This is a genomic window from Colwellia sp. BRX10-1 (assembly GCF_014077545.1).
Lineage (GTDB): Bacteria > Pseudomonadota > Gammaproteobacteria > Enterobacterales > Alteromonadaceae > Colwellia_A.
The window spans coordinates 1-84,764 of record NZ_JACGWC010000016.1 but is presented as its reverse complement, the minus strand read 5'-3'; the positions used below and the strand labels follow the sequence as shown (position 1 = coordinate 84,764).

The 84,764-nt window shown below is 38.0% G+C and carries 69 protein-coding genes, 1 tRNA gene, 2 pseudogenes and 1 riboswitch; of the genes and pseudogenes, 46 read left to right on the top strand and 26 right to left on the bottom strand.

Annotation, left to right across the window (positions count from 1 at the left end; translation table 11 throughout):
• The 6 genes from H4J75_RS19980 to H4J75_RS13495 all read left to right on the top strand — a co-directional run.
• The coding region (locus tag H4J75_RS19980) for a hypothetical protein (RefSeq protein ID WP_220465317.1) at positions 1 to 182 on the top strand (182 nt) is incomplete at its 5' end.
• A 113-nt stretch (positions 183 to 295) separates the two neighbouring features.
• On the top strand, positions 296 to 757 hold the full coding sequence (locus H4J75_RS13515) for a hypothetical protein (RefSeq protein ID WP_182222442.1): 462 nt from the start codon (positions 296 to 298) through the stop codon (positions 755 to 757).
• 386 nt (positions 758 to 1,143) lie between these two features.
• On the top strand, positions 1,144 to 1,539 hold the full coding sequence (locus H4J75_RS13510) for a hypothetical protein (RefSeq protein WP_182222441.1): 396 nt from the start codon (positions 1,144 to 1,146) through the stop codon (positions 1,537 to 1,539).
• Between the two features lie 393 nt (positions 1,540 to 1,932).
• Positions 1,933 to 2,358 carry a hypothetical protein gene (locus H4J75_RS13505; RefSeq protein WP_182222440.1) on the top strand — a complete coding sequence of 142 codons (426 nt, stop codon included), beginning with the start codon at positions 1,933 to 1,935 and terminating at the stop codon, positions 2,356 to 2,358.
• A gap of 20 nt (positions 2,359 to 2,378) precedes the next feature.
• On the top strand, positions 2,379 to 2,969 hold the full coding sequence (locus H4J75_RS13500) for an RHS repeat-associated core domain-containing protein (protein ID WP_220465316.1): 591 nt from the start codon (positions 2,379 to 2,381) through the stop codon (positions 2,967 to 2,969).
• Positions 2,970 to 4,036: 1,067 nt separating this feature from the next.
• Positions 4,037 to 4,861: a hypothetical protein gene (locus tag H4J75_RS13495; RefSeq protein ID WP_182222439.1), complete on the top strand. Its 825-nt coding sequence runs from the start codon at positions 4,037 to 4,039 to the stop codon at positions 4,859 to 4,861.
• Positions 4,862 to 5,089: 228 nt separating this feature from the next.
• Here the strand turns inward: H4J75_RS13495 and H4J75_RS13490 are convergent, their stop codons facing one another.
• A complete protein-coding gene (locus H4J75_RS13490; protein ID WP_182222438.1) occupies positions 5,090 to 7,273 on the bottom strand; it encodes a prolyl oligopeptidase family protein in 2,184 nt (727 codons plus the stop codon).
• A 191-nt stretch (positions 7,274 to 7,464) separates the two neighbouring features.
• Here H4J75_RS13490 and H4J75_RS13485 point away from each other — a divergent pair, with 191 nt between their 5' ends.
• Positions 7,465 to 8,310, top strand: coding sequence for a carboxylate/amino acid/amine transporter (locus H4J75_RS13485; protein WP_182215948.1), 846 nt, complete (start codon positions 7,465 to 7,467; stop codon positions 8,308 to 8,310).
• A 214-nt stretch (positions 8,311 to 8,524) separates the two neighbouring features.
• Positions 8,525 to 8,959, top strand: coding sequence for a GNAT family N-acetyltransferase (locus H4J75_RS13480; protein WP_182215950.1), 435 nt, complete (start codon positions 8,525 to 8,527; stop codon positions 8,957 to 8,959).
• Between the two features lie 83 nt (positions 8,960 to 9,042).
• Here H4J75_RS13480 and H4J75_RS13475 read toward each other — a convergent pair whose 3' ends face one another.
• Positions 9,043 to 9,924 carry a LysR family transcriptional regulator gene (locus H4J75_RS13475; RefSeq protein WP_182215951.1) on the bottom strand — a complete coding sequence of 294 codons (882 nt, stop codon included), beginning with the start codon at positions 9,922 to 9,924 and terminating at the stop codon, positions 9,043 to 9,045.
• 132 nt (positions 9,925 to 10,056) lie between these two features.
• Between H4J75_RS13475 and H4J75_RS13470 the strand changes: the two genes are divergently transcribed.
• Both H4J75_RS13470 and H4J75_RS13465 read left to right on the top strand, forming a co-directional pair.
• A complete protein-coding gene (locus tag H4J75_RS13470) occupies positions 10,057 to 11,238 on the top strand; it encodes an acyl-CoA dehydrogenase (protein ID WP_182222437.1) in 1,182 nt (393 codons plus the stop codon).
• On the top strand, positions 11,238 to 12,479 hold the full coding sequence (locus tag H4J75_RS13465) for a CaiB/BaiF CoA-transferase family protein (protein WP_182222436.1): 1,242 nt from the start codon (positions 11,238 to 11,240) through the stop codon (positions 12,477 to 12,479). The genes H4J75_RS13470 and H4J75_RS13465 overlap by 1 nt, the downstream gene beginning before the upstream one ends.
• Before the next feature lie 35 nt (positions 12,480 to 12,514).
• On the opposite strand, the gene H4J75_RS13460 is transcribed toward H4J75_RS13465, so the two are convergent.
• Together H4J75_RS13460 and H4J75_RS13455 are read right to left on the bottom strand one after the other, a co-directional pair.
• Positions 12,515 to 13,336, bottom strand: a complete 822-nt coding sequence (locus H4J75_RS13460; RefSeq protein ID WP_182222435.1) for a sterol desaturase family protein — start codon at positions 13,334 to 13,336, stop codon at positions 12,515 to 12,517.
• Positions 13,327 to 13,791, bottom strand: a complete 465-nt coding sequence (locus tag H4J75_RS13455; RefSeq protein ID WP_182222434.1) for an SRPBCC family protein — start codon at positions 13,789 to 13,791, stop codon at positions 13,327 to 13,329. The genes H4J75_RS13460 and H4J75_RS13455 overlap by 10 nt, the downstream gene beginning before the upstream one ends.
• 97 nt (positions 13,792 to 13,888) lie before the next feature.
• Here H4J75_RS13455 and H4J75_RS13450 point away from each other — a divergent pair, with 97 nt between their 5' ends.
• Complete coding sequence (locus tag H4J75_RS13450; RefSeq protein WP_182222433.1) at positions 13,889 to 14,896, top strand: AraC family transcriptional regulator; 1,008 nt, start codon at positions 13,889 to 13,891, stop codon at positions 14,894 to 14,896.
• 165 nt (positions 14,897 to 15,061) lie between these two features.
• Here the strand turns inward: H4J75_RS13450 and H4J75_RS13445 are convergent, their stop codons facing one another.
• Positions 15,062 to 18,301, bottom strand: coding sequence for a TonB-dependent receptor (locus H4J75_RS13445; protein WP_182222432.1), 3,240 nt, complete (start codon positions 18,299 to 18,301; stop codon positions 15,062 to 15,064).
• Positions 18,302 to 18,911: 610 nt separating this feature from the next.
• Here H4J75_RS13445 and H4J75_RS13440 point away from each other — a divergent pair.
• Both H4J75_RS13440 and H4J75_RS13435 read left to right on the top strand, forming a co-directional pair.
• Positions 18,912 to 19,181 (top strand): transketolase-like TK C-terminal-containing protein, encoded by a 270-nt coding sequence (locus H4J75_RS13440; protein WP_182222431.1) that lies wholly within the window; start codon positions 18,912 to 18,914, stop codon positions 19,179 to 19,181.
• A gap of 298 nt (positions 19,182 to 19,479) precedes the next feature.
• Positions 19,480 to 21,117, top strand: a complete 1,638-nt coding sequence (locus tag H4J75_RS13435; protein ID WP_182215966.1) for an endonuclease — start codon at positions 19,480 to 19,482, stop codon at positions 21,115 to 21,117.
• A gap of 119 nt (positions 21,118 to 21,236) precedes the next feature.
• On the opposite strand, the gene H4J75_RS13430 is transcribed toward H4J75_RS13435, so the two are convergent.
• Positions 21,237 to 21,878, bottom strand: coding sequence for a TetR/AcrR family transcriptional regulator (locus tag H4J75_RS13430; protein ID WP_182215968.1), 642 nt, complete (start codon positions 21,876 to 21,878; stop codon positions 21,237 to 21,239).
• A 201-nt stretch (positions 21,879 to 22,079) separates the two neighbouring features.
• Here H4J75_RS13430 and deoD point away from each other — a divergent pair, with 201 nt between their 5' ends.
• From deoD to H4J75_RS13385, 9 genes are all read left to right on the top strand, one after another.
• On the top strand, positions 22,080 to 22,784 hold the full coding sequence (gene deoD / locus H4J75_RS13425; RefSeq protein WP_182215970.1) for a purine-nucleoside phosphorylase: 705 nt from the start codon (positions 22,080 to 22,082) through the stop codon (positions 22,782 to 22,784).
• Between the two features lie 35 nt (positions 22,785 to 22,819).
• Entirely contained in the window at positions 22,820 to 24,373 is a 1,554-nt protein-coding gene (gene xdhA / locus H4J75_RS13420) for a xanthine dehydrogenase small subunit (protein WP_182222430.1), read from the top strand.
• Positions 24,366 to 26,738, top strand: a complete 2,373-nt coding sequence (gene xdhB, locus H4J75_RS13415; RefSeq protein ID WP_182222429.1) for a xanthine dehydrogenase molybdopterin binding subunit — start codon at positions 24,366 to 24,368, stop codon at positions 26,736 to 26,738. Before xdhA ends, xdhB begins: the two co-directional genes overlap by 8 nt.
• Complete coding sequence (gene xdhC / locus H4J75_RS13410) at positions 26,731 to 27,669, top strand: xanthine dehydrogenase accessory protein XdhC (RefSeq protein WP_182222428.1); 939 nt, start codon at positions 26,731 to 26,733, stop codon at positions 27,667 to 27,669. The genes xdhB and xdhC overlap by 8 nt, the downstream gene beginning before the upstream one ends.
• A gap of 173 nt (positions 27,670 to 27,842) precedes the next feature.
• Positions 27,843 to 28,382 (top strand): 2-oxo-4-hydroxy-4-carboxy-5-ureidoimidazoline decarboxylase, encoded by a 540-nt coding sequence (uraD, locus tag H4J75_RS13405; RefSeq protein ID WP_182222427.1) that lies wholly within the window; start codon positions 27,843 to 27,845, stop codon positions 28,380 to 28,382.
• Positions 28,383 to 28,386: 4 nt separating this feature from the next.
• Positions 28,387 to 28,755, top strand: a complete 369-nt coding sequence (gene uraH / locus H4J75_RS13400) for a hydroxyisourate hydrolase (protein WP_182215978.1) — start codon at positions 28,387 to 28,389, stop codon at positions 28,753 to 28,755.
• A gap of 1 nt (position 28,756) precedes the next feature.
• The gene (locus H4J75_RS13395; RefSeq protein ID WP_182215979.1) at positions 28,757 to 29,290 is read left to right on the top strand and encodes an ureidoglycolate lyase; all 534 of its coding nucleotides are present in this window, start codon (positions 28,757 to 28,759) and stop codon (positions 29,288 to 29,290) included.
• A 4-nt stretch (positions 29,291 to 29,294) separates the two neighbouring features.
• Entirely contained in the window at positions 29,295 to 30,620 is a 1,326-nt protein-coding gene (gene guaD / locus H4J75_RS13390; RefSeq protein ID WP_182222426.1) for a guanine deaminase, read from the top strand.
• Between the two features lie 345 nt (positions 30,621 to 30,965).
• Entirely contained in the window at positions 30,966 to 31,733 is a 768-nt protein-coding gene (locus H4J75_RS13385; RefSeq protein ID WP_182222425.1) for an EAL domain-containing protein, read from the top strand.
• Positions 31,734 to 31,778: 45 nt separating this feature from the next.
• Here the strand turns inward: H4J75_RS13385 and H4J75_RS13380 are convergent, their stop codons facing one another.
• Positions 31,779 to 32,219, bottom strand: coding sequence for a MerR family transcriptional regulator (locus tag H4J75_RS13380; protein ID WP_182222424.1), 441 nt, complete (start codon positions 32,217 to 32,219; stop codon positions 31,779 to 31,781).
• Between the two features lie 67 nt (positions 32,220 to 32,286).
• Between H4J75_RS13380 and H4J75_RS13375 the strand changes: the two genes are divergently transcribed.
• Positions 32,287 to 33,519 (top strand): NADH:flavin oxidoreductase/NADH oxidase family protein, encoded by a 1,233-nt coding sequence (locus H4J75_RS13375; RefSeq protein WP_182222423.1) that lies wholly within the window; start codon positions 32,287 to 32,289, stop codon positions 33,517 to 33,519.
• A gap of 189 nt (positions 33,520 to 33,708) precedes the next feature.
• Here H4J75_RS13375 and H4J75_RS13370 read toward each other — a convergent pair whose 3' ends face one another.
• Positions 33,709 to 34,356: an alpha-ketoglutarate-dependent dioxygenase AlkB gene (locus H4J75_RS13370; protein ID WP_259364918.1), complete on the bottom strand. Its 648-nt coding sequence runs from the start codon at positions 34,354 to 34,356 to the stop codon at positions 33,709 to 33,711.
• A 396-nt stretch (positions 34,357 to 34,752) separates the two neighbouring features.
• On the opposite strand from H4J75_RS13370, the gene H4J75_RS13365 reads away from it, so the two are divergent.
• From H4J75_RS13365 to H4J75_RS13345, 5 genes are all read left to right on the top strand, one after another.
• The gene (locus tag H4J75_RS13365) at positions 34,753 to 35,790 is read left to right on the top strand and encodes an AraC family transcriptional regulator (protein ID WP_182222422.1); all 1,038 of its coding nucleotides are present in this window, start codon (positions 34,753 to 34,755) and stop codon (positions 35,788 to 35,790) included.
• 635 nt (positions 35,791 to 36,425) lie between these two features.
• On the top strand, positions 36,426 to 36,695 hold the full coding sequence (locus H4J75_RS13360) for a hypothetical protein (protein WP_182218769.1): 270 nt from the start codon (positions 36,426 to 36,428) through the stop codon (positions 36,693 to 36,695).
• Positions 36,692 to 37,066 (top strand): hypothetical protein, encoded by a 375-nt coding sequence (locus H4J75_RS13355; RefSeq protein WP_182222421.1) that lies wholly within the window; start codon positions 36,692 to 36,694, stop codon positions 37,064 to 37,066. The genes H4J75_RS13360 and H4J75_RS13355 overlap by 4 nt, the downstream gene beginning before the upstream one ends.
• Positions 37,067 to 37,170: 104 nt before the next feature.
• Positions 37,171 to 38,199 carry a two-component system response regulator gene (locus H4J75_RS13350; protein ID WP_182222420.1) on the top strand — a complete coding sequence of 343 codons (1,029 nt, stop codon included), beginning with the start codon at positions 37,171 to 37,173 and terminating at the stop codon, positions 38,197 to 38,199.
• A gap of 265 nt (positions 38,200 to 38,464) precedes the next feature.
• Positions 38,465 to 38,989: a hypothetical protein gene (locus H4J75_RS13345; RefSeq protein WP_182222419.1), complete on the top strand. Its 525-nt coding sequence runs from the start codon at positions 38,465 to 38,467 to the stop codon at positions 38,987 to 38,989.
• 24 nt (positions 38,990 to 39,013) lie between these two features.
• On the opposite strand, the gene H4J75_RS13340 is transcribed toward H4J75_RS13345, so the two are convergent.
• A protein-coding gene (locus H4J75_RS13340; RefSeq protein ID WP_182222418.1) for an IS3 family transposase occupies positions 39,014 to 40,182 on the bottom strand; the annotation gives its coding sequence in 2 pieces (ribosomal slippage) (positions 39,014 to 39,933 and positions 39,933 to 40,182; 1,170 coding nt in all).
• Positions 40,183 to 40,231: 49 nt separating this feature from the next.
• On the opposite strand from H4J75_RS13340, the gene H4J75_RS13335 reads away from it, so the two are divergent.
• Positions 40,232 to 40,594, top strand: coding sequence for a GGDEF domain-containing protein (locus tag H4J75_RS13335; protein WP_310733791.1), 363 nt, complete (start codon positions 40,232 to 40,234; stop codon positions 40,592 to 40,594).
• A gap of 415 nt (positions 40,595 to 41,009) precedes the next feature.
• On the opposite strand, the gene H4J75_RS13330 is transcribed toward H4J75_RS13335, so the two are convergent.
• On the bottom strand, positions 41,010 to 42,956 hold the full coding sequence (locus H4J75_RS13330; RefSeq protein WP_182217374.1) for a GGDEF domain-containing protein: 1,947 nt from the start codon (positions 42,954 to 42,956) through the stop codon (positions 41,010 to 41,012).
• Positions 42,957 to 43,466: 510 nt separating this feature from the next.
• Between H4J75_RS13330 and H4J75_RS13325 the strand changes: the two genes are divergently transcribed.
• From H4J75_RS13325 to H4J75_RS13305, 4 genes are all read left to right on the top strand, one after another.
• Positions 43,467 to 43,664 (top strand): hypothetical protein, encoded by a 198-nt coding sequence (locus H4J75_RS13325; RefSeq protein WP_182217376.1) that lies wholly within the window; start codon positions 43,467 to 43,469, stop codon positions 43,662 to 43,664.
• 283 nt (positions 43,665 to 43,947) lie between these two features.
• Positions 43,948 to 44,079 carry a CHASE domain-containing protein gene (locus H4J75_RS13315; RefSeq protein ID WP_310733790.1) on the top strand — a complete coding sequence of 44 codons (132 nt, stop codon included), beginning with the start codon at positions 43,948 to 43,950 and terminating at the stop codon, positions 44,077 to 44,079.
• 207 nt (positions 44,080 to 44,286) lie between these two features.
• The gene (locus H4J75_RS13310; protein WP_070376816.1) at positions 44,287 to 44,760 is read left to right on the top strand and encodes a Dps family protein; all 474 of its coding nucleotides are present in this window, start codon (positions 44,287 to 44,289) and stop codon (positions 44,758 to 44,760) included.
• Positions 44,761 to 44,994: 234 nt separating this feature from the next.
• Entirely contained in the window at positions 44,995 to 45,669 is a 675-nt protein-coding gene (locus tag H4J75_RS13305) for a hypothetical protein (RefSeq protein ID WP_182222416.1), read from the top strand.
• 175 nt (positions 45,670 to 45,844) lie between these two features.
• On the opposite strand, the gene H4J75_RS13300 is transcribed toward H4J75_RS13305, so the two are convergent.
• The 4 genes and pseudogenes from H4J75_RS13300 to H4J75_RS20505 form a co-directional block, all read right to left on the bottom strand.
• Complete coding sequence (locus tag H4J75_RS13300) at positions 45,845 to 46,627, bottom strand: S1/P1 nuclease (RefSeq protein ID WP_182217382.1); 783 nt, start codon at positions 46,625 to 46,627, stop codon at positions 45,845 to 45,847.
• A gap of 188 nt (positions 46,628 to 46,815) precedes the next feature.
• Positions 46,816 to 49,206, bottom strand: a complete 2,391-nt coding sequence (locus tag H4J75_RS13295; protein ID WP_182222415.1) for an endonuclease — start codon at positions 49,204 to 49,206, stop codon at positions 46,816 to 46,818.
• 85 nt (positions 49,207 to 49,291) lie between these two features.
• A pseudogene (locus tag H4J75_RS20510) lies at positions 49,292 to 50,509 on the bottom strand (alkaline phosphatase); the annotation flags it as partial.
• A gap of 33 nt (positions 50,510 to 50,542) precedes the next feature.
• Positions 50,543 to 51,730: pseudogene (locus tag H4J75_RS20505) on the bottom strand (endonuclease/exonuclease/phosphatase family protein); the annotation flags it as partial.
• Between the two features lie 225 nt (positions 51,731 to 51,955).
• On the opposite strand from H4J75_RS20505, the gene add reads away from it, so the two are divergent.
• The 4 genes from add (at position 51,956) to pgi (ending at position 57,435) form a co-directional block, all read left to right on the top strand.
• Positions 51,956 to 52,957: an adenosine deaminase gene (add, locus tag H4J75_RS13285; RefSeq protein ID WP_182222413.1), complete on the top strand. Its 1,002-nt coding sequence runs from the start codon at positions 51,956 to 51,958 to the stop codon at positions 52,955 to 52,957.
• Between the two features lie 515 nt (positions 52,958 to 53,472).
• Complete coding sequence (locus tag H4J75_RS13280) at positions 53,473 to 54,693, top strand: NupC/NupG family nucleoside CNT transporter (protein WP_070376818.1); 1,221 nt, start codon at positions 53,473 to 53,475, stop codon at positions 54,691 to 54,693.
• A 64-nt stretch (positions 54,694 to 54,757) separates the two neighbouring features.
• Complete coding sequence (gene tal / locus H4J75_RS13275; RefSeq protein WP_182222412.1) at positions 54,758 to 55,720, top strand: transaldolase; 963 nt, start codon at positions 54,758 to 54,760, stop codon at positions 55,718 to 55,720.
• 62 nt (positions 55,721 to 55,782) lie between these two features.
• Entirely contained in the window at positions 55,783 to 57,435 is a 1,653-nt protein-coding gene (gene pgi, locus H4J75_RS13270) for a glucose-6-phosphate isomerase (RefSeq protein ID WP_182222411.1), read from the top strand.
• 182 nt (positions 57,436 to 57,617) lie between these two features.
• Here the strand turns inward: pgi and H4J75_RS13265 are convergent, their stop codons facing one another.
• Together H4J75_RS13265 and deoA are read right to left on the bottom strand one after the other, a co-directional pair.
• On the bottom strand, positions 57,618 to 58,829 hold the full coding sequence (locus H4J75_RS13265; RefSeq protein ID WP_182222410.1) for a phosphopentomutase: 1,212 nt from the start codon (positions 58,827 to 58,829) through the stop codon (positions 57,618 to 57,620).
• Positions 58,830 to 58,931: 102 nt separating this feature from the next.
• Positions 58,932 to 60,248 carry a thymidine phosphorylase gene (deoA, locus tag H4J75_RS13260; RefSeq protein WP_182222409.1) on the bottom strand — a complete coding sequence of 439 codons (1,317 nt, stop codon included), beginning with the start codon at positions 60,246 to 60,248 and terminating at the stop codon, positions 58,932 to 58,934.
• 271 nt (positions 60,249 to 60,519) lie between these two features.
• On the opposite strand from deoA, the gene H4J75_RS13255 reads away from it, so the two are divergent.
• Positions 60,520 to 61,140: a hypothetical protein gene (locus H4J75_RS13255; protein WP_070376823.1), complete on the top strand. Its 621-nt coding sequence runs from the start codon at positions 60,520 to 60,522 to the stop codon at positions 61,138 to 61,140.
• Positions 61,141 to 61,244: 104 nt separating this feature from the next.
• Here the strand turns inward: H4J75_RS13255 and H4J75_RS13250 are convergent, their stop codons facing one another.
• On the bottom strand, positions 61,245 to 61,424 hold the full coding sequence (locus H4J75_RS13250; protein WP_070376824.1) for a DUF6435 family protein: 180 nt from the start codon (positions 61,422 to 61,424) through the stop codon (positions 61,245 to 61,247).
• 138 nt (positions 61,425 to 61,562) lie between these two features.
• Between H4J75_RS13250 and H4J75_RS13245 the strand changes: the two genes are divergently transcribed.
• From H4J75_RS13245 to lysC, 4 genes are all read left to right on the top strand, one after another.
• The gene (locus H4J75_RS13245; RefSeq protein WP_182222408.1) at positions 61,563 to 61,970 is read left to right on the top strand and encodes a hypothetical protein; all 408 of its coding nucleotides are present in this window, start codon (positions 61,563 to 61,565) and stop codon (positions 61,968 to 61,970) included.
• Between the two features lie 90 nt (positions 61,971 to 62,060).
• The gene (locus tag H4J75_RS13240) at positions 62,061 to 62,345 is read left to right on the top strand and encodes a hypothetical protein (protein ID WP_070376826.1); all 285 of its coding nucleotides are present in this window, start codon (positions 62,061 to 62,063) and stop codon (positions 62,343 to 62,345) included.
• 72 nt (positions 62,346 to 62,417) lie between these two features.
• A complete protein-coding gene (locus tag H4J75_RS13235) occupies positions 62,418 to 62,825 on the top strand; it encodes a GNAT family N-acetyltransferase (protein ID WP_182222407.1) in 408 nt (135 codons plus the stop codon).
• 165 nt (positions 62,826 to 62,990) lie between these two features.
• Positions 62,991 to 63,189, top strand: a riboswitch (Lysine riboswitch).
• 110 nt (positions 63,190 to 63,299) lie between these two features.
• Positions 63,300 to 64,652, top strand: a complete 1,353-nt coding sequence (gene lysC, locus H4J75_RS13230) for a lysine-sensitive aspartokinase 3 (protein ID WP_182222406.1) — start codon at positions 63,300 to 63,302, stop codon at positions 64,650 to 64,652.
• Between the two features lie 74 nt (positions 64,653 to 64,726).
• On the opposite strand, the gene queC is transcribed toward lysC, so the two are convergent.
• Positions 64,727 to 65,386 carry a 7-cyano-7-deazaguanine synthase QueC gene (gene queC / locus H4J75_RS13225; RefSeq protein ID WP_070376829.1) on the bottom strand — a complete coding sequence of 220 codons (660 nt, stop codon included), beginning with the start codon at positions 65,384 to 65,386 and terminating at the stop codon, positions 64,727 to 64,729.
• Positions 65,387 to 65,465: 79 nt separating this feature from the next.
• On the opposite strand from queC, the gene queE reads away from it, so the two are divergent.
• Positions 65,466 to 66,140: a 7-carboxy-7-deazaguanine synthase QueE gene (gene queE, locus H4J75_RS13220; RefSeq protein ID WP_182172356.1), complete on the top strand. Its 675-nt coding sequence runs from the start codon at positions 65,466 to 65,468 to the stop codon at positions 66,138 to 66,140.
• Positions 66,141 to 66,144: 4 nt separating this feature from the next.
• Here the strand turns inward: queE and pdsS are convergent, their stop codons facing one another.
• Both pdsS and pdsR read right to left on the bottom strand, forming a co-directional pair.
• On the bottom strand, positions 66,145 to 68,340 hold the full coding sequence (gene pdsS / locus H4J75_RS13215; RefSeq protein WP_182222405.1) for a proteobacterial dedicated sortase system histidine kinase: 2,196 nt from the start codon (positions 68,338 to 68,340) through the stop codon (positions 66,145 to 66,147).
• Entirely contained in the window at positions 68,330 to 69,028 is a 699-nt protein-coding gene (pdsR, locus tag H4J75_RS13210) for a proteobacterial dedicated sortase system response regulator (protein WP_182172361.1), read from the bottom strand. The genes pdsS and pdsR overlap by 11 nt, the downstream gene beginning before the upstream one ends.
• Positions 69,029 to 69,224: 196 nt before the next feature.
• Here pdsR and pdsO point away from each other — a divergent pair, with 196 nt between their 5' ends.
• Entirely contained in the window at positions 69,225 to 70,025 is an 801-nt protein-coding gene (pdsO, locus tag H4J75_RS13205; RefSeq protein ID WP_182222404.1) for a sortase-associated OmpA-like protein PdsO, read from the top strand.
• 190 nt (positions 70,026 to 70,215) lie between these two features.
• Here pdsO and H4J75_RS13200 read toward each other — a convergent pair whose 3' ends face one another.
• From H4J75_RS13200 to H4J75_RS13180, 5 genes are all read right to left on the bottom strand, one after another.
• Positions 70,216 to 72,024 carry an alpha-amylase family glycosyl hydrolase gene (locus tag H4J75_RS13200; RefSeq protein WP_182222403.1) on the bottom strand — a complete coding sequence of 603 codons (1,809 nt, stop codon included), beginning with the start codon at positions 72,022 to 72,024 and terminating at the stop codon, positions 70,216 to 70,218.
• Between the two features lie 50 nt (positions 72,025 to 72,074).
• Positions 72,075 to 74,255: a 4-alpha-glucanotransferase gene (malQ, locus tag H4J75_RS13195; protein ID WP_182222402.1), complete on the bottom strand. Its 2,181-nt coding sequence runs from the start codon at positions 74,253 to 74,255 to the stop codon at positions 72,075 to 72,077.
• 105 nt (positions 74,256 to 74,360) lie between these two features.
• Positions 74,361 to 76,514: a glycogen debranching protein GlgX gene (glgX, locus tag H4J75_RS13190; RefSeq protein ID WP_220465314.1), complete on the bottom strand. Its 2,154-nt coding sequence runs from the start codon at positions 76,512 to 76,514 to the stop codon at positions 74,361 to 74,363.
• The gene (gene glgB / locus H4J75_RS13185) at positions 76,514 to 78,802 is read right to left on the bottom strand and encodes a 1,4-alpha-glucan branching protein GlgB (protein WP_182222401.1); all 2,289 of its coding nucleotides are present in this window, start codon (positions 78,800 to 78,802) and stop codon (positions 76,514 to 76,516) included. Before glgB ends, glgX begins: the two co-directional genes overlap by 1 nt.
• Before the next feature lie 32 nt (positions 78,803 to 78,834).
• A complete protein-coding gene (locus tag H4J75_RS13180) occupies positions 78,835 to 81,339 on the bottom strand; it encodes a glycogen/starch/alpha-glucan phosphorylase (RefSeq protein WP_182222400.1) in 2,505 nt (834 codons plus the stop codon).
• Positions 81,340 to 81,777: 438 nt separating this feature from the next.
• On the opposite strand from H4J75_RS13180, the gene H4J75_RS13175 reads away from it, so the two are divergent.
• A complete protein-coding gene (locus H4J75_RS13175; protein WP_182217413.1) occupies positions 81,778 to 82,809 on the top strand; it encodes a LacI family DNA-binding transcriptional regulator in 1,032 nt (343 codons plus the stop codon).
• Positions 82,810 to 82,893: 84 nt separating this feature from the next.
• On the opposite strand, the gene H4J75_RS13170 is transcribed toward H4J75_RS13175, so the two are convergent.
• Complete coding sequence (locus H4J75_RS13170; RefSeq protein ID WP_182222399.1) at positions 82,894 to 84,345, bottom strand: MFS transporter; 1,452 nt, start codon at positions 84,343 to 84,345, stop codon at positions 82,894 to 82,896.
• Positions 84,346 to 84,648: 303 nt separating this feature from the next.
• On the opposite strand from H4J75_RS13170, the gene H4J75_RS13165 reads away from it, so the two are divergent.
• Positions 84,649 to 84,739: transfer RNA gene (locus H4J75_RS13165), tRNA-Ser, on the top strand.
• Positions 84,740 to 84,764: the final 25 nt, after the last annotated feature.

Genomic DNA, 84,764 nt, shown 5'->3' with positions numbered 1-84,764 from the left:
GGATTAGCCTTATAAAACAACAAATTAAATGCTTTGTGTTGAATTGGTTGTTATCCTTTAATGATAGATATAAAGCCGATATGACATCACAAGAAATTTTAAAATCAGCGACGGTTAATGCGGCTATAAGTGTGATAATTCATTTTTTTATGAAAAGTGGAGATGTGATATTTTCATTGTAAACTTTATAGTTAAAGTCCTCATAAACGGGGATTTATTATAATATGTCAACCTTAATGCATAATTAGGAAGGGAATATATGGCAAACATACTTTTCAAGCTATTGGGAGTTATTATGCTGTTAGCATCATATTCATCCAATGCTTCATTGGTTATTACAGCCTCACAAATTAATGAAATTAACGACAAACTTGCAAAAGCAGCCAGTAATTGTGATTTTAAAGCATCAACAAAGTTTTACTTTAAAGATACTAAGTTTTTTAACTACTCATCAATTAGTGGAGTAGAGTCGGTAGAAGAACAAAATTTTGATGAAGCGATTACAGCAATTAAATATGCAATGGCCGCTTGCCCTCTCAAGTTAGATAGAGAAGAGCCTATTGTTGAAGATATTAAGGTTGCCGATTCTGGGCAATCAGCCGAATTTATATTTGAGTCTTTACATTATCTAAAGGCAAAAGATGGAACTATGTATCAAAGTCATGCTAATGGAAAAACGATATTTGGCGTTGTTGACGGACGTATTGTTATTTTAGAATCGCATTACAAAGGCTTATCGTTTGAAGTGGTAGAGTAAGAAAAAGTAATTAATACTTTTGATTCCTAAGCCCCTTATGATGAGATCTCACAAGGGGCTTTATTTTGGCTGTTTTTGAAGCCAAAGGGCTAAACGCACTTTGAGGCAGCGCAGAATTATTTTACTTATATATCTTCTACTTTGTCATTTCTAAGAGAATCTCGGCTCCTTACTGCAATCAGTGATGATTTTTGTCTTTGGTAATTTTTCAGCGGAAACGTGGAACATTTATTTTGGAACAATGGAAGCTCATTATTGGACTGATGGTAGTTTAATAGCGGAATATACAATCATCATCCAAAGTAGGCAGTGCATTAAATCTGGGGGTAGAAGCTTCTAAAAAGCTTATAGATGCGCTCTAAGAGTTAATTATAAGGTTAATTATCATGATGGATAACAATACAAATAGTTCATATAAGTATTATTTTGCGAAATACAATAATTTTTTTATAATGCTTTATGCTATGAATTTCTCTTTAATAGTTGGCTGTTTATATGCTTATATATTTAAAGATATGACTATTATAAAATTAATGAATATTCTCGGATTAGGAGTTCCTCTTCTTACGCTATGTTGCATGATTTCTTTCTTAATTAAAGATATTTTTTTAATTAAAAAAGATAAAGCGATGTGCAAAGCTTTAAACACAGAATACGATGATTTTTTATTGGGATATAAATCAGATACGAGGGACCAAATCAGAGAAAAATATAATATAGGTATAGCTAAAAATGGTAAATGCGATTTATTAATTGAAGAGCTTTCAATGAATAAAAAGTAAAAATGATAGATGAAAGAAATAAAATGAGTTGGTGACACTTGAGAGCTATTCTCATTTTACCTTATGCTATATTTTGAACTCAAAACCCTTTGTGAAGTGACCCCATAAATTTGGTTACTTCTTCAAGGGCTTTATCTAATACCTATAGGGATACGAAAAAATAAAAGGGATCGGTGACACTTGAGAATAGATCTCATTTAATTGTTGATTCCTCTTTTATTCAATAAAAAAATGCAAAAAGCCAAAGCAGTTAATTTCTTAGCCGCTTCTTACATAGTTACTTTAAACCAAGTGTTACGATGTTCGTATTGTAAGCGAGAAGTAAAAAAATTGCAGTTATAACAAGTGCAGTTGAAGGTGTTAGAAAAGTAATGACGGAGGCTTTAAAATAAGATGATAAAACTTAAATACTTAATTTATATAAAAGAAATTAAATTATCACGGAAAAATTTTCCATGGACATTCTATGGACTCATTGGGCTGAATTTAAGTGTAATCGTTACTTCCATTGTAGTTGGGTTAGGAAAGAAAAAGGAACTTTTTGAAATTATTAGTGCTATGCCGTATGGTTTTTTAATTGTGACTTGTGTCAGTTTAGCAATATTTCCTTTTGTAGATATTTGGGAGAATATTGCTGACAGAGTTATGTGCTTGAATCTCGATTTAGATTATCAAACTGAGTTTTTAGATCGTTATGATATCAACACGCAAGAAAAAATTCGAGATGCATATATTAAAGGGCAAAAAGATAAAATTTCTGATACAAAAATTAAAGAAATAATTAATCAAATAAATCTAGTCTACGATAGTAAAAAATAGAAAACACTCACCCAAAATGGTTGTTTTTTGAATCCAAAAAATTAACTAAGCCACCCATAATAACTTTTGGTGAAACGATTGGAACACAAAGTGACGATGTAGGTTATACCGGACATAAGTTCGATACAGATATTGGCTTAAGTTATATGCAAGCACGATACTATGATCCAGTTATAGGGCGTTTCTACTCTAATGATCCGGTTGGGTTTACAGGTGAAGTTGATACTTTTAACCGTTATTCATATGTAGCGAATAATCCTTATAAATATACAGATCCAGCAGGTGAAGCTAAGGTTTATACATGGAATGCAGGAAAAAAAGCTAATGGCGAAAACAGCATCGCTGGTCATGCAGCAACGATGACAAATAATGGAACCTATGTTAGTAAATTCCCAACAAATGGAAATGGTAGTCCAGCAGAGTTTCATACATACGAACAAGATGTAGCTATATATGGTAGGGAACCCGATGTAATAATTGATGTGAAGCCTCCAGGTATAGGTGCAGCAAATGATTTTGCTAAGAATTTAATTTCTGACTCTGATCAAGAATGGTCAATTAATAATAATTGTGCGGATGCCGCTGTTAGTGTAATAAATTCAGGAGGATAAGATGTTTTTGCTGGGGGGATTCAATCACCAAATTCTGTTGACTTTAATTTAAAAGGTGATGCTAAAACAAAAGATAACATTACAGTTATTAAGGACGAATAAATGAATAAAAAAATGATAATAATTTTGATTGAATTAATACTATGGATTCCGATTATCATAGCTATATTTCATTTCCCAACTATAGTAACGCTATTCAATAAAATACTGTTATTGTTCGGGGTTAATACTCAAGATACCCATTTATCTTTGGGTAGTTACATACTTCTAGCGTATTTCATTATTGGACCAATTATGCAAATAATGATTTTCAAGTATGCAATAACGAACCTAAATATTAAGAAACCAACAAGATTAATATTTACGACTGTAGTTATTCTAAGTTCGATTTTAGCAGCAGGTTTATATATAAATGGAAAAATATTATTGAGTTAACCTTCAATAAAAGGGGTCGGTGACACTTGAGAACTATTCTCATTTGATCTCATGCTATATTTTGAATACAAAGCCCTTTGTGAAGTAACCCCATAAATTTGGTTACTTCTTCAAAGGCTTTATCTAATACCTTTAGGGATACGTAAGTAGGTTTAGATTCAATATGATAATAAAATGTTGCTAACAACTAAATGAATAAAATGAAACTTACTACGATTATCAGACGCTGCATTATTTTAGCGTCATTTATTATTACAAATTCATTTGTAAACAATCAGATAAGTGATGCTCAAGTCTATCAGTTAATGGATACGTCAGGTGTCACCACTTATTAGGCCACCCATAATAACTTATGCTGTTTTGTTTTAATAAACTAAACTTAAGTTACCTTTATTAAGTCGAGTGATTTTTATACCTAAACCTAGTTCATAACAAGTTAGTTTATTGGATACACCTTTTTATCTCATTTGCGGTCGCTCTGTACGCAAGACTTTTGTTTGTGGGGTTGATAATGAAAATGGGGCATAACTTGTATTTATAGATAGTTTTTTAATGGAATTTAGCGACTTACTTCTAATGGTAAAGTCACTAAAGATTTTTAAACATATAGTTTAATAAACCTGGAGAACAACATGAAAAAATTTACTACGTTTATAGCTCGCTGCATTATTTTAGTGTCGACTATCATCACAACATCGTATGCCAATGATCAGATAACAGATAAACAAATATATCAGTTAATGGATAAATCAGGGATAACCCAGTCAATTGAAGGACTACCGCTACAATTGCAAGCGATGGGACAACAAATGGCTTTAACGGCTAAAAATCCAGTTGAACATGAAAAATTTATGCAAGTGTTTGTATCGTCATTAAATCCTGATGTGATGCTAAACAAAATGACTGAAAACATAAGGAAGAATGTCTCATTAGCTGAACTACAGCCGATTCTTAAGTGGTTGGATAGTGATCTTGCTTCTCGCGTTGTAAGTGCTGAGCTTCAATCTACCGATCCAAAGTTTCAGCAAAACTTAATGCTTTATATGGCTGAGTTGCAATCAAGCCCGCCATCTCCTGAGAGAACAAAAGTAATTATTCATTATGTTGAGTCATCAGAAATTGTAGAACAAGGGATGAATTTGATGATGGCGATGTTAGAAAATATGTTTGAAGCGTTGAAAATTACCCAACCAGAAAATGTTGAGCTTGCCACGCAACTCGATGCTCAATTAGAACAAATGGCGGTCAATATAAAGCCTTCAATGGAACAGCAAATGGTTTTAACGTCATATTTTATTTATCGTGACATCAGTAATGAAGATCTAAATGAATATAGTAATTTTTATAAGCAAGCTACCGGGAAAAAGTATTTGTCGCTGATGGTCGGTGCTATTGGCGATGGAATGAATGATTGGGGTACATCACTTATTCATCAAATATCAAAAGACAAAAGCTAGAGTTCTAAGGTTGTGGGTATTTATTTACCCATATTAGCCTCGAAAGGTACTTTAAATAAAGGTACGGAAACGAAGTTCCTTATAGCTATTGATAACAAGACTTCGTTACTGCTATTAATAAAAAGTCTGTTTAACGACGTTAAACAGACTTCAAAAAACCTACGGTGATAATTAGACAAGTGCTGCTAATTATCCTGCCACTATCATCAGTTTTACGCTATAAAACTGTTAATTATTTGCTAACTTTTGCATTAAATAAGTATGTTGCAGTGCGATTCGCTTGGCGGTTTCTTTAAGGTTGGCAGCAGCAGAGTGCCCACCATCAATGTTTTCATAGTATAAAAATTTATGCCCTTGATCTTCCATGCGTTTCGCTACTTTTCGAGCATGTCCCGGATGAACACGATCATCCTTAGTCGATGTTATAAAGAAGACTTCTGGGTAATCTACAGCAGGGTCAATATTATGATAAGGCGAAATGCTTCGTAAAAACTTACCTTCAATTTCGTTTTCAGGGTCGCCATATTCGCCCATCCATGAGGCACCTGCTAATAGTGTATGATAGCGCATCATATCAAGCAGGGGCACAGCACATATTACCGCATTGAATAAATCTGGACGTTGGGTAAACATCACCCCCATTAACAAGCCTCCATTTGAGCCACCTTCGATACCTAAATGCTCAGGAGACGTTATTTTTTTGGTGATTAAATCTTGAGCGACAGCAATAAAATCATCATAAATACGTTGGCGATTGGTTTTTAAACCAGCCTGATGCCATTTAGGTCCATATTCGCCACCGCCTCTAATGTTGGCTAAGACATAGACACCGCCTCTTTCTAACCACAACTTTCCGCGAGTAGCCGAATAACTAGGGTTTAGAGAAACTTCAAAGCCGCCATAGCCATACAAAAGAGTTGGGTTTTTACCATCTAACTTTGTGTTCTTGTGTCGAACAACAAAGTAGGGAACTTGAGTACCGTCGGTTGAAGAAACAAAAAATTGTTCACTGACCATGCTTTCAGCATCAAACCAGCTAGGTAAAGATTTAGCTTTAGCTTTTTCGCCTGTTGCGGTGTTATAAGTATAAAGTGTGTCAGGATTAAGAAAGCTCTCTGCTGAAATAAAAGCAATTTCTTCTTTACTGTTGGTACTGCCAATTGATACGGAACCATTAGCTGGAAAGTCTAATTTTTTAGAGGTCCATTTATTGTCATGCCAATCGAATTGATGAGCAGAGCCGGTTACATCATGGTAGATGCTCATCAGTACTTTAGATTTTGTGACGCCAAAGTTACCAATTGAAGATTTTTCATCAGGACTAAAAACAAGGTTAACAAGGTTAATTTTGCCATCATTCATAAAATCATCAATGTTAAAGCTGACTAAGTCGCCTAGTTTAAATTCACGCCAGTTTTCGTTTAATTTGACAATCATTTGCCCTTTAAACTCACCACTTAAATTTGATTTTTTAGGTATTGGTAATTTGATTTTTTCACTGATGCTGCCATCACTTTTGCGTGGAAACCAATAATATTCGGTGTCATAAAAGGTTAATGCCCGGGTAGTAATAATTTCGCGGCGGCCATCACTTAGCTCTGTTATGCCCCCCCAATAGCCAACATCTGTTTGCTCGCCACGGTCAATTTCAACGGCACTCGATAACGCAGTACCGCGTTGCCATAGTTTAGAAACCATAGGGTAACCAGAAGTTGTCATGGTGTTTTCACCAAAATCAACCCCGATAATCAAGGTGTTCTTGTCTAGCCAATCTATACTGCCTTTGCTTTCTTGGGTGATAAAACCATCGGTTACAAAAGTTTGAGTTTTGGTATTAAACTCACGTTGAATAACGGCATCTTTACCGCCATCAGAAAGGCTGACCATGCAAATTTCGTAATCAGGTGAAAGGCAGTTATTGCCTTTGTAGACCCAGTTTTTATTTTCACTTTTTGACAGAGCGTCAAAGTCTAAAACAGTTTGCCAAACCGGAGTGTCTGAAAGGTAACTACTGAGGGTCGATTTTCTCCATATCCCCCTTTCATGTTGTTCATCTTGCCAAAAATTATGCACTTCTCCATTTCGATAAGACGCGTATGGAATTTTGTCTTTACTGTTAACAATCTCCAACACTTCGCTATTCATTTTTTCAAATAGAGGGTCTGCCATTAAGCGGTCGAGGGTGCGGGTATTCCAGCTTTTTACTTCAGTTAATGCTTTGTCACCTAAAACTTCCTCAAGATATAAATGATCTTGATCAGTTTTTCCTAAGGTGTCGTAGGTAATAGTTTTATCAAGGTTTTCCACTTTCATTACGGGGGCCTTATTAGGTTCTTTATCATTTTGGCAAGCGGTGAGTGAAAGTGCTGCGCATAAAAATAGGGTTTTCTTGGGGTGATTCAATACAGACATAGTTCCCTTCTATTAAGATTTTGCTGAATATGTATCAATATAAACAGAGTTCGGCATTACATTCAAGTCGCAGCTGAAATAATTGATTTTGCTTGGTTTAGTCTTTATATAGCTTGTTGCGATCTTTTATTGTTTATACCGTAATTAATAACAGATAGACTGCGGTCATTAATTACTTAACGATAGAATTTATGGGCTATTTATTTGCAGTTACCCTGCTATGGGCATTTTCATTTAGTTTAATTGGCGTTTATTTGGCAGGGCAGGTTGATGCATGGTTTAGTGTGCTTATGCGTATAACGCTTGCTACCTTAGTCTTTTTACCTTTTTTGAAATTAACACAAACACCAAAGCCCTTAGCGCTAAAGCTTATGATGATAGGCGCTGTGCAACTTGGCGTTATGTATAGCTTTTATTATCATTCCTTTTTATATTTATCTGTACCGGAAGTCTTATTGTTTACGGTAATGACGCCTATCTATATTACGCTATTAAATGATGCCCTTGAAAAACACTTTAACCCTAAATTTTTTCTAACTGCCGTTATCGCCGTCGGTGGCGCTGTAGCTATCCGTTATGAAAGTATTAACAGCAACTTTTGGACAGGCTTTCTGCTCGTACAAGCAGCCAACATCTGTTTTGCAACCGGACAAGTTACTTACAAACGCTTAATGGCTAATAGCAAGTTAGATGATAAAACGGTCTTTGGTTGGTTTTTTATTGGTGCATTAATCGTTGCTGTTGTTTGCTATGCCTTATTCGGCAATTCAGATAAATTACCCAATACAGCAACGCAATGGGGTGTCCTTATTTACCTAGGCATTGTAGCGTCGGGTTTAGGCTACTTTGGCTGGAATAAAGGTGCTACCTTAGTCAATGTCGGTGCATTAGCCGTGATGAATAATTTACTTATTCCAGCAGGTATTATTGTGAACGTACTTATTTGGAACAGAGATGCCGACCTAGTGAAATTAAGCATTGGCGCGGGCATTATTTTAGCCGCATTATTATTCAACCATATAAATAATAGAGAATAGTATTTATAAAGGCTCTACTTATTGTTAGTTTCAACGTACGACTTTATTCAAAAGGGCAATGACTAAATTTAGTTGTCTGAAACAATGAACAGCGCTTTATAACGTGCTTACGGTTTCTCTTTTATTGATAAAAGATGATAAAAAGACTAGTCATTATTTTACGATAGTAGTCGACAATTGTTAGCCACTTGTTGTGATGTTAAATAAGGAATATATGCAGAACTTTTCATGGGTCTACGACCAAGCCGACATTGATTGGCAGCAGTTATCAAGGTTATATCGTATTGCGCCTTTAGGTAATAAAGCCAAAGACGACCTTAATATTGTTTTTTCAAACAGTAAATTTAAATGCTTTATTTATGAAAAACAAAAGCTTATTGGTGCAGGGAGAGCTTTAGCTGACGGACTTGATTGTTCATATATATGTGACGTTGCCATTCATCCTGAATATCAAGGGATGGGGTTAGGGCGTAAAATGATTAATCAATTAGTTGAGTTATCTTTCGGACATAAAAAAATAATATTATATGCTAATCCGGGTAAAGAAGGTTTTTATAAAAAGCTTGGCTTTAAACAAATGAATACGGCAATGGCTATTTTTAGTAATGAACAGCAGGCAATCGATGTTGGCATATTAAGTTCAACATAAGGTCAATCTATAAAGACCAAAACAACGAAGATAATTTTCTATGTTGCCTAAGCCTAAGCCTAAGCTATAGCCAGCAATAATACTTAGTTGATAGGATCGAGTGTAGAGGTTAAACAAGTCATAAAAGCTTTACTCGCTTTAGAAAGGTAATGATCTTTTTTCCATGCCAAACTCAATTTAAAGGCGAGTTTTGGTTCAAACGGAATTGATGTTATCTGCTGTTCATTTTGCAAAATACGCGATAAACAGGTGGTGATACCGACTTCATTGCGAACCAATGATTTTTGCAGTTCAATAAGATTCGTTTCCATACGTATGTCTAATGATAAGTTATGCGCTTTTGCATAGTGGCTAACCACTTCACGTAAAAAATAACCTTGATGAAACAACACCAGTGGCTCTTGACAAAATTGTGCCAATGATAAAGTTTCTTCTTTTGCTAGCGGGTGTGAAATCGCCATAGCAGCAACAATTTCCTCATCAATAAGCTCGGTATAACGCAGTTGTTGATTCTCTAAATCACCGCGGATCAAGGCTAAGTCGAGTTCGCCATTCATTAACATTTTCTCGAGTGCCGCTGTGCCTTGGTCAATCAAGTGTATTTTTATTTTTGGATACTTTTGCTTAAATGCCGTTAATACTTTCGGAAAATAATATGAGCCCATCATCGCGGAAACACCAAAGCGAATGGTACCTCGTTCTAAATCTTTCAGTTCTTCTAACTCTAATTCAACTTGTTTTGCTTGGCTTAATAATTGTGTTGCCAGTTTATAGAGCACTTCACCTTCAGCGGTTAATAAGGAGTTTTTATCGGTACGATTAATTAGCTTCAAACCAACTTCTTGTTCTAGCTTTTGAATAGCTATACTCAATGCTGGCTGAGCAATACCTATTTTATGTGCAGCCCGAGTAAAATTGCCTAATAAGGCTAATTGACAAAAATATGCTAAACGCTTTAAATTCATATTAAGCCTACCGATAAGTAAAAGTTATGATAAATATAATAACTATATATTATATTTATTTTTATTTTGAGGATAGAGTTAACGTATAAATATAAACTTTAGCGCATAACCGCCTACTAATGGAGTTACCTGATGAGCGACAAATTAACGCCTTTCAACTGGCAAGACCCGATGTTCCTTGATAATCAATTAACCGAAGAAGAGCGTATGATACGCGATACCGCTTATGATTATTGCCAAGAAAAATTGATGCCCAGAGTACTCGAAGCCAATCGACATGAACATTTTGACCGAGAAATAATGCGTGAATTAGGTCAATTGGGTTTACTAGGGGCTACTTTGCCTGCTAAGTATGGTGGCAGTGAAGTTAATTATGTTAGCTATGGCTTAATCGCTCGTGAAGTAGAACGCGTTGACAGTGGCTATCGTAGCGCGATGAGTGTGCAATCATCACTCGTTATGCATCCTATCTATGCCTATGGTACAGAAGAGCAGCGGATGAAATATTTACCTAAACTTGCTTCCGGCGAATGGGTGGGTTGTTTCGGGTTAACTGAGCCTAATTCAGGTAGTGATCCTGCTTCAATGAGCACGCACGCCAAGAAAGTTGAGGGTGGCTATGCTTTAACGGGCAGTAAAATGTGGATCACCAATTCGCCTATCGCTGATGTGTTTGTTGTTTGGGCAAAGTTTGAAGGAATAATTCGCGGCTTTGTGCTTGAAAAAGGTATGACAGGGTTAACAGCACCGAAAATCGAGGGCAAATTTTCTTTACGTGCTTCAATCACTGGCGAAATTGTTATGGATAACGTTTTTGTACCCGATGAAAATATGTTCCCAGAGATTAAAGGCTTAGCAGGGCCTTTTGGTTGTTTAAATAAAGCGCGCTATGGCATCGCTTGGGGCTCTTTAGGGGCTGCAGAGTTCTGTTTTAATGCCGCAAGACTTTACACGATAGACCGTGAGCAATTTGGTCGCCCCTTGGCTGCTAACCAATTAATTCAAAAGAAACTTGCCGATATGCAAACTGAGATAAGTCTTGGTCTACAAGGTTGCTTACAAATGGGACGGTTAATGGATGCGGATCAATGTCCGGTTGAATTAATTTCACTATTGAAACGTAATAATTGTGGTAAGTCGCTTGATATTGCTCGTGTTGCACGTGATATGCACGGTGGCAATGGCATCAGTGATGAGTATGGGGTTATTCGCCATATGATGAATCTTGAAGCGGTTAATACCTATGAAGGTACCCATGATGTTCATGCCCTGATTTTAGGTCGTGCCATTACCGGTTTACAAGCTTTTTGCTAATGACAGATACTTTTACAAACGCAAACCCTCCATCGGCATTAGCAGGTATCAAGGTAGTCGATTTAAGCCGGATACTTGCGGGGCCTTGGGCCTCGCAAATGCTCGCTGATCTGGGGGCTGAGGTGATAAAAGTTGAACGGCCAAAAGTAGGTGATGACACCCGCTTTTGGGGGCCTCCTTTTGTAAAACCCCAAACAGCCAGTCAACCGCCACAAGCGGCGTACTTTCATTGCGCTAATCGCAACAAGAAATCTATTGCCATTGATATTCAATGTCAGCAAGGTCAACAGATCATTAAAGATTTAGTGGCGCAGTCAGACGTTTTTATTGAAAACTTTAAAGTCGGTGATTTAGCTAAATATGGTTTAGATTATGCTGAGTTGAAAAAAATTAATCCTAATTTGGTGTATTGTTCAATTACTGGCTATGGGCAAACGGGTCCTTATGCTCACAAACCCGGTTACGATGCCATGATACAAGGCGAGGGTGGCCTGATGAGTATTACCGGTGAACAGCAAGGCAGTCCAATGAAGGTTGGGGTTGCAGTCGTGGATATTATGACAGGGCTATATAGCTGTAACGCTATTTTAGCCGCTCTTATGGCTAGGCATCAAACCAAGTGTGGTCAATATATTGATATGGCTTTACTTGATGTTCAAACAGCAATGCTGGCTAATCAAGCGATGAATTACTTAACCACTAATGAAAACCCACCTCGATTAGGTAATGCACACCCAAACATCGTGCCCTATCAAACGTTTACCACCCAAGACGGTGACTTAATTTTAGCCATCGGCAATGACAGCCAATTTTCAAGGTTTTGTCATTTGTGTCAGCTAAACGAGTTTGCAGCAGACGACCGCTATAGCACGAATGCTCAACGGGTTCTTCATCGAGACGATGTGGTGTCGACATTGGCTAAAAAAATTAAGACACAAACAACGCAGTGGTGGATAGCGCAACTTGAATTGATATCAGTACCTTGTGGACCGGTAAATACCCTCGAGCAAGTATTTGACCATCCTCAAATAAAACACCGAGCTATGGTTAAGCAACTGCCAAACGATGATGGCGATTTAATCGATGTTGTGGCATCACCCATTAATCTGTCGGCGACACCTCTGCAATACCATAGTGCAGCACCCGAGTTAGGACAGCATACCTACTTTGTTTTAAAGGATATGCTTAACTATGATGATGCCATTATCTCAAGTGCTTTTGAGCAAGGTGTGGTTGCTTAGTGGTAAAAACCAGCAAAGCTTAGCGGTTATCTCACTTATTTCTCTTTAACGGAGCTGGTCGGATATCCAAAGAGTACCTTCAGTTTTGCTTTCATGCCTTTACTGGTCAACATACTGCTTATTAAATAACGCCATTGATGAAAGGTAATCGTCAGTGGATTATTACTGTGCAGTTGTCCAATAATACCGTATTTACAAGGTTTTCCAGATTCTTCTTCGGCAAAGGTGCCAAATAATTTATCCCAAATAATCAGTACCCCAGCAAAATTTTTATCCAGGTAACCCGCATTTATTGCATGGTGAACCCTGTGATGCGATGGGGTATTAAAAACTTTTTCGAACCACCCTAACTTATTCACAACTTGAGTGTGGACAAAAAATTGATAAGCCAAATTAAGTGCGACTACAGTAAATACGGTAATGGGGTCAAAACCTAGTAATATCATCGGCAACCAAAATAGCCACATACCGGCAAGCGGATACATTAAGCTCTGTCTAAAGGCGGTAGTAAAGTTCATTTTGGTCGAACTATGATGAACCACATGCGCGGCCCATAACCAATGAATATGGTGCGATGCCTTATGAAACCAATAATACAAGAAATCTTGCAAGATAAAGGCGCCAAAAATACTGATAGGGGTTAGCGCTATATCAAATAATCGATAATCATAAAGCCAATAAAAAAAGGGCATTAAAATCAGTAAGGCTATAGCATCTGCACCTTGATGCATCAAAGCCAGTGCCGTGTTGGCGAAGCTGTCTTTGATATCGTAATAGCTGCGATATTTAATAAATTCTAACGTAACAAAAATAATAAAGACTGGGCTTAGCGCCAGTAAAATAATTTCTATGGACATACCATGTCACCTTTAAAGTGTAACGCTAATTTTTTAAGTGCTTGCACTAAATCTTTTCTAATAAAAAAAGCCAGTATAAAGCTCGGTAACCACCAGGGGGCTTTGCAGCTAATATGGTAGGTAACTTCAGTGGTTGCCGGGGTGCTACTATCTTTAGCCAAATCATTTTCATTAAAATAAATGTCGCCGCGATGCTCTGCAACGGGTTTATTACCTATTATTTGATAACTTATATGGCGATGGTCAGCGCTAATAATACGCTCAGCAAATTGAATGCCACTGATTTTTATTTGCCTAATAGCGCCTTTACCACCTTTTAGTTCATCTTTATTTTGTGGTTGAATCAGGCTAAAAGTTGCATCAAAAAAACGACTTAATTGCTGGTGCTCTAGTAAGGTCTCGCAAATTTGTTGCGACGTTGCATTAATATTCTGTTTTAAGGTTATTGAGATCATAGTTACCACCACCACTCTTGATAATTACCACTAGTATAAAAAAAACTTCCGTGGCAGACTTGCTCATAGATGACCATTTTTTAGCTTTAGGTGACAAATGACTACGTTGGCCGATCATTATTATACAAGTTGCCTTGATTACCTTGAAACGCTTGGTTTAGAGAGTCAAAGCGTTTTGTCAGCGATACACTTTGATGAATACGCTAATAAGCAAGCACAACAGTTAGCGCCTCGCATTAGTTTAGGCAGTTATAATGCACTGCTTGATTATGCGCAACAGACTCTAAATGAGCCAATTTTTGGATTTAAATTAGGTCAGCAGATCAGAGCCGCCGATTTTGGTGTGCTGGGTTATCTCATCGAATCGAGTAATAATTTAGCAAGCGCAATTTCATCGCTGTTAATTTATGACCGTTTGGTCGCTGATATCGGCAAGGCTGAATTTGAACAACAAGAAGATATTGCTATTATTCGATGGTTGCCAGACGCAAGCTGCAGCCCGCAGGCTATTTTACGTAATATGACGGCTTGGGTCAGTGTTATTCGCCAATTGCTTAACTCCCAGCTTTCACCTAGTTATATTTTTTTTACTGAGTCTTGGCCTGATATTGAAATAAAGAGACTCGCTGATTGGTTTAACTGCCCGATTAAAACTAATGCACAATATAATCAAATTATCTTTCCTAGTAGCTATTTAGCACTGCCTTTTAAAACTGATAACGCCGCTATTAATTTAGCACTTAAACAAGTATCGGCGCAGCAATTGTCAGGTTTTAAAAGCCAACAGTGCTTAGCCGAGAAAATAAGCCATCTCCTAATGGCTAAAAATGATTTGGACGATTGCAATTTAATACGCACAGCAAGTGCTTTAAACATGACAGTTCGAACGGTACAACGTCAGTTAAAACAACAACAGACCTCGTTTGCTTATTTACTTGAAAGCGAACGTAAAAGGCGGTTACAAGGCTATATGGGCAAATATCCCTTAGGTACTATCGCCTTAAAACTTGGCTTTAACGATCAAAGTTCTTTTAATCGCGCATTTAAACGTTGGTATGGTTGCAGCCCTCTGTATTACTTAAAATATAAATTAATTAAAACATAAGCTTATTCTTCTGGGGGGCGCTAGATAAACCCCAGCAGGTAATGATATTTGTGAGCATTCTTATCAGTTAAAAGTTAGCCGTAAAATAAAAAAACGGCTTTGAATTAAATCAAAGCCGTTCGATTTTTATACAAAACTGTTATTAAGCAGTTTTACCAATTGGTATTAGAATTTGTAGTTAATACCTACCTTCATCTGCCAACCAGATGAGCCTAATACTGTTCGATCGTAACTGCGAGTATCAGAGCCATTATAAACTTTATCTATTTTATATTTACCATCACCATCTAAACCAGCAAAATCATAAATAGCTTGTTGTGGATAGCCCATTCGCTTTTCAACACCCCAGTCATCATTTAACATGTTAGCAAAATTGTTCACCATCAAGAATACTTCACCTTTATGACCTTCTGCAAAACCTGGGATCTGTTGCTTAATGCTTAGATCCATAGTTGTTACCCAAGGTTGTGTGCCAGTATTACGGTCAAGAATTTCACCTCGTTCGCTAATACCTGCTCGGTCTAAAAGCGCTTCTAACTCGTTCCATTTCATTCCTGAATCGGTCCAATTTACATTTGGATCTTCAGCACCTGTTGGAATGTACGCTAAGTAAGCCGAGTTTGAATAAAAGTCGCGAGTATCACCTAAGTCTTCATCTTGATAGTTACCTGTTACCCAGCTAAATGGACGGCCTGAACGACGTTCAAAGAATAAGTTGATATTGGTTTTATAACCGGCAAAAAACTCAGTTTCATAGCCTAAGTTAATTTTTAGGTTATGCTCAACTTCATAATTACCACGAGCAACGAAATCAATATTACGGCTTTTAATAACATTATTTTTGTAGTTACTTTGTGCGCGTGATGATGAGCCTGCGTGATTTTCTTCGATATCTTGATGAGCGTAAGACATGGTCATACTTAAGCCGTTGTCCCAACGCTTTGCTAGCGCTGTTGAGAAGATAATAGAGCGACCATTGTCTTGCGCGTTAGTCATTTGAATATCAAAGTTATCCTTTACATCACCGGTGTAACGGCTTTCATAGATTAGACGTTCACCATCAGCAGCGGTAATAGGATAAAGTAATGCGGTATTTTTCCAAACAGCTTCATTTTCTTTAACATGGTACATCAACTCTGTTGACCAGTTAAAGTTTTCGCCTAAGCCATCAATGTCAAAAGTGTAATCTGCGGCAATGCGGCTACGCCAACTTGAAGGGAGTTTGAAATTCGGGTCAGTATAGTTTGTACTACCAGCGCCTTTTTCAAGTGAGCTGATTATTTCGCTAGGAACATTGAAGTCAATCTCAACAAGTCTATCTTTATAATAATCTTCAACCACTTTACTTGATGCAGCAACCAGCGTAATACCGTCATTTTGAAATGGGTTGTTATACCAAACATTTGGGATACCACCTTGAAAACGACCAATACCCGCAGAAAGTGTTAGTTTTTCAGAGAATCTCCATTCAATATTAACCCGTGGTAAAATAATATCTAAACCGTCAAGATTTTCCTGGTTAGTGTAACCGTAAGTTTCTTGAAATTTGCTATTAAGTGTTGGTTTGTCGCTTGATGATAATCGTTCATAACGAACACCTGCAGTAACATTGATATCGTCTGTTAGGTCGAAGTTGTCTTCAATATAAAAGGATAGTTGGCTACGTGAAACATCGTAAGCAAGGTCTTGAGTATCGCCGGTATAGGAATTTTGATAAGTAAATTCGCCATATCTAGCTAAATCACGTGCGGCAAAATCTTTAAAGCTTGCAAACTCCCAAGACCCTAGTGAATTAGCCCCAAATAAGTTGTATAAGTTTAAATCTTCATATTGGAGACCAAAATTAATTTCATGGTCATCCATCAAGTAAGTCGCATCTAACGACAATGTCAGGTTTTGAGTGGCTGATTCATTGGCATGACGGAACTGGTCTTGTCCAAAAACAAACTGTGGACCACGATATTCTGTAATAGCGGTTATTTCACCGATATCACTATTAGTATTGCTATCTGTTGCAACATCTTTGTAGCTTATGCCCATTTCAGTACTGAAGTCATTAGTCCAGTCTGAATAAATTTTAGTGGCGAAGTTATTAAATGTAGTTGCATAAGTATAGCGGTTTGATGCCATGCTAACGGTTGTACCACCGGTACCGGCATTACGTTCATCTTGATCATCTTGCCATTGGTAGGTGAAATCAAGTCGGTGATCATCATTGATGTTCCAGCTTAATTTAGCTAATAACGTTTCATTGGTGTCTTCTTGATCGCCACCTAAAGAATCAGTGCGGCCATAAACATCACCTAAAATTGTATTGAAGTCATCAAATTGCTCTTGAGAAATATCGTATTCATGGGTAGCGCCGCTGCCTTGGAAACCATAATCCATGGCCAACTCACTAGACCAGTTACTATAGTTAACAAAGAAAAATAGTTTGTCTTCTATAATAGGGCCGCCAACGTTAAAACCAAAACGTGATTGTGTTTTGATAGGGGCAACCGTTTTCGTAACAAATGTTTGATGGTCATCATCATCTAATATATTACGTACTCTGGGGTTCTTTTTATCAACGTCTGAATCAGTATAATAAACTTCAGTTGCTATATCGATTGTTTGAACATCACCAGCCATATCCGGTGTTGAAGTTTCAGCAAAGCCTGAAAATTTAAATTCATTAGATCCTGATTTAGTCACTGCATTAATGGTACCACCACCAAAGTTACCTTTTTGTGCTGAAAATGGTGACACATCGACTGATATTTGCGCAATAGCATCTAACGATATTGGTGGTTGCTCTGTTGGGTAGCCACCATAGTTAAGTCCAAAGTCATCATTCTGGCCAATACCATCAACGGTTAAACTGTTTGAACGTGGGTTACCACCAGCAATAATTAACTCGCCGTTACCATTAATACTTGCTAATGGGTTTAAACGGGCAATGTCTTTAATATCGCGGTTAAAACTTGGCGTATTCTGAATAAGCTCTGCTCCAAAAATACTGCTTGAACCACCTGATTTTTGAAGAAAACTTGAGCCTGTTACTTGAATACGTTCAATATTATCTGCTTGTAGTTGTTGGCTAATACGATGAGTATCACCAAGATTAAGAAAAATATTATCTAAAGTGGTATCACTATATGTGTCTGAATCAATAATAACAGTATAAGGACCACCAACACGTAAACCTTTAGCGGTAAAGGTACCTGTGGCATTTGTCATAAACTCACGGCTAGTTTTTGAAGGCTCATGAATAACGGTGATTTTAACATTACTAGCGGCTTCGCCCGTAGGGCTTAGAATTTTACCTCGCATTGAAGACGAGGTATCTGCAGCCATTGCAGAAGTCGATAAGCCAACAGCGATCACAATCGCACTGGCTATTTTTGACAGTCTTAGTTTGTTCATTTTATATTTGTTCCCTAAGTTTTTAAAAAGAACCAACGTTATTCTGTAACATTTTCATTGAAATATCAGTGATCCGTTAGTTCAAATAATCTCTATAAAATAATCAACGTTTCAAATAATTATTTTTACTCTTAAGCTTTATTTAGCAATATTTTTCAATATCGAGCAGCATTTTTCTTCTATAGAGTCATCATTAAAATAATACTATCTTGTCATATGTGTCAAGTTTTACTTGACCAATTGGACAAGAAAATAATATTTTAAATAATAGTATCATAAACAATGAAACCTAAAGTAGGAGTAACCCTCTTGCCACGTAAAAAGTTAACTAATGCTATGTTTCCTTTGGGCAAGGAGAAGATGACCCAACGCATTAACCGATAGAACAACTAACCAATTTACCTACTATACCTAACCTGACAACTTGGCGTCCTTGTGATGCCACTGAATCTACTGTTGTTTGGAAAATGGCGTTTAAAAATCACCAGTGCATTAATTTTTCACGTCAAAATTTATCAGCCATACCCCGCAATGAATCACAGTTAGCAAATATTGAAAAAAGGTGCCTGCGTATTAACCACTTGTAAAGGGGCACCAGAGGTTATCTTAATTGCGACAGGCTATAGAAGTTGAACTTACTTTAAATGCTGGCAAAGTACTGACCGCGCAAGGACAAAAAGTACAAGTTGTTTCTATACTATCAACCAATATATTTGATGAACAAAGTAGCTATTGTAAAAAAGACATACTGCCAGTCGCCGTTACTAAACCTGTTGCTATCGGCGCCGTCCATAGCGATTTTTGGAGGAAGTATATCGGTTTAAGTGGCGGCATTGTTGGTCTTAGTCGTTTTGAGAGTAAGCTCTGGGTAAAGTATTAATGGCGTACTTTATTTTTACTGTTGATGAGGCTGTTAAAAAAGTTAACGTTTGGTAATAATAATTTAAAAGTAATGCCACAGCCATTAGATAATAATTTATGCTGTGGTATTAATATACAATCTGCACTATTACTTTTTGTTATTTGTTGACTACTTGGTTAAGATTATTTATCTTGGTGTCGTGTCAAATTTGCACTGTATTTGTGTACGTTTTATTCGGGTTTTATTACGGAGTTGCAAGCATTATGGATAATATAGGGAGTGTTACCATTATTTAATAAAAACATAAGGTATATAAATGAACTATAAAAATAATATTGCTGCTTTATTACTCTGTGCTACCAGCCACTATGCTGTTGCAGACGTTAATAATGGAAGCTTTGAAACATGGTTAGCAGGCTCCCCCTCGGGTTGGACGACGATTGATTCTGGTATTAGCGTGAATAAAAATACCACTGTTTTTCAAGAAGGTTTGAGTTCAGCTGAAATTACCGTTAATACCGGTACACAAGGTTCTACCGACATTCAACAACTGGTTAGTGTTGTTGCAGGGCAAACTTACGAATTTTCTGTTTGGGTTTACCATACAGAAGGTAGTATTAAAGCGCGTTTATATATCGATGGCTATCAGGGCTACTCGAATGAAAGTCTAGTTAATCAATGGCAACAAGTTACCCATAGTTATACCGCAAGCGCAACGTCAGATATTGCTGTTGGCTTACGTTTTTACGACATTGCCGGTTTTGATGGTTCTGAAATTGTCTATGTTGACTATTTTCAACCTACTCAAGCATCGGGCGGTGGGACAGGTAGTTGCAGTACCAATAATGTGACTTTTAGTTTAACCACAGATAATTACGGTTACGAAACTAGTTGGACATTAACCAACACGAGTAATCAAGAAGTTGCTAGTGGTAATAACTACGAAAGTTCGACCAGTTATAATGAAAGTTATTGTTTAGCCGATGATGATTATACTTTTACCATTAATGATACTTATGGTGATGGTATTTGCTGTACTTACGGCAATGGCTCTTATGAATTTTCTCTTGCTGGAACTGCATTAATTAACGGTGGTGACTTCAACAGTAGTGAAACCAAAACCTTTACTTTAGGTAACACAGGCGGAATTCCGGGTGGAGGAGGCAGTGGCTCAGGCACTTATTCTGGTACCTATTATGACGGCATTAGCTCGACATCAGGTTACCCGTTAAAAACAGAGCTTTATAATTTAATCAAAGATCATGCAAATCAGGGCTATTCAGCGCTATGGACCTTCTATGAAAACCATTCTTTGGATGTTTATTTTGAAAATGATGGCTCTATATTAGATATATATTCTGAAAATCCGCTGGTGAGTGACAATTATAATTTTATTAAAGTCACCGATCAGTGTGGTAATTATAGCGGTGAAGGCGGTTGTTATAATCGAGAACATACTTTCCCAAAAAGCTGGTTTGGCGGCAAAGTAGAGCCAATGAACTCTGATGTTCATCACATCTATGCAACCGACGGCTTTGTTAATTCGAAACGCGGTGGTTACCCTTACGGTGAAGTTGCCACAGCATCTTTTACTTCAACTAATAACAGTAAATTAGGCTCAGCAACCACGACTTTAGGTTATAGCGGTACTGTGTTTGAACCCATTGATGAATTTAAAGGTGATTTAGCCCGCGCACAATTTTACATGGCGACGCGTTATGAAAACTTGATTGGCGGCTGGCAGAATAATTCGGTGTATGGTGATGCTATTTTAGATGGTAGTAGTAATCAAGTTTTTGAATTATGGCAATTAGAAATGTTATTACGTTGGCATACCAATGACCCGGTCAGTCAAAAAGAAATAGATCGAAATGAAGCGGCACTTGGTCATCAAGGCAACCGTAATCCTTTTGTTGACCACCCTGAATATGTTGACAGTATCTGGGGTAATTAATTAAGGGAACTTCTCTTATTCATAGCTTTTAAAGTATTAGCTAACAAAGTAACGTTAAGGCATTTCATTTTTAAAAGTGAAATGCTTTTTTTATGTTCATATCTATCAGTGTAAATTTTTTACTTACTGATACCACAACCTTTAAGAATTATCTGGGTAAGGGTTTTAGCCACTTGTTCAAAGTCTTCATTACTTAACTTATCTTTACCCATGGCTGCGTTAACTTGTGGGGCAAAATCAGCATAATGTTGCGTGGCTCCCCAAATAGTAAAGAGTAAATAAAGTGGATCAATTGGGTCCATCTTACCTTGCTTAATCCAGCCTTCAATAGTCGCTTTAACCTCATCTATCCAAGTTTTAAAACTGGTTTTTAAGTATTCCTGCAAGCGAGGAGCACCGTGGATAAATTCACCAGCAAATATCCGAGATGCTTCAGGATTAGTTTTTGAATACATCACCTTAGCAAGAATATAATCACCTAAGACTTTAGCAGGTTCTTCAGTCGAGGTAATAATGGATGAATCCCATAAGGTAAGAATTTCTAATAATATATCAGAGTAAATAGCTTCTTTATTTTTATAATAATAATGAACATTTGCCCGTGGGATACCGGCGCGTTCAGCAATGCCTTTTATTGATGCCCCTTTAAAACCATGCTCTAAGAAATCTTGCTCGGCAGCTTTTAAAATGATCAATTGATTCTTTTTTCTGACCCGCCCGGTTGATGACGTGTTTGGTTGTTGATTCTTTATTATTGGCATATTAATCAATCATCTTTGCAGCATTTATTACCAGGGTGGCAAATATAAGCTATTTCAACAATAAAGTTAATAGTCAATTTAGGGTTTAATTTTAGCAGAATTATGATTTTACTTGACACTGGTGTCAGGTTATTTCTATTATGTGAAAATAAATAGCTATAAAATAATTAAAACATCTCTGAACTATTAGGAAAATTTATTATGCCAACACCACATATCTCAGCTAATGTCGGAGATTTTGCCGAAACGGTTATCATGCCGGGTGATCCTTTACGTGCAAAATTCATCGCAGACAACTACCTAACCAATGTTAAACAGGTCACCGAAGTTAGAAATATGTTTGGTTACACGGGCGAATACAAAGGTAAACGTATTTCAGTGATGGGCTCAGGTATGGGGATCCCTTCGATGTCTATTTATGCGACTGAGCTTTACCGAGATTATGGCGTTGAAAATATTATTCGTGTTGGTAGTTGTGGTTCAATTCGTGACGATATACAACTTGAAGATATCGTTATTGCTATGGGTGCCAGCACCGACTCTAATGTTAATCGTCAACGATTGAATAATTATGATTTTGCGGCTATAGCTAACTATGAGTTACTCGAAAAAGTGGTTAGCACCGCGAAGCGTTTAGGCAAAACGCCGAAAGTAGGTAATGTTTTTTCAGCTGACTTGTTTTATGTACCAGAATTTGAAGTATTCGCGAAGTTAGAACAATATGGCATTCTTGCGGTAGAAATGGAAGCGGCTGGTCTTTATGGCGTTGCTGCTGAATTAGGTAAAAAAGCGCTATGCCTGCTAACAGTAAGTGATCATATTAAAACGGGCGAAAAAATGTCAGCAGAAGATCGTCAGTTAAAATTTGGCGAAATGATTGAAGTTACTCTAGAAAGTATTCTTTAGTTTTAGTACGCATATTTGTATAGGTAATTAACCATATGTCAGAAAATAAAATTCAATTTTTGTTAAATAACGAACGTAAAGTTATCGAAAATTGTGATCCTAATATGACGGTACTCAACTATTTAAGAGAAGAGTTGAGTCGAAAAGGGACGAAAGAAGGTTGTGCTTCAGGAGACTGTGGTGCCTGTACAGCAGTGCTTGCTGAAGTGGTTCAATCAGCAAAAAGTCAAACAATAACCGAACATCTTAGCTATCAATCGATTAATACCTGCATTACTTTTTTATCTGCACTTCATGGCAAACAGCTTGTTACAGTAGAAGACTTACAGCAAGGAAATAAATTACATAGTGTTCAACAAGCTATGGTCGATTGCCATGGCTCACAATGTGGCTTTTGTACTCCTGGTTTTGTAATGTCACTTTTTTCATTAAAGAAAAATTTAGCGCAAGCCAAGTTTATTGATGCGACAGATAATTCTCCTGCTGTTGATCTAGACAAAGACATCGAGCATGGCTTAGCGGGTAACTTGTGCCGCTGTACTGGCTATCGCTCTATTACTGAAGCGGCAAAACAAGCTTGTGATAACAATGACGTTGATCAGTTTGAGCACGAGCAAGCGGCGACTATTAAGCAATTAAAACTCATAGCTCAGCAACAAGAAACTGTTGAACTGCACAATAATGGCAAGAGTCTTTATCTTCCTTATACCTTAGATAAATTAGCAAAATTGGTTGAACAATACCCGAAAGCTAAATTGTTAGCCGGTGGTACAGATTTAGCGTTAAGCGTTACCCAAGGTATGGCGCAAATACAAACCATGATTTCGATGAGCAATGTGCGCGAGCTTGCACAAATTAATGAAACAACAGAAACTTTGTCCATTGGCGCTATGGTGAGCTATGAGCAAAGCCATCAGTTATTAAGCCAGCATTATCCAGAATTTGGTCAAATGCTTTATCGCCTTGGTTCAACTCAGGTGAGAAACTCGGGCACGTTAGGGGGAAATGTCGGTAATGCTTCTCCTATTGGAGACACGCCACCCGTGTTAATCGCCTTAGGTGCTAAGTTAGTGCTTCGCAAAGGCGAGCGAACTCGTGAAATATCTGTTGAAGATTACTTTGTTGATTACAAAGTGACACAACTCGAAAGTGGTGAGTTCATTGAACGTATTGAAATTCCAAAAGCTAACAGTAATAAATATCTCAAAGTCTTTAAAATATCAAAACGTTTAGATGACGACATCTCAACGGTACTTGCCTGTTTCTATATTAAGTTTGCCAATAAAAAAGTGGCTAATATTACCATTGCTTTTGGCGGTATGGCAGGCATCCCAAAACGCGCTTTTTCCTGTGAACAAGCTTTAATGGGTAAAGAGCCTAGCGAACAAAATATTGCTTTAGCGATGACAGCATTAGCAAAAGACTTCTCTCCGATGTCAGATGTGCGCGCGAGCAGTGAATATCGCTTACAAGTGGCAAAAAACTTAGTGAGAAAATGCTTTTATGAACTAGAGCAAACGCATGCAGCAACCCGAATCGAAACCTTTGAAGTCGATACCTTTAAAGGGAAAGGAGTGACTCATGCGTAAATTAAGTAAAATTGATAAAGGTCTTGAAAGTAAAAAAAGTTCTGGTGCGGTTGGGCAATCGACCAAGCATGAAAGTGCTGAAATGCATGTTACCGGCAAAGCCGTTTATACCGATGACAAATTAGAGTCGTTAGGGCAATTGCATGCTGCTGTGGGTATGGCAACGATTGCCAGTGGTAATATTACCGCGATAGATTTATCGGCAGTACGCGCCGCCAAGGGTGTAGTTGCTGTTATTACCTTAGATGACATTGTTGGTCATACTGATATTGGTCCTGTTTTTCCGGGCGATCCAATACTCACCAAAGATGTCGTTGAATTTTATGGTCAAGCTATCTTTGCGGTCGCTGCGACGAGCCATGAGTTAGCAAAACAAGCGGTAGCGTTGGCAAAAATTGACTATAAAGAAAAAACACCAGTACTGACTATTAAACAAGCGTTAGAAGCTAAGAGTTTTGTTCGTCCACCGCATAGTATGAAACGTGGTGATAGTGCCACTGCTATTGAGCAAGCTAAGCATCAGCTGAGTGGTGAGATTACCATTGGTGGCCAAGAGCATTTTTATTTGGAAGGTCAAATAGCCAGTGTTATTCCCACCGAAGATGGCGGAATGACCGTTTATTCATCTAGCCAACATCCTGCTGAAGTTCAAAAACTTGTGGCAGAAGTGTTAGGTATTCCTTTTAACCGCGTCGTTGTCGATATGAAACGTATGGGTGGTGGTTTTGGCGGCAAAGAAACACAAGCGGCTGGTTGGTCTTGTTTAGCGGCGGTACTTGCCGATAAAACCCAAAAAGCGGTAAAACTGCGTTTAAATCGTAGCGACGATATGATGATGACCGGTAAACGTCATCCTTTTGAAAATCATTATCAAGTGGGGTTTAATGGTCAAGGTGTTATTGAAGGCATAGATATAACGGTCAATGGTAATTGTGGTTACTCACCTGATTTATCAGATGCCATCGTCGACAGAGCCATGTTTCATGCTGATAATGGTTATTACTTGGACCATGTCAGTATTATCGGTAATCGTTGTAAGACGAATACCGCCTCCAATACCGCCTTTCGAGGTTTTGGTGGTCCACAAGGTATGATGATTATTGAGTGTGTCATGGATGATATTGCTTACTCTCTAGGATTAGATCCACTTGCTGTGCGTAAAGCTAACCTTTACGGTACAGATACGCGCAATATTACCCCGTACCATCAGCAAGTAGAGCACAATAATTTAGCTGAGATGATAACCAAACTTGAGCATAGCTCTCGTTATGCCGAGCGTTGCCAAGAAATTGATGAATTTAATGCCGGCAGTAAATTTCTTAAAAAAGGTATTTCACTAACACCAGTTAAATTTGGTATTTCGTTTACTGCTCAGCATCTTAATCAAGCCGGGGCGCTGATTAATATTTATACCGACGGAAGTGTTGATGTTACACATGGCGGCACTGAAATGGGCCAAGGGTTGCATACTAAAATTGCCCAAATCGTTGCACAAGTTTTTGGTATCGCCGTTGATAAGGTAAAAGTATCAGCAACGCGGACCGACAAAGTCCCTAATGCTTCACCAACAGCGGCTTCTTCAGGTACCGATCTCAATGGTAAAGCCGCTCAAAACGCTGCACAAACAATTAAACAAAGGTTAATTGATTTTGCTGTCGAGCACTTTGCTGTTGAGAGTAACGAGATAACTTTTAGTGACGATTTAATCGATGCCGGTGAACATAAACTCAGTTTTGTAGAGTTAGTCCAAAAAGCGTATTTTGCTCGGGTGTCTTTATCGTCGACCGGTTTTTATCGAACGCCAAAAATTTATTACGATCGAGAAAATGCCCAAGGTCGACCGTTTTTCTATTTTGCGATGGGTGCTTCAGTATCTGAAGTGTTAATCGATACGCTGAGCGGTGAATACAAGTTATTACAAACCGATATCCTTCATGATGTTGGTGACTCTTTAAACCCTGCGATAGATATAGGCCAAATTGAAGGTGGTTATATTCAAGGCGTCGGTTGGTTAACCACTGAAGAATTACATTGGAATGATAAGGGACGTTTGTTAACGACTGGGCCGGCCACCTATAAAATTCCTGCTATTAGCGACGCACCAAAAGTTTTTAACGTTGAGTTGTTGAAAGATTCTCCTAATCGTGAAGCGACCATTTACCATTCTAAAGCGGTAGGCGAGCCACCGTTTATGTTGGCTATTTCTGTCTGGTCAGCGCTGCGCGCCGCTATTGCTAACTCTGTTGCTACAAAAGATAGAGCCAAAGGTGTTATTCCGTCGCTTGATACTCCTGCCACACCAGAGCGAGTTTTAAAGGCGGTGCAATTAATAACCGCCCAGCAAGGGATGGCAGCCGATGAATAACCGACAAAGTTGGTCTGAAGCGGTTAGTTCATTAAAGATCAAAGGAGAGGCCTTTGTCTTGCTAACAATTATTGGTGTGCATGGCTCAGCGCCTAGAAATTCTGGTACTAAGATGGTGGTGAGTGCCAATAGCACTTATGACACTATTGGTGGTGGTCACTTAGAGTTTAAGTCTATCGCGATAGCGCAACAATTATTAGCAGACGAAGATAAGAATCAACATATCGAGCACTTTTCTTTAGGTGCTTCCTTAGGGCAATGTTGCGGCGGAGATTGTAGCGTATTATTTGAAAGCTTTGCAGCTTGTAAAACTCAAATAATGCTTTTTGGCGCCGGCCATGTTGGTAAAGCGTTAACGACCATCCTTGCTGACTTACCTTGCCAGCTAAAATGGGTTGATAATCGCCAAGAACAGTTTCCTGTTCAGATGCTGGCAAATGCGCCGGCTAATATTGAGTGTGTTGTTAGTGACAATCCGGTAGATGAAATAGCTAGCATGCCTGCAGGCAGTTTTTTTATCATTATGACCCATAATCATCAATTAGATTTTGAACTATGCCAGGCGCTGTTAAAGCGTGGTGATTTTGCGTATGCCGGTTTAATTGGTTCTGAGACAAAATGGAAACGCTTTCAGCATCGCTTAAAACATCGAGAATTTAGTCAGCAGGCTATTGAACAGCTCACTTGTCCTATTGGTTTAAGTGCCGTGCCGGGTAAACGTCCTATGGAAGTTGCGGTATCAATTGCGGCTGAAATTATTGGTTTATATCAAAAAGACGACCATGCAGGTCATCAGTCAACTACCGCGCAAGGTATCAGTTTCAAAGCGTTAACGCCGTTACTTAATAGCGCGACTAATCTCCATGTTACCGGTCGAAGCAAAAATAAAGTAACTGATAGCAAACCGATTACAGATAAGATTAATGAATAACTTTACCTTAGGTTCAACAGGCGTTTTTACCCTAGAAGGTATAAAAGCGGCAACACTTATTATTAACAGCGACAGGTTAAAAACCGCATAATAATGAGATCAAATTATATATTTATCCTAATAATGCTCTTAAGAAAAAGGGCATTATTGGTTACCTTGAATAAGGAAACGTTATGTCGATTATCGTGTTAAATGCTTTGCAACCTCAGGCGGCCCACTTGGCCTTTATGCAGTGCTGTACAGCCAATACTTGGGTAAGCCGCATGGTGGCTGCTATGCCATATAACAATTTAGCGGCGTTATCTGCACACGCTGATATCAGCTGGAAAAACCTTACAGAAGCCGATTATTTGCAGGCTTTTGAAGGGCACCCTAAAATTGGCGATGTGTCTAGCCTAAGAGAAAAATACCGCTCGACAGAGAAGATTGCCGCGGGAGAACAATCGGGTGTTAACACAGCGACAGAACAAGCATTAAGTGAGTTAAAGCAATTAAATGATGACTATCAAGAAAAATTTGGTTTCATTTTTATTGTTTGTGCCACAGGTAAAACAGCCACGCAGATGTTAGATATATTGGTAAAACGTTACGCGAATAATCGCACGGAAGAAATCATTAATGCAGCAGAAGAACAACGAAAAATATTTCAGTTAAGAATCGAAAAAATGATTGCTGAAACTACCACTACTGCTTCAAACGTAAAAGAGACCTAAGTTTATGAGTCAAATAACTTCACATATATTAGACACTAGTCGCGGTAAACCCGCTGCTGGTATTACTATTTCTCTCTTTGAACTTAAGGGTTCAAATGATGGTGACAATAGTATCCAAGCACAGTGGTCACTTTTGGCACAAGGCCAAACAAACAGTGATGGGCGAGTGCCGGCCTTACTTGATAAAGAACGAATATTGCCTGCGGGGAGTTATCGCGTTCATTTTGCGATCAGTGATTATTTTAACGCGCTGAATGAGCAAGCTTTTTATCCCTATGTTGATATTGTTTTTGATATCAGTGGTGATGGTGAACACTATCATATTCCATTATTACTGACCGCTTTTGGTTACTCAACTTACCGTGGCAGCTAAGATGATTTTACATGCTAAACCACTAAGCCAAAAAGCGTTTCAAGCTTTTGGTGATGTGATTGAAGTCAATGATCAAGTAGAAAAAATATCAATAAATTATGGGCTTACACAAAGATATCATGCATTAGCGACGCTAGATGTTAGTGAGGAAGCAGGGCAAGGTATTATCAGTGTTTTTCGCTCGTCACCTAAAGAATGCTGTCAGATCAACGCCGGTATAGGTCAAATAACCATTGACTGTATGGAACGTCATCCTTTATCAAGCCAGGCTTTTTATCCTTTGTCTGCTAACGCTTATCTGGTGGTTGTTGGGCCTGCGGGCGAATTTGATGTGACTAAATTAGCCGTATTTCTTGCTACAGGCAACCAAGGTGTTAATTACCACAAAGGTACTTGGCATCATTATAGTTTAGCTTTAAGTGAAACCGCTGATTTCTTAGTTGTTGACCGAAAAGGTGTCGGTAAAAACTGCGATGAAATCGCTTTAGAAAATAAAATTACCATACATTTCAATTTAGATAACCGGAGCGATTAAGTCGATGTCAGTAAAAGCATTTCGCGGTGAGATTTTACATTTTGTCGAAGACCCAGCCTCGACGCTTTGCCAAGATAAAGAGCAAGCAGAGCAAAGCAGCTACCAGTATTTTGAAGATGGTATTTTGCTGATAGAAAATGGCAAGGTTAAACAGTTGGGCACAGCTAAAGCTATGTTAGCTGATTTAGAGCATTCCCTAGAGATTCAACATATTGAAAATGGCCTGATTGTCCCAGGCTTTATTGATACTCATATCCATTATCCTCAAACTGAGATGATAGGGAGTTATGGTGAACAATTATTACAATGGTTAGAAGATTATACCTTTCCGACCGAAAAAAAGTTTGCTGATAAAGCATACGCCAGTAAAATCAGTGAATTTTTCCTCAATCAATTGCTTGCTAACGGCACAACAACCGCATTAGTTTTTGGCACTGTCCATGCTGAGTCAGTTAATGCCTTTTTTGAAGTGGCTTTAGCCAAAAATCTCCGCATGATTGCTGGCAAAGTGATGATGGATAGGAATGCTCCTGACTATTTACTCGATACCGCGCAAAGTAGTTATCAGCAGTCTGAGCAACTTATCAAAGATTGGCATGGTAAAGGGCGTTTGCAATATGCTATCACCCCAAGGTTTGCGCCAACCAGTAGTGATGAACAGTTAAGCTTGGCTGGGCAACTATTAAAAGAGCACCCAGGTGTTTATATGCAAACCCATTTGTCTGAAAATTTAAAAGAAATTGAATGGGTTAAATCGCTTAATCCCGATTGCGAAAATTATTTAGATGTTTATAAAAAGCATCAATTACTTGGCAGTCGTAGTGTTTTTGCTCATGGTATACATTTATGTGATGCTGAATATAGTGACTTATCTCAATCTAATTCAGCCTTGTCATTTTGTCCAAGCTCAAACCTGTTTTTAGGGAGTGGTCTGTTTAAACTTGATGTCGCCCAGCAACACAATATTAAAGTGGGTCTAGGTACAGATATAGGCGCAGGAACCAGTTTTTCACTATTAGAAACCTTAAAAGATGCCTATAAAACGCAGCAGTTAAGAGGCAAAAAATTAGATTCATTACAATCTTTCTATTTGGCAACTTTAGGTGGCGCAAGGGCGCTAGACTTAGAAGGTACAGTAGGTAATTTTCAAGTGGGTTGTGAGGCTGACTTTATAGTCTTAGATTATCATGCAACACCATTAATGAAATTACGGCTAGAGCAGTGCCAATCATTGGCAGAGAAACTTTTTTCTTTCACTATATTAGGGGATGACCGTGCGGTTAAAGCCACTTATATACAAGGTGAATTAGCTGAGATTAATTGCGATTAGTGCTTACAATAAGATATGTAATAGCTAAAATTAATTTTACAGTTTTTACCTTTAGTGATCGGTTTTACTCAGGTTGGCGCGTTATTCGTGTCGACCACACTAATTACCGGTGCGACAAGACAATATTTCATCCTTCGTTAAACAATATCTAGATAGAGAATCAGCATCATTGCTCAGCAAACAGCCTATCTGTTGTTCAGGTGATCATATTTAAGGTCATTAATATAAATTATTGAGTGTTAATTACTGATATACAGCTACAATATTGGATTAAGGTTGATTATTTTTGCATATAATTATAAATTATTAGCTAGAAATTAGGTGTTATCTAATGAGAGTAATAAAATGAAAGAACAACCTATAATCTATGACAGATTTTCATGTGCTAACTGCGCAGATAAAGGTAGCCTTGACTTTGATTTTACTATGGCTTTTCAGCCAATCATTAACTGTACTACCCAGCAAATTTATGGCTATGAGGCATTAGTACGTGGATTAAATAACGAATCCGCTTATTCAATAATATCGCAGGTAAACGACGATAACCGTTATTTATTTGATCAGCTTTGCCGAGTTAAAGCGATAGCTCTTGCCTCCAAGTTAAAACTTCAATCTATGCTCAGCATAAATTTTCTCCCCAACGCTATATATAAACCTGAGCGTTGCATTCGCACAACATTGGAGGCAGCCAAGAAGTATGGCTTTCCCATTGAAAAAATAATGTTTGAATTTACCGAAGTTGAAAAAATTGATGATACCGCTTTTATTAAGAATATTGTTGAGTCTTATAATAAAATAGGCTTTAAAACTGCAATAGATGACTTTGGTGCAGGGTATGCTGGTTTGGGTTTATTAGCTGATTTTCAAACTAACATCGTAAAAATTGATATGGGATTAATCCGTAACATTAATGAAGATAAGGTTCGTCAGTCAATAGTAAAAAATTGTTTAAATATTTTTAATGACCTAAACATTACTCCGCTTGCTGAGGGAATAGAGACTAAAGAAGAATACCGCTGTTTACGTGATTTTGGTATTGAACTAATGCAAGGTTACTTTTTTGCCAGACCGGGCTTTGAAAATCTACCTTTGGTTGACTTTAGCGACCTTTAATAATGAGAGCCTAACAAGCTGATTCATCAGTTTTTTATCCCTGTTTTACCTTTTATCTGCTGAAAGTATTTCGTCCACCGCTAAGCATTTACCTTGTTGCCAGCTCTCTTGTAAGCGTTGTTTAAATAATACTATTTCGTCTCGTTGTGCTAATAGTCCCTTAATTAAACTCTCTGCCTCAAGCAAGCGTATATCAAGTTGTTCGACTATTTTGTTGTGATCAAGTCCTTCAGTTACGCCACTATCTGCTAAAACATTTAAGATATCTGCCAATCTAAAACCTAGCCGCTTCGCACATTCAATCGTTGCTAAACGCTGCACACTATCTTGCGAATAATGTCGATAACCATTTATATTTCTTTGTATTTTAGGGATTAATCCTTTGGCTTCATAAAACCGTATAGTAGAGGCTGTTATACCACTTATTTTTGCTAACTCGCTGATTTTCATCGGTACCCACTTTATGCGTATGTAAACTGTTGACATTAAAGTTAACTTTAAGCTTATACTCTTACAAAATCCAGCTCGTTAAACTTATTAACAGGAGTTCTACTTGAGTCACTCTGTATTTACACCGATAACTCTTCCTAATGGCGCAATTTTGCCAAATCGTTTAGCAAAAGCCGCGATGGAAGAAAATATGGCTGTTGAAGGCCATTTACCCGGCGATGATATTTTTCAACTATATAAAACATGGGCTGCGGGAGGTACTGGCCTGCTTATTACGGGTAATGTCATGGTAGATCACCGTGCAATGACCGGTCCAGGAGGTATTGCTTTAGAGGCAGATACACCCTTAGAGCCCTTTAAGAAGTGGGCTGAAATAGCAAGCAAAAATGGCACAAAAATATGGATGCAAATAAACCATCCTGGCCGACAAGTCTATGCTGCTATGGGAGGGCAGGTATTCTCTCCTTCAGATATTGCATTGGATATGGGAAAGCATAGTCAGTTATTTAGTAAACCAAGTCCGATGACCGAGCTTGAAATTCAAGCATTAATTCAGCGATTTGTTGTCACAGCATCACGTGCTGTTGAAGCTGGGTTTCATGGTATCGAGATCCACGCAGCCCATGGTTACTTGTTATCACAATTTTTGTCGCCGCTGACCAATAAGAGAAATGATAACTGGGGTGGCAGCCTTGAAAACCGTGCTCGCCTCCTTTTTGAAATTGTTAAAGCGGTCAAGCTAGTTATACCTGAAAATATAGCGATAGCGGTTAAGTTAAACTCCGCAGATTTCCAACGTGGTGGTTTCGATGCACAAGATGCCTTAGTTGTGGTAAAAGAACTTGGCCATTTAAACGTAGATTTAGTTGAATTGTCAGGTGGTAGCTATGAAAGCCCAGCAATGCAAGGTAATACAGCTGATGGACAGCCCCTAAATAGAGAAGCTTATTTTCTTGAGTTTGCGAAAGAAATTGCCAAACAAGCTCCTATGCCAATTATGACAACAGGAGGCATTGTCCGTTTAGCGATTGCACAAAAAGTAGTAGATGAAGGCGTAGATATGGTCGGCATTGGCAGAGCACTGGCATTTAGTCCAAATCTTCCTCAACGCTGGAAAACGTCACCAGACGCGGTAGCCATTTTACCTCAAGTAAAATGGCAAGATAAAACTTTAGCCGCACTTGCAACTATGGCTATTACCAAACGTCAGTTACAACGTATTGGCAAAGGTAAAGCCCCTAAATTAAACTCATCACCATTATTTTCACTGATTTTTGACCAACTACGACTTAAAAAACTGACTAAAATCTATCGAAAAACTTATGAAAATGAATAGGGCATATTGATATTTTTTTAATCTTATATAAGGCATTGTCAACAGATAGTGTCGAGTAAGCCCGTTGATTAGCGGTTGACTAGGGCCTAAGGAAGTTGACAATAAAGCATAGTTTGACGGTTAATGGCGGCATATTCATCACCTTGCTTATATAAAGTGACGAAAATTACTCTTGTTAACGATAATACGTTATGTGTTAACAATCGTTCTAAACGTAAGGTTTATCCTTGCGTCTTTAATGAGTTTAGTTGGTGGTAAACGATGTAGCCAATGCTGTTGTGTTGGCCCTTTCATGACTAACAAACTGCCCGCTTTAAGGGGTAAGGTAATGACTTCTTTTGATATCTTGTGCTTAAAAGCAAACTTTCTTTCAGCACCAAAACTTAACGATGCAATCGCACCTTGGTCCTTTAAATCTTTTTCACCATCGCTGTGCCAAGCCATGCCTTCTTCTCCACTGTGATAAAGGTTAAGTAAGCATGAATTATAAGTTTCACCACTATGGCGCTCGACAAGAGCTTTTAATGAAAGCAAATCATCGGTAAAAGGCAACGCTGTTTTAGTAATATTTGAGTAGGTATAGCTAAAACATTCAGCAGCATGCCAAGCCACTTTTCTTTTTGTTTCAATAGTTTTGCCAAATATAACTGCTTGGTCACAACGCCAATCAATACCGTTAAGTAAGCGATTAAAGTAATAGTCGCTATCGTCTAAAGAGATAATTTCACCAAAATAATCGACATCACCATCATATGGCAAAAGATTAATCGGCTGTTCAAATAAAGATGAAAATAGATCCATGTCGATAACACTTAAATGAGAAGGTGAAGTAGCCATAGTACAGACAGCAGTTAATGAAAATGGGCTAAGCGTGTTTAAGTTAACACCCCCAAGCAATTACCTGAACTTTTTGAAAATAATAGCACAGTAGATAATAAAACTCATCGATACTTACGTCGCCACTTTAAAATTCAGCAATATTTACCACAATAAAACAACATTTTGTAGGGGGTTTCCCTGATTGAAGATGAAATTGGATTTAGATACTGTCTGAGCATAATAATATTCTGCAATTAAAAATGTCCTTAACGGTGAAGATAAAGACTTCGTGGGTTAAGACTAAAATTGTTAAAAAACATATGATTAATGTCTTAAGTAGGACCTTTACTGCAGTAAGTAGTTTTATCTAATACTCATTGTCAATTATGTAAGATAAATCTATTTTGGAAGCCCATGGACGTGGTTAAAAAACTAAATTATGCAATTATCCACCCAGAGCAAAATAGCTACGATATAAAGCAGTTCGTTGACGGTAGCTGGATACGTCTTATTTATATGGCGTTGCAACAACAAAATTTACCAGCAAACAAATTATTATCGTCAGTAGGTATTAACGTCGCTTCTTTACGTGAGTTAGATTCTATTCAACGGGACGTTGTGCTTAAGCTATATGATAATATTGCAGTATATTCAGGCTTAGATGCCTTACCTGCTGCAGTGGCTGCTATTTTTCAACTGCATTTCTTACGTCATACGGGTGTCATCGTAGCAGATGCTAAATCGCTAGGTGATTTATTAGAAAAAATTATTTTTGCTAGTGAGCAAATGAATAAATTGATTGAGGTCACTTTAGTCGTTAAGGGCGATTGCAACTTATTAGTTGTTTCATCGCGGGCAGAGCTGGTTAATGTCCATAGAACGACACTAGAAATTGGATTTTGTCTGGTTTATAAAATAATTAATCAAATATTTCCTGCCCACTTAGATATTATTTCAAAGATAACGCTTGATTTAAAAAGTCAAAGAAACAGCTTTGAAAAAACATTTGACTATCCGGTTACGTACACCGATAGCGGGAAATATGTCATTGTTTTTAAGAAAAATGTTCTTGCGACCAAAAATTTATTTTCAACGCACTCGATTGGTTTAGAGCCCTTCGTAGATAATAAATTGTCTAAAACTTATATTCAATTACTCTCTGATATTGAGAATTTAATGACAGAAAATATTGCTTCAAATAATCTAAATATCGTTTTTGTAGCTGAGCAGATGAACATTAGTGTCAAGACCTTGCAACGCCGTTTAAAACGCTTTAATACTGACTTTAGTACTTTATTGAAAACCAAAAAAATCAATCATGCGCAAATGCTATTAAAGCAAAACAGACTTAGTTTAATTCAAATTTCTTATCGGCTGGGTTTTAATTCGCCATCAAGTTTTTCTAGGGCATTTAAGAAATGGACAGGTGTTTCGCCATCAGATTATCAGTAAATAATGTACATCTTGGTAACTCAATAGTTGGCTATGTAACTCCCTGTCAGTTGGTATTAATTTAACGTAACTGTTTTCATTATGGTACTAGACACTTTAAACACTGAACACTTGCTCATAAAAGTTTTGTAGTTGTTGAATAGCCAATGAAATTACAATTTTCTCATTAAATCTACCCACCGTATTCAACTTTTATTAACATCAATAATTTTAACTTGTTTTACTGGGTTAACTCGCGATATTAAGGCGTTATTATTACCTGGTAATCTTTATTAATGATCTAAAAAGCTATATTGAAAACAGCTGACCCCATACTTATGTAGCTTAGTTGTTATAAAGATAATAATTATAAGTTAGCCACTTAGTGAGGTGTCTTTAGTTGTCTAGATAATGTCGTTACTGGTTAAGGATTATTCTAAATAAACGCTTATAGTTAGCTAAATAAAAGCGAGTTTAGTGAATCGTTTAATTGAAGACAAATTTATTGATCATCGTCGTTGTGGTCGTTAAGGCAAATATATTTAATTCAGGTATTAAAAGCTACTTGAGCACATCCAGTCGTATCCTATGATTTTATTATAGTTTTGGATAATAAATTTTTGCGACAAGGATAAGTAATATAAAGGAATATAATCATGAGAATATTACATACCGCACAAGTGCTTACACTATTATTTAGTGCTAGTGCACTGGCTAATGCAAACAATACTAGCATCGATATTACGGGTATTAGTCTTACCGAACTATTCAATCTTAAAATAACCTCACTATCAAAAAAAAAGCAGACTTTACATAAAGTCGCTGCCGCTGTGTATCTGCTTACTCATAATGAAATAGATTACCTTGGCGTGACTACCATCGCAGATGCACTAGGTTATGTTTCAGGTGTTGAGGTAGCATATTGATGCGAGTCGATGGGCATAAGATTACTTGGGTGGTTAATGGGCTAAAAGCAGTGGAAATATTTCCAAGTAAAACCTTTGATATTGTCTTGATGGATTTTCAAATGCCCATTATGAATGATGACTTTAAGTGTAAAAATATCGAAGCAGCACAACATCACCTGACTATTTTAACACATACCTTTACCCGCAGTTTGGCGTTAATCAACGGATTAGTTCAACCAACTAATAGCCGTCAACTTTACCCGGTTATGAGCAAGCTCGAAGCTATTGAACAAATTAAAATTCTACGTGAATTATTCAAGAACTTTCAGCTATTTGACCTGATTTTAAAAAAAATTAATTCAGCAATTGCCTCATTTAAACAATCCTGATGAGCTGACCAACAAGTTACGATGTGCTATTGCCGACTTTTATTTTGAACGAGGAGTCATAGCGTTAATCGATATTGAATTACTACCGAGCAAGGAGTCAGCAAATGCAGTTAACTTATAATGCTAAAGCGAAAATTTTGGTGGTTGATGATGAACCTAATAACCTACAGGTCATTAATCAAGTGCTAGTGGGAAATTATCAATTGGTGTTTGCTAAAAATGGCCAGCGTGCCATTGAAATTGCAATAGAGCAGCAGCCTGATTTAATTTTACTCGACATCATGATGCCAGAAATGGACGGTTATGAAGTCTGTCGAACATTAAAAAAGATTAAAAGTACCGCTCATATTCCTATTATATTTGTTTCGGCAATGTCTAATATGGAAAATGAATGTCAGGGATTTGAAGCAGGGGGCGTCGATTATATTACTAAACCGATATGCCCAGAAATAGTACGCGTCAGAGTGAAAACCCATTTGTCTTTGGTTGGGGTAAATGAGCTAAAAGAAAGCAGAATGCAAATTATCCAGCGGTTAGGACGAGCCGCCGAATATAAAGATAATGAAACTGGATTACATGTTATTCGCATGAGCCACTACTCAAAACTAATTGCTAGGGCTGCTGGTTTAGATGAGTTTTCTCAAGAAACACTTCTTAATGCTGCCCCAATGCATGATATCGGCAAAATTGGTATACCCGATCATATTTTATTAAAGCCGGGGAAATTAGATGCCAAGGAGTGGGCTATTATGAAAACCCATGCCAATATTGGTGCCGACATCATCGGCGAAAATGACTCTCCACTACTAAGTATGGCGCTTAGTATTGCTTTAACTCACCATGAAAAATGGGATGGCTCTGGTTATCCTAATCATCTTAAAGGGCAAGAAATTCCGTTGGTTGGGCGAATCGTTGCTATTGCTGATGTCTTTGATGCCCTAACATCTGAGCGGTCATATAAAGCAGCATGGCCAGTTGATAAGGCTATTGCTCATATGAATTCAGTGTCGGGAAGTCATTTTGATCCCGATCTTATTAAACTTTTCAATGCGGTGTTACCGGATATTTTACTTATAAGAAATAAGTGGCCAGAGTTAAAGGCAAGTTCATCGTTTATTAACAAAGTATCTTAGTGATTTTGAAATTTCGTTATTTAAGATCACCATACTCTCAGACAAAAGCATTATTAATTGAAAAACTTCCAACAAACTAAATAACTAAAAATTAGTGGTTAAGTCGCCATTAGAGTTACGAGCGAGATAACAAAATGGACAGGCTTTATTCCTGCAGATTTTCAATTAATAATCTTCAGGTCGATACCTTTATAAAAGGATTAATATTTATGATTTTACTGATATTGAGAAGGTTGGTGACCACTTGTTTAATTTAAGTCATCGAGTGAATAAACCAATTTCGTTGTCTAGAAGTTTTCTAGATGTGATGCCGATACCCTTAGCAATATTTGATGTTGATGGTAAGTTGCTCCATGTGAACATTCAATTTTCACTATGGTTTACTCCTAACGCCGCCGAACTTAAAACCCTTAAGCAGGTATCAATGTTAATCAATGAGTTAATGTCTAATGAGCTGCAATTAATATTGTCAGATGTTATGACAAATAATCAAAGACGATACATCAGAGAAATAGCGATTAGAACTAACATTAAAGGCCACAAAACCTGTAAAACATCTTTTACCAATATTAGGTGTAATGATAAAAGTAATGGTGTGATTATGTTTTTTGAAGATAAAGACCGCGAAACTGAAAATATGGCACTTTATAAGGAGCAAGCTCAATTAGACCAACTTACAGATACCCTAAATAGGTTTGGCTTCTATGAGGCATTCAATAGGGTAACTCATCAATGTCTTAATCATAAATTTCTCTATGCGGTTATGATTGCTGATGACCTGGTCAACTAAATTCAGACACCCTAGTTAAGTTCGTTAAGCTACCTTTTTCAATTTTCTTTCTTTACACTCAAATTCATTGGGGTTTTGATAACCAAGATATGAGTGCATTCTGTTGCTGTTGTACCACATCGTGATGTAGTTCAGCACATCTTGTTGAGCTGCATAACGTGTTCGATAGTTACGCCAATGCACGCGTTCTTGCTTTAAACTACCAAAGAAGCTCTCTGCTACTGCATTATCCCAGCAGCAACCTTTCTTACTCATACTGCCAACAAAGCCATGCAACCTAAGTATTCGCCTGTATTGGTGACTCGCATATTGAACACCTTGATCTGAATGCACTATCAGTCCAGCCTTTGGTTTTCGTTGCCACATTGCCATGGTGAGAGCATCACAAACAAGTTGAGCTTTCATTCTTGAACCCATACTCCAACCGACAACTTTACGAGAGTACAGGTCGATTACTATCGCCAAATATAGCCAGCCTTCTGAAGTCCATATGTAGGTAATATCTTGCACCCACGCTTGGTTAGGTTGTTGCACATCAAAGTCTTGCTCAAGTTCGTTCGCGTAAACGGGCTTGTTGTGTTCGCTGTTTGTTGTTACTTTGTATTTTTTCTTGTAACGTACCCAGACGTTTGCTTCTTTCATTAATTGCGCTGTTTTTCTACGGCTAACTGGGAAGCTGAGTGCGTTCAACGCTTTCTGAATACGTCTTTCGCCATAAGTATTATCGCTAAATTTTGCAATATCTTTCACCCATTCCAGCATCTCTTGATGGGTTGTATCAATGGGTCTTTGAGCCTTTCTTTTCTGATAACTATAATAATTGTTACTTTTTATACCCAGTACTCGACACATCAGTATCACAGGCCAGATCTTCTTATGTTGGGTAACAAACGAGTATTTTACTTCGTTTCTTTGGCAAAGAAGACCGTCGCTTTTTTTAATATCTCGCGCTCCATTTCTAGGCGCTTTACTTGAGCTTTAAGTTTACGGATTTCATCTTGCTCTGGCGTTAGCTTTCCATTTCCTCTAAAAGCATGACCATCATCATTTTCAGCTTCTTTGATCCATCGACCAAGCACTTGAGCACTGACGTCTAAATTTCTAGCGGCTTCTGCTACGGCGTAGTTTTGATCTCTAACGAGTGCAATTGCATCTAGTTTAAATTCTTTTGAATAAGTTTTACGGTTTTTCATTTGTATCTCCAGTTAAGTCTATTATGTCTTAACTGGGGTAGTCGCATCAATTAGACCACGTCATGACATCGATAAATTAAAATTATTGAATGATGTTAACGGTCATCAATATGGCGATATGGTGATAAAAAATACGGCGAAAGGGCTGTTAAAAGAACTGAGGACAGAAGACATTTTGGCGCGATGGGGGGGTGACGAATTTATCATTGTCTTGACTAATATATTTTCTGAAAATCATGTGACCAAACTTTCTGAACGACTAGCGAAAGGGGTTGATGAGTATAGTTTGGCGAAAAACACACCTACTTCAATTTCTTATGGTCTCGCTGTCTGGAAAACACATGGCGAATCACTAGATGATTTAATTGGTCACGCTGACCGCATGATGTATCAGCAAAAACAGCTTAAATAACGAGGATAAATTATTGTTGTTATGAACGCTTTAAACCTTACTCTATATTTTTACTAAAATCGGTGATGAATCCCTTGCCTGTAAAGGACTTTTATAACCGTAAATTTGAAAAATTAATATTTAATCTTAATTGAAATTATCGAAAACAGACATTTAATTCACATTTTTGTGTAGTAAACTTTTATTAGATTTAAGGCGGTTTGGAGCAAATAACGCCATAGAGTCCTTGATTTTTTCAGTGCGTTAAATTTAAGTTAGCAAAATTTCAATCTTAAGATCTGACATGATTTTTAAGATGCAGTGACTCTATCAGTGGTTATGATACTACAGACGTTGGAAACAGAGCCTGAGTCGAGTTAACTTTCAGTAAAAAAATTTATGAAACTAAAAAATTAGCTTTATAATAACTGATATTTTAAACCATAACAGCTTGGTTTCTTCCATTCTTTTTTGCTTTGTAAAGCGCAGAGTCTACCCTATCAAGTATTTCAGGCCATTCATTACTATTTATATTGCATGTTGAAACAGTCGTTGCACCAGCAGATATAGTAATATTCAAATCGCCCATGGTAGTTTTAATTGTTTCATTGGATATTGTTTGAATTATTCTATTAACCATCGAAAGTTCATTAACTTGCTGCTTCTTTTCTATAACTAAAACGAACTCTTCTCCACCCCAACGTACTAAAATATCGCTTTCTCTAATTTTAGTGCTTAATAACTTAGCAATTATAACGAGTACTTCATCCCCGACACCATGCCCATATGTGTCGTTGACTTGTTTAAAGTGATCTATATCGATGATAACAATGCAGTAATCTGTTTCTTCTTTGCTAGATTTAGCATCAAATACTTTTATATATTCAGTAAGTGCACGCCTATTACCCAATTTGGTTAACGGATCGATTAAGCTACTCTCTAGTAGTTTAGTATTTGATTTTTCTAGTTTGTTTTTATATTTCCAGATTGAAAAATAACGACTAACTAAGACGAATAAAACAATAACGCTAAAAATTGACACTAGAATTAATAGTTTATTAGAAAGCGTTCTTTCACTTAACTTAGATGATTGTAAATCGTTATTAATTTGTAGCAAGGTTATTTGTTTATCTTTTAACTTAGCTTCGTAGCTTTCATTAATCTCAGCGACTTCTTTTACACGTTCATTAAACATTAATTCAACATGTTTTTCATAATAACTTCTGAGTTGAATTAATGCCTTTTGATAGTCACCTGAACGTTCATAAGCGATACTTAAGCTTAGTTGTTGTTGAATCATGGCTTTAATATTGTTTTGTTTTTCAAAACTGTCTTTAGCATCAATCAGTAACTCAATGGCACTAGAATAATGCCCTAACTCTATTTCAATATGCCCTAAGTTAGAACGACAATGATGTAAAACCGAAGTTACACCGTATTTAATAGAATCATCGATACATTCTTGAACTTCTTTTTTTGCTTCGTTAATATTTTTGGTCTGTAATAATACACCTGAAAGGTTATTTTTTACGTTTAAAATCAAATTAATTGATCCGGACTTTATTGCACTCTCTTTGGCAAGATAAAGTGTGCTAGTTGCTTCGTCGATTTTGCCAATATTTCTCAAGAAGAGTGCCTTCATTATCAGTAGAGAAGTTTTCAGCTGTATATTATCTATTTTTTGGTCATCATATAACTGAAAAGCTAACTCATTAATTTGCAAACCTTTAGTAAAGTCTTCAATTTCCAAATAGATAATAGACATATTGGAGTAGATTTTTACCGTCCAGTCTTCGTTAGGGTATTGAGTTAAAGCATCGAACGCCAAATAATAATCTTTTAATGCACCGCTGTTATCACCGCTGCTTTGTTTATAAATCGCTCGTAAGTTATAGAGCCTACCAACTAAGTGGTTGAAATTTATATTTATTGCGGCTTGTAGTGTATTCTCAATAATATTATAAACAGAATTGGTGTTTCCATCTCGGCTTAAGTCAATATTAGCTTTTTGATAATTTGCTTCTAACATCAGCCAATCTATATTTTTTTCCTCTGCATATTTAGTTAGTTCTTCAACGGCGATATTTTCTTCTTGAGGGGAAGACATCGCCCTCTGAATTTGGATTTTTAAAATATAATATTTAGCATTTATAATGGGAGTATTTTCCCAAGTTTCTGATGCTTTTAATAGCTCTAATTGCTCTAATGTTTTTTTTGGGTTTATCGCATATTTACTTTCCGCTTTTAATAGTAGCCGACCTAGTTGACTCTTGTGTAGTGAGACAAAAGGTTGGATTTCTTCCATCGAAGCAAATGCTCGTAGTGAAAGAGCAAAAATTGATAAAAGTACAAAATTGACCAGCAGTTTTTTTAGCTTATACATTTTCCGATACGCCACAAGTAGTCCTTGTAATGTAGATGCAACCAAGGCAGCTAATAATACCCATGAATAATTTTTTTCAATATACCTAAACATCGAAAAAATTTCAGCATTAAAATTAGATAAATAAAGTGTAGTTGATTAATGTTCGCGAATCACCGTTTTGTTAAATTTAGATTTTACACTCCTAAATATAGGAGTTATAAGAAAATATGCAAAAGTAGAGTAACTCTTTTAATTCTTAATATAATTAGATATTCATGAATTTATTCGTGGGTAGGATGTATCAGGTTTCTGAACTCAGTCCGTTATATAGTAATCTATAATATCTGCTTTTTTATATTTGTTAACTTTCACTGTGTGGCAAAAATAGGCGGTTAGCTCTAACTCATAAAAGGGGAGGTCTACCTAGATTTAATATTCTAGATTCATTTGGAACTTGAATATTCCAATGGTAAAAATTGACAAAATTTAATGCCTATTGATATTACACTGAACAAAGGGCTTGTATCTATGGTGAGTATATTAGGTTTTAACATTATTGACGAAGGAGTCGAAACTGAGCAACAGGGACAGCCCTGCAAACAACTTAATATTGGACGGGTACAAGGTTGCTACTATTCTCGCCCTAAACCTCAGCATGATATTGAAATTACTTACCTTCAAACATTAGATTTTTTTGTAAAAGGAACTCAAAAATATATGCAATGATTCAAAAGCTAGCTAAACAAATTTTTCACTACGAGGTAGTCTTAAAGTCAGGTACTGCGGACATTCAGGCTTTTGTACAAAAAATACAGGCAGATCATTAGAAAATATTTTCTAAAAGGCCTAACCTTGCAGATACCTACCCAGGTATTAATGGTATTGGCGTCATTTATTATGTACCAAAATAAAGTTAATTATTTTATCGAACAACAACGAATGTATAGAGCTAATTTTAATCCTAACTCTCAAAATAATGGAGATGAATATTGGGCAATTACCTATATAGATAGAGCCACTTAAAGGTAATGAAAAAGCGGTAGGATTAGACATGGTATTTGAAGAGAATCTGTTTAGTGCCGCCAAAAAAGCAAAAGATAGTGCAACAACACAAATTACTGCGCCTATAGCACGGGTTTAAGATGCAATAAAACACTTGGTTTATAGGCAAGGGTGATTTGTGTTATGATATGAATTGCTTTAGAAATCAAAGCAGAGTAATTATCTAAATTGCTCAAACAAACGCAAACAGTTGACTGGCGTTTGAAGTTTTCAATTTTAGTCAACAATTTATCGTTCGTTCGATAGGCGTTATACATTTATCAAATTCTAAAAATTAGGGAATTACATGACTGATATAGATATTGGCATAAATAAAGAAAATAGAACGGAAATATCAGACGGTTTAAAACGACTTTTAGCCGACTCTTATACGCTATATTTGCAAACACATAATTTTCATTGGAATGTAACCGGTTTACAATTTCGTGAGTTACATTTGATGTTTGAAGAACATTATACCGAATTAGCAATTGCTGTTGATGACATCGCTGAACGTATTAGAACCCTAGATGTACCTGCACCAGGAACCTATAAAGAGTTTTCAAAATTAAGCTCTATTAAAGAGGTTGACGGTGTACCAAGTTCTGCACAGATGGTTGAGTTACTTACCAAAGGGCACGAACAAGTCATTAAAACATCGCGTGAAGTTTTAAAAATTGCACAAGCTGCTGATGATGAGTCAACCGCTTCGTTAGTGTCTGATCGTATGCGTATACACGAGAAAACAGCGTGGATGTTAAGAGCGACTAAAGAATCATAATAAGTTAATTAAACGGAAAATAACGGTTGGATATCGCACCCCCCTTATTTTCCGTTTTTAGCGCCTACCTTACAAAATACTCCGACTAGCCCTTAAAAATACTCTATAAATAACGTTTCTAATCGTCCCAGTAGCTTATTTGATGGCTTGCACCCATAAGCTTTTCAAATTAATCTAGCACCCTAACTTACATTATTGGAGAGATTTGTTATTAGTGAACTCAGCTCCTTAGACTTGATACAGTCTAAACAATGGTTGTCAGCTTGGCAAAGAAACGCACTTAGCGAAATTATCAAAGTTAGTTTTGCTGATATAGATGCAGAAGATTATCTGCTAAAATATTTTGATAGCCCTGAGCCCAACCAGAGGAAACTGCGTCTTTACTTCAATAATGAGCAAATCGTAGGCTATTGCTTACTCACCTTCACAGACAGTGCAAATTATACGGTAATTAAGGCTTCTGCTGCATTTCTTCCACAATATCGAAAGGGGAGTAATACTTTTTTATTTTCAATTAAAGAGAGCTTTGAAAGCTGGTTGCAAAGACCCTGGCGCAAACACTATTATGCCGATACTATGCTCAGCCCTGCTATGTATCGAGCAATTGCCAAGAATACCGCCATTGTTTGGCCACATTTTGGGCAATCTGCACCCAAGGAATTGTTTACGCGTTTTAATCCAAACGGAAAAAACAGTAATGAAAATCAGTTGCGTTGTTTAGTTTCAGTCAATCGAAGCAGTAATTATAGCGAGCAGGAGTTGGAAATGTTGCGCTGTAGCGACAAAGCAGAAATTCAATATTATTGTCAGCTCAACCCTGACTTTGATCAAGGGATAGCGCTCTTTGTTATTATTCCAATAAATTTACAGCAGTTCGTGCAGACGACAATTAAATATCTAATGAAGTAAAATCGTATGCGCCAACAAAATAGTAGCGATTGAATAAATTAAGAATTTTGAGATAAAACCATGAATAAACAAGGGTAATATAGCCTAAATAATGATTTTACTCATTTAGTTGAGGCGTTTTACTGAACTGAAAGAGCCCAGGTATTAACTGGGCTTTTATGTGAATAACGATTATTTATTCTTTAAAAATATCGTTTAACATTCCAGCAAGACGGAAGCCTGCTTTGGCTATTTGCTCATTTAATATCGGAGTGTTTTTATACGCATACTGGTAACTTAATTCTTTATCTTCAGGGAAGTCATAGACTGTTTCTCTGTTCGATTTAGATTCTTTAGCCCAATCAAGATAAACGGTATCTTGCCATAGGTTAATGGTGTCAGGCGTTTGATTATTTAAAAAGTTAGCATATTCGGTATAAGAAAGTTTTTGATGCTCAATTATTGACGAATCCCACACAGCATGAAGTTTTGTTGGTTTTCCAAACCATTTTACGGTTATTTTATTACCGCCAAGGTCATCTCTGCGTCCAACATGAAGCGGTTGGTGAATATCGCCAACAAAGTGAATATAGAAAGCTAGTGCTTGCCATTTCTCTTCTTTGGTGATTTTTTTATCGCGAAGTTTTTTTTCAAAATCAGCTAAAGCTTTTAATATGTCGCCATCTTCATTTCTTTTTAGCCCCTTAAATACTTCGTCATCATCAATAGAAATATAATGCCAAGGCTTAGCATAATCCCATTTTTTATCTGAACGTATGTTATCAGGCCAATTAGCCATTTGAGCTAATGGTGCACCATCGGTTAGCTGCATTAGCGCCTTTTTGGCCGAAGGTTCTAAGTTATCTTCTGCTATTTTAGCAACCATACGATGCCCATTAGGGCCAAGTGCTAATGCTGATTTAATCGGCAAGTGTGCGAGTGTAATGACCATAACAGCCATCAAACTTTTATTTATCATCTACATAATCCTTGTTTTAGTGTTTTCTTATCTGCAGTAAACTATTTTATATCTAAGTATGAGTAAGCTTGGTAGAGCAGTAAAGAACTTTATTACTTGGAGAGGTTTTGCTGGCAGTTGCGAGATGCGAGTTGCATTAATTTATCATTAATGCAACTCATTCTGCTAACAAGAAGGTGAGTTGTAACCTACTTATTAAGTCTTCTTAACGATAATAGAGCAAGTCCTGTAAGTAAAAAGTAAAAAGTACCACCACTGGTGTCTTCCTTTGCTATTACTTCAGCGGCGACATTAATAGTAACAGCGGCTGAACTTGTTTTACCTTGATCATCAGTAACAGTCACGTTAAATATTAGGCTTTCATCTTTACCAACTTTCGGTGCAACAAAAGTAATGGTAGCTGTGTCATAAACAGCAATATCAGCAACTTTACCGCTAGTTTGTGTCCAAACATAGCTAGCAATACTACCATCACTATCTGCAGCCGTTGCGGTTAGTGTTACGTTAGCAGCTGAAGCAACTGATTGTTCATCACCAGCTGAAACGGTTGGTGCTGCATTAGCATCACCACCATCACTAGCAGCACCACAAGCTGAAGCATAAAGACTATCGACCCATTCAGGGTGATCGATAAAAGGATTACGGTTGCCTTGAAACTCATAGATAGTGTGGTTACGGTTTATTTCAAAGGTATCTATGGGGTCTTGTGAATGCCAATCAAACAAGGTACACAATTTACCTAGTTTGCCAGTACCATCACTCAATTTGCTCGTTGCTGTACCAACAGTATCAACTAAGATTAAATCAGGCATAGTACTTTCTGTACCTGCATCGTAACGTACATCCATATAAAACATCATACGGGCAACATCACCTTTAACGTCATCTCTTGGTTCCCAAGTATCTGCTGTGCTTCTGTTTTCAGGCGCTTCAGTATTAGCGGTACCACCAATATCAAAATCACGATTACCACGGTCACTATTCATCGATATATCAGTAGGGCGCAAATGATGAATATCGGTATAACCTAATTGGTTAGTCTCTGGAAAACCATGTGATTTAGCCCATGTATGCTCTCGATTCCAAAAATCCTGGTTACTTGAAGCAGAACCACTACCATTATCTGCTTTGGCAATTGAACGTCCTGAATAGAGTAAAATTATGTTATCAGCATTTGTAGCATCTTCATCGGTACTGGTTAGCGCGGTCCATACTTCTGAGTAGGTTAGCTGTTTATGATTAACACTGATGTCCGCTGTGATTGCTGCACGTAAACCGGCGGCTTCTGCAGCGTTTGCTTGGCTATAATAAGTTGCTTCGACATAAGTCGTTCGGTCAGCTATTTTTGCTAAATCAGGGCAGTTTGTACAAATTCCTGTAGCAGGTGTTGATCCATCACCAGTAGGCGTTCCAGCAGTCGGTAAAGCTTGTGAACCATCACAAGTTACTTCGCCACTACAGCCTAAACCATCAGCAGTATCTTTAGCAAAAGTAGCCCATTGTGTTGCTGGATCAAAAGCATCATCAGCAGTGGCATCACCTTCGGTAACCGAGTTTAGGCGACGTAAGGTATGATCTTTTGTTGAAAAATCACCGGTACCCCAATTGCTACCTGGGTCAACACCAAATTGGCCAAAGCTATCAACAATACCGGTATTGTTAATAAGTAAAATAGCATCATCACCATTAAAGTAAGTTACGCTTGTGTCTTCAATACCTTGAGGAGCATCAAATTTAAATAGTTCAGTTGCCGCCTGATTATAAACAACAATACTAGAGCCAGGTACAAGTAAACCTTGCAATAATAGCTCATTTGGTGAATCTGTCTTGCCATTTGCATAAAGCTCTAGTTTATAACCATCTACCGCTAAATCTACATCTGCTGTACCTAAGTTAGATATTTCAATGGCTTTATTACTGCCACCGCCTTCAACATACTCAGTGATAATAACAATGCCTTGGCCAGTGGATGCGCCGCCTTCAGTCGGTAAGGGTTGATTGCCATCACAGGCTGCTATACCAGAACATCCTAAACCGTCTGAGGTGTCTTTTGGAAAGGTTGCCCATTGTGTCGCGGGGTCAAAAGCATCGTCAGAGGTAGTATCACCTTCAGTGACTGATGTTAAGCGGCGTAAAGTATGATCTTTTGTTGAAAAATCACCTTCACCCCAGTTGCTGCCTGGGTCTGTTCCTAATTGTCCAAAACTGTCAACAACGCCATTAGCGTTTGAAAGTAATAGGGCATCATCACCATTAAAGTAAGTGGCACTTGAATCTTCAAGGCCTTGAGGAGCATCAAATTTAAATTCGGCAGTGGCATCCTTGTTATAAACAACAATGCTCGAGCCTGGCACTAATACGCCTTGCAATGATATACCGTTAGTTGTTTCTGTTTTACCGTTAGAATAAAGGTCGAGTTTATAACCTTCCGCGGCTAAGTCGACATTTTCACTACCAAGATTAGAAATCTCAATGGCTTTATTACTACCTCCACCTTCAATATATTCAGTGATCACAACATTAGCATGACTAGAAAGCACGCTAAGGCCGAGTACCGCTGTTAACATTTGTATTTTCATAATTTTCCTTTAGGTTGTTTGCTCAATGGTATTGAGTCTCTTCGTTAGTATTATTCAGTCATTAATGACCATTAGTGAATCTTAGTTAATTGCCTTCAAGCACCAAAAATAGCTGCTTAGCTATGTCGGTATTAGTTTGATGACGGTTAAAGGCTTTAGCGCCATTCCCGGTGGCAAAGACTTGTACGTCAATACCGGTATGGCCACTAGAAGTCCAACCGGTATTAGTTCTTGCATCAATTAATAATTTAATTTGCTCATAGATAGATTTTTCATCGCTGCGATCAATAAACAAATTAGCTTCTTGGTCGGTAATAATAAAGCCGAGTGCGTCTGTTAATTGCTGAGCAGAAATAGCTGTGTTTTGATGCGCTAATTTTGTTGAAATACTTTTAGGTGATACGGATAGGTTTTTTAAAAATTCAGGCTGCCAACGATAATCGCCATTAGCACCAAGGGTTAATCCACCAGTACTATGATCTGCCGTGGCAACTAATAAGGTATCATGACGATTTTCTACATAGTTCTTCAACCAAGTAAGTGTTTCGGCTAAATCTTGCATTTCAGCCATAGCAGCAGCAATATCATTACTATGACCCGCCCAGTCTATTTGACTTGCTTCAACAAGTAGTACATAACCTTGATTATTTTCTAAATGTCGTACACCAGCTTTAGCCATTGCCAGTAGATGGTTTTCATTTTTATTGTCAAGTGTCCAAGGTAGTCCGACCTCAGCAAATAAACCCAATACCGATTGTTGTTTATTAAGCGAAGTAAGTTTTGATAAGTCATCAATATATTGAAAACCTGCCTGCTTGAATTCGCTGACTAAGTCTCTGTCTGGGCGAATAAAATATTTGCTACCACCGCCGAGCATTAAATCAGCCTTAAAGTGACCGTTAATTTTTTCGTCAAAGTAACTGTCGGCGATTTCATTATAATTTTTGCGACTTTCATTGTGAGAAAAATAAGCAGCAGGAGTTGCATGGTTGATTTGGGAGGTAACCACTAAGCCCGTTTTCTTGCCTAATTGTTTTGCTCGCTCCATTAGCGTTAATAATGGTTTTTTATTTACATCAACGCCAATCGCACCATTATAGGTTTTATAACCGGTAGATAATGCAGTAGCGGCTGCGGCAGAGTCGGTAACGTAACCTTGGCTATTAACCGGATAAGTACTGGCCATGCCTGTTAGCAGTTCATCAAAAATAGTTGTTTCTACCCGTGGCGTATTTATATTATCCATATAATAACGATAACCCGTGGTATAAGCGGGTCCCATTCCATCGCCAATAACCATGATAATATTTTTAGCCTGCTTATCTTTGGCTGTTAACGTTAAATCAGCCCAAACCAAACGATGATCAGATGAAGCGGAGCGGGTTTCAATTAAGCGATAGAGTGGGCTGTCTTTCTTTGGCCAAAAAACACCATTATTTTGTAAGTTAATGCCAAGGCGAGAAGGTAAAACATAGTCTGCTTGCATACCCCAACCAGCGGTATGATTAGCAGCAAAAGGGCTGTTACTGTTTTTTATCCCTGCGACACTAGCAGGTGTCATATCATTGTTAATATAAGGACTAGCTAAAAGGTTACTAATACCTTCTTTACGGGCAGCACCTTCATCTTTAGAGGCGTTTTGATCACCCAAAATAATAAAGCGGCTGTCTAATGTTAAGCCACCTTTACCACCTTGGTCATCGTAAATATAATTGCCTTTGTTGGGGGTAATATAATCTTGCCAAAAGCGTATTTCGTCATGGTTTCTAGCACCATTACGGTCTTCTTCACCGTCGAACACCGGTGGTGTAGGGTGGCTTGCTAGTATATGAACAAGTTTACCTTGGACATTAATCGGAATATCCCAGTGCGATTTAGACGATAAACGCAGCATTTGCCATTCTTGTTCGTTATACCAGTGTTCTTTCGTACTTGGATTGATTGGCACTATGGCATTGGGCATATCTTTCCAAAGGAAATGTTGGAAAGTTCTAATATTATCTTCAACAATTGGATATTTAGATAGCACCAACATACCAAAATGACCTGGGAAGTGGCCATAACCTTGAGCGTCGCCAAGGTTATTAGTTTTTTTACCGTTATTGTCCAAATCAAAAGGTGTGCTTACACCAGTATTTACCGGTGCAAAATAATAATAAGGGTAATCAATGGCGGCTATTCCCTGTGGTGATTTACCTAAATATTGCTTTAAAAATATTTCAACGCCTTGTTTTGGATCGGCAATATAGTCAAATTCATTAAGGAGAATAATATCAGGGCGGTTACGTTGAATAATTTCAGCAATATTCTTAATTTGTTGACGATCGTCTTTAAGAGCAGCGATAAGTTCAACACCTGACCCTATTTTATTGTTAGGTAGGTAATTAGTTGCGTCCATGCTGACATTAAATGTTGCTACTCTAATGTGAGGTTGTTGGTCTATTGCAGGTTGAATAACGGATGCTTGAGTGACAAAAACAACTAATAAAAGCGGTAAAGCTAGCTGAATAAAATTAATTTTCAGCGGTTTATAGGTCTTTTTATGTTTAATTTTAGTCAGTAATTGTATTTTAAATTTCATATGTTTATCACAATTTCATGTACTTATATTAGTAGGTGAATAAGTCATTAATCAAACATAACTTGTCACTTGTGTCAGGTTATGTTTAGAATGTAAAATAAATTAACCATATGGTCAAGTTTTCTTTGTCCATGAGTATAAACAGATAAAATGTTAAGGAATAGTAGAATGTTTAGAGATATTCCCTTTATTGATTTACACCGCCATTTAGACGGCAATATAAGAGCAAAAACAATTCTGGCATTAGGACAACAGCATGGTATCGAATTACCCGCAGATAATTTGACTGATTTATTACAGCATGTACAAATTCAAGGTAAAGAAAGTAACTTAGTCTCTTTTTTACAAAAACTTGATTATGGCGTTAGCGTGTTAGCTAATTTAGAGGCATGTAAACGTATCGCTTATGAAAACGTTGAAGACGCTTTTTTGCAAGGGCTTGATTATGCTGAATTAAGATTCTCTCCTTATTATATGGCTATGGAACATAAGCTCAACGTCACCGACGTGGTTGCTGCAGTGGTCGACGGCGTAAAGTTAGCGCAAAAAGATTTTCCTGTCCAAATTAACCTTATTGGTATTTTAAGTCGTACCTTTGGTGTTAATGCCTGTTTTGAGGAGTTACATGCCTTACTTGCACACAAAAATGAACTTGTCGCGGTCGATTTAGCTGGAGATGAGTTAGGCAAGCCAGGCCAACTCTTTGTTGAACACTTTGCTTTGGTTAATAAAGCCGGCTTACAGGTGACTATTCATGCCGGTGAAGCGGATGGAGCATCGAGTATCTATCAGGCTATCAATGAATTACATGCAACCCGCATTGGCCATGCTACTCACGCTGTGGGTGATGAAAAATTAATGGATTATATGTATCAGAATAATATCGCCATTGAATCATGTTTAACGTCAAATTATCAAACAGGGACAGTCAAAAATATCAGTCAGCATCCCGTTAAAACATTTCTTGATAGAGGTCTACTTGTTTGCCTCAACAGTGACGATCCTGCTGTGCAGGGGTGTGACATAAAATATGAATATCAGCATGCGGCACTTGAAGCGGGGCTTAGTCAAGCCCAGTGTCGTACATTGCAAGATAACGCGTTAAAAATGGCTTTCTTATCTGACCATGAAAAGCGAGTCTTAAGACAGACAGCAATGAAGAGGGGTTGAGAAGTGTCATAACATAAACGCTAATATTACGGTGTTTATTTGTTGGAGTTGGCTGTGCTAAAGCCTTTAGCAATCTAACTTTGACCAACTAGGTATGACTTATCGCAGATAGTGCAGCAGTCTTACTAACAATCATAAGTAGTTGATATAGTGATTTAAGTTATCTTGATTGCCGTCAATAGCACTATAAAAATTAATTTTTTTTGGTAAATAACAGCAATACATTAAAGTTTTAACCTCGTTGTTATGACCTGTCTATAGATTCAATTTATCAGCTAAATTGCTAGTGGCATCATCATTAATATTATCGATAAATATTGCTGTTGTAGTATCCGAGTAATTGGTGGTTATTCGATAATATCCTATTGACCTAAGTAGAATCTTAGTTTAGATTAAAAACCTGACTATATAGTCAGGTTTTTAATATCAATACTCAAAATAAATAAAATGCTGTATTTGGTCTTAGTCTCCATTGTCATCAAAATAATAATAAAATCAAAATAACAGGGAATAACATGGATACGAATATACTACGCAGCATTTTGGGGATTTTTGTCCTTTTAGCTATTGCCTATTTCGCCTCGTCAGATAGAAAGAACATTAATTGGCGAACGATTATTGGTGCACTAGTGTTACAAATATCTCTGGGTGCTTTTGTGTTATATATCCCCGCAGGTAAAGATATCTTGTTGAGTGTTGCTAGCGGTGTATCTAATGTTATTGGCTATGCCAATGACGGTATTAGCTTTATATTTGGCGAACAAATAGGTGAAAAAAGCTTAGGCTTTATGTTCGCTTTCCATGTTTTACCCGTCATCGTCTTTTTCTCGGCGTTGATTGCCGTGCTTTATTATATTGGTGTAATGGAGTTGGTGATTAAGTTTATTGGTGGTGGTTTACAAAAACTTCTTAAAACCAGTCAAGCAGAATCTATGTCAGCGACCGCAAATATTTTTGTTGGTCAAACCGAAGCGCCTTTAGTGATAAAACCTTTTTTGCCTAAGATGACCCGCTCTGAACTTTTTGCGGTAATGGTGGGTGGCTTAGCATCGGTAGCAGGATCGGTAGTCGCCGGTTACGCTGGTATTGGTATTGATTTAAAATACCTCATCGCTGCTAGCTTTATGGCTGCCCCTGGCGGCTTGCTGATGGCAAAAATGTTAGTGCCTGAAACTGAACAGCCGAACGACAATTTAGACGATATGAAAAGCGATGTTAAAGAGGCCGTTAATGTTATTGATGCAGCCGCCACCGGAGCATCTAATGGCATGATGCTCGCGCTAAATGTTGGTGCTATGTTATTAGCATTTGTTGCTCTACTGGCGATGGTAAACGGTTTGCTAGGTGGCTTTGGAGAATGGTTCGGCCTACAAAACCTAAGCTTACAACTGATTTTAGGTTATATTTTTCAACCGGTCGCTTATCTTATTGGGATCCCTTGGCATGAAGCAAACATGGCTGGGAGTTTCCTTGGTCAGAAAATTATCATCAATGAATTCGTCGCCTATCTAGATTTTATTACTGTTGCTGATCAATTAAGTGCCAGAACCCAAGCCATTATCACCTTTGCACTTTGTGGTTTTGCTAACTTATCTTCCGTGGCTATTTTATTGGGCGGCATGGGTAACATGGCACCTTCTCGTCGCCCCGATATTGCTAAGCTTGGCATGAAAGCGGTTCTCGCTGGGGCTATGGCTAACCTGATGAGCGCAACTATTGCGGGAATTTTTATCTAATTTACCTCATTAATTTAAACGAATAAACAAACGAATAAACAGAAACTTTTTAACAGGAATTATTATGCAAGCACAACTATCTCAACTAGAACAATTAAAAACCATGACAACAGTCGTTGCTGATACGGGGGATATTGAAGCCATAGCAAAATTTTCACCAATGGATGCGACGACTAATCCTTCATTATTATTAAAAGCTGCTGCTATACCTGCTTATCAAAACTTACTGACAGAAGCTGTTAATTGGGCAAAAAGTCAGACTAAAGACAAAGCCATTGAAGTCAGTCTTGCGGCTGATAAATTATCAGTATTAATTGGCTTAGAAATTTTAGCGATTGTACCCGGTCGTATTTCTACTGAAGTTGATGCACGTTTATCTTTCGATAAAGAAGCAAGTATTGTTAAGGCCCGTCAACTTATCGCTATGTATCAAGAAGCCGGTATTGGTAAAGAACGTATTTTGATAAAAATGGCGTCAACTTGGGAAGGTATTCAAGCGGCTAAACAACTTGAGCAAGAGGGGATTCAATGTAATTTAACCTTGTTATTTAGTTTTGCTCAAGCAAAAGCTTGTGCTGAAGCACAAGTGTATTTAATTTCACCCTTTGTTGGTCGAATTCTTGATTGGCACAAAAAAGATACTGGTCGTGATAGCTATTTAGCCAATGAAGATCCTGGGGTGATTTCTGTTACAGAAATTTTTAATTATTACAAACAGCATGACTACAATACTGTGGTGATGGGCGCAAGTTTTCGTAATATCGATGAAGTTATCGCTCTTGCTGGCTGTGACAGATTAACGATCAGTCCACCATTAATGAGTGAATTATCAGATAATTATCAAGGTATAACGCAGCAATTAATGCCTGCAACTCGTGTTCAAGATAAACCCGTAGCATTAACTGAAGCTGAGTTTCGCTGGGAAATGAATCAAGATGCGATGGCAACAGAGAAACTAGCAGAAGGTATTCGTAACTTTGCCATTGACCAGTGCAAGCTCGAAGTGCAACTAAGCCAATTATTTTAAGATAACTTTAGGAAACCCTTCATGCTAATGGATACTTTTAACGACACTTTAGGACAACACTCATGTTAATGGATACTTTTAACGATAAGTGGCGAGAACTTCAACAACACTTGCTTGAGATAAAAAGTAGCCATTTGCGTGACTTGTTTGCCAGTGATCCACTACGAGCAGAAAATTTATCGGTTAGTGCTTGTCGCTTAAATTTAGATTATTCAAAAAATCGCATTACTGAGAAAACGCGCGCTTTGTTAATCGAGTTAGCCGAATCAGCGCAATTAGCTGAAAAAAGAGAGGCGATGTTCGCTGGTGCGCCGATTAATAATACTGAAAACAGATCGGTATTACACACCGCTTTGCGACAACAAGACAGTACACCCGTACTTGTTGACGGTGTTGATATTATACCTCAAATCAAAGCGGTGCGTCTTAAGGTAGAAGCAGTCGTTAACCAAGTGCGTGACAAGAGATGGTTAGGTTATAGTGGTAAATCTATTACTGATGTCTTAAATCTAGGTATTGGTGGCTCTTTCTTAGGGCCTAAAATAGTGACCACTGCATTAAAGCCTTATGTTGAAGGTGGGCCTAAACAGCATTTTGTGGCCAATATAGATGGAAATCATCTACATGATGTTTTAACTCATTTAAACCCTGAAACAACCTTGGTGTTGATCGCATCAAAGTCTTTTAATACTCAGGAAACTCTGACGAATTCCGAGTCTACTCGCCAATGGTTTTATGACTATGGTGTTACGTTTGAGCAGCTAAACCGACACTTTATTGCCATATCATCCAATGTAACTAAAGCGGTCGAATTTGGTATTAATGGTGACAATGTTTTTCCGATGTGGGATTGGGTTGGGGGACGATATTCATTATGGTCAGCTATTGGCATGCCTATTGCGATGGCAATAGGTAATCAAGGATTTACTGAATTACTAAAAGGTGCTGCCGATCTTGATAAGCATTTTAAAGAGGCACCGCTTGAGCAAAACTTACCGGTACTCATGGGGATGTTAGGGGTGTGGAACCATAACTTTTTTGGTTGTCAAACTCATGCTTTATTACCATACAGTCATTATTTACGTGGTTTTCCTGCGTATGTACAACAGATGGACATGGAGTCTAACGGTAAAAGCTGCCAGCTTAATAATGAAATTGTCAGCAGTACTACCGGTCCGGTTATTTGGGGCGCAGAAGGCACGAATGGTCAACATGCTTTTCATCAGTTATTACATCAAGGTACGTCAGTAGTACCGGTTGATTTTATTCAGCCATTAGTTGCTGAACATAATATGAACGGTCACCAAGATATGCTCGTTGCCAATTGTTTTGCACAAAGTAAAACGCTAATGCAAGGTAAAACACATCAACAAGCCTATGATGAACTTGTCGCTTCAGGTATGGAAGAAGCATTAGCCAAAGTGATTGCCAAACATAAAGAAATGCCAGGGAATCGACCATCGAATACCTTGACCTTTGACCGATTAACACCTTACCAACTTGGGACGCTAATTGCTTTATATGAGCATAAAGTCTTTGTTCAAGGGGTTATTTGGAACTTAAATTCCTTCGACCAATGGGGTGTCGAGCTTGGGAAAATATTAGGTGATGATATATTATCTCGCATTGGACAGCCTAATAATACTGAACTTTCAGACAGTTCGACAGAATTACTCCTTGCGCAATACCGAGATGCTAATAGATCATTGATGTAACATTAGGCCTTCTTTAAATACTCAATAAAAATCAATGATTAATAACCGAGTAAGACTATGTATCAATAATAGTTTACTCGGTTTTTTTATTTAATCTGTTGGCAAATTGAAAAGCCAATTTATTGTTAGTAAATACGTTTATCAAGGGACCAACTAGGGTCCTTGAGTTAAGGCTTCAATGATTAAAACTTTAGTTCGTCTAAAAAAGACTGACCATAATCCATTGCGTCTAAGGTAAATAAACTGGCTAAAGTTTGTCCCAAATCGGCAAAACTATTGCGCTGGCCTAAGTTTATCGAATCGATATGATTGTGATAAGCGATAACTGGCACGAATTCACGCGTATGATCATTGCCTGGCCAAGTAGGATCACAACCGTGATCAGCGGTTAATAGCAGTAAGTCATCATCAGCCATTTGATCTAAAAACTCCGCTAAACGCTCATCGAAATATTCTAACGCTTCGCCAAACCCGACAGGGTCACGTCGATGACCAAAGTCTTGATCAAAATTAACTAGATTGGTAAAAATAATACTCTTATCTGCTGCGGTTTTCATATGTGCGAGCGTTGCATCTAATAACGCAGGTAGTCCGGTTGCTTTGGTTTTGATACTAATACCCTGATGCGCAAAAATATCGGCAATTTTACCGACACTTATCACCGTACCATCGGCTTGCGTTAATTTTTCTAATACGGTGGTCGCTGGAGGTAATACTGAATAATCTCTGCGATTACCTGTTCGCTCAAAATCGGCAGGAATCTCACCAATAAAAGGGCGAGCGATCACACGTCCTATATTTAACGGATCGAGTATTACCCGCACTTGTTGACAATATTTATAAAGATTATCTAAGCCAAAGTGTTGTTCATGGGCGGCAACTTGGAAAACACTGTCGCCTGAGGTGTAACAAATAGGTAAACCTGTTTTTATATGTTGTTCGCCTAAATTAGCGATAATATCGGTACCAGAGGCATGGCAATTTCCTAACATATCAGCATAACCTGTGGCTTGGTTTATTTGTGCCATGAGCTCTGCTGAGAAGCTATTTTTCTTATCAGTAAAGTAAGTCCAATCAAATAAAACCGGCACTCCTGCCATTTCCCAGTGACCACTAGGGGTATCCTTACCAGTACTTATTTCAGCAGCGTAACCATAAGCCCCTTTCGTTGGCTTAACGGGTTCAACACAAAGCGTGCGACCTGACGCTTGTTGACAAGCCTTAACTAAGCCCAGTTTACTTAAATGAGGAAGCTTTAAAGGGCGTCCTTTAATTTCTTGAAATTTTTCAGCTAAATTTGCAAAGGTGTTGGCGTTAACATCACCAAAAGCTTCTGCATCAGGGGCATGACCTAAGCCAAAACCGTCAATGACCAAAATAATTACTCTCGACATAATTGTTCTCATTTTATAAATTTATTTAAAGAAGGGGATAAAAAGTTAAGGCGACTTTACAGTCGCCTTAATAATGGATTCATCTCAGTTGAGTATCAATAATTAGGTAATGAGTTGATGTATCACAGGTTCAACAATAACTGGCGCTACTGAAATTTCAACCGCACTTAAGTATTGTTTAATCGCTTGAGTTGCTTGAGCGTCATCTTTGGCATGAACAATAGCAATGATGTCACCTTCAGCGACTTTCGTGCCTTTTGGTTTAATATCACTAAAGCCGACACTGTAATCTAAGCTTTGATTATGGTCGACACGACCACCACCCATTTCTACTAATGCCATACCTATAGCACGAGTATCCATAATGCCAATGTAACCAGCTTTTGAGACAACGATGTTTTTAGTCATATTAGCTTTAGGCAGTAAACTTTCACTGTGGGTTAATAAATTAGCTGGGCCACCCATCGCGGTGATCATTTTGCCAAATATTACAGCGGCTTTACCTGATGTTAATGCTTCTTCGGCTAACGTTGTTGCTTGTTCAATATCACGGGCTATTTTACTGGTTAATAACATTCGAGCAGCAAGGGCTATGGTGACTTCATGCAACCTTGGCTCACGATATTTTCCAGTCAAATAGTCAATAGTTTCTTGTATTTCAAGTGCATTACCCACTGTGGTACCTAGCGGCTGATTCATATCAGTGATTAATGCTTGTGTCGGTGTTCCTGCGCCATTGGCGACTGAGACAATTGAATGAGCTAATGCTTGAGCTGATTCAATATCGGCCATCATCGCGCCATTGCCTACTTTTACATCCATGACTAAAGACTCGAGGCCAGCTGCTAATTTTTTTGATAAAATAGAAGCAGTGATCAATGGGATGGATTCTACTGTGCTCGTTACGTCACGAATTGAATAAAGACGTTTGTCGGCTGGTGCTAAATCTTTGGTTTGTGAAATAATTGCTGTGCCTTGCTCTTTAACTGTTGCTTGGAACTCTGCAAGGCTAGGGCGAACATTAAAACCAGGGATGGCCTCTAATTTATCAACCGTACCACCAGTATGACCTAAACCTTGTCCTGCAATCATTGGCACATTAGCCCCACATGCCGCGACTATTGGTGCTAGCATTAAGCTTACTTTATCACCAACACCACCCGTTGAATGTTTATCTACAATGGGTTTGTTTAATTTATTATGCCAATCAACAACCGTACCCGAGTCACGCATAGCCATGGTTAGATTAACAACTTCATCGGTTGTCATGCCATTAAGCCAAATAGCCATAGCCATAGAGCCAACTTGTGCATCGGTGAAATCACCTGTTTTAAGACCGTCAACAAAGCATTGAATTTCATCTACAGTTAAAGCTTGTTTATTACGTTTTTGACGAATGATATTTTGAGGTAAGTGCATACTGATCCCTTTAGATAATAATTGAGTTGAAAAGCATTAGGTAACAATTATGTAAACGTCCATGCTTTTTAATTTGTTAATTGGTTGCTAATAGCATAGCTATGTATTGCTTTTATTTAGTATTATAGTTGAGCCATAACTAGCTGTTTAATACATTTAATAGCCATATATTGTGTTTTCCTGACTCATGTGTCAAGATCTAATCGTGTTTTTCTGACCAATTGGTCAGATTATTATACTATGCCCGTTGTTTTACTAAAAGAGTATTGTCATGTCCCTGTTAGAAGCCTTTGGTTATGTTGCAAGTGTGCTAATTGCCTTATCGTTAATGATGTCTAATATCAAACGATTGCGTTGGATAAATTTATTTGGTGCTGCTGCCTTTAGTGTTTACGGGTACTTTATTGATGCCTACCCTGTTTTTATTTTAAACGGTTGGATAGCTTTGGTTGATGTATACTATTTAATCCGTATTTATCAAGAAAAAGATCAATTTGATTTAATTAAATTAAAATCAGTGGAATCATCTTTTTTCAACTTGTTAAAGGAACGTTACGGTAAAGATATCATTGGCTTATGTAAAAACTTTCAGTGGCAGCAACTTGATGATGCCGTGGTATTGTTATTGTTTAGGAACATGAAACCCGTAGGATTATTTGCTTATCGGGAGTTAGATGAGGACGGTAAGGTTGAAGTGCTACTCGACTATATCATTCCCGAAGACCGAGATTTTAAAGCAGCCAAATTTATGTTCTCTGCTGAACAAAATCAACTAAGACAAGAAGGTATTAAACATTTAATCGTCGAGCCATCAGATGATGCTCATGAACTTTACTTGAGACGGGTTGGCTTTACCAAAAAGGCTGATCATTACGAATTATTAATCAATTGAGTGTACTGAAGACCGCAAGCAGATAAATACCGGGTTTAAAAGGGCAAACAATAAAATCCCGCCATCACCTTAAATGAAGTGGCGGGGTGTTCGCTATTAGCGCGTTAGTTCTTTTGTGAATTTTCTAAATCTTTAATCTGCACGGCTATTTTTTCTGCTTCAGCAGTGATCATCGAATATGACTTTATATCTCCATTTCTTTGCGAAAACATCGCTTGTTCAAGCTTAGCTTCATAGAGTTTATTTAATTTTTTTATCGGGTCTTTTTTAAATATTCCAAACATTTTATTTACCATTGAGTTGGTTACTGTTAGTTATACGTATACAAATCGATTTTAGTTTTTATTATTTACATTTTAATTAAAAACTTATTGTATCGTGCTACGTGTTGCAAAAATTTATTCTCATTATAAGAGGGAAAAATGGAAAAAAATAAATTCAGCTCAGAATGGTCCTTACTCCAAAATCAGTTTGACAGCTATGAGAAACATTCGCTTTATATAAAACTTATTGCCGTTATCGTTTTACTAATAGCCATTATATCGAATGTAATCACGATTCCTATCTTTTTAATCTTAGTCGTTTTATGGCTTCAAGATGCTGTTTGGAAGACATTTCAATCACGTATTGAGACACGGCTTTTACAGCTGGAAAAATATATTTCAGCCGACAGTAGTGAAAATGTATGTCAATTTAACTCTGAATATCATAAAGTTAGCTTATCAGGTCTTGCCTTAATTAAAGAATATGCCTGCCAATCAATTAGGCCTACTGTTGCATTTCCTCATGTAGTATTGATATTCATCTTATGGGTTCAGCATGTGTTGTAGTGGGTTAGCTTATATTGATAAATCACTTATGACTTTAGATAACTATTGTTTTATTCGCGCTAATATCGCGTTATTTTTTGGATAATTATTATGAACTTAGACAAATCGACTAAACGTATTGATAAAAGAGTTAAGAAAGGATTTCAAGGCTACCCACAAATTTCATTAGCTTATTTTGGTCAGTCAGCTGATTGTGCTACTGAAGTTGTGGTTGGTTTTATTGCCGCTGAAGGTGATGCTCCACAAGAGCAAAAATTTACCAGTAAAGGTGATGCGAGAAAAGATGAAACTATTCAAACAACACTATTAAAAGTTATTGAACGTGCGGATGCAAAAACAGTGGTAGAAGTTGCGGGTGTTACCCTTATTAAATAATATTGCTGGCTAATTACTGTCTGTTAATAGTTCAGTTAATAGGTCAGTGAATATTGAGTTTAAAAATTAAAGATGACCATAATTTATAGATTTTCTGACGACCATATAAAGCAAGTTCACCAGCTTTATAAAAGTGTATGGTGGGGTAAAGAACGCTCACTCGAAGACACTCAAAATTGTATTCGTGGTTCTCAAATTTGTATTGGTATTCTCGATGTAGACAATGAGCTCATTGGTTTTACGCGAATTCTAAGCGACTTTATCTATAAAGCAATCATCTTTGATGTGATTGTAAGCGCCTCTCATCGTGGTAATGGTATAGGTCAGCAATTGATGAGCCTGGTTAAAAACCATGATAAATTAGTCAAAGTAAAACATTTTGAATTATATTGCTTACCTGAACTGGAGAGCTTTTATAAAAATCTTGGTTTTTCAACGGATGTCGGTGGTATAAAATTAATGCGCTGCAGCAACCGTTAATTTTTATATAAAAGCCTAGCCATGCTTTAGTTGAACTACGGGCAATGCTATTAAGCTATTATTTCTAAAAAAGATCGACTTAGCCTATTGATTTATTATTACAGATAGGATTTAATCCACATGTCGGTTATTAGAATAAATACTCAAATTGTATGTTTTTAATAATCAACCAGAAGAGGAGCAGTAGCTAGGTAGATAACACGAAGAACCACCATTCTTTTGACTGTTATTGAGGGAGACTATTGCCGAGAGTAATTAGCGAGTGGCGTTATTTATTCGGTTACTAGGGCTGAATCCCTAGGATTGTCACCTCTAGTTAGTATATTAAGTGCTAATTAGATTATGGTGGAGAGCTTCTGGCTGAAAAGTTTAGTTTATCTTACCAAGAACACTTCTTAATTCAGCCATGCTCTTCCTTGAAGTTTAAAAGTTACCCTATAATTATTACTGGGGGCTTAATTAGGGAGACCTTAGATGTCATTATTACCTTTTACTGTTGCAAAATTTGGCGGCACAAGTCTAGCTGATCATCAAGCGATGTTACGATGCGCTCAGATCATTAAAAACGATGCAAGTAACAAAGTTGTTGTCGTATCTGCAAGTTCAGGCGTTACTAATTTACTGGTTCGTTTAAGTCAAAAAGATGTATCTCAGCATGAACAATTAACAATCATTAGCAGTATTCGCGCTATCCAATTTAATATTACCCAACATTTAGCTGAAGAAACACAGCTAAACTTTCAAATTGATCAACTGCTAAATGAGTTAAGCGAGTTCTCTAACGCACAATCACTTAATTATTGCCCACGCATAGCCGATGCAATTTTGTCATTTGGTGAACAAATGAGTTCATGTATCTTTGCACAAGTCCTTAAATCTGTTGGTGTTAATGGCGAAATGTTTGATGTTCGCCAAGTCATGAAAACCAACGCATTATACGGTAAAGCCGTTGTTAACCTTGAGATGCTCGCTAAGAACGCACAGCAATTTCTTATGCCTTTGCTGGTTGATAAAGTTATCGTTACCCAAGGTTTCATTGGTCAAGACGAGGACGGTCATACGACAACCCTAGGCCGTGGCGGATCTGATTACAGTGCCGCACTTTTAGCAGAAGCGTTACATGCCGATAATCTTTCTATTTGGACTGATGTTGTCGGTATTTTTACCACAGACCCACGTATTACCGAGCATGCCCGTGCTATTAAAGAAATCAGTTTTGGCGAAGCGGCTGAAATGGCGACCTTTGGCGCAAAAATTCTTCATCCGGCAACACTCATTCCTGCGATGAGAAAGAATATTCCGGTTTTTGTTGGTTCAAGTAAGGAACCAGAGAAGGGGGGTACACGCATTCAACAGTTTGTTGAATCGAGCCCAATATACCGCTCAATAGCCTTACGTAGAGAGCAAACATTAGTAACGGTAAAGAGTCCTGCTATGCTACATGCTAGTGGTTTTCTTGCACAAGTCTTTGGTATTTTAGCCAAACATGAACTGAGTGTTGATTTAATTACCACCAGTGAAATCAGTATTGCGCTAACCTTCGATAACCCTACGGGTTCGACGCAAGCGCTTTTAAACTCAACCGTTGTTGAAGAATTAGAACAGCTTTGTGAAGTGACCGTAGAGCACGGTTTATCGTTAATAGCGGTTATAGGAAATAAAATGCATCGCAGTAATGGCGTTGGTACCAGTATTTTTGAAACTATCTCAGGGATAAACGTGCGGATGATTTGTCATGGCGCCAGTGAACATAACTTATGTTTCTTAGTCGACGAGAAACAAGCAAATGAAACCGTTGAAAAGCTACACAATGCCTTATTTTCATAAGCTTTAAGCGTATTATTTCTTTGGTCAGTACAGAAAAAAGATAAAACACCTTGCCGTGTTTTATCTTTTATTTATCACGATTCGTAACTTAACGGATCGGTAACATTATTATCACTGAAAGCTTCTAAACGCTCTTGGCAGGCACCACATTTTCCACAGGCTTTTTCACGGCCGTTATAACACGTCCAAGTATTATCATAGCTTAAGCCCATTTTTAATCCATCGGTTAAAATATCACTTTTAGTAACCGTTAAATAAGGGCTAAATATTTCTACTGACTCGTAGTTAGCTATTTTACACACCTCATTCATTTTCATTACAAATTCGGGACGACAATCAGGATATATTGCATGGTCTCCTGAATGTGCGCCGTAATAAACTTGGCTAGCCCCCACTGAAACGGCATAACCGACCGCAAGTGATAACAAAATCATGTTACGGTTAGGTACAACCGTTGATTTCATACTTTCAGCTTCGTAATGACCTTCAGGAATATCAATATTGTCGGTTAATGAAGAACCAGCAAGTAATTGATTAATAGATGATATATCGATAATTTTATGGTTTACATCAAGTGATTGACAAACCGTACTGGCAAATTCAATTTCTTTGACATGACGCTGTCCGTAATCAAAGGTTAATGCGAACACTTCTTTGCCATCATGCAAGGCGCGATTAAGAACAGTGAATGAGTCCATGCCACCAGAATAAATAACAACAACTTTGTTTGTCATTTCTAAAGTCTCTTAGGGTATAATTAATATCGCGCATTTTACTTCAATTTACACCAGCAATAAACAGGCAAAAACCCCGATGACCGTAAAATACAAAATTAATGAATTATTTGAAACTATTCAAGGAGAGGGCGCTTTTACCGGTCAACCTTCAATTTTTATCCGTTTACAAGGTTGCCCCGTTGCTTGCTCGTGGTGTGATACTAAGCATACTTGGGCAATAAACCTTGAAGATGAAGTAACACCGAATGCTATGTTAACAAAAGAAGCTGAATCTCAAACGTGGTCAGCGCTTACGGTTAAAGATATTTTAGCGATGATAACGGCAGAAGGTTATCAAGCCAAACACATTGTTATCACAGGCGGTGAGCCAGCGATGGTTGATTTACTCCCTCTGTGCCAAGCACTTGAAACCAATGGTTTTAGTTGTCAATTAGAAACATCGGGTACTTTTGAAATACAGGTGACGGATAAGTGCTGGGTGACTGTTTCACCCAAAGTAAACATGAAGGGTGGCTACAAAATATTAAACTCAGCGATGTTACGTGCCAATGAAATTAAACATCCAGTGGCGACTGAGCAGCATATAGACGACTTAAAAGCGTTATTAGCCGAACATAATATTGTTAACACCCAAGTTTATTTGCAACCGATCAGCCAAAAAGAACGGGCAACAGCGTTAGCAATAAAAAGCTGTATTGAAAATAATTGGCGTTTATCCGTTCAAGTACATAAATATTTAGGTATAGAGTAAATAATTACTTTACCTGCAATGGCAAAGTAATCGACACCGTGACACCTTGCGGATTATGATGATTACTTGCCACGATATGCCCCTGATGAAATTCACAAATCAAACGGGCAATATATAAGCCTAATCCCAAATGAGGGGTCTTATCTTCTTTCATTTGCGGTGTTTCACGCATTGAAACCATAGAATCAAAAAGTCGCTCTTCCATCGTGTCGGGTAATAACGTGCCGTTATTGCTAACGTGAATGGTGATGTCTTTATTTTTCAACGCTGTAGTTATGAAAAGTTTACTATCTTCACTAAACTCTACGGCATTAGTGACAACCTTATCTAATAATTGCGCTATATGCTCAGGCGATCCCACCAACATTACTTTTTTATCTGAGGCCAAATACTCAATAGTAAAGTTAGGGTATATCTGCTGATATCCTTGTACACAACCATTAAGCACATCAAAGAGATTAAAACTGACCTTGTCAGTTTGATTGAGCATTTGTTCAAGACGAGTCGCTTCACTCATATTGGTTAATATATTGTTTAAGCGATTAATACCACTTTGGGCACGGTCAATGTAAGCGGAACTTTTCTCAGGCAAGGCTTGTAAAGACAAATTTTCTAAGGATGTTCTAACAATCGCTATCGGGGTGCGGAGTTCATGTGAGAGTCGTGACGACATATTTTCTAAGTAATGATTGTATTGGCTTAAACGATTTACTGCCGTAGAAAAACTGCGAGAGAGGTCGCCAATTTCATCATTGGCTGTTGATACTTGCATACTCTCGGCTATCTCGTTATTGATTCGACCGTGTTCATCAATAGCAATTTCTGCCTGATTACGCAGTTGGCGAATGCGATTTGAAATACGTGACGCAAAAAAGAAAAAAGCGAAAGCACCCAATAACATAATCGCTAAAATTGACGTAAACAATTTCTCTAAGGCTTTATTTCGTACACTGAGAATGCCATTGGTTGTTTCTTCAACAATGACCGCACCGTTGACCTTATCGCTGATATAGATAGGGTATGCAGCTGATATGATAACCGCTTTTTTATCTGTGGTTAATCGCCATTGAGATTTTGGCATACCCGCAAGTGCGGCTTCAATATGTTCACCCGTTAGGTTTTGCGTGTCGTAAAGACGGTCAATAAAATCATCTTGAGGTTTGTTGAGCAAATGTTGAAATAACGGTTGTAAGTATTTTTGTGTCCAAGCATACCAAGAGCCATCGTTATCAGAGTTATTGATGTTTTTTTGCCATAAGCCACTGGCTTTTTTTATGTCGCCACTTTTTGCTAGTACGCGATGATGTTGATCAACCACCCAAATACGTGACTGTGTGTAACTCATGCCCTTTACTATGCGTTCAATTTCAGGTGACGGCACCAAAATGGTACCTAAGGTTGCTGCGCTACTTGGATCTGCACTGCCTATTATTGTTGTGGCTGCACTCAATGGCGTATCAACATCATGAATGGCAAAGGCTAAGCGGTCACTGATTTTAGTTAAAGGGATGCGTAGTTCAATATTATAACCTTGCTCGGTATCGCGCCATTGGCCCTGAATGAAGCTAACGGGCCTTGGAAATTGAAGCCGTTCATTACTTTCAAGGTCATTAATGCGATAGGCAGCAAGCCACCCCTGATTTTTATTACTGACGATAAAACGTTGGAAATTGCCATTAATATCGTTGAATGATAATTCCAGATGATCATTTTTGTTGATGGCTCGAGCATTTTCATCACGATAAATAACCGTATCGTCGATCACCTGAATAAAAAAGTATAAGTATTTATCATATTTTCCAACAGCGGCACTGAAATGATTAGTGAGCTTATCAACGCTTAATTGCTGACCAAGCTGGTTATTAACCCCATAGTAGTGGGACTTTTCTTGAAAACTTGGCCAGTCGTTGGGTAAACCGTCGAGATTTATCGCTTGAGATAATTGATAACCGTAAAGGTCTTTACCTTTTTCAACGTCGGGTAAAAAACTGGCTTGGTTATTAAAAAGGTTAGGGCGTTCATGCAACGAAGTCGCGAGGGCTCTTGCTGTTCCTATGATTGTTTGTTCCTGACCAAAGCGTAAATACTTTTCCATTTCCCATACGTATTGATAACCAAACCAGGGAATGGCAAAGAGAAAACTAGACAGGAGTAGAAGCTTAGTTCGTAAGCCGAAACGAAAATTGAGCTTATTTTTCATCTTTGTTCCAACGATAGCCCATGCCATAAACTGTTTCTATGCAGTTAAAGTCTTTATCTATTTGGTTAAATTTTTTACGAATGCGTTTTACATGGGAAGTAATGGTACTGTCATCGACATAGATGTTGGAGTCTTTCATCAGTTGTTGACGGTTCTTAACATGTCCGGGGTTTTTAGCTAAGGCAAAGACCATCCAAAATTCGGTGATCGTTAAATCAACACTTTGTTGCTGCCAAATAATGCTCATTCGTTGATTGTCGATAGTTAGCGGCCCTAATGTGAGTAAACTACTTTCAGCAGTTGGCTGTTTTAGTGCTTCTTGGCGACGAAAGAGGGCTGCAATGCGCGCTGATAAATGTGGCAGGCTAATATCTTTAGTTAAATAATCGTCAGCGCCAATACGTAATCCTGACACCGTATCAACATCATTATCACGCGCAGTTAAAAAAATAATAGGCAAGGTCGTTGATATATTCCTAAGCCATTGGCATAGGGTAAAACCGCCGTCATATTCTTGCTCTAAGCCAATATCTAATATCACAAGGTGAGGCAAACTTATTGCAAAGGCCTTACAGGCGTTTTCTCTATTAGCAAAGGTCTGCACTTGATAACCTTGAACGCGCAGCACATCCGCATAGTTTTCTCTTATAGCGGCTTCATCTTCGACTATGGCAATTCGTTTTAACACTCTATACGACTCTATTGGTTAACTTATTTTAAGGCACTATATAAGAGTTTTTTTATAAATGCGCGCAATTGTTGTAATTGCCACATTGTTGCCACATTTGCTCATTACTTTGCCTTTTTTGTGTCGTTTCAAAGCCTATTTTTCTTGTTTTAATTACCTCGTCAACAAAAAACACCTTAATCATTTAGGAATTAACATGAAAAAAATTAACAGTAAATTAAACCCAGCGAAACTTTTCTTAATCACAGCGCTTATTGCTGCACCGACATTAAGTCATTCCGCATACGCCTTTGAAAAGTCAAACTTAACAGCAAGCGATTCGGTTGAACTTAGTGACAGAGATAAAGAAAGTATTGGCTTAGGTAGCGGCATGATCATTGGCGCGATATTTGGTGGTCCTATTGGCGCTATTTTAGTGGGAGCGACCGGTACACTTATTGCGAAAACACAAAACGATAAAGAAAATTTGAGTGAACTACAGGCGTCATTGAAAAAGCAAGAGCATGATTATTTGCAGGCTGCAAACGAGTTCCGCCGCAATTTACAACGCTCTGAACAAAATCATCAATTAGAATTATCGGTTTTAGAACAAAACTTTGATAAAAAATACCAAAATGCCAGTCAACTACAAGCTGAAAATTTACTGATGAGTTTACAATTTTCAACCGGATCTAGTGACTTACAGCCGCACTATCAAAGTCAAATCGTTTCTTTGGCAGAAATGTTACAACAATCGCCAAAACTCTTTATCGATTTATCGGGTTATACCGATAAACAAGGTAATAAAAAATTAAACCAAGCGCTGTCTATTGCTCGTGTTAACACCGTTAAAAATGCCTTAATTGATCAAGGCGTTAAAGCAGAACGCATTAAACTGTTTGCTTTTGGTGAGCAAGCGCCGGTAGTGGCTAACACTCAACAAGAAGTCAGTTTTTATGACCGACGTGTGGTAATAAAGCTGCACAGTAACACCGAGCAAGTGGCTAATAATTATTAAGTGTTGGTATAAGTGAAGGTAAAGGTGTGTTCAATCATTTATTTAAATAATATAAGGAGGTGAAACAGAAAATAATGAAATAGTTTACTAATTAAAGAATAAATAAAAAATAAAAAATAAATTAAAAACCAAGGACACTCCCATAGCGCCTTGGTTTTTCTTTATCTGTACAAAAACACTAAATCCTCAGCTACCTGACCTGATAAATTGCAAAACTTAACGGGGGAACGGTTAATGTTCCATCGACAAACTCATTATTTTTAAAGGCTGGGTATATTTTTTCGCCATTTTTGAGGGTAAAGCCTAACGCTACAGACTTTTCTGTTTTTGCTGTATTAAAGACAATAATGATTTCTTCTTCGTCTTTTAATGTACGAGATACCGCAAAAATCCCCGGCTTATTATCAGCATTTATGAATTTTTGTTCGCCAAACCTAAGTGCTGGGTATTGATAATAGATATCCGCATACTCAGCAAATGTCTTATAAAATAGATGATTTTCATCAAAGTTGTCATCAGCGGTTGTTTTAATATTTGCGAGTAAATCATCATCGTTGTAGCTGTCTACCAAGGAAGGCATCATGTCTTGGCGAGAGTCTTTATCTCCGCCATCACCAACAAAACCTTGCTCGTCGCCATAATAGACAATTGGCACGCCACGCAGAAAGTAAACCATCGCATGGGCTAGCAAGGTGCGTTGAATAATTTCTGCTTCGCTATAGTTGAAATCACTACTTTTCAACATGCCTGAAAAACGTCCCATGTCATGGTTACCGGTAAAGTTAAGCAACTGATTGGCATTACTGTCACTGTCATTATAGTAAGCATCACTCTCGAACACCTCAACAAGTTTATGTGTTCCTTGCTGTTTAATAAGGGTGTCTTGTAAAGCAAACTGTAAGGAAAAATCAAGTACAGACTGCATTTTACCTACAGTGGTATAAGCACTTAATTCTTTAACATCGCCACTATATACTTCACCAAACATAAAAAATTCTGGAATACCAATCGCTTTTGCGTGGTCAACAAGCGCAGGGGCAAAATCTGCCCAAAACTCTATATTGACGTGCTTTACGGTATCAATTCTAAAACCATCAGGTTTAAATTCACTGATGACATTTTTGAATATTTCGGTCATGCCTGTAACCACTTCAGGTGAATTAGTATCAATATCATCTAAGCCACTAAAGTCGCCATATATCGAGTTTTCTCCTTCATAGGTTGTATCTCCTTGGTTGTGATAATATTTTTTATCATTTAACCAAGCGGGTGATTTAAGGTTTTCTTGGCCTTTAGGAATAACGGCTTGATAAGTATCACCCGCAGCCACTTGAGCAAGTGTTTTATATAAACAGCCATCATTTTCTTTCATCAAATACTGTAAGCCATCTTCGCCGTGACATTCAACATACTTAATAACGTCAGCGGTGTGGTTAGTAATAATGTCAAAAAATACTTTTATATTCTCTTTATGTGCAGCGTTAATGAAACGTTTTAAATCTTCATTACTACCCAAATGTGGGTCAATTTCATTAAAGTCTAAGATCCAGTAACCATGATAACCCGAAGAATCACCTTGCATGGCCTGATTACGCATAATAGGTGTTAACCAAATAGCGCTAATCCCCATACCTTTCAAATAAGGCAGTTTAGCCTGCAAACCTTGAATGTCACCCCCGTGATACATGCCTTTGTCGGCTTTATCAAAACCACCAGCAGATATTATGTCGGTCTTAGAACCTTGGTCATTATCGGTGTTGCCATTATAAAAACGGTCGGGCATAACAAAGTAAAAAACTTCATCTTGTATATTTCTATTTAAATAAGGATCTAAATCGTCAGCATTTTTAAGTGGTAAGGCTTTTACCTCACTTAAGCTGGCTGATTTTTCTATGTGAATTGGCTTAGTTTCATTACAAGCGCTAAGAAATAGGCCACTTAAGATAAGTAGCGCAATCTTTGATTTTTTTAATGTGAATGTACTATTTGTTATTATCATTATATTCTCATCCATTATTGTGTTCATTAAAATCGACATTATGACTAATATTAGCTTTTTGGTCTGGCTTTTTGCATCGCTTGTGCAAGCAATTTAACAGAGTCTTTTTGCCAAAACTCAGTCATAGTTACCGGTAATTTTTGACGCCAGTTAGGGTGTTCATCGATAGTGCCGGGAATGTTAACTTGTTCAACAATCTCTAAGGTGTCTTCTAATGGAATAAGTTGGATATGGCTGTGTGCTTTCGCCATATATTTCTGGACGGCAATTGATAATTCAGTATTGATTATTGCCGGACTTTGTTGCGGCGCTTTTGTTACATCGATAACGTCTAAGTCTGCTAATGCTGCAACTAACAAGCTACGGTCTTGTATACGAGCTTGGCGTTCTTGTTGGCCCATTTCGTCTGATGGATATAGATTCAATGCTTGTCGCCAATGTAAATCACGTCCAGTCCACCAACCGGTAAGGGTAGGTAAATCGTGTGTTGACACTGTTACCATAGATTGGGCTGGATACAACTCCGGGCGTTTAAATAAACCCGACTCCCAGCGCTCAAAAAATAGCACCTTGTATGATAGTAAACCTGCGGCGGCCATTATTTCACTAAAGCCATCGGGCACCGTGCCTAAGTCTTCGCCGATAACCACACAGTCATTACGACGAGATTCAAGGGCAATAATGCGCAATATATCTTTAAATGGAAAGGTAATATAAACACCTTGATCGGCTTTCATGCCCGGCGCTACCCAATATTGACGCATTAAACCTAAAATATGATCAATACGTAAAGCACCTGCATATTGCATATTACTGCGCAGTGCTTTTATTAAGGGTAAATATCCTTGTTGCTGCAGTGCTACTGGGTTAATCGGCGTTAGCCCCCAATCTTGCCCTAAGGTATTCATAGCATCGGGTGGAGCACCAACCGCTGCACCAGACACATAAACATCTTTATCAGACCAAACATCAACGCCTGAGCCGTCACAACCAACCGCAAGGTCTAGATATAAACCAATCGGCATACCAGTTTGTTCTGTTAATGCGGAGACATCAGTTAACTGGCGATGAGCTAGCCACTGCAAAAAGGCAAAGTAATCAAGACGTTTAGCATGCTGTTGTTGAAAAGCAGCGACTTGTGCTGAATGTGGTGATTGAAACTCACTCGGCCACATTTTCCAACCATAAGCATTAGAATCAATCATTCTAAAATGCTCATATAAGGCGTCAAAGGTGGTTAACAGTAATAAATCATCGCCTTGCTCGGCTTTAAAGTCGCTGAACTCTTGGTAGGTCGCGCTTACATTCTGGTCATTATTCGCTTGAATGAAGTCTTCAAAGAGTAATTCAATAATTTCAAATTTAACATCAGCAACGCCAGGGTAATCGATAAGTTCAGTGTTACGGACGAAGTTAACTTTTGCTTGAAATTCATCACTGTTAAAGCGAAGTTGAACGGCCTTGCAGCTGGAAAAGTTAGGTACCTGGGTAACATCAATATACAAACTATTGAGAAAACAACGGCTGGTCGGGGAATAAGGGCTGCGATGTGCGGGATTATTTTGATACAAGGGATGCAACGGATTTAAACCTATGGCGGCAGCGCCTTGCTCGGCAGAATTTTTAACCAGTGTTTTTAAATCACCAAAATCGCCCATTCCCCAATTACTTTCACTTTTGAGTGAATATAACTGCGCAGCATATCCCCACATTTTTTCTGGTGAGGCTTCCTGTGGGCTATAACAAGTTTTAGGCGCAAAAATCAAATGACAACTTGCTGTTTGTTGGCCATAACTCAGCTTAAGTTTATGATAACCTTGCGATAACAAAGGGAGTGTTAAGGCAAGCTTTCGATATTCTTTATCGGCAAGCTGATTTTTTTCTTGGAAAATTAACTCGCTAACCAACACTTCACCCGTTAAGATTTCGCTTTGCTCAGTCGTTATCTGCCAAGCAACTTTTAAACTTTCATCTACCGGTAGGCTAATAATAATAGTGTGACTGTGTTCTTCAAGCTTAGCAATATGGACGCCAGGCAACATTTTACGCCAGCTATCTTCTTGTAAGGCGGTAATACTGTTATTGATAGTATGGTTATTAGACAGGTCATAACCCATAGCACAAAGTAGGCTATGCCTAGCACTTTCGTTTGCCGGAACTTGGTGCCCATAACTATCAGTGTAACTTCTGTGAAAGCCAACTAGGTCGGCAAGTTTTTCTATCAAATTCATAAGTTTAATACTCTATTCTTTTTGAGTGGCTAAAGGAATACTTTTGCCAATGCTTGTGGTGATTTTGTTATCTACGATTCAACTACTTAACGCAGAACCGTATTGCTATTTGTCTTTTGGGCTATGTAAATACCGCAATACCACACAGCTATGTTCAGCAATAGTAATAGCGGGGTGTCTAATGTTTTTTGGCGATTTTTTGTCAGCGTAACTGTATTCTTGATTATCAACAGCGGTATCAATGAGCACTTGCCAGTAACCGTTAAGTACTGGCAATAAGAAGTTGATACTGCGCTGATGAGCATTAAAAATAATCAGTAGGGCATCGTCTTGCTGATGTTCAGGAGTAGATGAGCGTTCGGTATTGGCTAACATCATTGCAAAGCACTTGATGGATTGATCATGCCAATTGTCTTTAGTCATCGCTTTACCGTGACAATTTAACCAACTGATATCAGCTAAACCGGTATGTTCACTTACTTTTACACCGTGTTGATAATGTGTTCTGTTTAATAGCGGATGTGCTTTTCGCAGTGCAATTAATTTTTTAACAAAATCTGATTCTTGCTGTGCTTGTGGGCTTTGCCAATCTAGCCACGATATTTCATTATCTTGGCAGTAAGCATTATTGTTACCGCGCTGGCTATTATTGAGTTCATCGCCACTGAGTAACATCGGCGTGCCTTGAGCAATAAAGAGGGTGGTCAGTAAATTGCGTTTTTGCTGGCGGCGTAAAAGACTAATTCTACAATTGTCGGTTGGCCCTTCAGTCCCTAAATTATTACTAAAGTTACTATTATGGCCGTCATGGTTTTGTTCGCCGTTCGCCTTGTTTTGCTTGTTATTGAAGCTCACTAAATCGGTTAAGGTAAAACCATCATGTGAAGTAATAAAATTAACACTGGCACTAGGTCGACGACTGGGCTGTTCAAAAATGTCACTTGAGCCGTGCAAACGTTTAGCAAACTCTGCAACTAAGCCTTGTTCACCTCGCCAGAAGCGTCGACAAGAGTCACGAAAACGATCGTTTAGCTCTAACCAGCTATTGGGGAAACGGCCTAGTTGATAGCCGCCATGACCGACATCCCAAGGTTCGGCAATAAGTTTAACTCTTGATAAGATAGGATCTTGTCTTATACTGGTAAAAAAGTGATTGTTGGCTTTAAAATCAGGTGCATCGCGCCCTAGTACTGGCGCTAAGTCGAAACGAAAACCGTCAACGCCCATGATTTCTACCCAGTAGCGCAAACTGTCAGTGATCAGTTGAATAACACGAGGGTGCTGCACATTAATGGTATTGCCACACCCTGAAAAATTCTCATAATAGCGTTTGTCTGCTGGGTGTAAACGATAATAACTAGCATTGTCTATGCCTTTAAAGCTCAGCGTTTGACCAAGTTCATCACCTTCTGCCGTATGGTTATAAACCACATCAAGAATAACTTCGATACCTGCTTCATGGTAAGTTTCAACCATAGAACGAAACTCGCCAACCTCACCTGAATGGCAGTAAGCGGCGTGCGGAACAAAAAATGAAATGGTGTTATAGCCCCAGTAATTAGTTAACCCTTTGTCTTGGACAAAGTCCTCATTAATAAACTGTTGCACGGGTAGCAGTTCAATACTGGTTACCCCTAAAGACTTTAAATACTGGCAAACCTTTTTATTAGCAAGACCCGCGAATGTTCCGCGTAGCTCAATGGGTACATCGGGGTTTTGTTGGGTAAAGCCTTTAACATGTAATTCATAAAGAATGGTGTCACGGCGACGAACTTGTGGATGCGTTTGACTAAACAGTAATGGTGAAACAACCACACACTTTGGCATAGTCGCCGAATTATCACGATTATCAACGGTTAAATCTTTTTGGGTGCTTTTTAGATCATAACTAAAATTAAGGTCGCTGCGGATAAAGCTACCGTGCAATTTTTTAGCATAGGGGTCTAACAATAATTTATTAGCATTAAAACGATGGCCATTATGAGGTTCAAAAGGACCATGTACGCGGTAGCCATATAAACAACCCTCTGCGATCCCTTCAACGAAACCATGCCAAACATCATCGGTAAACTCAGGTAATTCAATGCGCTGTAGTTCATATTTACCGTCACCTGAAAATAGACAAAGCTCTACTTTTGTTGCATGTGCAGAAAATAGGGCAAAGTTACAGCCCAGACCATTTTTAGCCAGTGAAGCACCCATCGGATACGAACGCCCCGAAGTTACTTTGTATGCAGTGTTAATTGCGCAAGTTGTCATTATTTACCCTCAAGTGGTAAACGTACATCTTTGAGGATAAACATCGCTGTCGCTAACGGGGGTACAGTAATGTCTATATAGTGTTGCTGACCTTGCCAGGCCAATTCTACACTCGGTAAAATACCTAGGTTCAAGGTGTTACTGCCGCCATAAATTTCAGCGTCCGAGTTAAGTAATTCGACGTACTCTCCCGATTTTGGTACCCCTAACTTAACGTTATGATGGGTTTGTGAGGTAAAGTTACATACCACGACAACCGCATTCTCTTGGGCGTCATTGCCAAAACGAATAAAGCTGTAAATTGATTGTTCGCTGTTTTGATGATCTAACCAACTAAAACCCTCGCTTTGGCAATCTTTTTCATAGAGTGCTGGCGTGTTGCAATAAACCTTATTTAACGCTTTAATCAGTCGCTGTACGCCACTGTGCCAGTGAACGTCAAGTTGATGCCAATCAAGTTCGTGGTCATGATCCCATTCTTTACCTTGGGCAAATTCACAGCCCATAAATAGTAGCTTTTTACCGGGATGTGCCCACATAAAACTGTAATAAGCGCGTATATTGGCAAACTGTTGCCAAGCATCATCGCCAGGCATCTTTTGTAAAATAGAGCCTTTACCATGAACGACTTCGTCATGACTAAGTGGCAGAATAAAGTTTTCATCAAAGGCATAAACTAGGCTAAAGCTAAGTTCGTTATGGTGATGGCAACGATGCACAGATTCACGCTGCATGTATTGTAAACTGTCGTTCATCCAGCCCATATTCCATTTATAACCAAAGCCTAAACCGCCATCATGGGTCGCGCGAGAAACACCCGGCCATGACGTAGACTCTTCGGCAACAGAAAATGTACCAGGGTATTGTTGATAGAGTTCTTCGTTAAAGCGTTTTAAAAAGTCGACAGCGGCTAAGTTTTCTCTGCCTCCGTGGATGTTAGGGATCCATTCATTTTCTTTGCGGCTGTAGTCGAGATAAAGCATCGAGGCAACTGCGTCAACGCGAATGCCATCAACATGGTATTTATCTAACCAATGCAGGGCACTTGCTCGCAAAAAATTGGCAACTTCAACACGCTCGTAATTATAAATAAGGGTATTCCAGTCGGGGTGATATCCCTGTCTGGGGTCTTCATGCTCAAAAAGATGAGTACCATCGAAGGTCGCTAAACCGTGATCATCACTTGGAAAATGTCCTGGTACCCAATCAATCAATAAGCCTAAATTGGCTTGATGACAGGCATCAACAAAATACTGAAAGTCAGCTTCATTACCAAACCGAGCTGTTGGTGCAAATAAGCCAACCGGTTGATATCCCCATGAACCATCGAATGGAAATTCACTGACCGGCATTAGCTGAATATGGGTAAAACCCATTGATAAAGTGTAAGGAATAAGCTGGTCAGCTATCTGACGGTAATTTAAAAATTCGTTATTTTTATCTCGGCGCCAAGAGCCTAAATGGACTTCGTAAATTGAAATTGCAGCGTTTCTACTGTTACGTTTTTCACGTTTGTCTAACCAATCTTGGTCTTGCCAAAGATAATTGTCTTTTGCACTGATAATTGACGCTGTGTCAGGTCGGTATTGGGCTTGGTTGCCATAAGGGTCGGCTTTAAATGGTAACGTGTTACCGTTTTTGTCTTTAATCGCATACTTATATTGTTGCCCAACTGACGCTTGTGGGATAAATATATTCCAATAGCCACTAGCGACATCGCCCAAGGTGATATTTTGCATGGCATGGCTACGTTCATCCCAGTGATTAAAGTCACCAAGCAAAGAAACATGACTGGCATTAGGTGCCCAAACAGCAAACGAAACACCCTGAATTTTTTGGCCATTAAGGGTTTTATTTTGCAGATGAGCGCCTAATTTCTCGTAAGGTTTTTGATGATTACCTTGTTGGAGCAAGTAAATATCAAGCTCCCCTAAGGTAGCTGAAAACTGATAGGGATCGTCAATTAACCATGATGCGTTTGCAGAGGTCAGCTTGAGTTTATAAGTGAATAATTTTTTACGACGTAGCTTAAGTGAGTAAAGTCCACTGTGATGAACTTTCACCAACTTACCTAATGATTTTATCTGTTCATTACTATTAAGTTGCGCTGATTTTTTATTAGGGGCTAAGGCCATTATCTCAACAGCGTCAATATCGTTGAGGTGAGGAAAATAGCAAGTGATCCGTAAATAACGAGTGTTTTGGTCAGCATTTAACCCTAAAACCTCGTAAGGTGTCTTATGGCAAGCGCTGACTAAAGCTTTGATGTCATTTACAGATAAACTCATATATTTTCCTCTGTTTTCTTAATAATTAATGCTTAAGCGCTCGGAGTTAAAAACCAAATGTTTTTCACATAGTCTTCAATCGAGCGATCAGAATTAAATTTACCCATCAACGCCGTATTTAAAATGGCCATTTTTGCCCAACGTTTTTTGTCTTGATAAGCGACACCTAAGTCTTGTTGAGCGTCACTGTAGCTTTCAAAATCAGCCAGCACTTTGTACGGATCGCCACCTCCAAGGAAACTTTGTTTAATCGAAGATAATTCTCCCATATGGCCTGGCGTAAAGTAGTCCGTGTCTAACCAGTCTAAACAGGCTTTGATTTCATTATTCGTTTCATAAAAGTGATAAGGGTTGTAGCCTTTGTTATCTAGGGCTTTAACTTCATCAACGGTTAAGCCAAAGATGAAAATATTGTCGTCGCCAACTTCTTCAGCTATTTCAATGTTTGCGCCATCTAAAGTCCCAATGGTTACGGCACCGTTGAGGGCGAGCTTCATATTGCCAGTACCAGAGGCTTCTTTACCTGCTGTTGATATTTGCTCTGAAACATCGGCTGCCGGAATTATTTTTTCGGCTAAACTGACCCGATAGTTAGGTAAAAACACCACTTTTAATTTGTCTTGAATGCGGGTGTCATTATTTATTTTTTCAGCAATTTTATTGGTTGCGTAAATAATTTCTTTGGCTAACTGATAGCCCGGCGCTGCTTTTGCACCAAAGATAAATACGCGTGGTTGCATAGGTAAGTCAGGATCAGCCAATAAACGGCGGTATAGCGCTAAGATATGCAATAAATTAAGGTGCTGGCGTTTGTATTCATGAAGTCGTTTAATTTGGACATCAAAAATGGCATCTGGGCTGACATCTATACCGGTTAAGGTTTTAATTTCAGTGGTTAATGCCACTTTGTTTTGATGTTTAATTGCCATGAATTTCTTTTGGAAACTGGTATTATCAGCAAGGGTTGATAATGAAGATAAGCTGTTTAAGTTTTTAGCCCAGTCATCGTCAACGTGCTTTGATAGTAATTCAGACAGTAATGGGTTACATGATTTCAACCAACGTCTTGGGGTAATACCATTAGTTACATTGGTTAATTTCTCTGGCCAAAGTTGGTTGAATTCTGGGAATAGATCTTTTTTTACTAAGTCTGAATGGATTTGAGCAACACCGTTAACTTTATGTGAAGTAATGACACATAAATGTGCCATACGGACTTTACGTTGTTCACCTTCTTCAATAATTGAAAGGCGAGCGCGCATTGCCTCGTTGTTTGGCCACATCGCATTCACTTCATCATTCAAAAATGCTTCATTAATACGATATAAAATAGTTAAATGGCGTGGTAGTACACGTTCAAATAATGAAACAGACCATTTTTCTAACGCTTCAGGTAACAGGGTATGGTTAGTATAAGAAAATACTTTACCGGCTAATTGCCAGGCGTTTTGCCATGAGAAGTCATACTCATCAAGTAATACGCGCATTAACTCTAAAATGGCAATAGTAGGGTGGGTATCGTTGAGTTGGATCGCTACTTTTTCAGCAAAGTTTGTACTACTTCCTTGGGTAAGTGGACCAAATTGCAGTTGATAACGACTAATAATGTCTTTAATTGAACAAGCACAGAAAAAGTACTGTTGAATAAAGCGTAATTCATTACCCGCATCGTGTTCGTCATTAGGATAAAGAACTTTAGATACTGTTTCAGCATTGACTTGATCGTGGTGCGCTTGTAGATAGTCACCCTGATTAAGTGTATCCCAGTCAAAGGCAGAGTCTGCGCGACATTCCCATAAGCGTAAAGCATTTACGGTTGACGAGTTATAGCCAACGATAGGAATATCCCAAGGAACTCCTTTGAGCATTTTTCCTGCACGCCAAACCGATGTTAAACTACCGTCGGCTTGTGCTTGTTGTTCAACATAACCATAAACGGGAATAAGCTGGGTAGATTCAGGGCGGCAAATTTCCCAAGGACTACCAAACTCACGCCACATATCAGGCTGTTCTATTTGGTGTCCGTCTTTAAAACTTTGTTTGAATAAACCATGTTGGTAATGAATGCCGTAACCCATAGCGTTGTAATCAAGTGTCGCTAATGAATCAAGAAAACATGCGGCTAAACGGCCTAATCCACCATTACCTAGGGCTAAATCAGCCCCTTCTTCACATAAATCGGCTAAATCAAAACCAAGTGATTTAAGGGCCTTTTCGGTATTTTTATATAAATCTAAATTATGTAAGTTGTTAGAAAGTAGTCGCCCCATCAAATATTCAAGTGACAGGTAGTTAATACTTTTAGTCGCTGATTTTGCTTGTTGAACCTTACTTGCTTGCAGTTTATCAATAATAATTTCATTAAGCGCCATTGATGTCGCTTGCCAATAAGCCTGCTTGTTTTGTGGTGTATTTTTGTAGGCGTCTTCACAAATAACGCGATCACCTAAGGTACTGTTCAAATGGTGCTGAATGCGTTTTTTTAAGTCAGTGGCGGTAATATCAGCTGTGCTACTTTTTATTTTTTTATTTATCATAATAAATTTTTATCATCAAAAACCGTCTTGTTCGTTGCTGACGTTTTGATTTATTTCCTGTTTATTTAAAATCTGTGGCGTATATATAGGACTTTATTCATCCTTATTTTTTATTTGCATCAGTTGTACGAATTCTTTCCACAATAAATAACGTGATGATTAAATTATGCCGATGTTAGAAATTAGAGCAATAAACTACATACGTATGCATGATGGATTTATGCACTATTTGCCATGCATACGTATGCATTTTTGATGATTATTGGCGCTTGATGAAAAGTTCAGGGTGATGACTTACTCGCTACCTTTAAAATTTGATGGAAGTCGGCGTTTATCAGCTGAGTAATTTTTTGCTTTACTCTTAATAAGGTATACAAGGCTAGGGGGCTAAGTTAGTATCTAAGTAGTATATTTATTAATAAGTTATTGGTTAATTTAATGGTTAAAGCTAAAAATACTTCGTTTGATATTGCTTATCGTGCGGGCGTTTCTCAGTCAACAGTTTCAAGAGCACTACGTAATAGTCCGTTAGTAAATGAAGAAACACGGCTACGTGTTCAAGCCATTGCCAAAGAACTTAATTACAAAGTAGATAAAAACGCCAGCAGTTTACGTACTCAACGTAGTGGCACCATTGCCTTGCTATTGTTTGAAGACCCAACCAACGATGACTCATTAATCAATCCTTTTTTTATGTCAATGTTAGGCAGCATTACCCGAGCTTGTGGTAATAAGGGCTATGATTTATTAGTCTCTTTTCAGCAAATGAGCCACGATTGGCATGCTGACTTTGAAGATACCCGTAAAGCTGACGGGATAATATTGTTGGGTTATGGTGACTACACCGATTACGAAGAAAAGCTTGTTCAGTTAATAGAGCAAGAAACCCATTTCGTTCGTTGGGGGGCTGAAGTAAAAGACCTCGATGTTGTCTCTGTCGGTTGCGATAACTTCCAAGGAGGCTATCAACTCACCGAACATGTCATTAATAATAACCGCAAAAAATTTGCTTTTTTAGGCGGAGTTTCAACGGGCTCTCCTGAATTTTTAGATCGTTATTTAGGTCATTGTAAAGCGCAAACTGATCACGACTTAGTCGTTAATACCCAACTTCAATTTGACGCGATTTCTACCGAAGAATCTGGCCATAACGCTGCATTAAACCTTATTAAGGGTGGTGAAAGTTTTGATGCCATTATGGCGGCCAGTGATTTAATTGCCGTGGGCGCGATGCGCGCTTTGCAAGAACACAATATGCGCGTACCCGAAGATATAGCCGTGTTTGGTTTTGATGATATTCCGGTTGCTAGTTTTACTTTTCCGACCTTAACTACGGCTAAACAAGATACGATGTTAGCAGGAGAATTATTAGTAGAAAAGCTTTTAGCACTAGTGAATGGCGAAGAAGCAAAAACAGAATTGATGGCAACCACACTTGTGGTTCGTCAATCTTGTGGCAGTGGTAATTGATGTTTTATAGCGTTTATGTAGGTTAGTTTTTTCACTAACAAATTTTAGGTAGAGCCCTAACCTACAAACAAAAGCGAGTAGAGGTTACTCGCTTTTTTCTTTGACAAAATAAACGGATACAGCGCCAAGTACCATAGAGACACCCGCTAAGATAATAATATTTATTGCCTGGTTTTCAAAAACTGAATTTAATATCCAGCCAGCAAAAATTCCTGAGATAATCTGTGGCGCGGCAATGGTAAAGTTAAAGATCCCCATGTATACACCAGTTTTGTTGGCAGGTAATGCACCAGCAAGTATTGTGTAGGGCATTGCTAAAATAGCAGCCCAAGCAATACCTACACCTATCATAGGAATAAATAAAGTAACCGCGCCTTGTGGCACCGTGATTTCAGTGATCAATAAATTGACTAAAGTTGGTTCAGGGTTATTGATAAACATAAAGCTTAAATAACCTAAGCCACCGGCGAGTAAGGAAAACGAGTAAACCGCTTTTCGGCCGAAGGTATTGGCAAGCTTGGCCAGCACAATTGAGAAAAAGGCCGCAAACAAAGAATACGCTGCAAACAAAATACCTACCCAGTCACCAGCTGCGCCTTTTGCCGCAGCGATATCATTGGGAATACCACCAACAGAGCTAATATAGGTAGGGTCAAACCACTTTACATCTATGCCCCAAACCTGTTGAGCAATGGCCGGCATGGTATAAACCCACATAATGAATAGAGAAAACCAAGAGAAAAACTGTACGAGTGCTAAACGCTTCATTACCTCGGGCATAGATTTCATTAGGCCAACGAAGTCAGTTAGTTTTTCAATTAACGACTTTTCAATGGCTTGTTCTTTGGCAACCTGTTCAGCATCCATTCCTTTGAACTCATAATATTCTTTAGGTGAATATTCTTTAGTTTTAAAAACCGTCCATAACACCGAACCTAATAAAACCGTGGCGCCGATATAAAATGCCCAAACAACAGATGGAGCAATACTACCTTGCTGTGAGGTGTTCTCTAAACCAACAACATTTGTAAGAACAAATGGCAATATAGAGCCGATAACGGCACCAATATTAATCAAAAAGGCTTGGATAGCATAACCCTTGTTCATTTGATTATCGGGCACCATATCAGACACTAGCGCTCTAAAAGGTTGAAAAGCGATATTAAAAGATGCGTCCATAACCGCTAACATCATTGCACCAAAAATTATTGGTGTGATAACAGAGACAAATAACGGCGCGTTTGGCATTAATAACATACCGACAGTTGCGCATATGGCACCGATTAATATATAGGGGTTACGGCGACCAAACTTATTCCATGTTCTATCTGACGCTGCGCCGACGAGAGGCTGGATAAGTAAGCCCATAATAGGAGCGAGCAACCAAAATAAAGATAAAGAGTGCAGATCAGCACCCAAGTCTGAAAGTATTCGACTGACATTAGCGTTTTGTAAAGCAAAGCCAAATTGAACGCCCAAAAAGCCGAAGCTAACATTCCATATTTGCCAAAAACTGAGTTGAGGTTTGTTTTTCATTTATTATTTTTCTTATGAGAGTAACACACGATGAAGTTATATAATCACAACCAAAAAACTGACACAACAAATTACATACGTATTCAGCATGATATAAACAGGTAATATTATTATTTAAATACAGGTAAAGTTTTTGTGTAAATCGTCAATAATGGTAAATTATCGCTAAATAGCTGTTTTTTTCGCACACTTGCTGATTTATCGAACATAAAGAAGAAATAGTAAAATTAGTGCTTTACAAATGCTATTGCAGGTCTTAATATCTGCCCCGTCTTGAAGCAAGCAATTGTTTTAAGACATTCAGGTGAGATGGCTGAGTGGTCGAAAGCACTGGTCTTGAAAACCAGCAAGGGTTTATAGCCCTTCTAGAGTTCAAATCTCTATCTCACCGCCAAACAAAGAAAAACCGCTAATCGAAA

Coding starts and splice junctions, on each gene's coding strand:
- H4J75_RS13300 (WP_182217382.1), bottom strand. CDS start 46,627: ATGATAAATAAAAGTTTGATGGCTGTTATGGTCATTACACTCGCACAC.
- H4J75_RS13325 (WP_182217376.1), top strand. CDS start 43,467: ATGGTGAGTATATTAGGTTTTAACATTATTGACGAAGGAGTCGAAACT.
- H4J75_RS13330 (WP_182217374.1), bottom strand. CDS start 42,956: ATGTATAAGCTAAAAAAACTGCTGGTCAATTTTGTACTTTTATCAATT.
- lysC (WP_182222406.1), top strand. CDS start 63,300: ATGTCATTATTACCTTTTACTGTTGCAAAATTTGGCGGCACAAGTCTA.
- deoA (WP_182222409.1), bottom strand. CDS start 60,248: ATGCACTTACCTCAAAATATCATTCGTCAAAAACGTAATAAACAAGCT.
- H4J75_RS13430 (WP_182215968.1), bottom strand. CDS start 21,878: ATGCCAATAATAAAGAATCAACAACCAAACACGTCATCAACCGGGCGG.
- H4J75_RS13445 (WP_182222432.1), bottom strand. CDS start 18,301: ATGAACAAACTAAGACTGTCAAAAATAGCCAGTGCGATTGTGATCGCT.
- pgi (WP_182222411.1), top strand. CDS start 55,783: ATGTTAATGGATACTTTTAACGATAAGTGGCGAGAACTTCAACAACAC.
- add (WP_182222413.1), top strand. CDS start 51,956: ATGTTTAGAGATATTCCCTTTATTGATTTACACCGCCATTTAGACGGC.
- H4J75_RS13380 (WP_182222424.1), bottom strand. CDS start 32,219: ATGTCAACAGTTTACATACGCATAAAGTGGGTACCGATGAAAATCAGC.
- H4J75_RS13435 (WP_182215966.1), top strand. CDS start 19,480: ATGAACTATAAAAATAATATTGCTGCTTTATTACTCTGTGCTACCAGC.
- H4J75_RS13250 (WP_070376824.1), bottom strand. CDS start 61,424: ATGTTTGGAATATTTAAAAAAGACCCGATAAAAAAATTAAATAAACTC.
- malQ (WP_182222402.1), bottom strand. CDS start 74,255: ATGAATTTGATAGAAAAACTTGCCGACCTAGTTGGCTTTCACAGAAGT.
- xdhB (WP_182222429.1), top strand. CDS start 24,366: ATGCGTAAATTAAGTAAAATTGATAAAGGTCTTGAAAGTAAAAAAAGT.
- H4J75_RS13175 (WP_182217413.1), top strand. CDS start 81,778: ATGGTTAAAGCTAAAAATACTTCGTTTGATATTGCTTATCGTGCGGGC.
- H4J75_RS13280 (WP_070376818.1), top strand. CDS start 53,473: ATGGATACGAATATACTACGCAGCATTTTGGGGATTTTTGTCCTTTTA.
- pdsS (WP_182222405.1), bottom strand. CDS start 68,340: ATGAAAAATAAGCTCAATTTTCGTTTCGGCTTACGAACTAAGCTTCTA.
- H4J75_RS13385 (WP_182222425.1), top strand. CDS start 30,966: ATGAAAGAACAACCTATAATCTATGACAGATTTTCATGTGCTAACTGC.
- H4J75_RS13450 (WP_182222433.1), top strand. CDS start 13,889: ATGACTACGTTGGCCGATCATTATTATACAAGTTGCCTTGATTACCTT.
- H4J75_RS13495 (WP_182222439.1), top strand. CDS start 4,037: ATGAAAAAATTTACTACGTTTATAGCTCGCTGCATTATTTTAGTGTCG.
- H4J75_RS13505 (WP_182222440.1), top strand. CDS start 1,933: ATGATAAAACTTAAATACTTAATTTATATAAAAGAAATTAAATTATCA.
- H4J75_RS13365 (WP_182222422.1), top strand. CDS start 34,753: ATGGACGTGGTTAAAAAACTAAATTATGCAATTATCCACCCAGAGCAA.
- uraH (WP_182215978.1), top strand. CDS start 28,387: ATGAGTCAAATAACTTCACATATATTAGACACTAGTCGCGGTAAACCC.
- glgB (WP_182222401.1), bottom strand. CDS start 78,802: ATGAGTTTATCTGTAAATGACATCAAAGCTTTAGTCAGCGCTTGCCAT.
- H4J75_RS13470 (WP_182222437.1), top strand. CDS start 10,057: ATGAGCGACAAATTAACGCCTTTCAACTGGCAAGACCCGATGTTCCTT.
- uraD (WP_182222427.1), top strand. CDS start 27,843: ATGTCGATTATCGTGTTAAATGCTTTGCAACCTCAGGCGGCCCACTTG.
- glgX (WP_220465314.1), bottom strand. CDS start 76,514: ATGACAACTTGCGCAATTAACACTGCATACAAAGTAACTTCGGGGCGT.
- H4J75_RS13180 (WP_182222400.1), bottom strand. CDS start 81,339: ATGATAAATAAAAAAATAAAAAGTAGCACAGCTGATATTACCGCCACT.
- H4J75_RS13200 (WP_182222403.1), bottom strand. CDS start 72,024: ATGATAATAACAAATAGTACATTCACATTAAAAAAATCAAAGATTGCG.
- H4J75_RS13310 (WP_070376816.1), top strand. CDS start 44,287: ATGACTGATATAGATATTGGCATAAATAAAGAAAATAGAACGGAAATA.
- H4J75_RS13395 (WP_182215979.1), top strand. CDS start 28,757: ATGATTTTACATGCTAAACCACTAAGCCAAAAAGCGTTTCAAGCTTTT.
- tal (WP_182222412.1), top strand. CDS start 54,758: ATGCAAGCACAACTATCTCAACTAGAACAATTAAAAACCATGACAACA.
- H4J75_RS13480 (WP_182215950.1), top strand. CDS start 8,525: ATGCAGAACTTTTCATGGGTCTACGACCAAGCCGACATTGATTGGCAG.
- H4J75_RS13485 (WP_182215948.1), top strand. CDS start 7,465: ATGGGCTATTTATTTGCAGTTACCCTGCTATGGGCATTTTCATTTAGT.
- H4J75_RS13465 (WP_182222436.1), top strand. CDS start 11,238: ATGACAGATACTTTTACAAACGCAAACCCTCCATCGGCATTAGCAGGT.
- queC (WP_070376829.1), bottom strand. CDS start 65,386: ATGACAAACAAAGTTGTTGTTATTTATTCTGGTGGCATGGACTCATTC.
- H4J75_RS13235 (WP_182222407.1), top strand. CDS start 62,418: ATGACCATAATTTATAGATTTTCTGACGACCATATAAAGCAAGTTCAC.
- H4J75_RS13360 (WP_182218769.1), top strand. CDS start 36,426: ATGAGAATATTACATACCGCACAAGTGCTTACACTATTATTTAGTGCT.
- H4J75_RS13245 (WP_182222408.1), top strand. CDS start 61,563: ATGGAAAAAAATAAATTCAGCTCAGAATGGTCCTTACTCCAAAATCAG.
- H4J75_RS13170 (WP_182222399.1), bottom strand. CDS start 84,345: ATGAAAAACAAACCTCAACTCAGTTTTTGGCAAATATGGAATGTTAGC.
- deoD (WP_182215970.1), top strand. CDS start 22,080: ATGCCAACACCACATATCTCAGCTAATGTCGGAGATTTTGCCGAAACG.
- guaD (WP_182222426.1), top strand. CDS start 29,295: ATGTCAGTAAAAGCATTTCGCGGTGAGATTTTACATTTTGTCGAAGAC.
- H4J75_RS13255 (WP_070376823.1), top strand. CDS start 60,520: ATGTCCCTGTTAGAAGCCTTTGGTTATGTTGCAAGTGTGCTAATTGCC.
- H4J75_RS13350 (WP_182222420.1), top strand. CDS start 37,171: ATGCAGTTAACTTATAATGCTAAAGCGAAAATTTTGGTGGTTGATGAT.
- H4J75_RS13240 (WP_070376826.1), top strand. CDS start 62,061: ATGAACTTAGACAAATCGACTAAACGTATTGATAAAAGAGTTAAGAAA.
- H4J75_RS13510 (WP_182222441.1), top strand. CDS start 1,144: ATGATGGATAACAATACAAATAGTTCATATAAGTATTATTTTGCGAAA.
- H4J75_RS13475 (WP_182215951.1), bottom strand. CDS start 9,924: ATGAATTTAAAGCGTTTAGCATATTTTTGTCAATTAGCCTTATTAGGC.
- H4J75_RS13265 (WP_182222410.1), bottom strand. CDS start 58,829: ATGTCGAGAGTAATTATTTTGGTCATTGACGGTTTTGGCTTAGGTCAT.
- H4J75_RS13460 (WP_182222435.1), bottom strand. CDS start 13,336: ATGTCCATAGAAATTATTTTACTGGCGCTAAGCCCAGTCTTTATTATT.
- H4J75_RS13490 (WP_182222438.1), bottom strand. CDS start 7,273: ATGTCTGTATTGAATCACCCCAAGAAAACCCTATTTTTATGCGCAGCA.
- H4J75_RS13370 (WP_259364918.1), bottom strand. CDS start 34,356: ATGGCTACTTCACCTTCTCATTTAAGTGTTATCGACATGGATCTATTT.
- H4J75_RS13295 (WP_182222415.1), bottom strand. CDS start 49,206: ATGAAAATACAAATGTTAACAGCGGTACTCGGCCTTAGCGTGCTTTCT.
- queE (WP_182172356.1), top strand. CDS start 65,466: ATGACCGTAAAATACAAAATTAATGAATTATTTGAAACTATTCAAGGA.
- xdhA (WP_182222430.1), top strand. CDS start 22,820: ATGTCAGAAAATAAAATTCAATTTTTGTTAAATAACGAACGTAAAGTT.
- pdsO (WP_182222404.1), top strand. CDS start 69,225: ATGAAAAAAATTAACAGTAAATTAAACCCAGCGAAACTTTTCTTAATC.
- xdhC (WP_182222428.1), top strand. CDS start 26,731: ATGAATAACCGACAAAGTTGGTCTGAAGCGGTTAGTTCATTAAAGATC.
- H4J75_RS13515 (WP_182222442.1), top strand. CDS start 296: ATGCTGTTAGCATCATATTCATCCAATGCTTCATTGGTTATTACAGCC.
- H4J75_RS13455 (WP_182222434.1), bottom strand. CDS start 13,791: ATGATCTCAATAACCTTAAAACAGAATATTAATGCAACGTCGCAACAA.